This is a genomic window from Rahnella sp. 1L-D-7-B-C2 (assembly GCF_057290995.1).
Map to the genome: position 1 here is coordinate 230,686 of NZ_JBXAVQ010000006.1, position 81,355 is coordinate 312,040.

Here is an 81,355-nt window from a genome sequence, read left to right on the forward strand (position 1 = left end):
GAACAGCAGCTTACAACCCGCGCTGCAGGTCTGGGCGGCGGTGCAGTCTTTGCCGGAGCCGGGCAGGGCGATCATCGCCTTCGGCAAACGTGATGCCGGTTACGATGCCGGATACCCGAAAGCCGCCGGTCATTTCCGCCCGCGCAGCGCCACGCAGGCAGGTTACACCACCGTTGTGCCCGCGCCCGATGACTGGAAGGTTTACGCGATGATGGATCAGCATGCGTTTATGTCGATCCCGGAAAATGCAGATCTGAAAGTTGGCGATATGCTGGTGTTCGATATCTGCCATCCGTGCCTGACCTTTGATAAATGGCGCCAGCTGCTGCTGGTGAACGAACAATGGGATGTGACCGGGGCTGTGACAACCTGGTTTTAACCAGCATTTTTAAGGCGTAAAAACGCCCGGTTAAAGCCGGGCGTTATGTTGTTTACCTGAAACTTCTCACTCCGGCCCTTTTTACCTTGGCAAGTAGGCCACCGCCGCCTGCTTCACATTCTCGATTTCATCAAGCAGTTCAAACCATTCTGGCTCCAGCGTTTCCACACTCACGCCCTGACGCAGCTGTTGTTCGATGTAATAACAGAGCTGTTTCAGACGCGGGACGCCGCTGTAGCTGCAACTGCCGTGCAGTTTGTGGATAAGCGCCAGAATGTCGTTATCGGTTTCACCGCGCGCAACGGCATCCACGCGTTCGGCGACCTGCGGCAGAAATTCCACCAACATTTGCAACAGATCCTGCGCCAGCGCGACTTTATTGGCGGACTGGCTCAGTGCCAGCTGCCAGTCGAGCGTGCTGTTTGGCGCCAGGTCTTCCTGCGTTTGCAGAGGTGAATCTAACTGATTCTGATGCGAGTAATGGCGCGACAGCACATTTTTCAGCATGCCTTCGTCGATCGGTTTCGCCAGATAATCGTCCATGCCGAGTTTCAGCAACTGTTCGCGTTCGCCGCTCAGCGAGTGGGCGGTTACTGCCACCACCGGTGTACTGGTGTGGCGCGCCATCTGATGAATGATTTCGCTGGCGCGGATGCCGTCGATATCGGGCATCTGAATATCCATCAAAATGATGTCCAGATCGGTGTGGCGGGCGACTTCAATCGCTTCTTCACCGCTGTGGCAGAGCACGGTTGTTTCGACCAGTTCTTCGAGCAACGCACCAATCAGTTTGAGGTTCGCCGGATTATCATCCACAGCCATCGCTGTCAGCGGCAGGCGCAAGATTTTAGTTTCCTCCGAACCGAGGATCTGAACCACCGGCTGTTGCTCTTTTAACAGCAATGGCAGCAGACGGATGCTGGACATAGGTTTGATGAGACAAGCCTGCACGCCACGCCGTTTTAGCTCTTCGGCATCAACCTGGAACTGGCTTGGCAGCGCCAGCAGCAGGTGGCGCGTCATGCCCAGTACCCGTTTTAGTCTGTCGTCATAATCGGCCAGCGTCTGATCCTGTTTGACCGGAATACTGCACAACATCATGTCGTAATAGTTTTCTGGCAATGCCGCCAGCGACGTGCGATGGGTCACTTCCAGCGGTGTTGCCTGCAAAATCTCCATAGTGGCTTTCGCCGCCGCCGGGTTGGCTTCGATGTAAGCCAGACGTTTACCTTCAAGCGAGCTCATGGAAACCGGCGTCACGTGGCGGTTTTCATTAAGCTCCAGCGTAACGTGGAACCAGAAAGTCGAACCGCGATTGATTTGGCTGTAGAAGCTGATATCGCCGCCCATCTCTTTCACCAGCCGCTGAGTTATTACCAGCCCCAGACCGGTTCCGCCGTGACGGCGAGAAATACTGGCATCGGCCTGACGGAAAGCCTGGAACAGCTGCGACTGCTGCCGCTCGGAAATACCGATGCCGGTGTCGTGGATCTGTACTTCCAGTTCGACCTGCAAATTGTTCTGCGAGCGCAGTTCCACATTGATATCAATATTGCCATTTTCGGTGAATTTAATCGCATTTCCCAGCAGGTTGGTGACCACTTGCTGCATACGCATCGGGTCGCCGAGCACGTTTTCCGGCACGTTATTGTGAACGTTGAGCGTCAGCTCAAGCCCTTTGTCGTGCGCGGTGTGTGCCAGCAGGATCACCACTTCATCGAGCATTTCATGCAGCGAGAAAGGAATGTGTTCAAGCACCAGTTTGCCCGCTTCCAGCTTCGAGAAGTCCAGTACGTCATTAATGATGGTCAGCAGATTATTGGCTGAGCGTTCAATAGTTTGCAGGTAATCTGCCTGCGTCGGGGACAGCGGCGTTTTGAGTGTCTGGCGCGTGAAACCAATGACACCATTAAGCGGCGTGCGCAGCTCGTGCGACATATTGGCGAGGAATTCCGATTTAATACGCGCTGCTTCCTGCGCACGCTTTTTCGCCAAATCCAGTTCGACGTTCTGGATTTCCATCTGTTCGAGCGTCTCGCGCAGGTCTGACGTGGCCTGATCGATATTCTGTTGCACTTCTTCGTGGTACGCCGTCAGGGACATTGCCATCGAGTTGATGCCGTTTTTCAGCATGCTCAGTTCACCGGGCATCGTGCCTTCGACGCGGCTGTCGAGCTGGCCGCGACGGATCCGGTCCACAGTATTTACCATGTTGCGGATTGGCCCGGTAACGTCTCGCATCAGACGATAGGCAAAGAGGGTGGCGATGCCCAGACACAACAGTAACAACATGGTGGAAACGAACGCTTCCTGATACTGCGCCAGCCGCACCGAACTGATATCGAGCTCAATGGCGATATATCCCAGATTATGTTCGGGAGACGTTATGAAAGAGGCGTCATCGGCCTCAGTATGGTTTTCGGCCTGAACCGGTGTGCGCAAAATCAGGGAGTCGCCGATGCGCATTTGCGTCAGTTCGCGGGGAATATCTTTAACACTTTTAACCTGCAACGGTGTGTTTTCGCGCAGTGAGTTCGAGCTGGCAAACAGTTTATTGTCGCCATCAAACACGCTGATGCTGCGGACAATATCGGAATGATTGCGATGCAGGCGGCTGATGAGACGTATCACAGGCTCGCGTTCGCGGAACGTCATGCCGTATTCGCTCGCGACCGCCAGTGGCTCGATAATGCTGGCTCCGGCGTCGATCAGCTGATTCTGCAACTCGTTATATCGGTGCACCACAAAGAAGGTGCTGAGCAGCAAACCGATCATTAATGTCGGTGCCAGAATCAGGATCATCATCCGTACGCGAAGGCTATATTTGGTCATGAGGTTCCAATGTGGGAGAATTACCTAAAGTAAGCTTAATAAACCAGCGTGCAATCGACAATAATGGCTCAATTCTACTCTCCGAACCGCCGTGTGACGACCCGGCAAACGATAACTGTGACCGCCACCGACCTGGATGCTTTCGGGCAGGGTGTTGCACGTCATAACGGCAAAGCCGTGTTTGTCAGTGGCTTATTGCCGGGCGAGCAGGCGGAAGTGATCTTAACAGAAGATAAAAGTAAGTACGCCAAAGGGCGGCTGAAACATCTGCTGACCACCAGCGCTGACCGCGTCAAACCGGCGTGCCCGCACTATTCCACCTGCGGCGGTTGCCAGCAGCAGCACGCCAGCGAGGCGTTGCAGCAGCGCAGTAAATCGGCGTCTCTGCTGCGGCTGATTTCCCGCGAAACAGGTATTCAGGCCGATGAACAGCCGGTGATTGCCGGTCCGCAATACGGTTATCGCCGCCGTGCGCGTCTCGGATTGCAAATTGCCGGCGCTAAGCCGGGGCGTAAATCCGGCAACGGGCCGCTGGTGATGGGATTCCGTCAGGAAGGTTCGAATGATCTGGTGGCTGTCACCCGCTGCCCGGTATTGCGTCCTGAGCTCGATCAACTGCTGGTACCGGTGCAGGAATGTCTGGCCTCGCTGACGGCGGCTAAACGCCTGGGGCATCTGGAAATGGTGCTGGCGGACAGCGGTGCGCTGCTGGTATTGCGCCATCTGGATCCGCTCAGCGAAGCTGACCGCACCCGCCTGACAACGTTTGCGCAGAAATATCAGTTAACGATTTTTCTGGCACCGGACAGCGACACGCTGGAGCGCTTGTGCGGCGATGTCCCTTCGTATCAGATTGATGGCCTGACGCTGAATTTCGGTCCGCGTGATTTTATTCAGGTTAACGATGCCGTAAACCAGCAAATGGTGGCGCAGGCGCTGGAATGGCTGGCGCTGACGCCGGAAGACCGCGTGCTGGATTTATTTTGCGGAATGGGAAATTTCACGCTTCCACTGGCAAAAAGAGCTAAGCGGGTTGTCGGAGTCGAAGGTGTTGCTACACTGGTGGCGAATGGGCAAGATAATGCCCGGATTAACGGAGTAGAAAATGCGTCATTCTTCCATGAAAATCTGGAGGACGACGTCAGTCAGCAACCCTGGGCAGCGCAAGGCTTCAATAAAGTTTTGCTCGATCCTGCGCGGGGCGGTGCGGCCGGCGTGATGGCGCATATTGTTAAGCTTGCCCCGCAGCGCGTGGTGTATGTGTCCTGCAATCCCACGACATTGGCTCGGGACAGTAAAATTTTGTTGGAGGCGGGTTATCGGTTGGCTCAGGTTCGTATGCTGGATATGTTTCCGCACACCGGGCACCTTGAATCGATGGCTCTGTTTATCAACCCATCTGACACCGGGGTTGTGTCAGACACGTAGGGAGAGGGTATGGTTGCGGTAAGAAGTGCACATCTGAACACGGCTGGCGAGTTTGCGCTCGACGACTGGATTAACAGTTTAGGGCTGTCCAGCCAACAGTCATGTGACCGTTTAGCCGAAACCTGGCGCTACTGCGAGCAACAGACGCAGGGCCATCCGCACGCGTCGCTCTTGCTGTGGCGCGGTCTTGAGATGGTTGAAATCCTCTCGACCCTCAGTATGGATAACGACAGTATGCGCGCCGCGCTGCTGTTTCCGCTGGTCGATGACGGCATCATCGATGAAGACACGCTGACTGAGCAGTTCGGTAAAGGCATTACCGATCTGGTGCATGGCGTGCGTGATATGGATGCCATCCGCCAGCTGAAAGCCACGCACAATGACTCTATGGCCCCGGAGCAGGTGGACAACGTCCGCCGGATGCTGCTGGCAATGGTGGAAGATTTCCGCTGCGTGGTGCTCAAGCTCGCCGAACGTATCGCGCATCTGCGTGAAGTGAAGGACGCGCCGGAAGAAGAGCGAGTTCTGGCGGCGAAAGAATGTACCAATATTTATGCCCCGCTGGCGAACCGCCTCGGTATCGGCCAGCTCAAATGGGAGCTGGAAGATTTCTGCTTCCGTTATCTGCATCCTGATGAATACAAACGTATCGCCAAATTGTTGCATGAGCGTCGTATCGACCGTGAACAGTACATCGATGATTTTGTTTCTACCGTCAAAAATGCGATGGGCGAAGAGGGCATTAAAGTCGATGTCTATGGCCGCCCGAAACACATCTACAGCATCTGGCGCAAGATGCAGAAAAAATCCCTCTCCTTCGACGAACTGTTCGACGTGCGCGCCGTGCGTATCGTGGTAGAGCGTTTGCAGGATTGTTACGCGGCGTTAGGGATTGTGCATACCCATTTCCGCCATCTGCCGGATGAGTTCGACGACTACGTCGCCAACCCGAAACCGAACGGCTATCAGTCGATCCACACCGTGGTGCTCGGGCCGCGTGGTAAAACGCTGGAAGTCCAGATCCGCACCCGCCAGATGCACGAAGACGCAGAACTGGGCGTCGCGGCGCACTGGAAATACAAAGAAGGCACCGCCGTGGTCGGTGGCCGCAGCGGTGGCTACGAAGGTCGCATCGCGTGGCTGCGTAAACTTATCGCGTGGCAGGAAGAAATGGCCGATTCGGGCGAAATGCTCGACGAAGTGCGCAGTCAGGTCTTCGACGACCGCGTCTACGTGTTTACGCCAAAAGGCGATGTTATCGATTTGCCAACCGGCTCGACGCCGCTCGACTTCGCTTACCACATCCACAGCGATGTCGGTCACCGCTGTATCGGGGCGAAAATCGGCGGGCGTATTGTGCCGTTTACCTATCAGCTGCAAATGGGCGATCAGATTGAAATCATCACCCAGAAGCACGCGAACCCAAGCCGTGACTGGCTGAACCCGAGTCTCGGGTATGTCACCACCAGCCGCGGGCGCTCGAAGATCCAGAACTGGTTCCGTAAACAGGATCGCGACAAAAATATCATCGCCGGTAAGCAGATCCTCGACGACGAACTCGATCGAATGGATATCAGCATCAAGGATGCCGAAAAACTGCTGCTGCCGCGCTACAACGTCAATTCGCTCGACGAAGTGTTGGCCGCAATTGGCAACGGTGACATCCGCATCAACCAGATGGTCAACTTCCTGCAATCGCAGCTTAAAAAGCCGAGTGCGGAAGAGCTGGATAAAGAGGCGATGCGTCAGCTGACGCAGAAAACCACGCCGGCACCGCAACGTAATGGCAGTAAAGACAATGGTCGCGTGGTGGTTGAAGGCGTAGGCAATCTGATGCACCACATCGCGCGCTGCTGCCAGCCGATACCGGGTGATGAAATCGTCGGTTACATCACCCAGGGCCGGGGGATTTCTATTCACCGGGCCGATTGCGACCAGTTAGAAGATTTACGCCTGAATGCGCCAGAGCGTGTGGTAGACGCCGTCTGGGGCGAAAGCTACTCCAGCGGGTATTCGCTGGTGGTACGCGTGGTGGCGAACGATCGCAGCGGCCTGCTGCGCGATATCACCACTATTCTGGCCAACGAGAAGGTCAACGTACTGGGCGTGGCCAGCCGCAGCGATACCAAGCAGCAACTGGCGACTATCGATATGGATATCGAAATCTACAATCCACAGGTGCTGGGGCGCGTGATCGCCAAGCTGAACCAGCTGCCGGACGTCATTGACGCCAAACGCCTGCACGGCAACTGATCGAAATCCTTTAAAGGCCCGCCTGTCGGGCCTTTCTTATTTTTGCTTTGGCATACACATTTTTAAAACGGACAACCCTCATGACCGAATCACCTCTTCAACGTTTGCTCTCCATCATGAAAACTCTGCGCGATCCGGCGGCCGGTTGCCCGTGGGATAAAGAACAAACCTTCGAGACCATCGCGCCGTACACGCTGGAAGAAACCTATGAAGTACTGGATGCCATTGCGCGTAAAGATTACGACGACGTGCGTGATGAACTGGGCGATCTGCTGTTTCAGGTGGTGTTTTACGCGCAGATGGGCAGCGAGCAGGGGTTGTTTGGTTTCGACGATATCTGTAATGCGATCTCCGATAAGCTTGAACGTCGTCATCCACAAATTTTCGGTGATGAAGCGGCGTGGTCAAAAGACGCCAGCAGTAAAGATGTGCTGGTGAAATGGGAGGCGCGCAAGGCGCTGGAACGGGCTGACAAATCGCTGCACTCGGCGCTCGACGACATTCCCTCCGCACTGCCTGCACTAATGAAAGCGCACAAAATTCAGAAGCGTTGCTCAAACGTGGGTTTCGACTGGACCACACTCGGTCCGGTGCTCGATAAAGTCTACGAAGAGATCGATGAAGTAATGTTTGAAGCTCGTCAGGCAGTGATTGACCAAGAAAAGCTTGGCGAGGAAATTGGCGATCTGCTGTTCGCGACGGTGAATCTTTCCCGCCATCTGGGGCACAAAGCGGAAGATGCACTGCAGGCTGCGAACCGTAAATTCGAGCGCCGTTTTCGTCATGTGGAAAGCATTATCCGTGAGCAGGGGCTGAGCATGGAAGATGCCACCCTGGATCAGATGGAAGCCGCGTGGCAGCAGGTAAAGAAGAGCGAGAAGCCGTAAAACCGGTGCCCGGACTTTGATCGGCGACAAGATCTGCATTTGCTGAAACGGTTAAGCTCAGTATCAGTCAGCCGCTAAAAGCCTGATCTGAGAGCGTTAAAGTCCAACAAATTGATATCTAAGATGTTTTAGTGAGTCACGCGAACAGTTACGCCATTTTTATTCGCTAACTGATTGTTTTTGAAAGAATGAGAGAGAATGTTGGGAAAGGTTAACTTTTCTGAACTGACGCTGAGGAAAACGATGATGGGCAGCAAAACGTTTATTTGTGGCGCACACAAGGTTCCGGTATACTGTTTTCCCGTCTTGGTTACTCCATCATCTTTAAACCTAACCTCTCAGGTTCAGCATGACAACTAATTATATTTTTGTGACCGGCGGGGTCGTATCCTCTCTGGGTAAAGGCATTGCCGCAGCCTCTCTGGCGGCTATTCTCGAAGCCCGTGGCCTTAACGTGACCATGATGAAACTGGACCCGTATATCAACGTGGATCCCGGCACCATGAGTCCGACTCAACACGGTGAAGTCTTCGTAACCGAAGATGGCGCTGAAACGGATCTGGACCTCGGTCACTACGAGCGTTTCATTCGCACCAAAATGACCCGTCGTAACAACTTCACCACTGGCCGTATTTACTCCGACGTGCTGCGCAAAGAGCGCCGCGGCGACTATCTCGGCGCGACCATTCAGGTTATCCCGCACATCACCAACAATATCAAAGAACGCATCATCGAAGGCGGCGAAGGCCACGACGTTGTGCTGGTTGAAATTGGCGGTACTGTGGGTGATATCGAATCCCTGCCGTTCCTGGAAGCGATTCGCCAGATGGCCGTAGACGTGGGCCGTGAGCACACGCTGTACATGCACCTGACGCTGGTGCCTTACATGGCGGCTGCCGGTGAAGTGAAAACTAAACCGACTCAGCACTCCGTAAAAGAGTTGCTGTCTATCGGGATTCAGCCAGACGTGCTGATCTGCCGTTCCGATCGTGCAGTTCCTGCCAACGAACGTGCCAAAATTGCCCTGTTCTGTAATGTGCCAGAAAAAGCGGTGATTTCTCTTAAAGATGTTGATTCCATTTATAAAATCCCGGCCCTCTTGAAATCTCAGGGTCTGGACGACTATATTTGTAAGCGCTTTAACCTCAATGCCCCGGAAGCCAATCTTTCCGAGTGGGAACAGGTTGTCTATGAAGAAGCCAATCCGGGCGGTGAAGTCACCATTGGTATGGTCGGTAAGTACATTGAGCTTCCAGATGCGTATAAATCTGTGATTGAAGCGCTCAAGCACGGCGGCCTGAAAAATCGTCTGACCGTGAACATTAAACTTATCGACTCTCAGGATGTCGAAACCCGTGGTGTTGAAGTGCTCAAAGGTCTGGACGCTATCCTGATCCCAGGTGGCTTCGGTTACCGTGGTGTGGAAGGCAAAGTCGCGACCGCCCGTTATGCACGTGAAAACAACATTCCTTATCTGGGCATTTGTCTGGGTATGCAGGTGGCACTGATGGAGTTCGCCCGCAATGTGGTAGGTATGGAAAATGCCAACTCCACTGAATTTGTGCCAGACTGTAAATTCCCTGTGGTGGCGCTGATCACCGAATGGCGAGATGAAGACGGTAACGTTGAAGTACGTACCGAAGACAGTGATTTAGGCGGTACCATGCGCGTCGGTGGGCAGCAATGTCACCTGAGCGACGGTAGCCTGGTTCGTGAGATGTACGGCGAACCGACAATAGTTGAACGCCATCGTCACCGTTACGAAGTAAACAATATGCTGCTGAAACAAATCGAAGCCGCAGGTTTACGCGTAGCCGGTCGCTCTGGCGATAAGCAACTGGTGGAAATCATCGAGCTGCCAAATCATCCGTGGTTTGTGGCTTGTCAGTTCCATCCAGAATTTACGTCTACGCCGCGTGATGGTCACCCGTTGTTTGCAGGCTTCGTGAAGGCTGCCGGTGAGTATCAGAAGCGTCAGGTAAAATAAAATACCGGGGAAGTGGTTCGGGACAGACTGTCTGGAATCGCTTTTCCGAAGCTTTAGTTAACTTGTACTGAGGAAATCTTAATGTCTAAAATCGTTAAAGTTATCGGCCGTGAAATCATTGACTCCCGTGGTAACCCGACTGTAGAAGCTGAAGTTCATCTGGAAGGCGGTTTCGTTGGTTTGGCAGCTGCACCATCAGGTGCTTCTACTGGTTCCCGCGAAGCGCTGGAACTGCGTGACGGTGACAAATCCCGTTTCCTGGGCAAAGGCGTACTGAAAGCTGTTGCTGCTGTTAACGGTCCTATCGCTCAGGCTGTAACCGGTAAAGACGCGAAAGACCAGGCTAACATCGACAAGATCATGATCGATCTTGATGGTACCGAAAACAAATCTAACTTCGGCGCTAACGCGATTCTGGCTGTTTCCCTGGCTGCTGCTAAAGCGGCTGCTGCTTCTAAAGGTCTGCCACTGTACGCTCACATCGCAGAACTGAACGGCACCCCAGGCAAATATTCTATGCCACTGCCTATGATGAACATCATCAACGGCGGCGAACACGCTGATAACAACGTTGATATTCAAGAGTTCATGATTCAGCCTGTTGGCGCTAAAACTCTGAAAGAAGCCATCCGTATGGGTTCTGAAGTGTTCCACACCCTGGCTAAAGTGCTGAAATCTAAAGGCATGGGTACTGCTGTTGGTGACGAAGGTGGCTACGCGCCAAACCTGGGTTCTAACGCAGAAGCTCTGTCTGTTATCGCTGAAGCGGTAAAAGCAGCAGGTTACGAGCTGGGTAAAGACATTACTCTGGCGATGGACTGTGCAGCATCAGAATTCTACAAAGACGGTAAATACGTTCTGGCCGGCGAAGGCAATAAAGCTTTCACTTCTGAAGAGTTCACTCACTTCCTGGAAGACCTGACCAAACAATACCCAATCGTTTCTATCGAAGACGGTCTGGACGAATCTGACTGGGATGGTTTCGCATACCAGACTAAAGTGCTGGGCGACAAAATCCAGCTGGTTGGCGACGATCTGTTCGTAACCAACACCAAAATCCTGAAAGAAGGTATCGATAAAGGCATCGTTAACTCCATCCTGATCAAATTCAACCAGATCGGTTCACTGACCGAAACTCTGGCTGCGATCAAAATGGCGAAAGACGCTGGCTACACTGCCGTTATCTCTCACCGTTCAGGCGAAACTGAAGATGCTACCATTGCCGATCTGGCAGTAGGTACCGCTGCAGGCCAGATCAAAACCGGTTCTATGAGCCGTTCTGACCGTGTTGCTAAATACAACCAGCTGATTCGTATTGAAGAAGCGCTGGCTGCACAAGGCACACCTGCACCGTTCAACGGTCTGAAAGAAGTTAAAGGTCAGTAATTACTGCCCCGCAACACTTTCCTGAAAAACCCGCTCCGGCGGGTTTTTTTATGTCCGTAATTCAGGGAAAGCTGCGGGAAAGTTTCGGGTTACAGCAACAAAGAAAGCGTGGCACTTGCACTGTGTTCGCTGGCCTGCAGATAATCAGGGGAGAGCGTTAACAGCTGATTGATCAGTAATTCTACCAGTAACATCCCACCGACTTTTGACGTCAGTAATCCCGCTGTCAGCGGGCCTTCCGGTTTGGCGGCGACCAGTAAAATATCCGCCAGTGAGGAAAGCGGGCTGCGCAGCGTATTGCTGATGCCGATTATCGTAGTGCCCTGACGCTTCGCCAGTTCTGCCGCGTGCAGCACATCTTTGGTGGATCCTGAGCTTGAAATCACCACCACAATATCCCTTTTGTCCAGACTCACTGCGTTCATCGCCCCACGATGCATATCGGCAAAACATTGCGACGCTTTACCCAGACGCAACAGCTTATAGCCCAGATAATCGGCCACAATGGCGCTGGCGGCGACGCCATAGACCTGCACGGAACGCGCGTTATGAATGTGCAATGCCGCGTCCGCCAGCACCTGACGATCGAGCAGTTTACCGGTATCGCGCAGGGCGGCGATGCTGTCTTCGATCAGCGTCTGAACATCGTCATTCCCTTCGGCGGCCTGATTTGCCGGGTTCTGACGCGTCTCAAGCGCGAGCCCCATTTTGAACTCGGTAAACCCCTTGCACCCCAGCTGACGGCAAAGTCGCGTGACGCTGGCCTCGCTGGTGTCACTTTCACGCGCCAGTTCAGTGATGGTCAGGTAAAGCACGCGCTGCGGCTGTTCCAGCACAAAACTGCCCAGCTTGTGCAGCGTCGGGCTGTAATTCTCCAGCCCCTGACGCATTCGCAGTAATAGCGTGCCTGTTTCCTTGGTCTGACTCACTCGGCTCTCCTCAGAATAATTGACCTCCCTAGTTTGGCTGATGTGACGCAGTTAACGCCAGAAGAATTCCGTATGGATAACGCTGCATATTTGATGGTAATTATTATTTTATTTATATAGTGTTGTGAAAATAATTATCATAACAGCGCAACGCGGAGTCATCTCATGTCAATATTCAATGGTTCAGGGGGCGGGGCCTGGTTCGAAAGAGCCCAAAAATTCGGCAAGTCTTTCATGTTGCCTATCGCGATTTTGCCCGCAGCCGGCTTGCTGTTGGGGATCGGCGGGGCGCTCTCCAACCCAAATACCTTAGCGGCGTATCCGTTTCTGAATATCCCGGCCTTGCAGGCGATTTTCACCGTCATGGCCAGCGCCGGCTCGATCGTCTTTGCCAATCTGGCGGTGCTGTTTGCCGTCGGGGTTGCGGTCGGACTGGCGCGCAGTGATAAAGGCACGGCAGGATTATCCGCGCTGCTGGGATATCTGGTGATGAACGCGACCATCAACGCCATCCTGATCCTCAAAGGTCAGCTCGTCACCACCAATCTCAGCGCCGTCGGGCAGGGCATGGCGCTCGGTATCCAGACGCTGGAAACCGGCGTTTTTGGCGGTGTGGTGATTGGTCTCGTGACGTGGTGGCTGCATAACCGATTTAACAAAATCGAGTTGCCGCAGTTTCTTGGGTTTTTCGGTGGTTCGCGTTTTGTACCGATCATCTCTTCTGTCGCGGCGATTGTCGTCGGGGCGGTGATGTTCTTCATCTGGCCACATTTTCAGAAAGTGATTTTTGGGATGGGCGGGCTGGTGGATGCCACAGGATACTTCGGCACTTTCATTTACGGTTTTGTGCTGCGCATGCTCGGCCCGTTCGGCCTGCATCATATTTTCTATCTGCCTTTCTGGACTACCGCACTCGGCGGCAGTGAAGTGGTGAATGGGCATCTGGTGGAAGGCACACAGCGGATCTTCTTCGCACAGCTGGCCGACCCAAATACGCAGCAGTTTTATATCGGCACCTCACGGTTTATGTCCGGGCGCTTTATTACCATGATGTTTGGTCTGGTTGGGGCATGTCTGGCGATGTATCACACGGCACGGCCTGAGAATAAAAAGCGGGTCGCAGGGCTGCTGCTCTCGGCGGCACTGACCTCCTTCCTGACCGGGATTACTGAACCGATTGAGTTCTCGTTCCTGTTTGTCGCGCCGATGCTGTATGTCCTGCACGCCGTTTTTGACGGTCTGGCTTTCATGATCGCGCATATTTTGCAGATCACCATCGGGCAGACTTTCTCCGGCGGTTTTATCGATTTCATCCTGTTTGGCGTTTTACAGGGAGAAAGTAAAACTCACTGGATGTACGTCCCGCTGGTCGGTGTGCCGTGGTTCGCGCTCTATTACTTCTCTTTCCGCTATCTGATCAGGCGCTTCAACCTGAAAACGCCGGGGCGTGATGAGGCTGAAATTCAGCAGGATAACGTGGTAACCGACCGCGCTGGAATGATTATTGAAGCTCTGGGCGGCGCGGCAAATATCGCCGAGCTGGACTGTTGTGCAACGCGTTTGCGGATCAGCGTCCTTCAGGCAGCAGACGTGGATGAAAGCAAGCTGAAGTCCAGCGGAGCAAGGGCCGTCCTTATCCGTGGGAACGGAATTCAGGTCATTTACGGGCCACACGTCACGATTATTAAAAATGAAATCGAGGAGATGTTGGGAGTATGAATCAGTCAATGTTAACGACCATCAAGGGAAAGCTGGTGGTGTCCTGCCAGGCGCTGGACAACGAACCGCTGCACAGTGATTTTATTATGAGCCGCATGGCGCTGGCCGCGATGCAGGGCGGCGCGGCGGGGATCCGCGCCAACAGCGTCGCGGATGTGAAAGCCATTCGTGCCACCGTGCCATTACCGATCATCGGGATCATTAAGCGTGATTATCCCGCCAGCGACGTGTACATCACGGCAACTCTGAAAGAAGTGCGCGAACTGATGGCTGTTGCGCCAGATATGATTGCGCTCGATGCCACTGCCCATCAACGCCCAGGCGAATTACAGCTCGCCGAGCTGGTGCAACGCATTCGTGAAGAGTTTCCGGCTTTGTTGCTGATGGCAGACATCGCGACCTTAGAAGAAGCGCAGAACGCGCAGACGTTAGGGTTTGATTGTATCGGCACGACATTGCACGGCTATACTCAGGAGACACAGGGCAGCAAACTCTGGCATGACGATTTTGCCTTCCTGCGGCAAGTACTGGCGCATTGCGATACGCCGGTCATTGCCGAGGGAAATGTCGATACACCTGAAATGGCGGCGCGATGCTTAACGCTTGGGGCGCATTCTGTCGTGGTCGGTGGTGCAATCACCCGCCCGCAGCAGATCACGCAACGTTTTACCGACGCCATTCACTCTGCAGGCTGACAGACATTTTTGCAGACATTTCCGCTGCGCCCCGTGTTTGGCGCAGCGCCTGCGATCTGCGATAATGCGCGCTGACTTTTTAGAGATGACTGAGAAAACGATGCAGTACCCGATTAATGAGATGTTCGAAACCCTGCAAGGGGAAGGTTATTTTACCGGCGTGCCGGCGATTTTTGTACGCCTGCAAGGCTGTCCGGTAGGGTGCAGCTGGTGCGACACCAAACACACCTGGGATAAAATTGCCGATCGGGAAGTCGATATGCAGCGCATTCTGGTCAAAACCGAAGAAAGTGATGCCTGGGGCAACGCGACCTCCGAGCAGTTGCTGGACGTCATCGTGCAGCAGGGTTATACCGCGCGCCACATTGTGATCACCGGCGGTGAGCCGTGTATTTACGATTTGATGCCGCTGACCATGCTGCTGGAAAAGAACGGCTTCAGCTGCCAGATTGAGACCAGCGGGACGCACGAAGTCCGTTGTTCAGTGAATACCTGGGTGACCGTGTCGCCAAAAGTGAATATGCGTGGTGGCTACGACATTCTGCCGCAGGCGCTCAAACGTGCTGATGAAGTGAAACATCCGGTGGCGCGTCAGCGTGATATCGACGCGCTGGATGCTTTGCTGGAAACGCTGACCGACAGCAAAGCGCGTATTATCGCCCTGCAACCGATCAGTCAAAAAGAAGAAGCCACCAAACTTTGCATTGCGACCTGCATTGCAAGGAACTGGCGGCTTTCGATGCAGACACACAAGTATCTGAACATTGCCTGACGGGCAATATTGTGCACTGCGGGAAATATAGTGACCCGCGGTAAATATAGTGACCCGCGGTAAATATTGTTAGCCGCGGTAGATGCAACCCGCTGTGCAGGTTTCTTTCACACGCACGGCGGAAAGCAAAGGTAACTTCGGCTTCATCTCATTCCAGATCCATTCGGCCAGCACTTCGCTGGTCGGGTTTTCTAATCCGGGAATATCGTTCAGATTATAGTGATCGAGACGATCCAATGTCGGATTGAACGCAGCTTTCAGATCGGCGAAATCCATCACCCAGCCGGTATGCGGATCCACTTCACCGGTGATTTCTAAACGCACGGTGAATGAGTGGCCGTGTAACCGTCCGCATTTATGACCAGCGGGCACATGCGGTAAATGGTGGGCGGCTTCGAACTGAAAATCTTTAAATAATGTGGTGGTCATGAGGCGCTCTCGTTGCTCGAAAAAACGCGGCATAGTACCGGAATACCGGCCTGCGTGCCATGACTTCACTGCGCTTTTCTTCACCAAATCCTGACTTCAACTGCCTTTACACTGCCTGCATTGCTGGCATACAGTGAGCCGGTAGAAACTAACCTGTTGAGATAGTGAATGATTACTGTGCTGCGTTGCGCCGTTCTGGCGCTGATTTTCTCCGCTGGCGCGCATGCTGAGACCGCACCGACGGCTCAGGCACCCGCGCCCGCCGTAGCGAAAACGGTTCATCCTGAGACAAAATCGCCGGTGGCCGCGAAAGTGTCCGTCACCTTCCCGCCGGGTGCCGGTGTGATACATATTCCTATCGCGCAGGGCAAAAAGACGCTGGAAGTCTTCACCTATCAGCCAGCCGATGCTGATGAAACGACGCCGGTGGTCATGGTGATGACCGGCGTTGACCGTAATGCGTCTACGTACCGAAACGACTGGATAACCGTCGCCGAACAGTATCATTTACGCGTTCTGGTGCCGCATTTCAGCGAGCAAGATTTTCCCGGAGCAGCGGGTTATAACCTCGGCAATCTGGTGGACGCCAAAACTCACCATCGCCAGCCTAAATCCCAGTGGGCATTCACGATTGTCGATAATATTTTCACCACGCTGCAAAAACAGGGCGTGACCCGTCAGAAACAATATTATCTGTTTGGGAACAGTGCGGGCTGCCAGTTCGTCCACCGTATGCTGACACTGCTGCCGCAACCGAATGTCAAAGCGGCAGTGTGCGCAGCAGCAGGATGGTGGACGTTGCCGGACACCGATCAGCGCTGGCCTTACGGTCTTCGCGAAGCGCCGGTTGCCGTCAGTCAGCAGCAACTGAATGATTACTTTGCCAAGCCGGTGCTGATTGCCGTCGGTGCTGAAGATGATGACCCGGAAAACCATTTACTGCGCAAATCCAAGCAGGCGATGGCACAGGGGACTAACCGTCTGGATCGCGCCGAGAGTTATTTCGCCACGTCGCAGCAACGCGCCGAGCAGAACAACACGCCGTTTAACTGGCACTTTATCGATCTTTCGGACGTCGGCCACAGCGGCAGTAAAATGTCGGTGTTTGCCGCCGGACAGTTTGCCTGGTTTGAGCAACATAACGCGTTCCATCTCTGAACGACGTGAGTGAGAAAATTTCACTACCCCGCTGCGGCGGGGTTTTTCTTTATCTATCCGGCACTTTGCTTTCAGTCCTGGAAGTGCAGGGAAATTTTTTTAGCGATTTCAGTGCGATAAAAATCCTTCCTTACCCGTTTTTCCGGTTAATCTTACCTCTAAATCCTCTTAGTTCTTTTGGTTATTTATTATTTCCATCACTTCTTTAATTGTTATCATCGGCCTCGTTAACCTTACAGACAATAAAGGTCTTTCCTGCGCGCTCATTTAACCGCAAAGGGCGCAAAAATGCGTAAAAGGCCGGAATGATGACTGGCTTCTGCATAAGGGAATTCGTACCGCGATGACGACTCAGGCTCCTCCAATTTCTCTGCTCCCGCTGACCCCCGAGCAAATGGCCCGCCTTCAATCGGCGATTGGTGATTACTCACCGACTCAGATGGCCTGGCTCTCCGGATATTTTTGGGGAATGGTTAATCAGCAACCGGGCGCTGTTGCCGCCCCGGTAGCCGCACCGGCTGCTGCGGCCATTACGCTGATTTCCGCCTCGCAAACCGGCAACGCCCGCCGCGTAGCTGAACAACTGCGTGACGATCTCATCGCCGCGAAACTGAACGTCAATCTGGTCAACGCCGGTGACTACAAATTCAAGCAAATTGGTCAGGAAAAGCTGCTGCTGATCGTGGCCTCGACGCAGGGTGAAGGCGAGCAGGCGGAAGAAGCCGTCGCGCTGCACAAATTCCTGCAATCCAAAAAAGCACCGCAGATGAAAGACACCGCGTTTGCCGTATTTGCGCTCGGTGATACGTCATACGAATTCTTCTGTCAGGCCGGTAAAGATTTCGATAACCGCCTGGGCGAACTGGGTGCGGAGCGCCTGTTAGACCGCGTGGATGCGGATGTCGAATACAAAGACGTGGCGCAGGAATGGCGCAAGCGCATTGTCGAAGTGCTGCAACAGCGCGTGCCTGCCGATACCTCCGGGCAAGCCGCGCCAACGCTGGCAGGCAGTGTCAATCAGGTAGACAGCAGTCCGTACACCAAAGCGTTGCCGCTGACCGCTACGCTTGCGGTAAATCAGAAAATTACCGGTCGCGATTCCGACAAAGACGTGCGTCATCTTGAAATTGATCTTGGCGATTCCGGCCTGCGTTATCAGCCGGGCGATGCGCTGGGTATCTGGTTTGAAAACGATCCGCAACTGGTGCAGGAAGTGGTTGAACTGCTGTGGCTGAAAGGTGATGAAACCGTTGAGGTGAATGGCAAATCGCTGCCGCTTGCCGAGGCGTTGCAACATCACATCGAACTGACACAAAACACCACGCCGATTATCGAGAAATATGCCGGGCTGTGCCGCGACGAGCACCTGACCGGTTTGCTGGCCGATAAAACGGCGCTCCAGCAATACGCGCAGACCGTGCCGTTTGTGGATATGGTGCGCCGCGCACCGACCGAACTGGACGCGCAACAGCTGGTGGATTTGCTGCGTCCGCTGACGCCGCGCCTGTACTCAATCGCCTCTTCGCAGGCCGAGACCGAAACTGAAGTTCACATCACCGTTGGTGTGGTGCGTTATGACATCGACGGCCGCCCGCGCTCTGGCGGAGCATCTGGCTATCTGGCAGATCGTCTGGAAGAAGACGGCGAAGTGAAAGTCTTCATTGAGCATAACGATAACTTCCGCCTCCCGGCCAACCCGGAAACGCCGGTCATTATGATTGGCCCCGGCACCGGTATCGCGCCGTTCCGCGCTTTTATTCAGCAGCGTGATAACGACGGCGCAAGCGGCAAAAACTGGCTGTTCTTTGGTAATCCGCACTTTACCGATGACTTCCTCTATCAGGTGGAATGGCAGCGCTACGTCAAAGACGGCCTGCTGACCCATATCGATCTGGCGTGGTCACGCGATCAGGCTGAAAAAGTCTACGTGCAGGACAAACTGCGTGAGAAAGGCGCGGAAGTCTGGCAATGGTTGCAGGAAGGTGCGCACGTGTATGTTTGCGGCGATGCCAACCGTATGGCGAAAGACGTAGAGCAGGCGTTACTGGAAATTATTGCCGAAAACGGCGTGATGGATCTGGAAACGGCCGACGAATATTTAAGTGAATTACGTCTGGATCGTCGTTACCAGCGTGACGTCTACTAACGAATTTGAGCAATGAGCGAAAACCTTATGAGCAATAAATTGTGGAGCGAACAAAATCCCGGTCCCGGCCCTTTGATCGTCGATGCCCCGCTGGCCGACGCTGAGCGTCTGAAAAAGGAGAGTAATTTCCTGCGCGGGACCATTACCGAAGATTTAAAAGATGGCCTGACCGGCGGGTTCAACGGTGACAACTTCCTGTTAATCCGTTTCCACGGTATGTATCAGCAGGATGACCGTGATATCCGCGCCGAACGCGCTGAGCAGAAACTTGAACCTCGTCACGCCATGATGCTGCGCTGCCGTTTGCCGGGTGGGGTAATGACGCCTGCGCAGTGGCTGGGTATCGACAAATTTGCCGATGACAGCACGATCTACGGCAGCATCCGTATTACTAACCGTCAGACATTCCAGTTCCACGGCATTCTGAAACCGAACGTTAAGCCGGTGCATCAGTTGCTCAATAAACTGGGGCTGGACGCGCTGGCGACCGCCAATGACGTGAACCGTAACGTCTTGTGTACGTCGAACCCGGTAGAGTCTGAGCTGCATCGCGAAGCCTACGAGTGGGCGAAGAAACTCTCCGAGCATTTGCTGCCGCGCACCCGTGCCTACGCCGAGGTGTGGCTGGATCAGGAAAAAGTCGAAACCACCGACGAAGAGCCCATTCTGGGCGCGACCTATCTGCCGCGTAAATTCAAAACTACCGTGGTGATCCCGCCGCAAAACGACGTGGATCTTCACGCCAACGATTTGAACTTTGTGGCGATCGCCGACAACGGCAAGCTGATCGGCTTCAACGTGCTGGTCGGTGGCGGACTTTCCATCGCGCATGGTGATAAAGCCACTTACGCCCGTACTGCCAGCGAACTGGGCTTTATTCCGCTCGAGAACACGCTGGCCGTGGCTGAAGCGGTGGTGACCACTCAGCGCGACTGGGGCAACCGTACCAATCGTAAAAATGCCAAAACCAAATACACGCTGGAACGCGTCGGTGTGCCGGTCTTTAAAGCCGAAGTCGAAAAGCGCGCAGGCATCCAGTTTGCTGATGTTCGCCCTTATGAATTCACCGGCCGCGGTGATCGTATCGGTTGGGTAAAAGGTATCGACAACCAGTGGCACCTGACACTGTTTATCGAAAATGGCCGTATTTTGGATTATCCGGGCAAGCCGCTGAAAACCGGTCTGGCAGAAATTGCTAAGATCCATAAAGGGGATTTCAGGCTTACTGCTAATCAGAATCTGATCATCGCCGGCGTCTCGGAAAAAGACAAAGACGCAATCGAAACGCTGGCACGCAACCACGGTTTGATCGACGACGGGATCACCGAGCAACGTAAAAATTCGATGGCCTGTGTGTCCTATCCGACTTGCCCGCTGGCGATGGCTGAAGCTGAACGCTTCCTGCCGGAGTTTGTAACCAAGGTCGAAGGCATCATGCACGGGCATGGCGTGGGTGATGAGCATATCGTTCTGCGCGTGACCGGTTGCCCGAACGGCTGCGGACGTGCGCTGCTGGCGGAAATCGGTTTAGTCGGCAAAGCGATGAACCGCTATAACCTGCACCTTGGCGGCAACCGCGCCGGTACGCGCATTCCCCGCATGTACCGCGAGAATATTTCAGATACAGAGATCCTCGGTATTATCGACGAACTGGTCGGCCGCTGGGCAAAAGAGCGCGAAACGAATGAAGGCTTCGGCGACTTCGTGATCCGCGCAGGTATCATCAGGCCGGTGCTTGATCCGGCACGTGATTTTTACGATTAAGAGCGACGAGTTATCGGAGACGCTATGAGTTTACTCAGTCTGGCTGAATTGAATGCATTACCGAAATCCGGACAGTCTATGGCGCTGGCGGAAATTAACGTCAGCCTCGAAAAGCTGTCGGCACAGGAGCGGGTGCAGTGGGCGCTGGAAAATATGCCTGGCGAATTCGCGCTGTCCTCCAGTTTCGGCATTCAGGCGGCGGTCTGTCTTCATCTGGTCACTCAGCAGAAATCCGATATTCCGGTGATCCTCACCGATACCGGTTATCTCTTTGCGGAAACCTATCAGTTTATTGATACGTTAACCGAACAGCTGAATCTCAACCTGCAGGTGTTTCGCGCCGGGCAGTCGCCCGCATGGCAGGAAGCGCGTTACGGCAAACTGTGGGAGCAGGGCGTCGATGGGATCGAAAAATACAATCAGATCAACAAAGTTGAGCCAATGAACCGTGCGATTGCACAGCTCGGTGTCCAAACCTGGTTCGCCGGTCTGCGCCGTGAGCAATCCGGCAGTCGTGCGCATTTACCTGTTCTGGCGGTACAGCGCGGCGTGTTTAAGATCCTGCCGATCATCGACTGGGATAACCGTCAGATCTTCCAGTATCTGAAAGACAACGGTCTAAGCTACCACCCGTTGTGGGATCAGGGCTATCTGTCTGTCGGCGATACGCACACCACCAAAAAGTGGGAAGAAGGGATGAAGGAAGAGGACACGCGCTTCTTTGGACTGAAGCGTGAATGCGGCTTACATGAGTGATGATTTGCATAATCTTCGATAAAAAAACGGACGCGTAAAGCGTCCGTTGTCTTTTGTGCTTTCTCAGGTCAGGCGTGTTTGGCAGGTTTCGCCAGCCCTTTTAGCAGCGGGAACAGCACCTTCACACTGTCTCTGGCGCGTTTATCAATCCGCCCCGGCAGTACGCTTTCAAGATATTGCAGATTGTCGAACTGGCTCTGATAACGTGCGGTGCCCAGCGGGAAGTGGCTGCTGATCGCCCGTTGTTGTACACCGTCTTTCTTGCCCAGCGCATAATTGGTGGCCGTAACGTTGAGCAAAGGCAGATGCGCATCGTCCAGCGCCTGTAAACCGTCGCAGCAGTGCGCGCCTGCATGGCTTTCTGCCGGAATACCCAGACTGTGCGCAATATTAATGGCACGCACGCGGGTCAGTTTGGCGACCGCTACTGAGGTATTCACGCCGCTGTTGAAATACAGTTTATCGCCGGTGATGAGAGAATCGAGATTGATCACCAGCAGGGTATTTTTCTTCTCTTCGGCGCTCATCCGTTTAATAAAATCCTCGGCCCCTTTCGCGCCGGTTTCTTCCGCACTCAGCGCGACAAAACGCAGGCTGTAATGCGTCGGAACAGCCTGCATCCGCTCTGCCAGTTCCATCATCACGCCAATACCAGAGGCGTTATCGTCCACGCCCTGCAACGTCAGGCCACCCAGATTGTGGTTGGTATCAGCATCGCTTTGCGGAACGTACGTATCAAAATGCGCCATCACAATGATTTGTTGCGGCACTTCGCCGGCGCGCGCGGCGATGACTGAGGTGGCGTGGATATTATGCCAGTCCTGTTTGCCATCATTGCTGGTGTACAGATAGCGGGTATCGAAACCGCGCAGATTGCTCTGATACCCGAATTTATTAAATTGCTGATTCAGGTACTCGGCGGCGATCAGTTCCGCCGGACTGCCTGCCATCCGCCCCGGAAAATAGGTGGCGATATGGCGAATTTGTTGACTGGCGATTTCGCCCATCGGAGGAAGCGGCGAAGTGGCCGCCAGCGCATGAGTTATCCCGGCGCAGCCCAGGCTAAAAGCCAGCAGCGTCCGCTTCATGCGTAAAAAAGAAAACATAGCCAAAAATCCTTGTCAGTAGGTCAGGGTGACCGGAAGGCAATCAAAGCAGCAGGCCGCGCAGGCGGTCTTACAGGGCTGATAGTATGCGATTGTGTGAGCCAATAGACAATTTCCCAAATCTGAAATCGCTCTTTTTGTCGCGGGATGATAAACGCGGCCAGGTCATGAAAAATATTCAGGCAGATGAAATTCCCGCGAGGCTGAGTCCCGTCTGGCGCTCTATATTCCATTTAGTAACTAATCATTCCTTTTCGTCATTTCAGATCAATTATTGCCTGCACGTATAGTCGGGATATTCATTCTGGTTATCAGTTAAGGTTTTTGTGGACTATCTACCAATATTTGCCGACCTCAAACAACGCCCGGTGCTGGTTGTCGGTGGTGGCGAAGTCGCTGCTCGCAAAATAGATCTTCTCCTGCGAGCGGGCGCACAAGTTCGGATAGTCGCGCAGGCACTTTCCCCCGAGCTGGAACAACGCAAACAGGCCGCAGAAGTCAGCTGGGTCGCGCAGGCTTTTCTGCCGGAGCAGCTCGATAACGTGTTCCTGGTGATTGCGGCCACCGATGATGCGGCGCTCAATGCGGAAGTCTTCGAGCAAGCCAATCAGCGCTTCGTCATGGCTAACGTGGTCGACGATCAGCCGAAATGCTCCTTTATTTTTCCTTCAATTGTCGATCGTTCGCCGATTGTGGTGGCGATCTCCTCCAGCGGTAAAGCTCCGGTGCTGGCGCGTATGTTGCGCGAGAAGCTGGAAACCTTGCTGCCCACCAGCCTCGGGCAGATGGCTGATATCGCCGGACGCTGGCGTGAGAGCGTTAAAACGCAATTCACCTCGATGCGCGCCCGCCGCCGGTTCTGGGAACTGGCCTTTGCCGGTCGCTTTGCCAGCCTCGCTTCTGCGGGAAAGCTCGCAGAAGCAGAACAAGCACTGCAACAGCAGTTAGAAAACGCGGAAGACATCTCGCTTAACGGCAATGTCACGCTGGTCGGCGCAGGGCCGGGTGATGCAGGATTACTCACCTTACGTGGACTTCAGGTGATGCAGCAGGCCGATGTGGTGCTTTACGACTATCTGGTCAGCGATGAAGTTTTAGATCTGGTGCGCCGCGACGCCGACAAGATTTGTGTCGGCAAACGTGCGGGCAGTCATTCCGTCGCCCAGGAAGAAACCAACCGCCTGCTGGTCGAACTGGCCCTGCAGGGGAAAAAGGTCGTGCGTCTTAAAGGCGGCGATCCCTTTATTTTCGGTCGCGGCGGCGAAGAGTTACAGGCCGTCCAGGCGGCGGGCATTCCTTTTCAGGTTGTCCCCGGCGTCACCGCAGCGGCAGGTGCCACGGCGTATGCCGGTATACCGCTGACTCACCGCGATCACGCACAGAGTGTGGTATTCGTGACCGGCCATTGTAAGCCGGAAGATAACGGCATTCAGTGGGAGACGCTGGCGAAAGGCAAGCAGACATTAGCGATTTACATGGGCACGCTCAAGGCGGCCGAAATCAGCCAGCAACTGATTGCTCATGGTCGCGCAGCGCATACTCCGGTTGCCGTAATTGGCCGGGGAACGCGTGCGGATCAGCAGGTGCTGACCGGCACGCTCGATAATCTTGAACATCTGGCTCAACAGGCGCCGACGCCGGCGTTGCTGGTGATTGGTGAAGTGGTAGCACTTCATCAGCAACTGGCGTGGTTTGGGCATCATCCTGAGACTGACGGCACTCAACGCCCGTCGGTTGTGAATTTGGCTTAAAGGATCTGTTATGGACGAAAAACGACTGACTCATTTGCGGCAACTGGAAGCGGAGAGTATCCATATCATCCGTGAAGTGGCTGCTGAATTCGCCAACCCGGTGATGATGTACTCCATCGGGAAAGATTCTTCGGTCATGCTGCATTTGGCGCGCAAAGCTTTCTTCCCCGGCACACTGCCGTTTCCGCTGCTGCACGTGGACACCGGCTGGAAATTCCGCGAGATGTACGAGTTCCGCGACCGGACGGCGAAGAACTATGGTTTCGAGCTGATTGTGCATAAGAACCCGGAAGGCGTGGCGATGGGCATTAACCCGTTCGTCCACGGCAGTGCCAAACACACCGACATCATGAAAACCGAGGGTCTGAAGCAGGCGCTGAGCAAACACGGTTTTGATGCGGCCTTCGGTGGCGCACGCCGTGACGAAGAGAAATCCCGCGCAAAAGAACGTATCTATTCGTTCCGCGACCGCTTCCACCGCTGGGATCCGAAAAATCAGCGTCCTGAACTGTGGCATAACTACAACGGCCAGATTAACAAAGGCGAAAGTATTCGCGTATTCCCGCTTTCCAACTGGACTGAGCTGGATATCTGGCAGTACATCTATCTGGAAAATATCGAAATCGTTCCTCTATATCTGGCCGCGCCGCGTCCGGTGCTGGAGCGCGACGGCATGCTGCTGATGGTTGATGACGACCGCATTGATTTGCAGCCGGGTGAAGTTATCGAAAAGAAAATGGTGCGCTTCCGTACGTTAGGCTGTTGGCCGCTGACCGGTGCCGTTGAATCCGAAGCGCAGTCGCTGCCGGAGATCATCGAAGAGATGCTGGTCTCAACCACCAGTGAACGACAGGGCCGCGCGATCGACCGCGATCAGGCCGGTTCTATGGAAATGAAAAAGCGTCAAGGGTACTTCTGAGGAGCCGCAGCTAATGAATAACGCAATTGCACAACAAATCGCGGAGCAGGGCGGCGTTGAAGCTTACCTGCACGCCCAGCAACACAAAAGCCTGCTGCGCTTCCTGACCTGCGGCAGCGTTGATGATGGCAAAAGTACGTTGATAGGCCGCCTGCTGCACGACACGCGTCAGATCTATGAAGATCAGCTGTCTTCACTGCACAACGACAGCAAACGTCACGGTACGCAGGGCGAAAAAATCGATCTGGCATTGCTGGTGGATGGCTTACAGGCCGAGCGCGAACAGGGCATTACGATTGATGTGGCTTACCGCTACTTCTCTACCGAGAAGCGTAAATTTATCATCGCAGATACGCCGGGGCACGAGCAGTACACCCGCAACATGGCGACCGGAGCTTCGACCTGCGATCTGGCGATCCTGCTGATCGACGCCCGTAAAGGCGTACTGGATCAGACCCGTCGTCACAGCTTTATCGCCACACTGCTCGGGATCCGCCATTTGGTGGTTGCCGTGAATAAAATGGATCTGGTGGAATACAGCGAAACCGTATTCGAGCAGTTTAAACAAGATTATCTGGATTTCGCGCAGCAGCTGCCGACCGATCTGGACATCAAGTTTGTGCCGCTTTCCGCACTGGAAGGTGACAACGTTGCCACACCAAGCGAGAAAATGAGCTGGTATACCGGCCCGACACTGCTCGACGTGCTGGAAACCGTCAACATAATCAATATCCGCGAACAGCAGCCAATGCGTTTCCCGGTGCAGTACGTGAATCGTCCTAACCTCGATTTCCGCGGTTATGCCGGTACGCTGGCGTCCGGTTCGATTCGCGTCGGGCAGAAAGTCAAAGTGCTGCCGTCTGGCGTGGAGTCTACCGTCGCACGCATTGTGACCTTCGACGGAGATTTGCAGGAAGCCTGGGCGGGCGAGGCCATTACGCTGGTGCTGGCGGATGAGCGCGATATCAGCCGTGGCGATACGCTTGTAGATGCGAATGAAACCGTGAAACCGGTGCAGAATGCCAAAGTCGACGTGGTGTGGATGGCGGAGCAACCGCTGAGCGTCGGCCAGAGCTACGACATTAAAGTTGGCGGCAAGAAAGCCCGTGCGCGCGTGGAGAACATTGAATATCAGGTTGAGATTAACTCACTGACGCAGCGCGTGGTGGAAAACCTGCCGCTCAACGGTATCGGTCTGGTCGAACTGGCCTTCGACGAACCGCTGGTGCTGGATAACTACCAGAGCAATGCGGTCACCGGCGGCATGATCTTTATCGACCGTCTGACGAACGTCACCGTGGGTGCCGGTCTGGTACGCGAAGCACTGGAACAGGTGTATGAAGAGTCTGACAAATACAGCGCCTTTGAGCTGGAGCTGAACAGTCTGGTTCGCCGCCACTTCCCACATTGGGGCGCACGCGACCTGCTCGGTGGCAAATAAGATGGCGTCTCAGGATCCGCAATTACTGAAAGATGGTGCTTTATTAAAAGATGAGAACGTCGTCTGGCATCCTCACGCCATCACGCGTGCGGATCGCGAAAAGCAGCATGGTCACCGCGGGGCGGTACTTTGGTTCACCGGGCTTTCGGGCTCGGGGAAATCCACTGTCGCTGGTGCGCTGGAGCAGGCGCTGCACGCGCTGGGCGTCAGCACCTATCTGCTTGATGGCGACAATGTCCGCCACGGACTGTGCCGCGATCTGGGTTTTACCGATGACGATCGCCGTGAAAACATCCGCCGCGTCGGCGAAGTCGCCAAACTGATGGTGGATGCCGGACAGGTTGTGCTGACTGCCTTTATCTCACCGCATCGCGCCGAGCGCGATATGGTGCGCGAGTTGCTGGAGGACGAACAGTTTATCGAAGTGTTTGTGGATACGCCTCTGGCAGTTTGCGAAGCGCGCGATCCGAAAGGTTTGTACAAAAAAGCGCGTGCCGGTGAACTGAAAAACTTCACCGGTATCGACTCTGAATATCAGCCGCCAGAAGCGCCGGATGTGCATCTTGAAGGTGAACAATTGGTAACACATTTGGTTCCCCAATTATTAGATGTGATGCGCCGGCGCGGTATTATCAATCCCTGAATGTTGCCGGCCAAACGCCACAGAGCGTGCCGGTTTACACTGAACACAGGGATCACCTATGCAGGCTTTACTCAGCAGACTGGTCAGTCGTATCCGCCTCGATCGTATCAGGGCGGAACACCCGCCCGTGCTGCGGTTAGCGCAGACCACAGACAGTGCAGAAAACGACGATCCGTCCTACTCCGTGCTGGGGGGATCTATTGGTTTCGCTTGTTACTGGCTGGCGCTGGCGATCCCTTTTTGGGTGTACGGCTCGAATACTCTGTTTTTTCTCCTCTATACCTGGCCGTTCTTCCTGGCGCTGATGCCGGTGTCGGTGCTTATCGGTATTGCTTTCAGCATGCTTTTTCGCGGTGGCTGGTTCAAAACTCCCGTCGCCACCGGCGTTTGCGTCATCGGCCTGTTCTGGACCGTATTCTCATTCCTCTCCGGCTGGTGAGGGGAAAAAACTCTGTATCGGATCCTGCAAGGATCCTTTTTTATCTCTTTTGACTGGCGATTTTTCCGGCAATTCTTTTCCACGATGTAACCCATTGTGTCATTCTCACCCATAATTGCGTGCGTAAGTCTGAATCTCAACGGCAATTATCCTGCCACAGTGGAGTCAGAAGGAAAGTTGTGGGATGATTGCCCGGCTTTTTTAGGGGGCGGGGATGGGCAAACTAACACTGCTGTTACTGATTTTACTTGGCTGGTTACAGTATTCGCTGTGGCTGGGCAAGAATGGTATTCATGATTACGTGCGTGTGAACGATGACGTTGAAGTGCAGCAGGTCAACAACGGCAAACTGAAATCACGTAACGACCAATTATTCGCTGAAATCGACGATTTAAACGGCGGTCAGGAAGCGATCGAAGAACGTGCACGCAACGAACTGGGTATGATCAAACCCGGTGAGACTTTCTATCGTCTGGTGCCAGACAATAAACGCGCTCCGGGCAGCAATCTTTCGCAAAATAATCCGAACCCATAGCCATGAGCCACACCGCAGTTTCCCTTCCAAAGGTCATTGCCGTTTTACCCGCTGCCGGAATTGGCAGCCGTATGCAGGCAGAATGTCCTAAGCAGTATCTTTCTATCGGCGGTAAAACGCTGATAGAACATTCGATCCGCGCTTTGTTGCACAACGACCAGGTCACAAAGGTGATCGTGGCCCTGAGCCCGCATGACACGCAGTTCGCGTCGCTGCCAATAGCTCAGGATCCCCGCATTCAGGTAGTGACCGGTGGCGGCGAGCGCGCAGAGTCCGTAATGGCGGGTCTTGACGCGGCCGGAGAACGCGGCTGGGTGCTGGTGCATGATGCCGCGCGCCCTTGTCTGCATCCTGATGATCTGAATAATTTGCTGGCGATTTCAACGAGCAGTAAGACCGGCGGGATCCTCGCCGCCCCGGTTCGCGATACCATGAAACGCGGTGAAACTGGTTTGCAGGCTATCGCACACACGGTCGACCGGCAGGATCTCTGGCATGCGCTGACGCCCCAATTTTTCCCTCTCGAATTACTGAAAATCTGCCTGCGCCGTGCGCTTAATGAAGGCGCTGTGGTCACTGATGAAGCTTCTGCAATGGAATATTGTGGCTATCATCCGGTGCTGGTCCCAGCGCGGGCCGATAATATTAAAGTCACCAGGCCGGAAGATCTGGCACTGGCTGAGTTCTATTTAACCCGCATATCCCACGAGGAGAACGCATAATGCGTATCGGTCACGGTTTTGATGTACATAAGTTTGGCGGCGAAGGCCCGCTGGTGATCGGCGGTGTGCGTATTCCTTATCCGCAAGGTTTGCTGGCGCACTCCGACGGTGATGTCGCGCTGCATGCGGCAACGGATGCCCTGCTTGGCGCTGCGGCGCTGGGTGATATTGGTAAATTGTTCCCGGACACCGACCCGGCTTATAAAGGTGCTGACAGTCGTGAGCTGCTGCGCGAAGCGTACCGCCGCATCCGTGCGAAAGGCTACAAGCTGGGTAATCTGGATATCACTATCATCGCGCAGGCTCCTAAGATGGCGCCGCACATTCCGCAGATGCGCGTATTTCTGGCCGAAGATTTGCAGTGTCATATGGACGACGTTAACGTGAAAGCTACCACCACTGAACAGCTGGGTTTCACCGGCCGTGGCGAAGGTATTGCCTGCGAAGCCGTCGCCCTGCTGATTAAGGAATGATGTTGTGGAAGATTACCGCATGATAGATATGTCACGTCTCACCTGGTTGCTGGGCGAACCCGTGGCGACCGGCCAGTTAAAAGCCAATCCGGAAGACTTTATCGTCGAAGAAGATTTGGGCTTTGAGCCGGACGGCGAGGGTGAACATCTGTTAGTGCGGATCCGCAAAAACGGCTGCAACACGCAGTTTGTCGCCGAGCAACTGGCGCGTTTCGCCAAAGTGCATCCGCGCGATGTCAGCTACGCCGGTCTGAAAGACAGGCATGCGGTCACCGAACAATGGTTTTGCCTGCATTTGCCGGGCAAAGTCGATCCGGACCTCAGTCAGTTTGATCTCGAAGGTTGCGAGGTAATCCGCGCCTCACGCCATCGTAAAAAAATGCGCATCGGCACACTGAAAGGCAATGCGTTTACGCTGGTGCTGCGCCAGATAAGCGATATTGAGAATGTGGAAACCCGTCTGGCAAAGGTCGCAGAGCAAGGCGTACCGAACTATTTCGGGACACAGCGCTTTGGTCGTGGCGGCAATAATCTGGTGCAGGCGAAACGCTGGGCAACCAACGAAGCCCGTCCGAAAGAGCGAGCAAAGCGCAGTTTCTATTTGTCAGCCAGCCGTAGCGCGATGTTCAACATCGTCGCCAGCCAGCGTCTGGCGGATAATACGGTGCGTCAGGCAATGCTTGGCGATGCCTTGCAGCTCAGCGGACGCGGCAGCTGGTTTGTCGCGAAAACAGAAGAGTTTGACTCCCTGCTGCCGCGTGTAGAAAGCGGCGAGTTGCTGGTGACAGCGCCATTGCCTGGTGATGGCCCGTTAGGGACGCTGGAAGATGCCGAAGCATTCGAGCTGGCTTGCCTGAGCTCTCAGGCTGATCTACTTTCTTTACTGAAACGCGAAAGAGTCGAACCTGCGCGTCGTGCCATTATGTTGCAGCCTTTACAAATGCACTGGCAGCGCTGGGATGACGTCACTCTGGAACTCAAATTCTGGCTACCGGCAGGCAGCTACGCCACGAGCGTTGTGCGCGAGCTGATGCATCTGGATGAAATCAATGCGGATATTACTGAGTAACGACGATGGCGTACTGGCTCCCGGCATTCAGGCGCTGTCGTCCGCGCTGCGTGAATTCGCCGAGGTGACGCTGGTCGCCCCGGACCGCAACCGCAGCGGCGCATCCAATGCGCTGACGCTGGACGGCCCGTTACGTATTCAGTCCTATCCCAATGGCGATACCGCAGTCATTAACGGCACGCCCACCGATTGTGTCTATCTTGGCGTCAATAGCCTGATGCGTCCGCGTCCGGACATCGTGGTGTCCGGCATCAACGCCGGGCCTAATCTCGGCGATGATGTGATTTACTCGGGTACGGTGGCCGCCGCTATGGAAGGTCGCCATCTCGGCTTTCCTGCACTGGCGGTTTCTCTCGACGGACACCAGCATTACGACACCGCCGCCATCATCACCTGCCGCCTTCTCAGGGCACTGGCGCGCGAGCCTTTGCGTACTGGCAAAATTCTGAATGTTAATGTGCCGGACCTGCCTTTGTCGGAGATTAAAGGCATTCGCGTCACGCGTTGTGGTAGCCGCCATCCGGCTGAACAGGTATTTTGTCAGCAGGATCCTCGCGGGCAGGATTTATACTGGATCGGTCCGCCGGGCGATGAGTTTGATGTCGCGCCAGATACGGACTTTGCCGCCGTCGCGCAAGGTTATGTGTCAGTGACGCCTCTTCAGGTGGATTTAACCGCCTATGCGGCTCAGGATGTCGTCGTCTCATGGTTAGAAAAAGCCGGGGTGAGCGCGAATGGTGAATAAACCGATGTATAACCTGCTGGAACAGCTGCGTCAGCAGGGTATCCACGATGAAAAATTGCTGCATGCCATTGAGGCCGTGCCGCGCGAGCGTTTCGTCGACGAGGCGTTTCAACATAAAGCCTACGAAAATACTGCGCTGCCGATTGGCTCCGGGCAGACCATCTCCCAGCCTTATACAGTGGCGAGAATGACCGAGTTGCTGCGCCTTAAGCCTTCATCACGCGTGCTGGAGATTGGCACCGGTTCCGGCTATCAGACGGCGATTCTGGCGCATCTGGTGGAGCATGTATTTTCGGTTGAACGGATAAAAGGGTTGCAGTGGCAGGCGAAGAGACGTCTCAAGCAACTTGATTTGCACAATGTCTCTACGCGTCATGGCGACGGCTGGCAGGGCTGGCCTTCGCGCGGACCTTTCGATGCCATTATTGTCACTGCTGCACCCCCTGAAATTCCCCAAGATTTGCTGCAACAACTTGATGACGGTGGAGTCATGATCCTGCCCGTCGGCGAAGAGAATCAAATCCTGCAACGCATCACCCGACGCGGGGATGAGTTCGCTGCCGAAACAATTGAAGCAGTCCGCTTTGTCCCTCTGGTGAAAGGCGAGCTGGCCTGATTGCGATACTCTGCAGGACTAACCCCTTAAAATTTAAATACAACTGTTATATGGTGCTGTACTGGCTATGTTGATAGCATCCACTACAGTTTTTTATGGCACCGCGCATTCGGGGATTGGCCTGAATGAGCGTGTTGCCTGCCCGCACGGTATGAAATGATACGAAAAGCGCCAGCTGGCGCGGTGTGCGTGGTAAAAGCGTTATTCTGAGATTGCCGTAACGGGGGAAATATGAGCACGGGAAGCCCAATAAAAACACTAAGCCGCATTGCGGTCTGTACGTTTATCAGTGCATGGATGGCGGGATGTACGAACAATTCAACCACATCAGCACCCATCAGCAGCGTAAATGGCGGCGGTGGCGGTAGTCAGACAGGTCAGAATACTCCGAATTCCTCGCAGCTAAACGCGCCTGCGATCGGCTCCGGTGGACACATTGTGTACAACCGCAGCTACAACTCTATCCCTAAGGGCAGTTATAGCGGCAGCACCTATCAGGTGAAGCGCGGGGACACCCTGTTTTATATCGCCTGGATCACAGGAAACGACTTCCGAGACCTTGCTGCGCGTAACAATATCGCCGCGCCGTACAATCTGGAAGTCGGTCAAAATATCCAGATTAACAACGTCTCTTCGGCGGCCAGCACAGGTGGATCTTTAGCCGTTACGGACGCGACGAATGGCGGTGTTCCGAAAGTTCCGACGGGGGGAATGCTCACAGGTTCTGTGGTTGCATCTCAACCAACTACCACGTATTCTGATTCTTCTGGTAAACAGAATGTAGGTAAGATGTTGCCTTCATCAGGTGTAGTTACCACGACCACACCTGTTGCCGTAGCCAGTACTCCCGTTGCCACTCCGACAAATAATGGCGGTCCGGTTTCCACATGGAAATGGCCGACTGACGGGAAAATTATCGATAATTTCTCAGCTTCTGAAGGGGGAAATAAGGGGATCGATATTGCTGGTTCGCGCGGACAGTCTGTCGTCGCCACCGCCTCAGGGCGTGTAGTGTACGCAGGCAATGCTCTTCGCGGTTACGGTAATCTAATCATCATCAAACATAATGATGATTACCTGAGCGCCTATGCACATAACGATACAATGCTGGTCCGGGAACAACAAGAAGTGCAGGCGGGACAAAAAATAGCGACTATGGGTAGCACCGGAACCAGTTCAGTAAGATTGCATTTTGAAATTCGTTACAAGGGGAAATCCGTAAATCCGCTGCGTTATCTTCCGCAGCGATAACACGGGCAGAGTCTTGAATTCTGCCCTCGGGACCACGGGTAGGAGCAGCTTATGAGTCAGAATACGCTGAAAGTTAACGAGTTACATGATGATGTAGATTTCGATGAGAACAGCGCTGAAGCCTTTGACGAGAAAGCCACAGTCGAAGAGACTGCCGATAACGACGCTGAAGAAGAGTTGTTGTCGCAGACTGTAAGCCAACGAGTGCTGGACGCAACTCAACTGTACCTCGGTGAGATCGGTTATTCCCCTCTGCTTACAGCAGAAGAGGAAGTTTATTTTGCAAGACGTGCGCTGCGTGGAGATGTCCCTTCGCGTCGCCGTATGATTGAAAGTAACCTGCGTTTGGTTGTTAAAATTGCCCGCCGCTACAGTAATCGCGGACTGGCACTGCTGGATTTGATCGAGGAAGGTAACCTGGGTCTCATCCGCGCGGTTGAAAAATTTGACCCTGAGCGTGGATTCCGTTTTTCTACCTATGCGACATGGTGGATACGTCAGACCATTGAACGGGCGATCATGAATCAAACCCGTACCATTCGTCTGCCGATTCACATAGTGAAAGAGCTTAACGTTTACCTGCGTACTGCACGTGAACTTGCGCATAAACTGGACCATGAGCCGAGCGCAGAAGAGATTGCTGAGCAACTCGACAAGCCGGTCCATGATGTCAGCCGTATGTTGCGCCTGAATGAGCGTATTACCTCTGTAGACACCCCGTTGGGCGGTGACTCTGAGAAAGCGCTGTTAGACATTCTGGCGGATGAAAAAGACAACGGCCCTGAAGACACCACGCAAGACGACGATATGAAACAGAGTATCGTGAAGTGGTTATTCGAGTTGAATGCAAAACAGCGTGAAGTGCTGGCGCGCCGTTTCGGCCTGTTGGGCTATGAAGCAGCGACGCTGGAAGACGTGGGCCGTGAGATTGGCCTGACACGTGAACGTGTTCGTCAGATTCAGGTAGAAGGTTTGCGTCGCCTGCGTGAGATTTTGCAGGGACAGGGACTGAGCATCGAAGCTCTGTTCCGTGAGTAATGTGCTCTGCGAGTCATTCGCTTTTAGGCAATAAATACAGCATCTAATTTGGCATCAAAAAGAACGGTGGGCTAATCCCCACCGTTTTTTATTTCTGTTATTTTGATGTCAGCTATTTCAATAAACAACATCCACGTTTTGCGGCTTTTACACCAACTCTTTCAAACGATAAATCCATTCCAGCGCCTGTCGGGGCGATAGCGAATCCACATCCAGTGCTTCCAGTGCTTCGACCGCCGGTGAGACATCTTCTGTCAGCAGCGCCAGCTGCGGGCCATCAACCTTGCTGGCTGCGGCGTTGTTCGACAACGTTTCCAGTTCCTTAAGTTTCTGACGCGCCCGTTTAATCACATCACGTGGTACACCGGCCAATGCGGCCACGGCCAGACCGTAGCTCTTGCTGGCAGCGCCGTCCTGAACGCTATGCATAAAAGCAATAGTGTCACCGTGCTCGATCGCATCCAGATGCACATTCACCGTGCCCTCCATTTTCTCCGGCAGTGTGGTCAGTTCGAAGTAATGGGTGGCGAACAGGGTCATGGCTTTGATACGGCTGGCCAGATTTTCTGCGCAGGCCCATGCCAGCGACAAGCCGTCATAGGTCGAGGTGCCGCGACCGATTTCATCCATCAGCACCAGGCTGTTTTCGGTGGCGTTATGCAGGATGTTAGCCGTTTCTGTCATTTCGACCATGAAGGTCGAGCGGCCGGAAGCCAGATCGTCAGCCGCACCGACACGGGTAAAGATACGATCGACGGGACCTATGGTTGCCGCTTCCGCAGGTACATAGCTGCCAATGTGCGCCATCAGAACGATCAGCGCCGCCTGACGCATATAAGTACTCTTACCCCCCATATTCGGGCCGGTAATGATCAGCATCCGTCTTGCCGGAGACATGTTCAGGGGGTTGGAGATAAACGGCTCACTGAGTACCTGTTCGACCACCGGATGGCGTCCGCCGGTAATGTTTATTCCCGGTTTTTCGCTCATGGTCGGGCAGGCATAGTTGAGCGTATAAGCACGTTCTGCAAGATTGCTCAGTACGTCGAGCTCAGCCAGCGCGCTGGCGCTTTGTTGCAATGCGGAAAGATGTGGCATCAGCAGATCAAAGAGTTCTTCATACAATGCTTTTTCCAGCGACAGCGCTTTCCCCTTAGAGGTGAGGACTTTGTCTTCATACTCTTTAAGTTCGGGAATGATGTAGCGCTCGGCGTTTTTCAACGTCTGGCGGCGAACGTAATGAATTGGCACCAGATGGCTCTGACCCCGGCTGACCTGAATGTAGTAACCGTGAACACCGTTAAATCCGACCTTGAGCGTATCGAGCCCCAGCTTTTCACGCTCACGGATTTCCAGACGATCCAGATAATCTGTCGCGCCATCGGCCAGCGCGCGCCATTCGTCGAGCTCAGCATTATACCCCGGCGCAATCACGCCGCCGTCGCGAACCAGCACTGGCGGGCTCTCGATCACAGCGCGTTCCAGCAATTCCACCAGCTCTGTGAAGTCGCCAGTCTGTTCAACCAGTGTCTGAACATGCTCAGCGCCGGTATCGTTTAAAATCTCACGGATTTCCGGTAACTGCTGGAGCGCATGGCGCATACGGGCCAGATCGCGCGGACGTGCGCTGCGAAGTGCCAGACGCGCCAGAATACGTTCGAGGTCGCCCACCTGACGCAACACTGGCTGTAAATCCGCGGTAATATCCTGCAATACGCCAATTGTGCGCTGGCGGTTTGCCAGCATTTTGATGTCGCGGCTCGGCATATGGATCCAGCGTTTGAGCATACGGCTACCCATCGGCGTCACCGCCTGATCCAGCACTGCTGCCAGCGTATTTTCGACGCCACCGGCCAGATTTTGCGTGAGCTCCAGATTTCGGCGCGTGGCCGCATCCATAATAATGCCGTCTTGCTGGCGTTCCATGGTGACACCACGGATATGGGGCAGGGCGGTGCGCTGGGTGTCTTTCACGTATTGCAGCAGACATCCGGCCGCACGCAGCGCCTGAGCGGCCTGTTCAACACCAAAACCGCTTAAATCGCGGGTGCCGAATTGCAGATTCAGTTGTTGTTTCGCTGTTTCCAGCTCAAATTCCCACATCGGACGACGCCGCAGACCACGGCGTGAAGCAATCAGCGGCATCGCCTCAAAGCTTTCCGGGTACAGCAGCTCTGCCGGATTGGTGCGCTGCAACTCTGCGGCCATCGTTTCGAGATCGTCAGGCTGGGCGACACGAAAACGGCCGGAGCTGATGTCCAGCGTTGCATAACCGAAACCGCGTCCGTCCTGCCAGATGGCAGCCAGCAGATTATCATGGCGTTCGCTTAGCAGGGCTTCGTCACTCACCGTACCTGGGGTGACGATACGCACCACCTTGCGATCCACCGGCCCTTTGCTCAGAGCCGGATCACCAATCTGTTCTGCGATTGCGACGGATTCCCCCATCTGTACCAGCTTCGCAAGATAACCTTCTACAGCGTGATAAGGCACGCCCGCCATCGGAATCGGCTCACCGGCAGAGGAACCGCGTTTGGTCAGCGAGATATCCATCAGTTGTGACGCGCGTTTCGCATCGTCATAAAACAGTTCGTAGAAGTCGCCCATACGGTAAAACAACAGAACTTCCGGATTCTCTGCTTTAAGACGCAGATACTGCTGCATCATTGGCGTGTGGGCTTCCAGTCCGCTCATATTGTTTTTCTTTTGATTGATTTCATTCAATTTTTATTCATCCTGTTGGCTCATAGCGCCTGATGCAACGACTTTACAACGGATCCTAACGTGAGTAGAGGTAAAAAACCACGTTGCTTGCAGAAGATGCGTAACGTCACGCAAATCGCTGCAAACAGGCATCGTCAGCCTCCTTGTAAAGACGACGATTTTCAGTTTTTTCGGCTCTGATAATGCACTAACATACCGTCACCTCTTTTATTGCATGGTTACGGATATCCGATGCGCCTCCTGGCTGTCATTCTTCCCCTGGTTTTAACACTTTCTGCTTGTAGCAGTAATAAGCCTCCGGCTCAGCCTGATGGTCCACGCAACCCTTTCTCTGATGGAAGAAATGCCAGCACTAATGCAGCACCCAGCGGCGGTTTTTTGTTGCAGGCCGAACATACCGGTGCAGTTCAGAACGGTGACTTTGCTTACGATCCGGCGATGAATCAGTTTGTCGATAAAATGGTCCGCGAACATGGATTCGACCGCCAGCAGTTGCACGATGTGCTGGCGCAGACTAAACGCTTAGGTTTTGTGCTCAGATTGATGGATCAACAGGCGCCGTCTGGTGGCCCGTCGACTGTGCCGAACGGCGCATGGAACCGTTATCGCAGTAAATTCATTACCCCGGACAACGTGCAGAATGGTGTGGTGTTCTGGAATCAGTATCAGGATGCGCTGCAGCGCGCCGAGCAGGTTTACGGTGTGCCGCCAGAAATCATTGTCGGTATTATCGGCGTGGAGACCCGCTGGGGCCGCGTGATGGGTAAAACCCGCATTATTGACGCGCTGGCGACCTTATCCTTTGCGTATCCGCGTCGGGCTGAATACTTCTCCGGTGAGCTGGAAACCTTCCTGCTGATGTCGCGTCGTGAAGGTGACGATCCGCTGAGTCTGCGCGGTTCCTTCGCCGGTGCGATGGGTTATGGCCAGTTCATGCCGTCGTCTTATCGTGATTATGCGGTGGACTTTAACGGTGACGGACACGCCAATCTGTGGGATCCGATTGATGCCATCGGCAGCGTGGCCAATTACTTCAAAGCACATGGCTGGACCAAAGGCGCGCCAATAGCCGTGCCGGCAGCCGGTCAGGCGCCGTTGCTTGAGAATGGCTTCAAGACCAGGTATCCGCTCTTTACGCTGAAAGCTGCAGGGCTAAGTCCGCTGGGTTCACTGGGAAATTATCAGGAAGCCAGCCTGCTGCGCCTTGATATGGGCACGAATTACCAGTATTGGTACGGACTGCCGAACTTCTACACCATCACCCGTTACAACCATAGCGTGCATTATGCAATGGCGGTATGGCAACTGGGGCAGGCAGTGAAAGCGGCACGATGAACCGGCCGTGATTTCTTCTGAGGGTCGCATGGTGCGGCCCTTATTTTTGCTTTTTATCTTAATTCTGAAGGCATCGCGCAAATAACTGCGTTGGGACTCACAGATTGAAAGAGAAATGCTAACATCGGGAGAGTTTCAACTGAACCGTCAGGAGGGAAGATGACCGAACAACGTTTACATGAACTGAGTGTGGAAATCGGTTCAGAGCTAAAGGCGCAAGGGCTGTGGATCACCTGTGCGGAATCCTGTACCGGGGGATTAATTGCCAAAGCCATCACGGATATTGCCGGAAGTTCAGCGTGGTTTGACCGCGGATTTGTGACGTACAGTAATGCCGCCAAACATGAGCTGCTCGGGGTTTCCGAGGCGACGCTTGAGCAGTACGGCGCGGTGAGCGAACAGGTGGTTCGCGAAATGGCGCAGGGCGTTCTGCACGCGGCTGGAGCGGACATCGGCTTGTCGGTCAGCGGCATTGCCGGGCCTGACGGCGGTTCGACAGAAAAACCGGTCGGCACCGTATGGTTTGGTTTCGCCGGAGGAGACGGGCGTATCGTAACTGCGAAACAACAGTTTTCCGGCGATCGCGAAGCGGTGCGTTTGCAAGCTGCTGTTTTTGCGCTACAAACCGCATTGTTTGAGTTTCTGCAAAATTAGGCTTGATACTGTATGAGCATACAGTATAATTACTGCCAATTACCTGTACATAAATTATATTCAGTGATGCAGGCGGGATGTTCCCCTGTATCAGACGAGGAGTAAAAATGGCTATTGATGAGAACAAGCAAAAAGCGTTAGCTGCAGCACTGGGCCAGATTGAAAAGCAATTCGGTAAAGGCTCCATCATGCGTCTGGGTGAAGATCGCTCTATGGACGTGGAAACGATCTCTACCGGCTCTTTGTCTCTGGATATCGCGTTAGGCGCCGGTGGTTTACCGATGGGCCGTATCGTTGAGATTTATGGCCCGGAATCTTCCGGTAAAACGACGCTGACCCTTCAGGTTATTGCTGCCGCACAGCGCGAAGGCAAAACCTGTGCGTTCATCGATGCAGAACATGCGCTTGATCCTATCTACGCGAAGAAATTGGGCGTCGATATCGACAACCTGCTGTGTTCTCAGCCAGATACCGGTGAACAGGCTCTGGAAATCTGTGATGCGCTGACCCGTTCAGGCGCAGTCGACGTTATCATCGTCGACTCCGTTGCTGCACTGACGCCAAAAGCAGAAATCGAAGGCGAAATCGGTGACTCTCATATGGGCCTTGCGGCACGTATGATGAGCCAGGCCATGCGTAAGCTTGCCGGTAACCTGAAAAACGCCAACACCTTGCTGATCTTCATCAACCAGATCCGTATGAAAATTGGTGTGATGTTCGGTAACCCGGAAACCACCACTGGTGGTAACGCGCTGAAATTCTATGCCTCTGTGCGTCTGGATATTCGCCGCATCGGCGCTATCAAAGAAGGCGACGTGGTGATCGGTAGTGAAACGCGCGTGAAAGTTGTGAAGAACAAAATCGCTGCGCCTTTCAAACAGGCTGAATTCCAGATCTTATACGGTGAAGGCATCAACATTAACGGTGAACTGATCGATTTGGGCGTTAAGCACAAACTGGTCGAGAAAGCCGGCGCATGGTACAGCTACAACGGTGAGAAGATTGGTCAGGGTAAATCTAACTCCTGCAATTATCTGAAAGAAAACCCGAAAATCGCTGCTGAGCTGGATAAGAAACTGCGTGATATGTTGTTGAGTGGTACTGGTGAACTGGCCGCTGCCACCACCGCAGAACTTGCAGACGACGATATGGAAACCAGCGAAGAGTTTTAATTTCGCCGGTATCTGATAGCAGGGCTCTTGCTCTTCACTTTCAAAAAAAAATGTTGTCGAAAAAATGCCAGCCTGGTTTCCAGGCTGGCATTTTTCGCATCAGGGGAGTCACTCATGTCCGATGAAAAAGCACCCAATGGAAATACCATTGATCTGCAAAAGCTGCTCGAACAGGTAGAACAGGAAAGCGCCGCATCCTCGCTATTTTCCCCTCAGGAGAAAGATGCGGACGCGGCGAAGATCAATTCGCTGATGAACCGTGCGATGCGTCTGCTTTCACAGCGCGACCACGGCGAGATGGAGCTGCGTAAGAAGTTGCGTACACCACCGGTGCCTTTCGTTAAACCGGCGAACAAGAAAAGTAGCTGGTCATCTCGCAAGCGACCGGCGCAGAATGAGTTCGCGGAGGAAGATATTGTCAGAGCTAAGCCCGAACCGCGTCCGGTGCCGGAAGAGATCCCTGAAGAACATGTGCAGGCAGTGATCGACTATTGCTATCAGCATCACTGGCTGGATGACGCCAAATTTGCTGACCGCTATATTTCCGGGCGCAGTAACAAAGGCTATGGCGCTCAGCGTATCCGTTCGGAATTGATGCAAAAAGGTGTCGATAAAGAAATCATTACGACGGCACTGGAAAATACCGAGGTCGACTGGTGTATTCTGGCGCGCGAACTGGCAGTCAGAAAATTTGGTGAGGATTTGCCTACTGACTGGAAAGAAAAATCAAAAGTTCTGCGTTATTTGCTCTATCGCGGCTTCTTTCAGGAAGAAATACAGTCTATTTATCGCGATTTTGACGATTGACCGCATACGGTATTTTACTTCCCCGCGCAGAAATTTTATCTTATCCGCACTTTTTCGTTCGTGAGCTGTACAGATCGCTGCTCTATGCAGCGTTATCCGGCTCAAGAGCCGTTCTTCCAGCATGATTCCGGGATATTTATGAGCAAGAGCACCGCTGAGATCCGTCAAGCGTTTCTCGATTTCTTCCAGAGCAAGGGACACAACGTTGTTTCAAGCAGTTCGCTTGTTCCGACAAACGATCCGACACTGTTGTTTACCAATGCCGGGATGAACCAATTCAAAGACGTTTTCCTCGGTCTGGATAAACGCGATTACAGCCGTGCCACTACGTCTCAGCGTTGCGTACGCGCGGGCGGTAAGCACAACGATCTCGAAAACGTCGGTTATACCGCACGTCACCACACCTTTTTCGAGATGCTGGGCAACTTCAGCTTCGGCGATTACTTCAAGCATGATGCAATCAACTACGCCTGGGAATTACTGACCGGCGAAAACTGGTTCAATCTGCCGAAAGAAAAGCTGTGGGTCACTGTCTATGAGACGGATGACGAAGCATTTGAAATCTGGGAAAAAGAAGTCGGTGTTCCAAAAGAACGCATTATTCGCATCGGCGATAATAAAGGCGGTGCGTTCGCTTCTGATAACTTCTGGCAGATGGGTGACACCGGTCCTTGCGGCCCTTGCACCGAAATCTTCTTTGATCATGGCGACCACATCTGGGGCGGCCCTCCGGGTTCTGCTGAAGAAGATGGCGACCGCTACATCGAAATCTGGAATATCGTGTTCATGCAGTTTAACCGTCAGTCTGACGGCACCATGCTGCCACTACCGAAACCGTCCGTAGATACCGGAATGGGGCTTGAGCGTATCACCGCTGTTATGCAACATGTGAACTCAAACTACGACATCGACCTGTTCCAGAAACTGATCGCCGCTGTGGCTGAAGTCACTGGCGCGACCGATTTGACCAGCAAATCTCTGCGCGTTATTGCCGACCATATCCGTTCTTGCGCATTCCTGATCGCTGACGGCGTGATCCCTTCAAATGAAAACCGTGGCTATGTGCTGCGTCGTATCATTCGCCGCGCGATCCGTCACGGCAACATGCTGGGCGCGAAAGACACCTTCTTCTATAAACTGGTTGCTCCGTTGATTGAGGTGATGGGCCCGGCGGCAGAAGAACTGAAACAGCAGCAGGCGATGGTTGAGCAACTGCTGAAAACCGAAGAAGAGCAGTTTGCCCGTACTCTGGAGCGTGGTCTGGCCTTGCTTGACGACGAGTTGTCCTCACTGACCGGCGACACCCTGGATGGCGAAATTGCTTTCCGTCTGTATGACACCTTCGGTTTCCCGCTGGATTTAACCGCTGACGTGTGCCGTGAGCGCAATCTGAAAGTGGACGAAGTCGGTTTCGAAAAGGCGATGGAAGTTCAGCGTCGTCGTGCTCGTGAGTCCAGCGGCTTCAGCGCAGACTACAACAGCATGGTTCGTGTGGACGGCGTCACTCAGTTCTCTGGCTACGAACATATGCAGCGCCATTCCAAAGTGGTCGCGTTGTTCATCGACGGTCAGTCAGTCAATGAAATTCAGGCAGGCGATAACGCTATTGTGGTGCTGGATGATACGCCATTCTATGGCGAATCCGGTGGACAGGTGGGTGATAAAGGCATCCTGAAAACTGCATCTGGCGTCTTCAATGTCTCCGATACCCAGAAGTACGGTAAAGCTATCGGACATCAGGGCTCGCTGAACGTGGGTAAACTGAGCGTCGGTGATAGCGTTGAAGCACAAGTGGATGCAGCACGCCGGGACCGTATTCGTCTCAACCACTCTGCGACTCACTTACTCCACGCGGCATTACGTCAGGTGCTGGGCAAGCACGTCGCGCAGAAAGGTTCTTTAGTTAACGACAATTATCTGCGTTTCGACTTCTCACATTTTGAAGCGATGAAACCCGAAGAGATTCGTCAGGTCGAAGATCTGGTCAACGCACAAATTCGTCGTAACCTGCCTATTCAGACCACCATCATGGATCTGGATGAAGCGAAGGAAAAAGGTGCGATGGCGCTATTCGGTGAAAAATACGAAGACAGCGTCCGTGTGCTGAGCATGGGTGATTTCTCTACCGAACTGTGTGGCGGTACGCACGCCAGCCGTACCGGCGATATCGGCCTGTTCCGTATTCAAAGCGAATCCGGCACCGCTGCGGGTATCCGTCGTATCGAAGGGATTACCGGTGAAAACGCCATCAATGCACTGCATCAGCAAAGCGATTTGCTGCAAGATGTCGCGCATCTGGTGAAAGGTGATGTGAACAGTATCACCGATAAAATCCGCTCCCTGATAGAACGTTCACGCGTGCTGGAAAAAGAACTTCAGCAAGTGAAAGGCCAGCAAGCTGCGCAGGAAAGTGCGTCCTTGTCGGGTCAGACCAAAGAAGTGAAAGGCGTTAAGTTGTTAGTTCGTCAGCTGGATAACGTAGAGCCTAAAATTCTGCGTACGATGGTTGATGATCTAAAAAACCAGTTAGGGTCAGTGATCATTGTACTGGCGACCATCGCTGACGATAAAGTCAGCCTGATTGCCGGTGTGACCAAAGATCTGACTGATCGTGTCAAAGCAGGGGATCTGATTGCTTCTGTTGCCCAGCAGGTGGGCGGCAAAGGCGGTGGTCGTCCTGACATGGCACAGGCAGGGGGAAGCGATGTTCAGGCTTTACCGGCGGCTCTGGCTACCGTAGAGGCCTGGGTTGAATCCAAGCTGTAAGAAGAAATAAATCGCAAACCTGGAAAGCGCCATAATGTATTGTGCAATATGGCGTTTTCAGTCTTAATGGTGGGGTAGGCTTCGCGACAGGGTCGCGACAACGATGATTTCAGCTAAACTAAAAGTACTCATGGCTGAAGTTGCAGGCCGCTTACATTTAATGTAGGGGTCATGGCTTACGTTTTACCCGCTTATGATCGATAATGGCCGGGAAACTGAGAGACCCGACTCTTTTAATTATTCAAGGAGCAAAGAATGCTGATTCTAACTCGCCGAGTTGGTGAAACCCTCATGATTGGCGATGAGGTTACTGTTACCGTTTTAGGTGTAAAAGGTAATCAGGTACGTATTGGTGTGAACGCGCCAAAAGAGGTTTCCGTCCACCGTGAAGAGATCTATCAGCGTATCCAAGCTGAAAAATCTCAACAGACGAGTTACTGATTTACGAGGCGTCTCGCTGAAGGCGAGGCGCTAAACCTCTTTTCTACGTATTACCGATTTCCCTCCCAGTATTTCTCTGTGTTTTTTCTGCTTTCTTTTCTTTTGAGCCCGGCGCGGTCATCCCCCTTGCACAAAAAATAACGTGAGTTTTCTGCGTTTTTCCCGCTTTATTGCCTTCAAACTGTGCAGGTTGCGCGTGAAATGTCCAATCGAGTGATTGTTAGGAAAAAAGGGTTTGACTTATAAGGGCCAGAAAGTAATATGTGCGCCACGCAGTGCCGATGAGCTTGAACAAAGTTAATCAGCACACTCGCAAGAGGCGTATGGTGAGGTGGCCGAGAGGCTGAAGGCGCTCCCCTGCTAAGGGAGTATGCGGTCAAAAGCTGCATCCGGGGTTCGAATCCCCGCCTCACCGCCATTTAAAATGCACCCATAGCTCAGCTGGATAGAGTACTCGGCTACGAACCGAGCGGTCGGAAGTTCGAATCTTCCTGGGTGCACCATACTTTCCAAAGCGTATGTTGATTTGCAATCAAATGAGCGTAATGGGCAGAGGCTAACGCCGATGTAGTAGGGAAAAATGGTCAGGTAAATCTGCAGTAAGAATCAAAATGCACCCATAGCTCAGCTGGATAGAGTACTCGGCTACGAACCGAGCGGTCGGAAGTTCGAATCTTCCTGGGTGCACCATATTTTGTGTGTTGAAGCGATGATAGGATTTTATATTGCACTCAGCATGCAGATAGCACGAAGGAAGATAACGTTGCTTTAGCAACGGCCCGTAGGGTGAGGCATTGCCGAGTAATCTTTCTGGGTGCACCGTTCTTCCTCTTAGTATTTTCCGAAATAAAATCAGCACGACCCCAATGCACCCATAGCTCAGCTGGATAGAGTACTCGGCTACGAACCGAGCGGTCGGAAGTTCGAATCTTCCTGGGTGCACCATATTTTGTGTGTGTTGAAGCGATGATAGGATTTTATATTGCACTCAGCATGCAGATAGCACGAAGGAAGATAACGTTGCTTTAGCAACGGCGCCGCAGGGCGAGGCATTAGCCGAGTAATCTTCCCGAGTGAACCCTATTAGAGAAACCCGCTTCGGCGGGTTTTTTGCTTTCTGCATTTCATCTTCGCGCTTCTCTCCTCATTTCTCTGATTTTCCGACGTGTTCGGATGTGCTCTGCGAACGGACAAAATGCGACTTTCACCAGACTTTGCGATAAAGTAGTTTTCCAGTTTTTTCGTGAGCATGGAGCATTCGATGTACGATCAATACGAAGGGCTAATATTTGATATGGATGGCACCATATTGGATACCGAGCCAACTCATCGTAAGGCATGGCATCAGGTATTAACCAAATACAGCATGCAGTTTGATGTCGAATCCATGGTTGCCCTGAACGGTTCTCCGACCTGGCGCATCGCCAAGTTTGTGATCGACAGTAATCATGTCGAGATGGATCCGCATCTTCTGGCCGCTGAGAAAACCGCCGCGGTGCAGGAAATGTTGCTGGACACGGTACGTCCGTTGCCATTGATTGATGTCGTCAAGGCATATCACGGTCGCCGTCCGATGGCCGTAGGCACGGGCAGTGAACACTGGATGGCGGATGCTCTGTTGCGTCACTTAGGCTTACGTGATTGCTTTGATGCGATCGTAGGCGCTAATGATGTGCAGAACCATAAACCCGCACCAGATACCTTTTTGCGTTGCGCTGAGCTCATCGGCGTGCCTCCTGAAAAATGCGTCGTCTTTGAAGATGCAGATTTTGGTATTGAGGCGGCAAAACGCGCCAACATGGCTTTTGTGGACGTGCGTACGCTGTGAGTAGCGCCGTGGCGCTGGCTTCCTTATTTGGCAGCAGCTTTTTAAGTGCCACGTTGTTACCCGGCAACTCAGAAGTCTTATTAGTCGCTTTATTGTCAGCTGGCAGTGCAATGCCAGCGGCACTGGTTTTGTCCGCTTCTGTTGGCAATACCTTAGGTGGCATAACTAACGTCATCATCGGACGCTTTCTGCCGCAGCTAAAGCCTCAGCGTGGGTTACACGTTGCAGAAGGCTGGCTGAAGCGCTTCGGACCGGCCGCTTTATTGCTGAGCTGGCTACCGGTGATTGGCGATGTGTTATGCGTTTTAGCAGGTTGGCTGCGAATGCCGTGGGGTCCGGTGGTCTTTTTCATGTTTATTGGAAAAGCGGTGCGTTACGTTCTTATTACTGTGGTAACGCTACAGGGGCTTTCATGGTTCGGTTAGATTGGCATCAGTCATCAATTATGGTCACATCTATGCAGACTCACTATGCTTGCAAATCAATGATTTCACAGAGCGGGAGGTCAATTTGATCCCGGATGTATCACAGGCGCTTTCCTGGCTGGAAGCGCATCCTCAGGCACTTAAAGGTATTCGTCGCGGTATTGAGCGTGAAACGCTGCGTGTTAATCCCGATGGTTCATTAGCGACAACCGGACATCCGGAATCCTTAGGTGCGGCGTTGACGCATCGCTGGATCACCACCGATTTTGCTGAAGCCTTATTAGAATTTATTACGCCCGTCGATGACAATATCGAGCATCTGATGGCGTTTTTGCGTGACATTCATCGTCACGTCGCGCGGGAGCTCGGTGATGAGCGCATGTGGCCATTCAGCATGCCGTGCTTTATCGAATCCGGACAGGACATCGAACTCGCGCAGTACGGTTCGTCTAACGTCGGGCGCATGAAAACGCTGTATCGCGAAGGCCTGAAGAACCGTTACGGCGCGCTGATGCAGGTCATTTCCGGCATCCATTATAACTTCTCACTGCCATTGTCATTCTGGCAAGAGCGTCTGGGCGTGAAGGATGCGAAAAGCGGCAAAGAAGCGATTTCTGCGGGTTACTTTAAGCTGATCCGCAACTATTACCGCTTCGGCTGGGTGATCCCGTACCTGTTTGGCGCGTCGCCTGCGATCTGTTCATCTTTCCTCAAAGGTCGTAAGACAGACCTGCCTTTCGAATATACCGAAGGCGGGATGTGTTATCTCCCATATGCGACGTCACTGCGTCTGAGTGATTTGGGCTACACCAATAAATCGCAGAGCAATCTGGATATCACCTTTAACGATCTTGAAACTTACGTGAAAGGCGTTAAAAGGGCGATCCGCACGCCATCGGCAGAATATGCCCAAATGGGAGTGAAGAAAGACGGAAAATATCTGCAACTGAACACCAATGTGTTACAGATTGAGAACGAGCTTTATGCGCCAATCCGTCCTAAGCGCGTGACTAAATCAGGTGAAACACCTTCTGAGGCGTTGCTGCGTGGTGGGATCGAATACATTGAGGTGCGATCGCTGGACGTCAATCCATTCTCCCCTGTAGGGATTGATGCGACGCAGGCGCGTTTCCTCGATCTGTTTTTGGTATGGTGTGCCTTAGCTGACGCGCCTGAGATGAACAGCGATGAGCTGCGTTGTACACGCCAGAACTGGAACCGCGTGATCCTCGAAGGGCGTAAGCCGGGTCAGACGATCGGCATCGGTTGTTATGACGAACGCAAACCGCTGGATCAGGTTGGCAAAGATTTGTTCGCTGATTTGAACCGCGTGGCACAGGTGATGGACAGTCAGAATGGCGATCATCTGTATCAGGACGTTTGTAAGGAACTGGTTGCGGCGTTTGATGATCCGGAGCTGACTTACTCCGCGCGTATTCTGAAAGCACTGAAACAGCAGGGCGTGGGTAATTTAGGACTGGAACTGGCCGAGAAATATCGTCAGATGCTGGTCAGCGAACCGCTGGAAGTATTGGATGAAAGCGCATTGCTGGCAGAGCAGGATGGTTCATGGCAGCGTCAGCGCGACATGGAAGCCAGTGACACGCTAAGCTTAGAAGACTATCTGGCTGCTCACGCAGGTGGTACCGAAGAGTAAAAAAGAAAAAGGCCACAATTAATGTGGCCAAATAAACATCTCTGTTTACAGGGATGATGATAACAAATGCGCGTCTTTCACTAATTAAGACCCGCATGCTGGGAAAAGGTTTCCTGAGTTCGTAAAAAAATTTAATTTATTTAGGAGAGGTGACGATATGCCACTGTTGGATAGCTTTACCGTAGACCATACCCGTATGGCAGCACCTGCTGTTCGCGTCGCAAAAACCATGAAAACCCCGCACGGGGACACCATCACTGTGTTCGATCTGCGCTTCTGCCGCCCGAATATTGAAGTGATGCCTGAGCGTGGTATTCATACGCTGGAGCACCTGTTCGCAGGCTTTATGCGTAATCACCTGAACGGAAACGGCGTTGAGATCATCGATATTTCTCCGATGGGTTGCCGTACCGGGTTCTATATGAGCCTGATCGGTGTGCCGGAAGAGCAGTTGGTCGCTGATTCCTGGAAAGCGGCGATGGCAGATGTTCTGAAGGTGAAAGAACAACGTCAGATCCCTGAGCTGAATGAGTATCAGTGCGGTACCTTCGAGATGCACTCTCTGAAAGAAGCGCAGGAAATCGCGCAGCACATTCTCGATCACGACGTTGTCGTGAACCGTAACGACGATCTGGCTCTGCCAAAAGAAAAACTGTCTGAATTGCACATCTAGTTCATTGGGCAGAAGCAAAAAAAGACGCGAATTTCGCGTCTTTTTTATGTCTGCAACTCTTGCTGCTAGCGCTGATTTACGGTGCTTTGTAAGGGTTGGAGAGGGCGTACCTGAACCTGTTTGATCATGTTCTCCTGCACATCCAGAATTTCGACTTCATAATTCTTAATCCGCAAGTTTGTGCCGATGACTGGGATCTCTTCCAGCACTTCCAGTAGCATGCCATTCATGGTTCGTGGCCCGTCAGCAGGCAGATTCCAGTTAAAGGCTTTGTTCAGTTCACGGACGTTCGCACTGCCTTCAATCACAACGGAACCATCGCTTTGAGGCGTCACCTCTTCGGCCAGTGTCGGTGACATCGACGTGGTAAAATCACCGACGATTTCCTCGAGGATATCCTCTACTGTCACCAACCCCTGTATATCGCCGTACTCATCGACCACAATTCCGGCTTTTTTCTTATTGCGCTGGAACTTGACCAACTGAATATTCAGCGGTGTGCCTTCCGGGATGTAGTAAATCTCATCGGCGGCGCGCAGCAGGTTTTCTTTGGTGAACTCTTTCTTCTCGGTCATCAGACGATACGCTTCGCGCAGGCGCAGCATGCCGATGGCGTCATCGAGTGAGTCACGGTAAAGCACAATACGACCATGCGGTGAATGTGTCAGCTGGCGGATGATGGATTTCCAGTCATCGTTGATATCGATACCGACGATTTCATTGCGCGGCACCATGATGTCATCGACCGTCACCTTCTCAAGGTCGAGCACGGAAAGCAGCATGTCCTGATTTCGACGGGAGATTTGCGAGCGCGATTCATTCACGATAGTCCGCAGCTCTTCTTTGCTCATCGCATCGCTGAGGCTGGTGGTGGTTTTGATACCGCACATGGTCATCAGCAGACGCGAGAGACTGTTAAGGATCCACACTAAAGGCATCATGATGGTTTGCAGCGGGCGCAACAAAATACTGCTCGGGAAAGCGATGCGTTCCGGGTTCAGTGCCGCGAAGGTTTTCGGCAACACTTCGGCAAACAGCAGTACCACGAAAGTCAGCACGCCGGTGGCAATCGCAACGCCAGCATCGCCGTAGAGGCGGATACCCACAATTGTTGCCAGAGCGGAAGCAAGGATGTTGACCAGATTGTTGCCGATGAGCACCAGACTAATCAATTGATCCGGGCGTTTTAACAGCTTTTCGACGCGACGTGCACCGCGGTTACCCTGCTTGGCCAGGTGACGTAACCGGTAACGGTTGAGTGTCATCATACCGGTTTCGGAGGCTGAAAAATAAGCCGAAACCACCACCATGATGATCAATATGATGATCAGGGTTGTTGTCGAGACGTGCTCCAACGGGAATTCCTTATTATTGATGAACCATGATTTGCTGGATCAGGCGACTGCCAAAATAGGCGAGAGTCAGAAGAATGGCGCCAGCCATGCTGAACCATACCACGCGGCGGCCACGCCAGCCTTCGTGATAATGTCCCCACAGCAGGACGATATAAACGAACCATGCCAGTATCGATAAGACGGCCTTGTCGATATTCTCCGGGCTGAACAGATTGTTCAGATACAGCAAACCGGTGCACAGCGTCAGTGTCAGTAAAATGACACCGATCTGGGTGATGTGAAAAAGTTTACGTTCGATGCTCATCAGTGGTGGCATATCGGCAGTAAAGGTGAGACGTTTGTTCTTGAGCTGGTAATCGAGCCACGCCAGCTGCAGTGCGTAGAGTGCGGCAATCATTAGTGTCGCATATGAGAACAACGCCAGGCCGATGTGGACCAGCAGCCCTTTGCTTTCCTCCAGATGCGTAATGAACTCGCCCGGCAGAAATGTCACAAAGGCCAGGTTGATCAGAGAAAAACTGTAGACGATCGGCAGAACGAACCAGCCACGATTGCGCGAGGCGACGATCGTCATCACCGTGCCAATGATTAAACTCACCACCGAGCCTATATTGACCAGACTCAGGTTCTGGCCGGTGCTGACGTCAAAGATGCGCTGCTGCAACGCAACGGCGTGACACACCAGCGCCACCACCACGGAAATCAGTGCCAGACGCCGATATGCGCTGTTCTTCCGAATGATGCTCGGAATGATCAGTGCAAGGCTGAACAGATAGGCCAACATGGCGACGAGAGCAAAAACTGACATAGCGTTTCAGTAGCATCGAAAAGTGAATGAGAATCGCAGTATAACGTTACCCGCGTCACGCTCCAACCTATCTGAGACGCCAAAGCAGAGATCGTCAACGCTTCGTGTTATAATCCCGCAATTACGTCGCAAAAGCGGCCTGTCATTACGTTGAGCAAGAGACGATGTTTGAGAATTTAAGCGATCGATTGTCGCGCACACTGCGCAATATCAGCGGCCGCGGGCGGCTGACCGAAGAAAATATCAAAGAGACGTTGCGTGAAGTCCGCATGGCGTTACTGGAAGCGGACGTTGCGCTGCCGGTCGTTCGTGACTTCATCAACCGGGTGAAAGAGAGCGCCGTTGGCGTTGAGGTCAATAAGAGCCTTACACCGGGTCAGGAATTCGTCAAAATTGTCCAGAAAGAACTGGAAAACGCGATGGGCGAGGCGAACACCGAGCTCAATTTAGCGGCACAGCCACCGGCCGTCGTGCTGATGGCGGGTTTACAAGGTGCGGGTAAAACCACCAGCGTCGGTAAACTGGCGAAATTCCTGAAAGAAAAGAAAAAGAAAAAAGTGCTGGTGGTGTCTGCCGACGTTTATCGCCCTGCGGCGATCAAACAGCTGGAAACGCTGGCACAGCAAGTTGAAGTGGATTTTTTCCCGTCGGATGCACAGGAAAAGCCGGTTGATATCGTTCGCCGCGCCCTTCAGCAAGCCAAACTGAAATTTTATGACGTTCTGATCGTCGATACCGCCGGCCGTTTACACGTCGATGAAGCGATGATGGACGAGATCAAACAGGTTCACGCCGCGATTAATCCGGTTGAAACGCTGTTTGTTGTCGATGCCATGACCGGCCAGGATGCTGCAAACACGGCGAAAGCGTTTAACGAAGCGCTGCCGCTGACGGGTGTGATCCTGACGAAAGTTGATGGTGACGCGCGTGGTGGTGCTGCACTCTCAATTCGCCATATCACGGGCAAACCGATTAAATTCCTCGGGATGGGTGAAAAAAACGATGCGCTGGAGCCTTTCCATCCGGATCGTATCGCTTCACGTATTTTGGGCATGGGTGACGTTCTCTCACTTATCGAAGATATTGAGAGTAAAGTCGACCGCGCGCAGGCTGAGAAACTGGCCAGCAAGCTCAAAAAAGGCGACGGTTTCGACCTGACCGACTTCCTCGATCAGCTTAAGCAAATGCGCAACATGGGCGGTATGGCGAACATGATGAGTAAATTGCCGGGCGTCGGGCAATTGCCGGACAACGTGAAATCTCAGATGGACGATAAAGTGCTGGTGCGTATGGAAGCGATCATCAATTCGATGACGATGAAAGAGCGTGCTAAGCCAGAAATAATTAAAGGTTCCCGTAAGCGACGTATTGCGATGGGTTCCGGCATGCAGGTGCAGGACGTTAACCGCTTACTCAAGCAGTTTGACGACATGCAGCGCATGATGAAGAAAATGAAGAATGGCGGTATGGCGAAAATGATGCGTGGCATGAAAGGTATGATGCCACCGGGTTTCCCAGGCCGCTAATCGACAAGACTGGCTATTTATCAGCCACATAAACGGCCCCAAACGTACTCAGGCAAATAGCGACGGAGGCAATCTACGCTTTCGATTGCTTTTTGCGCCAAAATGAGTAAAATTTTGGGGCTTTTTATATTGCAACCAGACCCCGTTCCCCGATGGGGTCTGGTTGTTTTATTAACTAAAGAGGATGTTATGGTAACAATTCGTTTAGCACGTGGCGGCGCAAAAAAGCGTCCGTTTTATCAAGTAGTAGTGACCGACAGCCGCAACGCTCGTGACGGTCGTTTCATCGAACGCGTAGGTTTCTTCAACCCATTGGCTTCTGGCCAGGCTGAAGCACTGCGTCTGGACCTGGATCGTATTACCCATTGGGTAGATCTGGGTGCAACCGTTTCTGATCGCGTTTCTTCGCTGATCAAAGACGCTAAGAAAGCAGCTTAATCTGTCGCGGTGGTGGCAATGAGCAAGCAATCCAATCCAGTGGTACCCGCTGAGCCGTTAGTACTCGGCAAAATGGGTTCAACATACGGCATTCGTGGTTGGCTCAGAGTGTTTTCATCCACCGAAGACGCTGAAAGCATCTTCGAATACCAGCCCTGGTTTATCCAGCGTGCCGGTAAGTGGCAGGTTATCGAGCTGGAAGGCTGGAAACGCCACACTCAGGACCTGATTATCAAAGTCAAAGGCGTTGATGATCGGGATGCAGCGAATCTGCTGACCAATTGCGAAATTGTCGTCGATTCAAAGCAGCTACCCACACTGGAAGACGGTGACTATTACTGGAAAGACCTTTTTGGTTGCCAGGTAGTGACAACTTCCGGTTACGAACTGGGCAAAATCATCGATATGATGGAAACCGGTTCTAACGACGTGATGGTAGTCAAAGCCAACCTGAAAGATGCCTTCGGACTCAAGGAGCGGTTGATTCCGTTCCTCGATGGGCAGGTTATCAAGAAAGTCGATCTCGCTACTCGCACCGTCGAAGTAGATTGGGATCCTGGTTTTTGACCTCCGTAACGTTTACTGATGTAAACAACGGCGGGTTGAGCGGCAAAGCATTTGTAAGGGGTAGGCTATGTGGATCGGTATAATTAGCCTGTTTCCTGAGATGTTCCGCGCAATCACCGATTACGGGGTAACTGGCCGGGCAGTTAAGAATGGCCTGTTGAGCGTAAATTGCTGGAGTCCTCGTGACTTCGCATACGATCGACATCGTACCGTGGATGAGCGCCCTTATGGCGGTGGTCCCGGCATGCTGATGATGGTGCAACCTTTACGGGAAGCGATTCATGCAGCAAAAGCAGCGGCAGGCGAGGGTGTGAAAGTGATTTATCTTTCACCTCAGGGTCGCAAACTGGATCAAACCGGTGTTTGCGAACTGGCGGCCCATCAGAAAATTATTCTGGTGTGTGGCCGTTATGAAGGGATTGATGAGCGCGTAATCAAAACCGAAATTGATGAAGAATGGTCAATTGGTGATTATGTTCTCAGCGGTGGTGAGTTGCCGGCAATGACTTTGATTGATTCAGTTTCCCGCTTTATACCGGGCGTTCTGGGTCGTCAGGCCTCAGCAGAAGAAGATTCTTTCGCTGACGGATTGCTCGACTGCCCCCACTATACCCGCCCTGAAGTGTTGGAAGGCATGGAGGTACCGTCAGTTTTACTGTCGGGAAACCACGCTGATATACGTCGCTGGCGCCTGAAACAGTCGCTGGGTCGAACCTGGCTTAGAAGACCTGAACTTCTGGAAAACCTAGCTCTGACTGACGAGCAAGAGGTGTTACTGAGAGAGTTCCAAAAGGAACATCGACTCAGTTAACAAAACTATGAGGGACCGCTTGAGCACTTTGCCAGGCCTTCCCGATATATCAGTTTACCTAGGGTAAGAGACATATTATGAGCAATATCATTAAACAGATCGAACAAGAGCAGATGAAGCAAGACGTACCTGCATTCCGTCCGGGTGATTCCGTGGAAGTTAAGGTATGGGTCGTTGAAGGTTCTAAAAAGCGTCTGCAGGCATTCGAGGGCGTGGTTATCGCTATTCGTAACCGCGGTCTGCACTCTGCATTCACTGTTCGCAAAATTTCTAACGGCGAAGGTGTTGAGCGTGTATTCCAGACTCACTCCCCAGTAATCGACAGCATTGCTGTTAAACGTCGTGGTGCCGTTCGTAAAGCTAAACTGTACTACCTGCGTGAGCGTACTGGTAAGTCTGCTCGTATCAAAGAGCGTCTTAACTAAGGTATCGCTAACGCGACATCGACTAGTTAATAGAGAACAAGGGGTTAGCCAATGGCTAACCCCTTTTTTTATATCTGAATGACCACAATTTGACTACGCCGCTGATTTTTCGCTCCCGGGTTTTGAAATGACGCGGGCGACGGATTCGTGTGTGGCGAAGGTGCAGCTGCACTCGATGTTCTGGCACTGATGATACCGTTCCTTCGTAGACTCACTCAGATAACGGCTTGAACGTGTGTGGGCGACTTTTCCACAAAGCGGGCAATGCATCATAAAAACCTCCGGCATGACAGGTAAGCGATGAGGTCATTATGAAACCTTAAGCTTGCAAAAGCAAGTTTAAGATTGTGATATTGATGACTGGTACGTGATATCCGCCACATAAATCTTCAAATTCAACTTTGTTGTAAATCCCTTTTCATTGAGGCTATGTTCAACCGAGTCGATAATCCAGCGCTGATCGTCGACTACATTTTTGAAGCCCTGAACATTCAGCGGTGTCTGAGCGCTGAGATCGGCACGGCCCATCGCCAGCCTGATGCTAAAGGATGCTGAATCCGCCTGGATCTGATTAAAGACAGAATCCGCCGCGCGCATTGCGGACTCTTCATCGGGATAAATTTTAGGGAGTTTGAGAACGTTTTCCCCGGATCCCGCGGTATAACTTTTTAGTGGTGGCGTTTTCACAGACTCAGCGCCCGCCGTTTTGGTGGCTAATGGATGTTGCTTTTGCGAGGCAGGGTTTGCTGACGGTATTCTTTTCAGGGCTACGCTGCTGGTGGCCGCCGTTTTCACATCATAAGACTGGGCAATCACGCCGCTGTAGGCCTTCTGATCAATCACTTTGAAAATATGCTCATCGCCGTCGCTGCGTACCAGCGTTTTCCACGGCAGCGTTTGCCCGGAGGCGCTCCTTGCTGAATAAGGTTTGAAAAAGATAATAGCGCCATTTTTCACCGTGGCTTGCGCGCCGTAGTTTTGTGCCAGCCGGGTGAGGAAATATCCGTCATTCTCATCGGTCTGATCGATGTGGGGGATCTTAATGCTATCGAGCTCCGGCGCAATAAACGGCAAAGAGAGATTATTGCGCGCTGAGAGGATCCTTACGATCGCTCCCAGCGTGTAGTCATCATAAGACTGACTGCGTTTCGTTTCGAACGTTCCCCGAAAATCGGCGCTGCGGGCGGTAACGATCACAATATCTGGTGACCCCTGGTGGGTCACGGTATCCACAATGAAGTACCCGCAGTCGTATAAAGCCTGTTTCGACCACCCGATATGCAAATGCAAAAGAGTGCCTCTGGCGGGCATTTGCAGTTGTCCGTCGGCATCGTCGAATTTGAGTGTCAGATCATCTGCGGCGAATCCGCTCTTGTCATTGACGGTGAGACTGATGATGCGGTCGGTGACACTTTGTTCCAGCACCTTATTCTTTATTTTCAGGGTAAAAGCCGGCGCGATCCGTGCGCCAGCGGGTAACTGAACATCGGTAAGCATCGTTATCCTCCCGTAATAAAATTGCCGATTGCCGAACTGGCCTTGTTATACAAATCTTCAGCCTGCGCCATCAGGTCGCCAAACATGGCGGCCTGAGATTCATCCACCCTTTTTAGAATGACGCTGAAAGTAATGCTCCGCGCCTGCCCGTTTGAATTGAATTCGCCGTTGTCATTGGTCAGGCTCTCAATGACAAACATGCCATAGATAGTGCCGTTCCCTTCAATCAGCGGCCATGCCCGGCCTGAATCCGCCATGCTTTGCAGGGTTTGCAGATAGCGCATGCCGCCGGTCAGTTCTGGCAGGAGTTGCCCCGTCAGTTTCAACGTTTCCTTACCCAATCCCAGAAATTGCGAAACCGCCCGCTGTCCGAAACGGGCATTTTCCGCCCAGATGTAATTCACCTGATGACTGGTGGTCTGATAGGGGAGGGTGCTCAGTTTGAATACAAATAAACCCAGCGACATCATCATGAGTAGAAGCCTCCGTTACTGAACTGGCTGTGCAGCGCGTTCTCATAATTCCTGTCGCGCTCATTCATTGCCTGGGTAATAAAGCCCTGAATTTTTGGATAGTCTGTTTCAGGGGTGGCGGTAAAACTGAAATTCATGGTCGTTGCCCGGTTATCGGTCAGATTATTGGCAAAGTTGTTTTTGGCAGGCTGGTACAGGCTGAGCGTTCCACCTGTCGACGAAAGATTTGGCGCTAAGGCCGCTGGCGCACTTAGGCTCTCAGCAGGTTCATCAGAGTCACTACTGAAAATATTCAGAACGGAATCGACGCCCTTACGCGCCCAGTTAAAGACTTCCCCGATTTGAGAGACGGCTTTCGAGAGTGTCACGAAGATTTCTCCGATAGCTTCCCCGACCAGTTTGCCAACGTTGCTAAAGCCCGCCAGCTGATCCTGTGTGAATTTAATTGGCGTAAACAAATCAGTTATCCACGCCAGCGCAGCTTTAAAGGGCGCGAATGTCAGAGTGATCGGCCCTATGGCAGAACTGAAACCCGCGACTAACCCGCTGACAAAAGCACTGATTGGCTCCCAGAGTTTTACGATGGCGATGCCAATACCGGCAATCAGGGCGATGACCGGCAACAGCGGCAACCCGATGGCTGTAAAAGCGGCTGCAATCATGCCGCCGGTACTGGTCAAGAGGGGGCCGAGTACGCCGGTTCCGGCCATCAGCATATTGACGCCGCTCAGCACCGGCGCGATGGCGGCACTCAGCGAACTCAGCCCGCCGACAATACCGGTAACCCCTAAAGCAAGGCCGAGCAGGGAATTCACCAGCTGTGGATTATCGGTTATCCAGGTATTGAGCGTTGTCAGCCAGCCGGTGGCGGTTTGCGTTAGTTCGCGCAGCGCTGAGCTTTGTCCTTCAAACAGATTGATGCGCAAGGTTTCCCAGGTCGCAAACAGTTTGGTGATATCGCCGTCAAGGTTGTCACTTTTCACCGTTACGGCCATTTGTGCCTCCGGCGTATCGCCGTTGAGCTGAGCCGGTGTTTGCGCCAGAACCTGACTGGCATCTAGCCCGTCCCCGGCGAGTTTCTTCTGCGTGGCCACCACCTCTGAGGGGGCATGGCCAGACGCCGCCATCGACAGGCTTTGCTGACGTAACGCCGCGAGGCGCGGATCGTCATTTTTCAGGCCAAGCATCGACTGAACGTCCGAAAGCGCGGCCTGCAGTTCGGCGCCGGGTTTCAGAAACTCTTTTGCCAGTTCCAGCTGAGGATGAGTAAAGTTAATCGCTGCGATACCCGTGTTTTTGTTTGCCTCAGCGCTTTCCGGCCTGGGTATTGTTTGCCCGCTAATGTCACTGGTTTGTTGTTCGACAAGGAGGGTACGTAACTCAGTCTTCGCGCCCTGACCGTGAAGGTCATGGCTCTGTTGATCAATAAAATTCTGGCGGAGGAATACCCCCGGCACTTCAGGGAATAGCTTATATTGCTCACCGGAGACGTTTTCCATTACTCGTGTTTGTTTTTCCAGCGTCTGGAAGTCCAAGACGATATCGCTGATATCATCTGAAATGACGCTGTATAACGTCTTTTTCGGCAGCGTCGTAAAATTCCGCCAGACATTTTCCGTCGCGGCTTTCAGAGATTTTAGCTGCTTATTGATGTTCCCCAGCGTAGTGGGGAGTTGCCCGACATTACTCATCTGTTTTGACTCCGCTGCGTTGCAATGCTTTATATCGCCAGCTCAACAGATCGGTGAGCGACATGCCGTCCATCTCGGACGGCGGCCAGTGGAAGATCACCGCGACGTCTGCCATCAGATCATCAACGGTGAGGCGGAGCGCGATGTTTACGCCGCCGGTTTCGGTGATAAAAAACCAATCACCTTGCCTGCCAGTGCAATCAGGTCAGGCAGCTCGAGGCGTGAGCACTCTTCTTTGGTGAGATTGGGATAAGTGATGCGGGGCAAAATGGTAATCAGCGCATCCACATCGGCGTTCGCCAGCGCCGCCAGCCCGATACCGCGCAGGCTACCCGCCGTCGGTTTGGTCACCTGAATTTCTGTGATTTCCATATCGCCGCGTTTCAGCGGAACATCAAGAATCACGGTGTTGTCGTTGCTTTCAATCTGGCTCATAGGGTTTCCTGTTTAAGCGAAAGTGAAGCCGGCAACTTTTGCCGGCTCAGGGAAGGGAATTACAGGCCGAGCGCGGTGCGGTGTTCAGCCAGGCGGTCAACGCCGTTGACGATTTCCACCATATTGACGGTGTCGATCTCAATCAGTTCTTTGCCGTCGATAGTCAGTTTGAAGTAGGTGCACTGGGTGGTGACTTTGGTTTCAGTGTCTTCACCCTGCTTGTACTCACCAAAATCAAACTCTTTGTGACGGCCGCGCATCATCACTTCAACCGCGGATACATCGCCGGTATCGTCGCGTTGCAGGGAACCGGCAAAACGCAGCGGAATATCGGAGATGCTGCCCCACTGTTGCAAAACCAGTTCGTCCAGACCGCCGATCGACCATTCCAGCGTCAGCGCATCGTCGTCGAGACCGAAATCCACCGCGACCGAACCGCTCATGCCGCCGCCGCGATAGTTTTCCAGCTTGCGGGTCAGTTTCGGCAGGGTCAGGGAAGAGACCAGGCCAAGGTAGCTGTTACCGTCGTTAAACAGGTTCAGGTATTTCAATTTTTTAGGAAGTGCCATGAGTCATTCTCTCCTTAGCTGTTAATGGACGCGGCAAAGTTCACCAGATAAGAGTCGGTGATACGCTGGCGCAGGGTCAGATCTTCCAGAGGAGGAACCGGCGTGTAGTCGTAATCGATATACAGCTTACCGGCCTTCAGGGTTTCTGCGGTGTTGGCGGTTTCGTCGTACCAGCAATCGCCATCAATGATGTAACCCGCTGATTTCATTTCGCGCATTTTGGCTTTGATGCCGTCGATCATGTCGCGCACCAGCGTCGGGGTCATCGGCTTATCGACAGCCCACATGTGTGCTTCAGCCATGGTATCGGCCAGTACCTGGGCGGTGCGGGTGTAGTTTTCGAAGATAAACAACGAATCGTCGCTGCAGGTGCGGTTGCCCCAGAAGCGGAACCCGTCTTTGCGTACCAGCGTCGTCACGCCCGCTTCGTTCAGCAAATCGGCATCGGTGCCGCTCGCCTGTAAATCCCAGAATACGCTGGCTGAAAGGCCGGTCACGCCGTTGACGCCGACGTTTGACAGGGTTTTATGCCAACCGGTTTCCTGGTCAATTTTGGCGCGCAGACCCAAAGCGCGTGCAGTGGCGTAAGCAATATCAGACTGGCCGGTAGCCGTATTCCAGTTCACAAAATCCGGCCAGATCAACATCAGCTCGCGCTGGCTGAAGTTGTCACGGTATTTGATCGCGTCGGAAAGCGTTTTCGCGCCGTAAGCGCTGATATATCCGAAAGCACGCAGCTGCTGGCAGACGCCCGCCAGTGCGGTGGCAACCGCCTGATTATCCAGACCCGGAACCCCGAGAATACGAGGCTTAACGCCTAATTCTGCCTGCGCAGAAAGCAGGGCTTTCATGCCGGTATAACGACCATTGGCATCCGAACCGCCAATAATATTGCTGGTGGTGGCGTCTTCATCCGCGCCGGTCGCAACACGCACGACCACGGTGACCGGTTTGCACTGATCCGCGATAGCCAGGAGCGCAGCACGCAGCGTACCGGTTTTACCCCCCTTGCCGCTGGCGGCTAGAACATCGGTGATCAGAACCGGTGTGTTAAGCGGAAACGTGGTGGCATCCGCATCTTCGGCGGTACAAACCATGCCAATAATTGCTGTTGAAACAGTTGAAATAACGCGGGTGCCGTCATTGATTTCGACGACGCGTACGCCGTGGTGATAATCAGCCATCAGGGTGACTCTCTCTGTTGTGGGGGTGAAGCAAGGATGCCGGTTCACAAAAGAAAGCGCATTCAATGGCAGGCGTGGGAGGAGTGGCACAACAGGTGCCTATTCTAAAGCAATAAAAAAGCTCCCAAAGGAGCTTTAGATTAAGCCGGAATATCAGGCCAGATAATATCAGGCGCTATTTTAGAATCTATCCGGCTAAGTGAAACCCTGTAAAGCATCCATTTATTTAATTCAGCAAGCTCATTGTCTGTCGCAATACCTAACTCTTTTGCATCTTGTAGGGGGCTAATTATTACTGAGGCTTCAGTAAGTAAAGTATTTTTCCTATAAGAGGCCTGTTCAGCAAGTTCATCAGCTGAGTAAACTCTGAGAGTTATTTTTTCACCGTCGAATATCCATTTTCCTCCAGTTGGTGTCTTTTCAAAATTTTCCGGAAGGAAATCTACTTCAACTAAATTAAAAAATTGTGGCCATAGTGTTGATGCATCATAACTGGCAGAGTTAACCACCCCCTTTTCATCAAATACTACTTTTAGCCTGTCTGGAGATAAATTTTTTTGTAATTGATACCAGTCATTGCCTTTTGGATCAGAAAGGAATGTTATGCCATGTGAATCTGCTAGCAGAGTTTCTTTTTCATTCAGATTTTTACGCAATGCAAATGGACCATAAACTTTTGTTTTCATGCATAACCTACCGTATACCAGTTGCCATTAATAAATTTCTGTAAGGGTCGAAGGCGGATCCAATAATTTGAACTTCCTGCATCTTTGAAGGAAGTCATAACGCCGCCACTCATACGTTCAATGTTCCCTCGCTCCTGAAATTCTGAGGAGGTGCCAAGACGAATATCACTAACAAAGTTTGCAGTAGTCCATGTGTTCGTGGCAAGCGTCACAACGGCATTGCTTGTTGAGTGACGCATATAGGGCACAGTTGCATTACCTGAAGCAAAACCGGCTACGTTACATGTATCACGTTGGATTGAGTTAACAGCTTCTGGACTTGGTTTATTATTTGGGCTATAAACTCTTTGCCCCGCCTCAGTTATTGTCCCCGAAGTGCTGAGATCACCAGTTCCACTGAAGATAACTTGCCCTGTTTGAACGGTATTGTCTATATTGATTGTCCTGAAAACAAAGCCACCAGGACCATTGCCTCTATTGTTAATGAAATTAGATTCACCTCTGCTTCCACTTTCATTCCAACCAATATAAGTCCCTTGGGCACGGTCTAAATATGCAACTTTGTTTGCAAAGAAATATCCAGCAGAAAATTTTGAGCCATAAATATCAGCACCATTAATGTCTCCAGGGCAAGCTAACCCATTTGTATTAGGGTCAAATATCCATACAGCGGTTTTTCCATTATCTCCGATGACATGAATACATGCTCTGGCATAATCAGGGTTGCCGCTGGTGAGTGCTCCAAAACTTACGGCTGCCCCATAACCATGCGTTTGTGTATGAGTTAGTCCCTTAATAATAGGCAAGTAGTTGCTAACACCTGCCGGCGCTGCCAATCCAAAAGGAATTAAGAAAGGTGATTTGGGATTCGTATATTGAGCTGCTAAAGCGCCGAATCCCTCCCATACTCCCGGTTTAATGCTGTAACGTGCTGAGTTAGCCAAATAGCCTACATCCCCTCCGGCGGTAGGTACTGCCCCGACGTTTCCCGCAGCGATACTAATATCCGCCGTTCCATCAAACGCGACACCGGCAATTTTCCTTGCCGTTGCCAGTTTTGTTGCCGCAACGGCTGTGCCACCTGATGGTAAACGCCCGTTTGCATTGTCATTCGCCGCTTTCACCGCTTTCGGTGTCGCCGCCAGCACTTCGCTGGCATTGTCCACTGCGCTACTCAGTTGCACAAAACCTTTAGCGGTCAGGGTGCCATCAGGATGGTTGCGCGATTTCTCGTGGGTGGCGAGCAGGTCATTTACATACTCTTCGGTTGCAACGATCAACGAGTCATCTATGGTCAAACTGACCGCATCGGTGCTGGTGACGGTAATGACCATGCGCAGCGTTTGCGTGCGGCCGGAGCCTTCTTCCAGCGCAGGTTTATAGGTCTCGGCCATATTGCAGACTGCAATCAGGATACCGTCATCGGCATAAAGCCCCATTTCCCGCATCCAGAAGCCCCCGGCGCTGGCGGGAATAATCGCTTCGGCGATGATCCAGTTGGCATGTTTGCTGTCCGTTTTCAGCGAGTTCAGCTTGATGCGGTAGGTCTCTTTGACCAGTTTGGTTTGCGTGGAAACCGGTTCGGTGGCTCTGCCGCCGCCGTCGCCCACAGCCATTTGGGTGATGTTGATGTCCTGACCGCTATCAATAGCAGCGGCAATGCGCGCCTGTCCGAGGTCAGTGACGACAGATTTAAATGTGCTCATAGTGTTCCTTATCAGCCTGGGTAAACAGTGAGAGTGTCAGCGTCATAAGCCGCGGCACCGAGAAAGATTTTTCCGGCAATATCCTGAGTAATTGTCAGTGCCGTCAGAAGCCTGCTGGCCGGTTTAGCGTCAGTGATTAAACGCTCCATTTCGTTGTACATCGCTTCGTCAATCCCGGTTTCAAGCACGCCGATGTCTAGCCGGAACGTGCCGGGCGTATCGCCGGTTTCCCACCATTCATTGACGTTAATGACGTAACCGAGCGGCTCAACGACGCGGCGAATCGCACTGATGGTTCCTTTGTGTTGATGGATGAACCAGGCGGTTTCAATCACACTTCTTTTGGTGACTACCGGCCATTCGCTGTCCCAGCTATCGACGGAAAACGCCCAGGCCAGATAGGGCAGGAAAATGGCCGGGCAGGTTTTCGGGTTCCACAAAGTGCGAAGCGGAATTGGGACGCGCTCCAGTAATGCGCAGGCTTCGGCGGCGGCGACTTCCAGCGCCGACGAGCCAGAAGGCAGCAGCCGGTTACTCATCTGAACCTCCGACCGCTATGGCATAACGCGTGCAGAGGGAGGCCTGTGTTTTATCAAGCACCAGGTCCGCCAGCGGTTTCGCCAGTTCGACGCGCTGAACGCCTTCAACGTGTAATGCGGCATATATGGCGGAGAGACGGATATCGCGACCCAGACGATGCTGATCGGAGATGTACTTCTCAAGCTGCGCCTGCGCGGCCTGTTGGATTGGTTCGGACTCCGGGCCCGGATAGAGGAACAGCGACGCTGAAATTTCGTATTCAACAATGCTGGCGGACTGCACCGCCACGCGGTCAGCCACCGGGCGGACGTCTTCATCGTTCAGGGCTATCTGTACTTTTGATATCAGGTCAGCGCTGGCAATACCGCCGTTATCATGAGAAAGCAACGTCACCAGTACATTCGCAGGGGAAGGGCTGATGACTGATACATCCGCCACCCGTCCGTCTGCCGAACGTGCATGATACTCATAGGCACCGGTCGGACCCGCGACGCTCAGTCCTTCGAAGGCCTGTGGAATGCGCATACGCAAATCGGTATCGGCTTCCATCACGGCGGCTGTCGGGGGAATGGTGGTGTTGTCAGCAGCCCGGAGTACCAGACGCCCGACGTTGAAGTTCGCGGCCAGCTGGTCCAGATCGTTCCCGGTCGCATAGGCCACCATGACTGCGCGGGCAGCTTCGTTGACCCGCTGACGCAGGATCAGCTCGCGGTACGCATTCTCCTGCAGCAGTTTGACCAGCGGTTCGGATTCCAGCGTCAGCGTACGGCTGATAGCCTCCTGCTGGTCGGCGGGATAGAGCGAAATTAGCGTACTTTTACGTTCCTCAAACAGGCTTTCATAGTCCAGTTCTTCGACCACATCAGGGGCCGGTAACTGGCTCAAATCGATCGTTGCCATAGTGTCAGCTCACAGGAATATTGAGAGAAAAATCCGTCGCCGTATCGCTACGGCTTCCGGTCAGTTCTACCACCATCTTGCCGGTGTAATCGGTGTCGAAAGTGATAGCGTTCAGTGAAATACGCGGTTCCCACTGCAGCAACGCGGTGTAGCAAATTGCCATCATCTGCAGATGCAGCGCACCGTTTTGTGGCTGGTCGAGAAGTTCCGAAAGCAACGAACCGTAGTTGCGGCGCATCACACGGGAACCCACCGGCGTGTTCAAAATATCGCTGACCGACTGCCTGATATGGTCCAGGTCTTCAATCGCCTTGCCGCTTTCTCTGGCCATGCCTGTGTATTTCGGATTACTCATTGCGGAACTCCGGTTTGGCCGTTGCCGGTCTGCACGCCGCTGTGGCGATGGGTGTGCACAACAATGCCGTTAGATGTCAGACTGCCGCCACTGTGGGTAAGATTTCCGGTCAGCGTGCCGCCCTGTTTCACTTCCAGCGTGCCGGTCGTCAGTTTGCTGGTGCAGACCACTTCCGGGGTATCGAGGGTGATGCGCGTGCTGGCGGTGCAACGGATTTCCGGTGCGGTGACGTCCACTTTTTCTGTGGCGTTGATCACGGCGGTTTTGATGCCAGTGACTTTCAGCGCACTACCAGACGGCTCGTATTCAAATACTGCGCCGTCCGGGAAGGCCAGATGAATAGCGTCTGCCGACACTGACGGCGCAGGCATGGCATCGGAAAACACCGCCGGTAAGACGAACGCGGTATTCAGCTCACCGCCGAGCGACAGCAGCAGAACCTGTTCGCCGGGCGAAGGTGCCCACCAGCTGCGCGTGCGGCCTGCACGGTGCGTCATCCACGGCAGCCATGCCGTGATGTTACTGCCGGTAGCAACGCGACAGCGGGCGTTCGGCAGATCCAGTTCAGATACCGTTCCGATGCGTACCAGATTGCCAATCAGCCGCATGATTTCGTTGAGTTGCAGATTTGTATTCATGGGATAAAGGATGCCGTTTCAGAGGGTTGAGCGACAATCGATGACCGCCCGTTAACGGATGGCACAACGAATGTCAGCGGGTTACACAGTCCAGCTGCTGATCAGTTCCCCATTGAGGTAAACCTGACGCGGCAGTGCGACGTTCTCCGGCAGCGGCGGCTCGGGTAAATGTGTAATCGTGCGCACGTCATCCTGATCGGCGACCTGTACCCGTTCGGTCAGTTGCAGCATCAGGGTCAGGCTGTGGCCCTGCTGAGTGAAGGTAAAATCGCTTAGCCGGTGGCTGGCGTTACCGAGGATCTCGGGCAGATTGACCCGCAGCCAGTCGAGGATCGTCACCACCACCTGATCGACCAGTGTTTCGCTGAGCGGTGCGTCGTCGTCCGTGATGGTCAGGGTCAGCGGGTAGCGATATTCAAAGGACAAAGAAGCCGCCGCGGTGGCTACCACGTACCCCTGACCCGTGATGAGTGCCAGTTTTTCAGGGGCGAATTGAAACAGAGGGATCTGCTCAATCAGCCGTTGTTGCAGTTGATTTGGTTTTTGCATGCTGTGCCTCCTGACACGTTTTGATGGCTTCCACCTGCAGGCCGCAGTTGAGCAGCGCAGATTCGAGTTGGAGAATATCGGCGCTCAGATCCCCGTTAGTCGCTGGTTGCGCGGGCGGTACCGGGCACGGACTGACTGCCGGACAGCCAACGTAAATAATCGCCGGCGGTGTTGAAGGCGGGGCGCTGGTGCAACCGGCTGACGTCAGCAGGCAGAACAGTGTCAGCCCACTGACGGGATTGCGGATCGTCATGAAGTTCTCCTTGCCGTTGATGTTCGCGGGTTTGCATCGCCCGTTGAGCCGTGCTCAGATTTTCGCGTAACGCCAGTTCCGCCCGTTCCCGCTGGCGCATCTGCTGATTAAGTGAAGCGATCAGCGTTTCACGCTGTTGCAGCTGCCCTTTCAGGGCATCCCGCTGCTGGCCGGAGAGGGTTAAATCGTGTTGCAGCGAGCGGTTGGAAAGCAGCAGGATGCCGGTCAGCAGCGTCAATACCGCGAGAAGTGCCAGAATCCAGCGCATCTACACCCCCTTCAGACACAGATTCAGTTCGGCATTGCGCCTGCGCTCAAGCCCGTTGCTGCGTTCGCCATTGACGAAAACCCAGCGCGGTAACTGCCCGCAGGCTTCCCGCCATTGCTGTTTATTGATGAAGTACGCCAGCGTGGATTTGCAGGCGGCGGTCGTGCCGACGTTGAAGCTGAAAGAAACCACCGCGTCATAGACCGGCTGCGGCATGGCCACGGGCATACATTTTTTGATACCCCGTTCAGTTTTCTGGATATCCTCCAGCAGATTTTTCGCCGCCTGCTGCTCGGTTATTGCGCCCGCTGGTTTGACACCCGCCGTATGGCCGATACCGCTGGTCCACACGCCCGCACTGCACTGATAGGGTTGCAACTGACAGCCTTCGAAATCGGTAATAAGGCGAAGTCCGTCCTCTGAAACCTGCAATGACAAATATCCCGGCAGCGCGGTCATCAGCCCTAACACTACGGCGGCGCTGCACCGCTTAAGAGTTGAGGTCTTCATAGATGTCTTTGCTCAGGCCTTTGCGCGCCAGCAGCTGGTAGCTTTTACGCCGGTAGTACCAGTTAATTAAAAAAGTGCCGATGCCGACGGCCGAGCCGATCAGAAAGGCAATGTCCTGCGATGTCATACCCGCCAGCCAGGTGAGCGAAGTGGCGATGAAGTATGCGCAGGCGGAGCTGATGCGTTCTGTATTCAGTCCCATAATTTGAGGATTTCCTGAACTGATTGTTCGGCAATATCGGGCATTTCGATCGCAGTCCCATGGGGAAGCAGCGGACCTAAATCAGCAACGCCTTTATTGGCCGCAAAGACTTTTTCGACCACGACTGCGGTTCGGCCGTAATAGCGCCAGCACAGGGAATCGAGGGTGTCGCCTTGTTGTGCATAAAATTTCATTGGGGGTTCTCCGCAAATGAATGAAATCGTCAGGAGGTGATTTCAGTCTGCGCAAGAGGGAGAAAAGCGGCAATCAGGGAGGGTTGTGAAACTATTGGCACAACAGGAAAGGGGAAAACAGGGAAAATGGCGGGGCGCTTAGTCCGGCCTGAGCTGGGAAAGGTAAGCGCCGGGTATGTTGACTAACACCGCCGGTCATATCTGGCGATCAGTGGGCGTCGTCAGTGCTGCCATTGTAATAGAGCTCATCGTGATGTTCCCCGGTCAGCGCCTGGCTGGCCAGCTCTGAAATCAGAGACATTACGACAAGAAATTCTTGTGGATTACATTGCGCCGTCTGCGAAATGTCCGCGATCAGCTGTATCCTGGACAACGTTAGCTCTTGTTTAGTCAGGTTTTCCATTTTCTCCCCTCGCCAGATACTGTGTTTATATACAGTATTCTTTAATTGATCTAATACGTCAACACTCCGGGCGTTTTAAAATTTATAATGCATTGAATTATTGGGGTAATTTTTATTGGTCCGGTTTTTGAATGATTTCCATGTCCTGATGACGGATTGCAGATCCACAGTTATTGCCAGAACTCCAAGGTGGGTAAAAGGCAGGGATTTTCAGCGATTTTTCCTGAGGCGGGAGCCGGTGACGGACGATGCGCCAGCTTTCGGTATGCGTTAGAAATATCCGCGATGCACCGAGATGCGGAGCATATATTCCGACGACTTTTTGCCGGGGTTCATCGTAGGCGTTGAGCTCTTTACTCAACTCCCGTGCGACCCGAACCGTTTGCTCTTTGCGCCCGATATGAATCCCACCCTGCGCCTGAATATATCCGGCGTAATCGCCGTTATCAGCAGCGAAGCGTACGGCTTCGACCCGTGCACCAAACTGACCAGCGAGGCAAACATTGCGGATTCGACGGCATTCGCGGTAAGCGCCGACGGAGGGAATACCGATGGCGTGAAACTGTGGGATCCGCCATGTGGATGCCCAGGCCGTGACCGCGGTGGCGACATCAGTCAGCGGACGACCGGAATCAAAATCGGTTTCTCCTTCCAGCGCATAACCATCGATATTTTTAGCCACATATTTGGCGATGTATCCGGCTGCACCTCCGCGGTTGAGTGGCTTGTAATTGAAGCGTGACTCCGCGGCGCCGGGTTCATCCGCATCTTCTTCCAGCGCGTATTTGCGCATAATGTCGATGACTTTCTGTTGTTGCTCCGGCGGCGTAAACAGCATCATGTGCCAGTGCGGCGTGCCGTCGTGATGCGGCTCAACCACCCGTACACCGTATACTTTGAGGTGACGATCTTTTAACGTGGTGCGGATTTTCGCCCAGACGGCGACCAGATAGCGTTGGGCATCTTTTGGGGTAAACGCGTGAGTATTCCATTTCTGATTAAACAGCGGGGCTGAATGCGCGCCGGTCGTTTTCAGCGGATGATATTTTGACGGCGTGGTCAGGGTGATGAACAGCCCGCGATCCTGTTGCAGGTCAGCCACATCCTCAACCCCGGCAATGAGCGTCATTAACTCCATACGGCGAAGTTTAGGATTCGACACGCTGGCCAAAACGGTGCTCAGCAGGCTCAGCCTTTCACCGGAACCGACGTTCTCTATATCGCATTGCTTGAGATAATTTAGTGCGGATAAACGGCGGGAGACCACGTCACGGATGGCGCTTTTACTGGCATAGGGTGACGTTGCCCGGCTTACGTAACCGCAGGCGATCATCAGTGCCTCCCGCCAAAGACGCTGCTGCGCACGTAGTTGCTTTTCCCACCACTCCTCCCTGACCAGCCGGGAAATACTGGCAACGGCGGCGTGTGCGGTCATCCGTCCTTTTTGAAATGCGCGCCAGTAAAGCGGGGTTACGTGACAGGCACGGGCCATCGCCGCCAGATGGTTGTAGATCTCGCTCTGGATGTGATCACTGAGCAGGATGTCCGGGTTTGCTGGCGAGTTTTTCAGCCATTCATTGCAGTGATGTTCATACGCTTCCTGAAAATTCGTCGCCAGCTGGTTCGCCAGACGTTTGAGCTTTTGGTCATCCAGATCGGGCAGGTGGTTAAACGTTTCCTCCTCGCCAAGTAGCTTTTGCGAAGTCTGCCGGCAATAGTGATGGCGCGAATTTACCCGCTGAATGCGCGGCCACAGGCGTTGCATGAACACCGTCATCAGGAAATGAAAGGCGGCACGCACGCCTTTGGTTTCCAGTAAAAACTGATAACGCTGCTGGAGCGGCGTGCGAAGGCAACGCGGAAGCCGGTGGATTAAGGAAAGCGCAGTCTGCTGGCGCTGGCAGAAATCGCGGGTCAGTGGTTTTTCGAGGGGGTTTTCCATTGCAATTCGCGGAGCATTCCACCACCAGGCGCCTGTAAAAGGTTTGCCCGCAGCCCGTTGAAAAGCTGGCGGTGGGGAAGGGGCGATCCTTCCTCGGATATTATCTGGCATAAGTGTGATCCCACAATTTAGCTAATAGAATTCCATTCCCAAAATTAATGAATTCAGGAGGTGTCGCGAATAAAATAAGTGGATGAATTAAATGGATCGATAGTTTCTGCGTTTTATTTCATTTATTTCCTGACATTCAATACAACGCTGAACGCCGGGTATAATTTTTCGTCTGGGCTCAGGGATCGCCATTTCGCAGTCTTCACAAAAGTGTGCTGAAGCGCTGCGCGGAGCGGTGATCGCGTGAGCTATCTGCTCTTGCAGCATCCTCAACTGGTGTTCTTGTGATTCATCAATCCAGTCTGCCATTGGTAAATTCTCCTCGTAGTGATGATGAAAAATGGCGTAGCGATAATAACGCCTGAATAATTTTTAACTGTTCATCAGACGTCAGTTCAGAATAAGTCAGATAAATATGATGGCGTTTCAAACCGGCGTGAAAACATAATGTGGTTTTCCATTTATCCGGAGCATAATCATAAATGTCCTCAACCTTATTTCTCTTTTCAGAGAAGTAGATTTCTTTTAAATGTGCGATATGGCGTAAACCCGCCTGACGCTGCTGCTCTGATCCTAAAAACATTGCCTCTCCTCATTTCCTGACTTCAGGTTATTCGTGAGATTTCTTACTGATCCTCCCCCTGCGCCGTAAATTTGGTATCATGACGGGGTTCGGTACATTACATAAACAATCTAAACTTGCATTTGCGAGTTGTCAAGTTGGTATTTACAAGCTCAGGGGTTTTCGCCAGATGCAATTAGATGAACTCGAAGGTGGGAAAGCCGTTCTGTCGCGTATGCTTCAGGCGTACGGCTTTAGCATGCAGAAAGAGCTGGGTGATCTGTATGGTTTATCTTCTGGAACGATAAGTACCTGGGTGAGAAGGAATTATTTCCCCGGTGATGTGGTCGTGGCCTGTGCGCTGGATACCGGTGTTTCACTGCGCTGGCTGGCAACCGGCAAAGGGACAATGCAGGATACGGTCTCTGCCGTTGCTCCGGCAGTTGAAGGCGTTCATCAGCTTAAAAAGTTGAGATTACGCGGCGGAGCGCTGGAAGAAGAAGGCGTCTGGGCGGTGGATCCTTCTCTGCTGGACGGATCGCTGGCTGAACCGGCCTACGTGGTGAAAGGTAATCATTCGTGGATTATCGATTTGGGCAGCACCCATCCGGGTAATGGCCGCTGGTTGCTGGACATTGACGGTGATGTCGACGTTTATGATGTGGCGCGCATTCCCGGTAATCGTCTGAAAGTGACGCGTCAGGACAGCTATTTCGAATGCAGTGTCGATGACGTTTCTGCGCTCGGCCAGGTCTTTATGACATTGGATCGCAACCTGTAATTTTTTTCCCTCAGCATCGTTACGTCGCTGAGGGATGTCTCCTATTCGCTTTTAATTCTCTTTTCATTTCTTTCTCTCTCTACTCTTATTTTTATCTCTCCCTCGAAGAAATCTTCTCTGTAACTCTGGCGGTACACCGTGTTCATCTTCATAGAACTTAATGTAAACTTAAATTTCCACTTAGCCTTGAGTTACCGTAATTTGGTAATGTTAAGTTTACAACTAAGGCTTGATAACTTTACGGGCTGTGGTAATGTTGTCCGCAGATGCCCACGTGGCTGCCCATTTTCCTGAATAGCGAATCACCATCATGCAAAAAGACGCCCTCAATAATGTACATATCAGTGCCGAACAAATTCTTATCACGCCGGAAGAATTGAAAAACCGTTTTCCGCTGAGCGTGAGTGATGAAACCAGCATTGCCGAAGCACGTAAAACCATCGCCGATATCGTGCATGGCCGTGATCCGCGTCTGCTGGTGGTGTGCGGTCCTTGTTCAATCCACGATCTGGATGCTGCGCTGGAATATGCGCGTCATCTGAAAACGCTGGCTGCTGAGCTGAGCGATCGTCTGTACATCGTGATGCGCGTTTACTTCGAAAAACCGCGTACCACCGTGGGCTGGAAAGGGCTGATTAACGATCCACACATGGACGGCACATTTGATGTGGAAGCCGGTTTGCACATTGCGCGTAACCTGTTGCTGCAACTGGTCGGCATGGGTCTGCCGCTGGCTACGGAAGCGCTGGATCCGAACAGTCCGCAATACTTAGGCGATCTGTTCAGCTGGTCAGCCATTGGTGCGCGTACCACCGAGTCGCAGACTCACCGCGAAATGGCGTCTGGATTATCCATGCCGGTTGGTTTCAAAAACGGCACCGATGGCAGTCTGGGCACGGCGATCAACGCCATGCGTGCTGCGGAAATGGCGCACCGTTTCGTGGGGATCAATCAGGCTGGCCAGGTGTGTCTGTTGCAGACTCAGGGTAACCCGGATGGTCATGTGATTCTTCGCGGCGGCAAAACGCCAAACTACAGCGCACAAGACGTTCAGCTGTGCGAAAAACAGATGAGCGATGCGGGACTCCATCCTTCCTTGATGATAGATTGCAGTCACGGCAACTCAAACAAAGACTACCGTCGCCAGACCATTGTGGCTCAGTCAGTGATTGATCAGATTAAGGCCGGGAACCGCTCAATCACCGGCCTGATGCTGGAAAGTCATCTGAACGAAGGCAGCCAGTCCTCTGAGCAACCGCGTTCAGAAATGAAATACGGTGTGTCGGTAACCGACGCCTGCATTAACTGGGAAACCACAGAAACCCTGCTGCGTACTATGCATCAGGAGCTGGGCGACGCGCTGGCGGCACGAATCGCAGGAGAGTAAGTTTTTATGGTGGCAGAACTTAACGCGTTGCGCGATCAGATCGACGACGTAGATAAAGCGTTGTTAGATCTCTTATCACGGCGTCTGGCGCTGGTGGCAGAAGTCGGGGAAGTCAAAAGCCGTTATGGTTTGCCGATTTATGTGCCTGAACGTGAAGCCGCGATGCTGGCTTCACGTCGTCAGGAAGCGCAGAACCTTGGTGTTCCGCCGGATTTGATCGAAGACGTATTGCGCCGCGTGATGCGTGAGTCCTACTCAAGCGAAAACGACAAAGGCTTTAAAACGCTTCATCCTGCGCTGCGTCCGGTGGTGATTATCGGTGGTCGCGGTCAGATGGGACGTTTGTTTACCCGTTTGCTGGAACTGTCTGGCTATCAGGTCAACGTCCTCGAACAGGAAGACTGGCCGCAGGCTGAAACCTTACTGGCCAACGCCGGTATGGTGATTGTCAGCGTGCCGATCCACCTGACCGAGGAAGTCATTGCGCGCCTGCCGAAATTACCGGATGACTGTATTCTGGTTGATCTGGCGTCAGTGAAAAATCGTCCGCTTCAGGCGATGCTTGCGGTGCATGAAGGGCCGGTTCTTGGCCTGCATCCGATGTTTGGCCCGGATGTCAGCAGCCTGGCAAAGCAGGTCGTGGTGTATTGCGACGGTCGTGAACCGCAGGCGTACCAGTGGTTGCTCGAACAGTTACAAGTCTGGGGCGCGCGCTTACACAAAATTAGCGCCGTCGAGCACGATCAAAATATGGCATTCATTCAGGCACTGCGTCACTTTGCGACCTTTGCTTACGGTCTGCATCTGTGCGAAGAGAATGTGCAGATCGAGCAGTTGCTGGCGCTGTCATCGCCGATTTATCGTCTTGAACTGGCGATGGTCGGGAGGTTATTCGCTCAGGATCCGCAGCTTTATGCAGACATAATTATGTCTTCAGAAAGTAATCTGGCGCTGATCAAACGCTATTATCAGCGTTTTGGTGATGCGCTGGCACTGTTGGAGAAGGGTGACAAACAGGCATTTATCGATAAATTCAGAAAGGTTGAGAGCTGGTTTGGCGATTATGCGCCTCGATTCCTGAAGGAAAGTGGTGCGTTACTCAGACAGGCGAACGACAATCGTAAGTGAGTTGTGCTGAAGGGTTCTACGAGAAGGGCGTTGCATCGTGCAGCGCCCTTTTTATTTGGAAAACTACAAATCGACGGAAACGACGTTTTCGCTTGGATAACAGCCCAAAACTTTCAGAGAGCGGGTGATCGGCGCCAGATCCTTCAGCGCTTTTTTCATCTCTTCCGAACGCAGATTGGCCTGCACATCGATATAAAACATTTCTTCCCATGGATTGCCGTTGATCGGACGGGATTCCAGCTTAGTCATGATGATGCCCTGTTCGCGCAACACCAGCAGCGCATTCACCAGCGCACCGGCCTGTTGCCCGGTCGCCATGATCAATGTGGTTTTAGCCGGTACCTGATCGGTGACTTCAATCGCTTTACGCGCCAGCACGATGAAGCGGGTGATATTTTCCTGCTGATTAGCCAGATTATGTTCCAGCACCTGCAAGTGATAAAGCGCACCGCCAGCCTCGCTGCCAAGGGCGGCAACGTGCGGGGAGTTGGCGGCTGCCACTTTTTCCATCGCGGCGGCAGTGCTTTCGCAGTATTCAATTTTCCAGTGCGGGAAACGATTAATGAACTGACTGCATTGCTGGAATGGTTGCGGATGGCTGTACACTGTCTGGATCTGCGAGAGGTCAGTATCAGTTCCCACCAGTACGCAGTGATTGATCGGATTCGTCAGCTCGCCGACGATAGAAAGGCTGGTGTGTTGCAGCAAATCGTACACGTCATTGATCGAACCTGAACTGGTATTTTCAATCGGCAGAACAGCGTAGTCGGCTTGTCCGGTTTCCACCTGAGAGAAAATGTCCTGAAATTTCTGGCAACCGCATTCGATGAATTGTTCGAAATGGCGGGCGGCAAACTGGCGGGCTGCAAGGTGGGAGTAAGAACCTTTAGGACCGAGAAAAGCAATGCGGGCAGAGTCAGAATTGGTTTTGTTGAGATGTTGCTGAAGCAGTGCCTGCTGGGTTAAGACGGAGTCTTCGATGATCAGCTGATAAACGCGGGTGATGTAATGTCCGTCCAGTCCCTGCTTTTTCCCTTCCACTATCAGCGAGTTAATCAGTTCTTTTTCACGTTCTTTATCGCGGATGGGCCGGTGAGTGTGCATTTTGGATTGCGCGACTTCTGTTGCCAGTGTGCGACGTTCTGCCAGTAACGCCAGCAGTTTCAGATCCAGCGCACTGATGCGTTCGCGCAGTGCCAGCAATGAGTTCTCGGTCATGTTAGTACCCTTTTGATGTTCTTTCTTTCAGTAAATTCGTGTGAAACGCAGGCATAAAAAAAGCCCCCTTTTCAGGAGGCTTTGTTGTTCGTCTTCGCATTCATTCTTTCGCGACGAAACGCCTCCCAATCAGGGGAAGGTAAAAAAGAATGCGAAGAAAAACAGACGGGTATTCATGTAGTCGTAATGTCCTTAAACGTGAGCGGAGCCTTAAAGTAACCGCAGGCTTTTCCCTGTGTCAATAAGATTTCCTTTGGGCACAAAAAACGCGCTCACTGGAGCGCGTTATTAACGGTCATTTCGACAACCTGGTTATTCCTCTTCTTCCTCCACCGGTTCCAGGTTCAGTTCTTTAACGCCGGACTCTGCACGGCGAGCTTCACCTTTGTGTTGCGCTTTATTGAGCTGACGTTCAAGTTTCGCGGTCATCTCGTTAATAGCGGCATACATATCATCATGGGTGGCACTGGCAATCAGCTGGCCGTTTGGCGTGCTGATCGTCGCATCGGCGACAAATCCCTGTGGTTCTTTCGACAGAACAATGTGCGGGTTAATTAACTGAGTTTGCCATTTTTCCAGTTTTTTCAGACGGCCTTCGATGTGGTCACGAATAGCGGCAGTGATGTCCATTTGCTTGCTGGTAATGTTGACTGTCATATAATTTACCTCTCTTCTTTCCGTCTCCGATGAATCCAACATACCAGCCTTTTTTATGAATTGCGTCCCCTGTATCGCGGTTTTTTGTCACTTTTTGTCAACTCAGACGATTCTGTGACTCAGAATAATTTATGGCGGTAAATGCCTTGAGACTTACAGCGGGATGAAGCATGATTGATAAGATCGGTGCCGTACTTCCTCTTTGGTATCAATCACTTTTTGCTCGTTTTTTAATCCCTTCTGTTTCTCTTGCTTAACTCATCTCATCAATGCCAAAAAAAGAACAAAAAAAACGGCAGCCTGAGCTACCGTTTTTGTGTTCGGACATTTGAAATTATGCAGCGCTATTGGCGGCAATAATTTTCGCAACTTTATCAGCCTGGTTGTTCAGCTGAAGTTCGCGATAGGCACTTTCCATCAACGGCAGCGCTTCGTGCGTTGCATGCGCATCCGGATAATCTTTCAGCATTTGCTCTACACGGTTAACGACAGCGACGTAAGCACCACGTTTAGTGTAGTATTGCACCACTGACAGCTCGTATTTCGCCAGACGCTCTTTCAAGAATACCAAACGCTTAGTCGCATCAGTCGCGTACTGGCTGTTTGGATATGCGTGGATCAGCTGGCTGAAATCACGGAAGGCCGCACGTGCATGCTGCGGATCGCGGTCAGAACGATCAACACCGAAGAATCCTTGCAATGCACTGTCATCCAACGCCATATCCGTTAAACCACGCATATACATGACGTAGTCGATATTTGGATGGGTAGGATTGAGACGCATAAAGCGATCAATTGAGGCCTGAGCCATTGGCAAGTCAGCAGACTTGTAATAGGCATAAATCAGATCTAACTGAACTTGCTGCGAGTAAGGCCCAAATGGATAGCGGTTATCCAACGCTTCTAATTGCGCAATCGCGCCTTTAAAGTTACCGTCCTGCAGCTTTTGCTGGGCAGTGGCATAAAGGACGTTAGGCGGGTTATCGGGAACCGTTTCTTTGGAACTGGAGCAACCGACCAGCGCCAGGCTCAACGTGGCTGCTGCCACCAGATATTTCACACGCGTCATGACGTTTTGATTATCCTCAGGTGTTATTCTGGGAGACTGTCCGTTAAGCTCCCGACAAAGACCAGCTACAATAGCACATTATTTTAAACGGCATCGCCGTGAAAACCCAACGTTAACCAAGAAGCTGCATATGGCACAACAAGTACAACTCACCGCAACGGTGGCCGAATCTCAACTCGGTCAACGGTTAGATCAGGCTTTGGCCGAATTGTTCCCTGATTATTCCAGATCTCGCATAAAAGATTGGATCCTGGACGACCGGGTCACGGTCAACGGCAAAAAAGTGACCAAACCTAAAGAAAAAGTGTTGGGTGGCGAGGCTATCGCAATCGATGCGCAAATTGAAGAAGAAGCGCGCTGGCTGCCACAAGATATCCCTTTAGATATCGTCTATGAAGATAGCGATATTTTAGTCATCAATAAACCCCGCGATCTGGTTGTTCACCCAGGCGCAGGAAATCCTGACGGTACGGTACTGAATGCGTTACTGCATTATTACCCTGAAATCATGGACGTTCCGCGCTGCGGCATCGTTCACCGTCTCGATAAAGATACCACCGGTCTGATGGTTGTCGCTAAATCGGTTCCTGCGCAAACGCATCTGGTAATGGCTCTTCAGGCTCGCGAAATTACCCGCGAATACGAAGCTGTGGCCATTGGTACAATGACGGCAGGCGGCACGGTGAATGAGCCGATTGCGCGTCATTCCACCAAACGTACGCACATGGCCGTTCATCCGATGGGTAAACCAGCGACCACGCATTACCGCATCATGGAGCATTTCCGTGCCCATACGCGTCTGCGTCTGCGTCTCGAATCGGGTCGTACCCACCAGATTCGTGTGCACATGGCTCACGTTAACCATCCGTTGTTAGGCGACCAGCTTTATGGCGGCCGTCCGCGTTTGCCGAAAGGGGCTTCCGAAGCGTTCATCAATACGCTGCGCGGATTCGATCGTCAGGCGTTACACGCGACCATGCTTCGTCTTTATCATCCAGTCACCGGTATTCAGATGGAATGGCATGCCCCGCTTCCTCAGGATATGGTTGACCTGATAACTGCGCTGAAAGCAGATACCGAAGAGTTCAAGGACCAGATGAACTGGTAATGAGCGCGCTTATCAGGCCTCAGTGGCCACAACCGGCTTCGGTTCGGTCATGCGCAACAACCCGTAAAGGAGGCATCAGTTTGCCTCCTTTCGGTTTCCTCAATGTTGGCAACCATGTCGGGGATAATCCGCAACACGTAGCAGCCAACCGCCAGCGACTGATTGCGCTGGGTGGTTTACCCGCAGCGCCGCATTGGCTCGAACAGGTTCACGGCACCGATGTTGCCCGACTCACTTCACTTACTCCCGTTAAACCCACCCTGATTGCTGATGCTGCCTATACCTGTGAGCCTGGGGTAGTTTGTGCGGCGATGACGGCAGACTGCCTGCCCGTGCTGTTTTGTAGCCGTGCAGGGGATGAAGTGGCGGCGGCGCATGCGGGCTGGCGTGGATTGTGTGCGGGTGTACTGGAAAATACCCTGGCGTGCTTCAGGGCAAATCCGGGTGATGTCATTGCATGGCTCGGTCCGGCAATTGGTCCGTCGCATTTTGAAGTGGGCGCCGAGGTTCGTGAAGCCTTTATTGCCGTGGATCCTGAATCCTCTTGCGCTTTTGTTCCGGCCGGAACGAAATTCATGGCCGATATCTTTCAGCTTGCCCGTTTGCGCTTGCAATCTGCGGGTGTAAGCGCCATCTACGGCGGTGAATATTGCACCGTATCTGACAATAGCAAATTTTACTCTTACCGACGCGACGGAATCACCGGACGGCTGGCAAGTTTAATTTGGCTGAGATAACCTGTCTAATCAAGACGATCCATCGCGCATCACTGTTGCTCTCCTAATATACTGACAAGATAACCTTGAAAACGTGAGGGTTGACCTCATCTAATCTCCAGTAGCAATTTTGTTCAGTATTGGAGGTGTTATGCGTCTGGATCGTCTTACCAGTAAATTCCAGCTTGCCCTCGCGGATGCTCAGTCTCTCGCGCTTGGGCGCGACAATCAATTTATCGAACCTGTCCACCTGATGAGCGCTTTACTCACTCAGGAAGGCGGAACCGTGCGCCCTTTATTAACAGCAGCCGGGGTTGATACCCAGAAACTGCGCACGGATGTTGATCAGGCTTTGGGGCGTTTGCCGCAAGTTGAAGGAACCGGCGGAGATGTTCAACCATCCCATGAGCTGGTTCGTGTTTTAAATCTTTGTGACAAACTGGCACAGCAACGTGCCGATACTTTTATTTCGTCAGAACTCTTTGTTCTGGCAGTGATGAAAGACCGCGGCTCATTAACAGATGTGTTAAAAGCCAGCGGCGCAACGGCCGAGAAGATTACTGCGGCTATCGATCAAATGCGTGGAGGTGAGAAAGTGGATGACCAGAATGCCGAAGACCAACGTCAGGCATTGAAAAAATTCACTATCGATCTGACCGAACGTGCCGAGCAGGGCAAACTGGATCCGGTCATCGGTCGTGATGAAGAAATTCGACGGACAATTCAGGTGCTGCAACGCCGTACCAAAAATAACCCGGTACTGATTGGTGAACCGGGTGTCGGTAAAACGGCAATCGCAGAGGGTTTGGCGCAGCGCATAATCAATGGTGAAGTGCCTGAAGGGCTAAAAAACAAACGCGTATTGTCATTAGACATGGGCGCGCTGGTGGCCGGGGCGAAATATCGTGGCGAATTCGAAGAACGCTTGAAAGGCCTGTTAAACGATCTGGCGAAACAGGAAGGTAACGTCATCCTGTTCATCGACGAATTGCACACGATGGTGGGCGCAGGTAAAGCCGACGGTGCGATGGATGCCGGGAACATGCTGAAGCCAGCGTTGGCGCGTGGTGAACTTCACTGCGTTGGTGCGACGACCTTAAACGAATATCGTCAGTATATAGAAAAGGACGCCGCGTTAGAGCGTCGTTTTCAGAAAGTGTTTGTCGCCGAGCCTTCTGTTGAAGACACCATCGCCATTTTGCGTGGGCTGAAAGAGCGTTACGAACTGCATCATCATGTACAGATTACTGACCCGGCAATCGTAGCGGCCGCGACCTTATCGCACCGTTATATTTCCGATCGTCAGTTACCGGATAAAGCAATCGACCTTATCGATGAAGCGGCGTCCAGTATCCGTATGCAGATGGACTCGAAACCGGAATCTCTCGATCGCCTCGAGCGCCGTATCATTCAGCTCAAGCTGGAACAACAGGCGCTGAAGAAAGAGTCTGATGATGCCAGCGTGAAACGTCTCGAGATGCTGGAAACAGAGCTCAACCAGAAAGAGCGTGAATACTCTGAACTGGAAGAAGAGTGGAAAGCCGAGAAAGCGTCACTGACCGGTACGCAGAATATTAAAGCGGAACTGGAGCAGGCGAAAATCACGCTTGAGCAGGCGCGTCGCGTTGGCGACCTGGGGCGTATGTCAGAATTGCAGTATGGGAAAATTCCTGAGCTGGAAAAACAACTGGCCGCAGCGACGCAGGCTGAAGGCAAAACCATGAAACTGCTGCGTAACCGCGTAACAGATGTGGAAATTGCCGATGTGCTGGCGCGCTGGACGGGCATACCAGTGGCCCGCATGCTGGAAAGCGAGCGAGAGAAACTGCTGCGTATGGAAGAGGAACTGCATAGCCGGGTTATCGGTCAGAACGAAGCGGTGGAAGCGGTATCAAATGCGATCCGCCGCAGCCGTGCAGGGTTGTCGGATCCGAATCGCCCGATTGGCTCGTTCCTTTTCCTCGGCCCGACCGGTGTGGGTAAAACCGAGTTGTGCAAAGCGCTGGCGACATTCCTGTTCAACAGCGATGACGCGATGGTGCGTATCGATATGTCAGAGTTTATGGAGAAACATTCAGTTTCTCGTCTGGTCGGTGCGCCTCCGGGTTATGTGGGTTATGAAGAAGGCGGGTATCTGACTGAAGCTGTGCGTCGCCGTCCTTATTCCGTCATCTTATTAGATGAAGTGGAAAAGGCGCATCCGGATGTCTTCAACATCTTATTGCAGGTATTGGATGACGGACGATTAACCGACGGACAGGGCAGAACAGTCGACTTCCGTAATACAGTGGTGATCATGACCTCTAACCTGGGCTCTGACATTATTCAGCAACACTTTGGTGAAGCGACCTATGCGCAGATGAAAGAGTCAGTAATGGAAGTAGTGACACACAGCTTCCGACCGGAATTCATCAACCGTATAGATGAGGTTGTGGTATTCCATCCGCTGGCTCATGCGCATATCAAGCATATCGCGCAGATCCAGTTACAGCGTTTATACAAACGTTTGGAAGAGCACGGCTATACAGCAACGCTGACCGATGCGGCGCTGGAGCTGCTTGGCAATACAGGATTCGATCCTGTTTATGGTGCGCGTCCGTTGAAACGTGCCATCCAGCAGCAAATTGAGAACCCGCTGGCCCAGCAAATTTTGTCGGGTAAGCTGATTCCAGGTAAGCCAATTACGGTTGATGTGGAAGATGATCACATTGTCGCAAGACAATAACGGTAAGGCGTAAAGTACAAAACGGGCTCCAAAGCAGTTTGGAGCCCGTTTTTTATGCGCTTTTTGAACGCAAATAAAGCGTTTGATGTATTTATGAACGGTCGGTAAATAATTTGCAATAAACCCTTGCGGCCTGCTCAGAACTCCCTATAATGCCGCTCCATCGACAGGGAACAACGTGAACAACATCACGAAGTAACCGGGTCGGGAAAGATTAA

General features: G+C 52.8%; 82 protein-coding genes, 4 tRNA genes and 1 other annotated feature (1 of these 87 cut by a window edge). Of the genes, 51 read left to right on the plus strand and 35 right to left on the minus strand.

Annotated elements, in window-relative coordinates; translation table 11 throughout:
* Nucleotides 1-379 carry the final stretch of an amino acid deaminase gene (locus AC0Z7K_RS12825; RefSeq protein WP_485614706.1) on the plus strand. 929 nt of this gene lie to the left of the window's left edge, so only the last 379 of its 1,308 coding nucleotides appear in the window; the start codon falls outside the window, past its left edge; its stop codon occupies nucleotides 377-379.
* Between the two features lie 81 nt (nucleotides 380-460).
* Here AC0Z7K_RS12825 and barA read toward each other — a convergent pair whose 3' ends face one another.
* A complete protein-coding gene (barA, locus tag AC0Z7K_RS12830; RefSeq protein ID WP_485614708.1) occupies nucleotides 461-3,211 on the minus strand; it encodes a two-component sensor histidine kinase BarA in 2,751 nt (916 codons plus the stop codon).
* A 63-nt stretch (nucleotides 3,212-3,274) separates the two neighbouring features.
* Here barA and rlmD point away from each other — a divergent pair, with 63 nt between their 5' ends.
* The 5 genes from rlmD (at nucleotide 3,275) to eno (ending at nucleotide 11,152) form a co-directional block, all read left to right on the plus strand.
* The gene (gene rlmD, locus AC0Z7K_RS12835; protein WP_485614709.1) at nucleotides 3,275-4,639 is read left to right on the plus strand and encodes a 23S rRNA (uracil(1939)-C(5))-methyltransferase RlmD; all 1,365 of its coding nucleotides are present in this window, start codon (nucleotides 3,275-3,277) and stop codon (nucleotides 4,637-4,639) included.
* A gap of 9 nt (nucleotides 4,640-4,648) precedes the next feature.
* Nucleotides 4,649-6,892, plus strand: a complete 2,244-nt coding sequence (relA, locus tag AC0Z7K_RS12840) for a GTP diphosphokinase (RefSeq protein ID WP_413530388.1) — start codon at nucleotides 4,649-4,651, stop codon at nucleotides 6,890-6,892.
* Nucleotides 6,893-6,972: 80 nt separating this feature from the next.
* Nucleotides 6,973-7,779 carry a nucleoside triphosphate pyrophosphohydrolase gene (gene mazG, locus AC0Z7K_RS12845; protein ID WP_485614711.1) on the plus strand — a complete coding sequence of 269 codons (807 nt, stop codon included), beginning with the start codon at nucleotides 6,973-6,975 and terminating at the stop codon, nucleotides 7,777-7,779.
* Between the two features lie 349 nt (nucleotides 7,780-8,128).
* Nucleotides 8,129-9,766, plus strand: coding sequence for a glutamine hydrolyzing CTP synthase (gene pyrG / locus AC0Z7K_RS12850; protein ID WP_413530390.1), 1,638 nt, complete (start codon nucleotides 8,129-8,131; stop codon nucleotides 9,764-9,766).
* Between the two features lie 81 nt (nucleotides 9,767-9,847).
* A complete protein-coding gene (eno, locus tag AC0Z7K_RS12855) occupies nucleotides 9,848-11,152 on the plus strand; it encodes a phosphopyruvate hydratase (RefSeq protein WP_413530391.1) in 1,305 nt (434 codons plus the stop codon).
* An 89-nt stretch (nucleotides 11,153-11,241) separates the two neighbouring features.
* Here the strand turns inward: eno and AC0Z7K_RS12860 are convergent, their stop codons facing one another.
* Nucleotides 11,242-12,042 carry a MurR/RpiR family transcriptional regulator gene (locus tag AC0Z7K_RS12860; RefSeq protein ID WP_413530419.1) on the minus strand — a complete coding sequence of 267 codons (801 nt, stop codon included), beginning with the start codon at nucleotides 12,040-12,042 and terminating at the stop codon, nucleotides 11,242-11,244.
* Between the two features lie 204 nt (nucleotides 12,043-12,246).
* Between AC0Z7K_RS12860 and AC0Z7K_RS12865 the strand changes: the two genes are divergently transcribed.
* The 3 genes from AC0Z7K_RS12865 (at nucleotide 12,247) to queE (ending at nucleotide 15,267) form a co-directional block, all read left to right on the plus strand.
* On the plus strand, nucleotides 12,247-13,800 hold the full coding sequence (locus tag AC0Z7K_RS12865; protein ID WP_413530392.1) for a maltose/glucose-specific PTS transporter subunit IIC: 1,554 nt from the start codon (nucleotides 12,247-12,249) through the stop codon (nucleotides 13,798-13,800).
* Nucleotides 13,797-14,495 (plus strand): N-acetylmannosamine-6-phosphate 2-epimerase, encoded by a 699-nt coding sequence (locus AC0Z7K_RS12870; protein ID WP_413530393.1) that lies wholly within the window; start codon nucleotides 13,797-13,799, stop codon nucleotides 14,493-14,495. The genes AC0Z7K_RS12865 and AC0Z7K_RS12870 overlap by 4 nt, the downstream gene beginning before the upstream one ends.
* Nucleotides 14,496-14,595: 100 nt before the next feature.
* On the plus strand, nucleotides 14,596-15,267 hold the full coding sequence (queE, locus tag AC0Z7K_RS12875; RefSeq protein WP_413530420.1) for a 7-carboxy-7-deazaguanine synthase QueE: 672 nt from the start codon (nucleotides 14,596-14,598) through the stop codon (nucleotides 15,265-15,267).
* A 69-nt stretch (nucleotides 15,268-15,336) separates the two neighbouring features.
* Here the strand turns inward: queE and queD are convergent, their stop codons facing one another.
* Nucleotides 15,337-15,696 (minus strand): 6-carboxytetrahydropterin synthase QueD, encoded by a 360-nt coding sequence (gene queD, locus AC0Z7K_RS12880; RefSeq protein WP_413530394.1) that lies wholly within the window; start codon nucleotides 15,694-15,696, stop codon nucleotides 15,337-15,339.
* A gap of 168 nt (nucleotides 15,697-15,864) precedes the next feature.
* Between queD and AC0Z7K_RS12885 the strand changes: the two genes are divergently transcribed.
* From AC0Z7K_RS12885 to AC0Z7K_RS12900, 4 genes are all read left to right on the plus strand, one after another.
* Nucleotides 15,865-16,854 carry a hypothetical protein gene (locus AC0Z7K_RS12885; RefSeq protein WP_485614714.1) on the plus strand — a complete coding sequence of 330 codons (990 nt, stop codon included), beginning with the start codon at nucleotides 15,865-15,867 and terminating at the stop codon, nucleotides 16,852-16,854.
* A 343-nt stretch (nucleotides 16,855-17,197) separates the two neighbouring features.
* Entirely contained in the window at nucleotides 17,198-19,000 is a 1,803-nt protein-coding gene (gene cysJ / locus AC0Z7K_RS12890) for an NADPH-dependent assimilatory sulfite reductase flavoprotein subunit (RefSeq protein ID WP_413530396.1), read from the plus strand.
* Nucleotides 19,001-19,027: 27 nt separating this feature from the next.
* Nucleotides 19,028-20,764: an assimilatory sulfite reductase (NADPH) hemoprotein subunit gene (cysI, locus tag AC0Z7K_RS12895; RefSeq protein ID WP_485614716.1), complete on the plus strand. Its 1,737-nt coding sequence runs from the start codon at nucleotides 19,028-19,030 to the stop codon at nucleotides 20,762-20,764.
* A gap of 24 nt (nucleotides 20,765-20,788) precedes the next feature.
* Nucleotides 20,789-21,520 carry a phosphoadenylyl-sulfate reductase gene (locus AC0Z7K_RS12900; protein ID WP_413530398.1) on the plus strand — a complete coding sequence of 244 codons (732 nt, stop codon included), beginning with the start codon at nucleotides 20,789-20,791 and terminating at the stop codon, nucleotides 21,518-21,520.
* A 68-nt stretch (nucleotides 21,521-21,588) separates the two neighbouring features.
* Here the strand turns inward: AC0Z7K_RS12900 and AC0Z7K_RS12905 are convergent, their stop codons facing one another.
* Nucleotides 21,589-22,626 carry an aminopeptidase gene (locus AC0Z7K_RS12905; protein ID WP_485614718.1) on the minus strand — a complete coding sequence of 346 codons (1,038 nt, stop codon included), beginning with the start codon at nucleotides 22,624-22,626 and terminating at the stop codon, nucleotides 21,589-21,591.
* A gap of 326 nt (nucleotides 22,627-22,952) precedes the next feature.
* On the opposite strand from AC0Z7K_RS12905, the gene cysG reads away from it, so the two are divergent.
* The 13 genes from cysG to rpoS all read left to right on the plus strand — a co-directional run bounded on the left by cysG (nucleotide 22,953) and on the right by rpoS (nucleotide 34,268).
* Entirely contained in the window at nucleotides 22,953-24,377 is a 1,425-nt protein-coding gene (gene cysG, locus AC0Z7K_RS12910) for a siroheme synthase CysG (protein WP_485614719.1), read from the plus strand.
* 10 nt (nucleotides 24,378-24,387) lie between these two features.
* Nucleotides 24,388-25,296: a sulfate adenylyltransferase subunit CysD gene (gene cysD / locus AC0Z7K_RS12915; protein ID WP_112164698.1), complete on the plus strand. Its 909-nt coding sequence runs from the start codon at nucleotides 24,388-24,390 to the stop codon at nucleotides 25,294-25,296.
* Between the two features lie 13 nt (nucleotides 25,297-25,309).
* Nucleotides 25,310-26,737, plus strand: a complete 1,428-nt coding sequence (gene cysN, locus AC0Z7K_RS12920) for a sulfate adenylyltransferase subunit CysN (RefSeq protein ID WP_485614721.1) — start codon at nucleotides 25,310-25,312, stop codon at nucleotides 26,735-26,737.
* Nucleotide 26,738: 1 nt separating this feature from the next.
* Entirely contained in the window at nucleotides 26,739-27,380 is a 642-nt protein-coding gene (cysC, locus tag AC0Z7K_RS12925) for an adenylyl-sulfate kinase (RefSeq protein WP_485614722.1), read from the plus strand.
* A gap of 58 nt (nucleotides 27,381-27,438) precedes the next feature.
* Entirely contained in the window at nucleotides 27,439-27,819 is a 381-nt protein-coding gene (locus AC0Z7K_RS12930) for a DUF3561 family protein (protein ID WP_485614724.1), read from the plus strand.
* Between the two features lie 214 nt (nucleotides 27,820-28,033).
* On the plus strand, nucleotides 28,034-28,354 hold the full coding sequence (ftsB, locus tag AC0Z7K_RS12935; protein ID WP_413530404.1) for a cell division protein FtsB: 321 nt from the start codon (nucleotides 28,034-28,036) through the stop codon (nucleotides 28,352-28,354).
* 2 nt (nucleotides 28,355-28,356) lie between these two features.
* Nucleotides 28,357-29,076, plus strand: a complete 720-nt coding sequence (gene ispD, locus AC0Z7K_RS12940; RefSeq protein ID WP_413530405.1) for a 2-C-methyl-D-erythritol 4-phosphate cytidylyltransferase — start codon at nucleotides 28,357-28,359, stop codon at nucleotides 29,074-29,076.
* On the plus strand, nucleotides 29,076-29,549 hold the full coding sequence (gene ispF, locus AC0Z7K_RS12945; protein WP_101078465.1) for a 2-C-methyl-D-erythritol 2,4-cyclodiphosphate synthase: 474 nt from the start codon (nucleotides 29,076-29,078) through the stop codon (nucleotides 29,547-29,549). The genes ispD and ispF overlap by 1 nt, the downstream gene beginning before the upstream one ends.
* A 22-nt stretch (nucleotides 29,550-29,571) precedes the next feature.
* Nucleotides 29,572-30,618: a tRNA pseudouridine(13) synthase TruD gene (truD, locus tag AC0Z7K_RS12950; protein WP_485614787.1), complete on the plus strand. Its 1,047-nt coding sequence runs from the start codon at nucleotides 29,572-29,574 to the stop codon at nucleotides 30,616-30,618.
* Nucleotides 30,599-31,363 carry a 5'/3'-nucleotidase SurE gene (gene surE, locus AC0Z7K_RS12955; RefSeq protein ID WP_485614725.1) on the plus strand — a complete coding sequence of 255 codons (765 nt, stop codon included), beginning with the start codon at nucleotides 30,599-30,601 and terminating at the stop codon, nucleotides 31,361-31,363. Before truD ends, surE begins: the two co-directional genes overlap by 20 nt.
* Nucleotides 31,353-31,979 carry a protein-L-isoaspartate(D-aspartate) O-methyltransferase gene (locus AC0Z7K_RS12960; RefSeq protein WP_413530407.1) on the plus strand — a complete coding sequence of 209 codons (627 nt, stop codon included), beginning with the start codon at nucleotides 31,353-31,355 and terminating at the stop codon, nucleotides 31,977-31,979. Before surE ends, AC0Z7K_RS12960 begins: the two co-directional genes overlap by 11 nt.
* A gap of 231 nt (nucleotides 31,980-32,210) precedes the next feature.
* Nucleotides 32,211-33,230: a murein hydrolase activator NlpD gene (nlpD, locus tag AC0Z7K_RS12965; protein WP_413530408.1), complete on the plus strand. Its 1,020-nt coding sequence runs from the start codon at nucleotides 32,211-32,213 to the stop codon at nucleotides 33,228-33,230.
* A 51-nt stretch (nucleotides 33,231-33,281) separates the two neighbouring features.
* The gene (rpoS, locus tag AC0Z7K_RS12970) at nucleotides 33,282-34,268 is read left to right on the plus strand and encodes an RNA polymerase sigma factor RpoS (protein WP_056772811.1); all 987 of its coding nucleotides are present in this window, start codon (nucleotides 33,282-33,284) and stop codon (nucleotides 34,266-34,268) included.
* A gap of 147 nt (nucleotides 34,269-34,415) precedes the next feature.
* On the opposite strand, the gene mutS is transcribed toward rpoS, so the two are convergent.
* Complete coding sequence (gene mutS / locus AC0Z7K_RS12975; protein ID WP_485614726.1) at nucleotides 34,416-36,962, minus strand: DNA mismatch repair protein MutS; 2,547 nt, start codon at nucleotides 36,960-36,962, stop codon at nucleotides 34,416-34,418.
* A gap of 261 nt (nucleotides 36,963-37,223) precedes the next feature.
* Here mutS and mltB point away from each other — a divergent pair, with 261 nt between their 5' ends.
* The 14 genes from mltB to luxS all read left to right on the plus strand — a co-directional run bounded on the left by mltB (nucleotide 37,224) and on the right by luxS (nucleotide 48,750).
* Nucleotides 37,224-38,327, plus strand: a complete 1,104-nt coding sequence (mltB, locus tag AC0Z7K_RS12980; protein ID WP_485614727.1) for a lytic murein transglycosylase B — start codon at nucleotides 37,224-37,226, stop codon at nucleotides 38,325-38,327.
* 159 nt (nucleotides 38,328-38,486) lie between these two features.
* Nucleotides 38,487-38,981 (plus strand): nicotinamide-nucleotide amidase, encoded by a 495-nt coding sequence (pncC, locus tag AC0Z7K_RS12985; RefSeq protein ID WP_485614729.1) that lies wholly within the window; start codon nucleotides 38,487-38,489, stop codon nucleotides 38,979-38,981.
* A 107-nt stretch (nucleotides 38,982-39,088) separates the two neighbouring features.
* Nucleotides 39,089-40,153, plus strand: coding sequence for a recombinase RecA (recA, locus tag AC0Z7K_RS12990; RefSeq protein WP_112164709.1), 1,065 nt, complete (start codon nucleotides 39,089-39,091; stop codon nucleotides 40,151-40,153).
* Nucleotides 40,154-40,393: 240 nt separating this feature from the next.
* Nucleotides 40,394-40,960: a recombination regulator RecX gene (gene recX, locus AC0Z7K_RS12995; RefSeq protein WP_485614789.1), complete on the plus strand. Its 567-nt coding sequence runs from the start codon at nucleotides 40,394-40,396 to the stop codon at nucleotides 40,958-40,960.
* 138 nt (nucleotides 40,961-41,098) lie between these two features.
* Nucleotides 41,099-43,726 (plus strand): alanine--tRNA ligase, encoded by a 2,628-nt coding sequence (gene alaS, locus AC0Z7K_RS13000; protein ID WP_413530422.1) that lies wholly within the window; start codon nucleotides 41,099-41,101, stop codon nucleotides 43,724-43,726.
* 255 nt (nucleotides 43,727-43,981) lie between these two features.
* Nucleotides 43,982-44,167, plus strand: a complete 186-nt coding sequence (gene csrA / locus AC0Z7K_RS13005) for a carbon storage regulator CsrA (RefSeq protein ID WP_013574027.1) — start codon at nucleotides 43,982-43,984, stop codon at nucleotides 44,165-44,167.
* A 325-nt stretch (nucleotides 44,168-44,492) separates the two neighbouring features.
* Nucleotides 44,493-44,585 (plus strand) — tRNA-Ser (locus AC0Z7K_RS13010).
* A gap of 8 nt (nucleotides 44,586-44,593) precedes the next feature.
* Nucleotides 44,594-44,670 (plus strand) — tRNA-Arg (locus AC0Z7K_RS13015).
* Between the two features lie 110 nt (nucleotides 44,671-44,780).
* Nucleotides 44,781-44,857: transfer RNA gene (locus AC0Z7K_RS13020), tRNA-Arg, on the plus strand.
* Nucleotides 44,858-45,035: 178 nt separating this feature from the next.
* Nucleotides 45,036-45,112, plus strand: a tRNA-Arg gene (locus tag AC0Z7K_RS13025).
* 316 nt (nucleotides 45,113-45,428) lie between these two features.
* Nucleotides 45,429-45,995, plus strand: coding sequence for a fructose-1-phosphate/6-phosphogluconate phosphatase (gene yqaB, locus AC0Z7K_RS13030; RefSeq protein WP_413530423.1), 567 nt, complete (start codon nucleotides 45,429-45,431; stop codon nucleotides 45,993-45,995).
* Nucleotides 45,992-46,420: a YqaA family protein gene (locus AC0Z7K_RS13035; RefSeq protein WP_413530424.1), complete on the plus strand. Its 429-nt coding sequence runs from the start codon at nucleotides 45,992-45,994 to the stop codon at nucleotides 46,418-46,420. The genes yqaB and AC0Z7K_RS13035 overlap by 4 nt, the downstream gene beginning before the upstream one ends.
* Nucleotides 46,421-46,505: 85 nt before the next feature.
* Nucleotides 46,506-48,077: a glutamate--cysteine ligase gene (gene gshA, locus AC0Z7K_RS13040; RefSeq protein ID WP_485614731.1), complete on the plus strand. Its 1,572-nt coding sequence runs from the start codon at nucleotides 46,506-46,508 to the stop codon at nucleotides 48,075-48,077.
* Between the two features lie 157 nt (nucleotides 48,078-48,234).
* Nucleotides 48,235-48,750 carry an S-ribosylhomocysteine lyase gene (luxS, locus tag AC0Z7K_RS13045; RefSeq protein ID WP_413530426.1) on the plus strand — a complete coding sequence of 172 codons (516 nt, stop codon included), beginning with the start codon at nucleotides 48,235-48,237 and terminating at the stop codon, nucleotides 48,748-48,750.
* Nucleotides 48,751-48,815: 65 nt separating this feature from the next.
* Here luxS and AC0Z7K_RS13050 read toward each other — a convergent pair whose 3' ends face one another.
* Nucleotides 48,816-50,105 carry an HlyC/CorC family transporter gene (locus AC0Z7K_RS13050; protein ID WP_413530427.1) on the minus strand — a complete coding sequence of 430 codons (1,290 nt, stop codon included), beginning with the start codon at nucleotides 50,103-50,105 and terminating at the stop codon, nucleotides 48,816-48,818.
* A gap of 13 nt (nucleotides 50,106-50,118) precedes the next feature.
* A complete protein-coding gene (locus AC0Z7K_RS13055; RefSeq protein ID WP_112169368.1) occupies nucleotides 50,119-50,913 on the minus strand; it encodes a cytochrome C assembly family protein in 795 nt (264 codons plus the stop codon).
* Nucleotides 50,914-51,077: 164 nt separating this feature from the next.
* Between AC0Z7K_RS13055 and ffh the strand changes: the two genes are divergently transcribed.
* The 5 genes from ffh to rplS all read left to right on the plus strand — a co-directional run bounded on the left by ffh (nucleotide 51,078) and on the right by rplS (nucleotide 54,680).
* A complete protein-coding gene (ffh, locus tag AC0Z7K_RS13060; RefSeq protein WP_413530428.1) occupies nucleotides 51,078-52,439 on the plus strand; it encodes a signal recognition particle protein in 1,362 nt (453 codons plus the stop codon).
* A gap of 189 nt (nucleotides 52,440-52,628) precedes the next feature.
* Nucleotides 52,629-52,877, plus strand: coding sequence for a 30S ribosomal protein S16 (rpsP, locus tag AC0Z7K_RS13065; protein WP_104924471.1), 249 nt, complete (start codon nucleotides 52,629-52,631; stop codon nucleotides 52,875-52,877).
* A gap of 18 nt (nucleotides 52,878-52,895) precedes the next feature.
* Nucleotides 52,896-53,444, plus strand: a complete 549-nt coding sequence (rimM, locus tag AC0Z7K_RS13070; RefSeq protein WP_112169372.1) for a ribosome maturation factor RimM — start codon at nucleotides 52,896-52,898, stop codon at nucleotides 53,442-53,444.
* Nucleotides 53,445-53,511: 67 nt separating this feature from the next.
* On the plus strand, nucleotides 53,512-54,255 hold the full coding sequence (trmD, locus tag AC0Z7K_RS13075; protein ID WP_056772780.1) for a tRNA (guanosine(37)-N1)-methyltransferase TrmD: 744 nt from the start codon (nucleotides 53,512-53,514) through the stop codon (nucleotides 54,253-54,255).
* Between the two features lie 77 nt (nucleotides 54,256-54,332).
* Entirely contained in the window at nucleotides 54,333-54,680 is a 348-nt protein-coding gene (rplS, locus tag AC0Z7K_RS13080) for a 50S ribosomal protein L19 (protein ID WP_056772777.1), read from the plus strand.
* A gap of 93 nt (nucleotides 54,681-54,773) precedes the next feature.
* On the opposite strand, the gene AC0Z7K_RS13085 is transcribed toward rplS, so the two are convergent.
* The 24 genes from AC0Z7K_RS13085 to AC0Z7K_RS13200 form a co-directional block, all read right to left on the minus strand.
* Nucleotides 54,774-54,953 (minus strand): ogr/Delta-like zinc finger family protein, encoded by a 180-nt coding sequence (locus AC0Z7K_RS13085; RefSeq protein WP_112169374.1) that lies wholly within the window; start codon nucleotides 54,951-54,953, stop codon nucleotides 54,774-54,776.
* Between the two features lie 66 nt (nucleotides 54,954-55,019).
* Nucleotides 55,020-56,177, minus strand: coding sequence for a contractile injection system protein, VgrG/Pvc8 family (locus AC0Z7K_RS13090; RefSeq protein ID WP_485614735.1), 1,158 nt, complete (start codon nucleotides 56,175-56,177; stop codon nucleotides 55,020-55,022).
* Between the two features lie 2 nt (nucleotides 56,178-56,179).
* Nucleotides 56,180-56,650: a phage tail protein gene (locus AC0Z7K_RS13095; protein WP_485614736.1), complete on the minus strand. Its 471-nt coding sequence runs from the start codon at nucleotides 56,648-56,650 to the stop codon at nucleotides 56,180-56,182.
* The gene (locus AC0Z7K_RS13100; RefSeq protein ID WP_485614738.1) at nucleotides 56,647-58,341 is read right to left on the minus strand and encodes a phage tail tape measure protein; all 1,695 of its coding nucleotides are present in this window, start codon (nucleotides 58,339-58,341) and stop codon (nucleotides 56,647-56,649) included. The genes AC0Z7K_RS13095 and AC0Z7K_RS13100 overlap by 4 nt, the downstream gene beginning before the upstream one ends.
* Nucleotides 58,334-58,456 carry a GpE family phage tail protein gene (locus tag AC0Z7K_RS13105; protein ID WP_485614740.1) on the minus strand — a complete coding sequence of 41 codons (123 nt, stop codon included), beginning with the start codon at nucleotides 58,454-58,456 and terminating at the stop codon, nucleotides 58,334-58,336. The genes AC0Z7K_RS13100 and AC0Z7K_RS13105 overlap by 8 nt, the downstream gene beginning before the upstream one ends.
* A gap of 32 nt (nucleotides 58,457-58,488) precedes the next feature.
* A complete protein-coding gene (locus tag AC0Z7K_RS13110) occupies nucleotides 58,489-58,776 on the minus strand; it encodes a phage tail assembly protein (protein WP_413530433.1) in 288 nt (95 codons plus the stop codon).
* Between the two features lie 59 nt (nucleotides 58,777-58,835).
* A complete protein-coding gene (locus tag AC0Z7K_RS13115; RefSeq protein ID WP_413530434.1) occupies nucleotides 58,836-59,345 on the minus strand; it encodes a phage major tail tube protein in 510 nt (169 codons plus the stop codon).
* Between the two features lie 14 nt (nucleotides 59,346-59,359).
* Nucleotides 59,360-60,529, minus strand: a complete 1,170-nt coding sequence (locus AC0Z7K_RS13120) for a phage tail sheath protein (protein WP_485614741.1) — start codon at nucleotides 60,527-60,529, stop codon at nucleotides 59,360-59,362.
* A gap of 140 nt (nucleotides 60,530-60,669) precedes the next feature.
* On the minus strand, nucleotides 60,670-61,215 hold the full coding sequence (locus AC0Z7K_RS13125) for a tail fiber assembly protein (protein WP_485614742.1): 546 nt from the start codon (nucleotides 61,213-61,215) through the stop codon (nucleotides 60,670-60,672).
* Nucleotides 61,212-62,921 carry a phage tail protein gene (locus AC0Z7K_RS13130; protein ID WP_485614743.1) on the minus strand — a complete coding sequence of 570 codons (1,710 nt, stop codon included), beginning with the start codon at nucleotides 62,919-62,921 and terminating at the stop codon, nucleotides 61,212-61,214. The genes AC0Z7K_RS13125 and AC0Z7K_RS13130 overlap by 4 nt, the downstream gene beginning before the upstream one ends.
* A gap of 11 nt (nucleotides 62,922-62,932) precedes the next feature.
* Nucleotides 62,933-63,460: a phage tail protein I gene (locus AC0Z7K_RS13135; protein WP_485614744.1), complete on the minus strand. Its 528-nt coding sequence runs from the start codon at nucleotides 63,458-63,460 to the stop codon at nucleotides 62,933-62,935.
* On the minus strand, nucleotides 63,453-64,361 hold the full coding sequence (locus AC0Z7K_RS13140; RefSeq protein WP_413530438.1) for a baseplate assembly protein: 909 nt from the start codon (nucleotides 64,359-64,361) through the stop codon (nucleotides 63,453-63,455). Before AC0Z7K_RS13140 ends, AC0Z7K_RS13135 begins: the two co-directional genes overlap by 8 nt.
* A gap of 4 nt (nucleotides 64,362-64,365) precedes the next feature.
* Nucleotides 64,366-64,716, minus strand: a complete 351-nt coding sequence (locus AC0Z7K_RS13145) for a GPW/gp25 family protein (RefSeq protein ID WP_485614746.1) — start codon at nucleotides 64,714-64,716, stop codon at nucleotides 64,366-64,368.
* Nucleotides 64,713-65,354, minus strand: a complete 642-nt coding sequence (locus tag AC0Z7K_RS13150; protein ID WP_485614748.1) for a phage baseplate assembly protein V — start codon at nucleotides 65,352-65,354, stop codon at nucleotides 64,713-64,715. Before AC0Z7K_RS13150 ends, AC0Z7K_RS13145 begins: the two co-directional genes overlap by 4 nt.
* Before the next feature lie 81 nt (nucleotides 65,355-65,435).
* Complete coding sequence (locus AC0Z7K_RS13155) at nucleotides 65,436-65,903, minus strand: phage tail protein (protein WP_485614750.1); 468 nt, start codon at nucleotides 65,901-65,903, stop codon at nucleotides 65,436-65,438.
* The gene (gene lysC / locus AC0Z7K_RS13160; protein ID WP_485614790.1) at nucleotides 65,866-66,114 is read right to left on the minus strand and encodes an Rz1-like lysis system protein LysC; all 249 of its coding nucleotides are present in this window, start codon (nucleotides 66,112-66,114) and stop codon (nucleotides 65,866-65,868) included. Before lysC ends, AC0Z7K_RS13155 begins: the two co-directional genes overlap by 38 nt.
* Nucleotides 65,999-66,424 carry an Rz-like lysis system protein LysB gene (lysB, locus tag AC0Z7K_RS13165; protein WP_485614751.1) on the minus strand — a complete coding sequence of 142 codons (426 nt, stop codon included), beginning with the start codon at nucleotides 66,422-66,424 and terminating at the stop codon, nucleotides 65,999-66,001. The genes lysC and lysB overlap by 116 nt, the downstream gene beginning before the upstream one ends.
* Nucleotides 66,425-66,934 (minus strand): lysozyme, encoded by a 510-nt coding sequence (locus tag AC0Z7K_RS13170; protein ID WP_485614753.1) that lies wholly within the window; start codon nucleotides 66,932-66,934, stop codon nucleotides 66,425-66,427.
* Complete coding sequence (locus AC0Z7K_RS13175) at nucleotides 66,915-67,136, minus strand: HP1 family phage holin (RefSeq protein WP_485614755.1); 222 nt, start codon at nucleotides 67,134-67,136, stop codon at nucleotides 66,915-66,917. Before AC0Z7K_RS13175 ends, AC0Z7K_RS13170 begins: the two co-directional genes overlap by 20 nt.
* A complete protein-coding gene (locus tag AC0Z7K_RS13180; RefSeq protein WP_485614757.1) occupies nucleotides 67,127-67,330 on the minus strand; it encodes a tail protein X in 204 nt (67 codons plus the stop codon). Before AC0Z7K_RS13180 ends, AC0Z7K_RS13175 begins: the two co-directional genes overlap by 10 nt.
* A 208-nt stretch (nucleotides 67,331-67,538) precedes the next feature.
* Nucleotides 67,539-67,733: a hypothetical protein gene (locus tag AC0Z7K_RS13185; protein WP_485614758.1), complete on the minus strand. Its 195-nt coding sequence runs from the start codon at nucleotides 67,731-67,733 to the stop codon at nucleotides 67,539-67,541.
* A 112-nt stretch (nucleotides 67,734-67,845) separates the two neighbouring features.
* Nucleotides 67,846-69,675, minus strand: a complete 1,830-nt coding sequence (locus AC0Z7K_RS13190) for a replication endonuclease (protein WP_485614760.1) — start codon at nucleotides 69,673-69,675, stop codon at nucleotides 67,846-67,848.
* Nucleotides 69,676-69,873: 198 nt separating this feature from the next.
* Nucleotides 69,874-70,095: a TraR/DksA C4-type zinc finger protein gene (locus tag AC0Z7K_RS13195; RefSeq protein ID WP_485614761.1), complete on the minus strand. Its 222-nt coding sequence runs from the start codon at nucleotides 70,093-70,095 to the stop codon at nucleotides 69,874-69,876.
* Nucleotides 70,079-70,369: a hypothetical protein gene (locus AC0Z7K_RS13200; RefSeq protein ID WP_485614763.1), complete on the minus strand. Its 291-nt coding sequence runs from the start codon at nucleotides 70,367-70,369 to the stop codon at nucleotides 70,079-70,081. The genes AC0Z7K_RS13195 and AC0Z7K_RS13200 overlap by 17 nt, the downstream gene beginning before the upstream one ends.
* 169 nt (nucleotides 70,370-70,538) lie before the next feature.
* Between AC0Z7K_RS13200 and AC0Z7K_RS13205 the strand changes: the two genes are divergently transcribed.
* The 3 genes from AC0Z7K_RS13205 (at nucleotide 70,539) to tyrA (ending at nucleotide 73,644) form a co-directional block, all read left to right on the plus strand.
* Nucleotides 70,539-71,129: a phage repressor protein CI gene (locus tag AC0Z7K_RS13205; RefSeq protein WP_485614764.1), complete on the plus strand. Its 591-nt coding sequence runs from the start codon at nucleotides 70,539-70,541 to the stop codon at nucleotides 71,127-71,129.
* Between the two features lie 310 nt (nucleotides 71,130-71,439).
* Nucleotides 71,440-72,516 (plus strand): 3-deoxy-7-phosphoheptulonate synthase, encoded by a 1,077-nt coding sequence (locus AC0Z7K_RS13210; protein WP_112169417.1) that lies wholly within the window; start codon nucleotides 71,440-71,442, stop codon nucleotides 72,514-72,516.
* A gap of 6 nt (nucleotides 72,517-72,522) precedes the next feature.
* Nucleotides 72,523-73,644: a bifunctional chorismate mutase/prephenate dehydrogenase gene (tyrA, locus tag AC0Z7K_RS13215; protein ID WP_413530451.1), complete on the plus strand. Its 1,122-nt coding sequence runs from the start codon at nucleotides 72,523-72,525 to the stop codon at nucleotides 73,642-73,644.
* A 63-nt stretch (nucleotides 73,645-73,707) separates the two neighbouring features.
* On the opposite strand, the gene pheA is transcribed toward tyrA, so the two are convergent.
* The 4 genes from pheA to bamD form a co-directional block, all read right to left on the minus strand.
* A complete protein-coding gene (gene pheA, locus AC0Z7K_RS13220) occupies nucleotides 73,708-74,862 on the minus strand; it encodes a bifunctional chorismate mutase/prephenate dehydratase (RefSeq protein ID WP_112169421.1) in 1,155 nt (384 codons plus the stop codon).
* Between the two features lie 53 nt (nucleotides 74,863-74,915).
* Nucleotides 74,916-75,040: a sequence feature (Phe leader region), on the minus strand.
* Nucleotides 74,992-75,039: a hypothetical protein gene (locus AC0Z7K_RS13225; RefSeq protein WP_369794779.1), complete on the minus strand. Its 48-nt coding sequence runs from the start codon at nucleotides 75,037-75,039 to the stop codon at nucleotides 74,992-74,994. (Overlaps the previous feature by 48 nt.)
* Nucleotides 75,041-75,174: 134 nt before the next feature.
* Nucleotides 75,175-75,519 (minus strand): ribosome-associated translation inhibitor RaiA, encoded by a 345-nt coding sequence (gene raiA, locus AC0Z7K_RS13230; protein WP_112169423.1) that lies wholly within the window; start codon nucleotides 75,517-75,519, stop codon nucleotides 75,175-75,177.
* A gap of 334 nt (nucleotides 75,520-75,853) precedes the next feature.
* Nucleotides 75,854-76,588, minus strand: a complete 735-nt coding sequence (gene bamD / locus AC0Z7K_RS13235) for an outer membrane protein assembly factor BamD (protein ID WP_112169424.1) — start codon at nucleotides 76,586-76,588, stop codon at nucleotides 75,854-75,856.
* A 130-nt stretch (nucleotides 76,589-76,718) separates the two neighbouring features.
* Here bamD and rluD point away from each other — a divergent pair, with 130 nt between their 5' ends.
* The 3 genes from rluD to clpB all read left to right on the plus strand — a co-directional run bounded on the left by rluD (nucleotide 76,719) and on the right by clpB (nucleotide 81,137).
* Entirely contained in the window at nucleotides 76,719-77,696 is a 978-nt protein-coding gene (gene rluD, locus AC0Z7K_RS13240) for a 23S rRNA pseudouridine(1911/1915/1917) synthase RluD (RefSeq protein ID WP_413530453.1), read from the plus strand.
* Nucleotides 77,696-78,433, plus strand: a complete 738-nt coding sequence (yfiH, locus tag AC0Z7K_RS13245) for a purine nucleoside phosphorylase YfiH (RefSeq protein WP_485614768.1) — start codon at nucleotides 77,696-77,698, stop codon at nucleotides 78,431-78,433. Before rluD ends, yfiH begins: the two co-directional genes overlap by 1 nt.
* Nucleotides 78,434-78,563: 130 nt before the next feature.
* Nucleotides 78,564-81,137 (plus strand): ATP-dependent chaperone ClpB, encoded by a 2,574-nt coding sequence (gene clpB, locus AC0Z7K_RS13250; RefSeq protein ID WP_112169430.1) that lies wholly within the window; start codon nucleotides 78,564-78,566, stop codon nucleotides 81,135-81,137.
* The last annotated feature ends 218 nt before the right edge of the window (nucleotides 81,138-81,355 follow it).

Coding starts and splice junctions, on each gene's coding strand:
- barA (WP_485614708.1), bottom strand. CDS start 3,211: ATGACCAAATATAGCCTTCGCGTACGGATGATGATCCTGATTCTGGCA.
- rlmD (WP_485614709.1), top strand. CDS start 3,275: ATGGCTCAATTCTACTCTCCGAACCGCCGTGTGACGACCCGGCAAACG.
- relA (WP_413530388.1), top strand. CDS start 4,649: ATGGTTGCGGTAAGAAGTGCACATCTGAACACGGCTGGCGAGTTTGCG.
- mazG (WP_485614711.1), top strand. CDS start 6,973: ATGACCGAATCACCTCTTCAACGTTTGCTCTCCATCATGAAAACTCTG.
- pyrG (WP_413530390.1), top strand. CDS start 8,129: ATGACAACTAATTATATTTTTGTGACCGGCGGGGTCGTATCCTCTCTG.
- eno (WP_413530391.1), top strand. CDS start 9,848: ATGTCTAAAATCGTTAAAGTTATCGGCCGTGAAATCATTGACTCCCGT.
- AC0Z7K_RS12860 (WP_413530419.1), bottom strand. CDS start 12,042: ATGCGTCAGGGGCTGGAGAATTACAGCCCGACGCTGCACAAGCTGGGC.
- AC0Z7K_RS12865 (WP_413530392.1), top strand. CDS start 12,247: ATGTCAATATTCAATGGTTCAGGGGGCGGGGCCTGGTTCGAAAGAGCC.
- AC0Z7K_RS12870 (WP_413530393.1), top strand. CDS start 13,797: ATGAATCAGTCAATGTTAACGACCATCAAGGGAAAGCTGGTGGTGTCC.
- queE (WP_413530420.1), top strand. CDS start 14,596: ATGCAGTACCCGATTAATGAGATGTTCGAAACCCTGCAAGGGGAAGGT.
- queD (WP_413530394.1), bottom strand. CDS start 15,696: ATGACCACCACATTATTTAAAGATTTTCAGTTCGAAGCCGCCCACCAT.
- AC0Z7K_RS12885 (WP_485614714.1), top strand. CDS start 15,865: ATGATTACTGTGCTGCGTTGCGCCGTTCTGGCGCTGATTTTCTCCGCT.
- cysJ (WP_413530396.1), top strand. CDS start 17,198: ATGACGACTCAGGCTCCTCCAATTTCTCTGCTCCCGCTGACCCCCGAG.
- cysI (WP_485614716.1), top strand. CDS start 19,028: ATGAGCAATAAATTGTGGAGCGAACAAAATCCCGGTCCCGGCCCTTTG.
- AC0Z7K_RS12900 (WP_413530398.1), top strand. CDS start 20,789: ATGAGTTTACTCAGTCTGGCTGAATTGAATGCATTACCGAAATCCGGA.
- AC0Z7K_RS12905 (WP_485614718.1), bottom strand. CDS start 22,626: ATGTTTTCTTTTTTACGCATGAAGCGGACGCTGCTGGCTTTTAGCCTG.
- cysD (WP_112164698.1), top strand. CDS start 24,388: ATGGACGAAAAACGACTGACTCATTTGCGGCAACTGGAAGCGGAGAGT.
- cysN (WP_485614721.1), top strand. CDS start 25,310: ATGAATAACGCAATTGCACAACAAATCGCGGAGCAGGGCGGCGTTGAA.
- cysC (WP_485614722.1), top strand. CDS start 26,739: ATGGCGTCTCAGGATCCGCAATTACTGAAAGATGGTGCTTTATTAAAA.
- AC0Z7K_RS12930 (WP_485614724.1), top strand. CDS start 27,439: ATGCAGGCTTTACTCAGCAGACTGGTCAGTCGTATCCGCCTCGATCGT.
- ftsB (WP_413530404.1), top strand. CDS start 28,034: ATGGGCAAACTAACACTGCTGTTACTGATTTTACTTGGCTGGTTACAG.
- ispD (WP_413530405.1), top strand. CDS start 28,357: ATGAGCCACACCGCAGTTTCCCTTCCAAAGGTCATTGCCGTTTTACCC.
- ispF (WP_101078465.1), top strand. CDS start 29,076: ATGCGTATCGGTCACGGTTTTGATGTACATAAGTTTGGCGGCGAAGGC.
- surE (WP_485614725.1), top strand. CDS start 30,599: ATGCGGATATTACTGAGTAACGACGATGGCGTACTGGCTCCCGGCATT.
- AC0Z7K_RS12960 (WP_413530407.1), top strand. CDS start 31,353: ATGGTGAATAAACCGATGTATAACCTGCTGGAACAGCTGCGTCAGCAG.
- nlpD (WP_413530408.1), top strand. CDS start 32,211: ATGAGCACGGGAAGCCCAATAAAAACACTAAGCCGCATTGCGGTCTGT.
- rpoS (WP_056772811.1), top strand. CDS start 33,282: ATGAGTCAGAATACGCTGAAAGTTAACGAGTTACATGATGATGTAGAT.
- mutS (WP_485614726.1), bottom strand. CDS start 36,962: ATGAGCGGACTGGAAGCCCACACGCCAATGATGCAGCAGTATCTGCGT.
- mltB (WP_485614727.1), top strand. CDS start 37,224: ATGCGCCTCCTGGCTGTCATTCTTCCCCTGGTTTTAACACTTTCTGCT.
- pncC (WP_485614729.1), top strand. CDS start 38,487: ATGACCGAACAACGTTTACATGAACTGAGTGTGGAAATCGGTTCAGAG.
- recA (WP_112164709.1), top strand. CDS start 39,089: ATGGCTATTGATGAGAACAAGCAAAAAGCGTTAGCTGCAGCACTGGGC.
- alaS (WP_413530422.1), top strand. CDS start 41,099: ATGAGCAAGAGCACCGCTGAGATCCGTCAAGCGTTTCTCGATTTCTTC.
- csrA (WP_013574027.1), top strand. CDS start 43,982: ATGCTGATTCTAACTCGCCGAGTTGGTGAAACCCTCATGATTGGCGAT.
- yqaB (WP_413530423.1), top strand. CDS start 45,429: ATGTACGATCAATACGAAGGGCTAATATTTGATATGGATGGCACCATA.
- luxS (WP_413530426.1), top strand. CDS start 48,235: ATGCCACTGTTGGATAGCTTTACCGTAGACCATACCCGTATGGCAGCA.
- AC0Z7K_RS13055 (WP_112169368.1), bottom strand. CDS start 50,913: ATGTCAGTTTTTGCTCTCGTCGCCATGTTGGCCTATCTGTTCAGCCTT.
- ffh (WP_413530428.1), top strand. CDS start 51,078: ATGTTTGAGAATTTAAGCGATCGATTGTCGCGCACACTGCGCAATATC.
- rpsP (WP_104924471.1), top strand. CDS start 52,629: ATGGTAACAATTCGTTTAGCACGTGGCGGCGCAAAAAAGCGTCCGTTT.
- rimM (WP_112169372.1), top strand. CDS start 52,896: ATGAGCAAGCAATCCAATCCAGTGGTACCCGCTGAGCCGTTAGTACTC.
- trmD (WP_056772780.1), top strand. CDS start 53,512: ATGTGGATCGGTATAATTAGCCTGTTTCCTGAGATGTTCCGCGCAATC.
- rplS (WP_056772777.1), top strand. CDS start 54,333: ATGAGCAATATCATTAAACAGATCGAACAAGAGCAGATGAAGCAAGAC.
- AC0Z7K_RS13085 (WP_112169374.1), bottom strand. CDS start 54,953: ATGATGCATTGCCCGCTTTGTGGAAAAGTCGCCCACACACGTTCAAGC.
- AC0Z7K_RS13090 (WP_485614735.1), bottom strand. CDS start 56,177: ATGCTTACCGATGTTCAGTTACCCGCTGGCGCACGGATCGCGCCGGCT.
- AC0Z7K_RS13095 (WP_485614736.1), bottom strand. CDS start 56,650: ATGATGATGTCGCTGGGTTTATTTGTATTCAAACTGAGCACCCTCCCC.
- AC0Z7K_RS13100 (WP_485614738.1), bottom strand. CDS start 58,341: ATGAGTAATGTCGGGCAACTCCCCACTACGCTGGGGAACATCAATAAG.
- AC0Z7K_RS13105 (WP_485614740.1), bottom strand. CDS start 58,456: ATGGCAGACGTCGCGGTGATCTTCCACTGGCCGCCGTCCGAGATGGAC.
- AC0Z7K_RS13110 (WP_413530433.1), bottom strand. CDS start 58,776: ATGAGCCAGATTGAAAGCAACGACAACACCGTGATTCTTGATGTTCCG.
- AC0Z7K_RS13115 (WP_413530434.1), bottom strand. CDS start 59,345: ATGGCACTTCCTAAAAAATTGAAATACCTGAACCTGTTTAACGACGGT.
- AC0Z7K_RS13120 (WP_485614741.1), bottom strand. CDS start 60,529: ATGGCTGATTATCACCACGGCGTACGCGTCGTCGAAATCAATGACGGC.
- AC0Z7K_RS13125 (WP_485614742.1), bottom strand. CDS start 61,215: ATGAAAACAAAAGTTTATGGTCCATTTGCATTGCGTAAAAATCTGAAT.
- AC0Z7K_RS13130 (WP_485614743.1), bottom strand. CDS start 62,921: ATGAGCACATTTAAATCTGTCGTCACTGACCTCGGACAGGCGCGCATT.
- AC0Z7K_RS13135 (WP_485614744.1), bottom strand. CDS start 63,460: ATGAGTAACCGGCTGCTGCCTTCTGGCTCGTCGGCGCTGGAAGTCGCC.
- AC0Z7K_RS13140 (WP_413530438.1), bottom strand. CDS start 64,361: ATGGCAACGATCGATTTGAGCCAGTTACCGGCCCCTGATGTGGTCGAA.
- AC0Z7K_RS13145 (WP_485614746.1), bottom strand. CDS start 64,716: ATGAGTAATCCGAAATACACAGGCATGGCCAGAGAAAGCGGCAAGGCG.
- AC0Z7K_RS13150 (WP_485614748.1), bottom strand. CDS start 65,354: ATGAATACAAATCTGCAACTCAACGAAATCATGCGGCTGATTGGCAAT.
- AC0Z7K_RS13155 (WP_485614750.1), bottom strand. CDS start 65,903: ATGCAAAAACCAAATCAACTGCAACAACGGCTGATTGAGCAGATCCCT.
- lysB (WP_485614751.1), bottom strand. CDS start 66,424: ATGCGCTGGATTCTGGCACTTCTCGCGGTATTGACGCTGCTGACCGGC.
- AC0Z7K_RS13170 (WP_485614753.1), bottom strand. CDS start 66,934: ATGAAGACCTCAACTCTTAAGCGGTGCAGCGCCGCCGTAGTGTTAGGG.
- AC0Z7K_RS13175 (WP_485614755.1), bottom strand. CDS start 67,136: ATGGGACTGAATACAGAACGCATCAGCTCCGCCTGCGCATACTTCATC.
- AC0Z7K_RS13180 (WP_485614757.1), bottom strand. CDS start 67,330: ATGAAATTTTATGCACAACAAGGCGACACCCTCGATTCCCTGTGCTGG.
- AC0Z7K_RS13185 (WP_485614758.1), bottom strand. CDS start 67,733: ATGGAAAACCTGACTAAACAAGAGCTAACGTTGTCCAGGATACAGCTG.
- AC0Z7K_RS13190 (WP_485614760.1), bottom strand. CDS start 69,675: ATGGAAAACCCCCTCGAAAAACCACTGACCCGCGATTTCTGCCAGCGC.
- AC0Z7K_RS13195 (WP_485614761.1), bottom strand. CDS start 70,095: ATGGCAGACTGGATTGATGAATCACAAGAACACCAGTTGAGGATGCTG.
- AC0Z7K_RS13200 (WP_485614763.1), bottom strand. CDS start 70,369: ATGTTTTTAGGATCAGAGCAGCAGCGTCAGGCGGGTTTACGCCATATC.
- AC0Z7K_RS13205 (WP_485614764.1), top strand. CDS start 70,539: ATGCAATTAGATGAACTCGAAGGTGGGAAAGCCGTTCTGTCGCGTATG.
- AC0Z7K_RS13210 (WP_112169417.1), top strand. CDS start 71,440: ATGCAAAAAGACGCCCTCAATAATGTACATATCAGTGCCGAACAAATT.
- tyrA (WP_413530451.1), top strand. CDS start 72,523: ATGGTGGCAGAACTTAACGCGTTGCGCGATCAGATCGACGACGTAGAT.
- pheA (WP_112169421.1), bottom strand. CDS start 74,862: ATGACCGAGAACTCATTGCTGGCACTGCGCGAACGCATCAGTGCGCTG.
- raiA (WP_112169423.1), bottom strand. CDS start 75,519: ATGACAGTCAACATTACCAGCAAGCAAATGGACATCACTGCCGCTATT.
- bamD (WP_112169424.1), bottom strand. CDS start 76,588: ATGACGCGTGTGAAATATCTGGTGGCAGCAGCCACGTTGAGCCTGGCG.
- rluD (WP_413530453.1), top strand. CDS start 76,719: ATGGCACAACAAGTACAACTCACCGCAACGGTGGCCGAATCTCAACTC.
- yfiH (WP_485614768.1), top strand. CDS start 77,696: ATGAGCGCGCTTATCAGGCCTCAGTGGCCACAACCGGCTTCGGTTCGG.
- clpB (WP_112169430.1), top strand. CDS start 78,564: ATGCGTCTGGATCGTCTTACCAGTAAATTCCAGCTTGCCCTCGCGGAT.